This window comes from Paraburkholderia sp. EG287B, from assembly GCF_040965595.1.
Lineage (GTDB): Bacteria > Pseudomonadota > Gammaproteobacteria > Burkholderiales > Burkholderiaceae > Paraburkholderia.
On the sequence record NZ_JBFRCG010000022.1, the window covers coordinates 1 to 115,343 of the forward strand.

At 59.6% G+C, this 115,343-nt stretch carries 97 protein-coding genes and 2 pseudogenes (1 of these 99 running past the window's edge); 69 read left to right on the plus strand and 30 right to left on the minus strand.

Features of this window, described 5'->3' with window-relative positions; genetic code table 11:
- Positions 1-799: 799 nt before the first annotated feature.
- Both AB4Y40_RS33550 and AB4Y40_RS33555 read right to left on the minus strand, forming a co-directional pair.
- Positions 800-2,176 (minus strand): hypothetical protein, encoded by a 1,377-nt coding sequence (locus tag AB4Y40_RS33550; protein ID WP_368691502.1) that lies wholly within the window; start codon positions 2,174-2,176, stop codon positions 800-802.
- A 7-nt stretch (positions 2,177-2,183) separates the two neighbouring features.
- Positions 2,184-2,534 carry a hypothetical protein gene (locus AB4Y40_RS33555; RefSeq protein ID WP_368691503.1) on the minus strand — a complete coding sequence of 117 codons (351 nt, stop codon included), beginning with the start codon at positions 2,532-2,534 and terminating at the stop codon, positions 2,184-2,186.
- Positions 2,535-3,042: 508 nt separating this feature from the next.
- On the opposite strand from AB4Y40_RS33555, the gene AB4Y40_RS33560 reads away from it, so the two are divergent.
- The gene (locus AB4Y40_RS33560; RefSeq protein ID WP_368691504.1) at positions 3,043-3,630 is read left to right on the plus strand and encodes a hypothetical protein; all 588 of its coding nucleotides are present in this window, start codon (positions 3,043-3,045) and stop codon (positions 3,628-3,630) included.
- A 102-nt stretch (positions 3,631-3,732) separates the two neighbouring features.
- Here AB4Y40_RS33560 and AB4Y40_RS33565 read toward each other — a convergent pair whose 3' ends face one another.
- The gene (locus AB4Y40_RS33565; protein WP_368691505.1) at positions 3,733-5,772 is read right to left on the minus strand and encodes a ParB/RepB/Spo0J family partition protein; all 2,040 of its coding nucleotides are present in this window, start codon (positions 5,770-5,772) and stop codon (positions 3,733-3,735) included.
- A gap of 218 nt (positions 5,773-5,990) precedes the next feature.
- Here AB4Y40_RS33565 and AB4Y40_RS33570 point away from each other — a divergent pair, with 218 nt between their 5' ends.
- Together AB4Y40_RS33570 and AB4Y40_RS33575 are read left to right on the plus strand one after the other, a co-directional pair.
- Positions 5,991-6,407 carry an antirestriction protein gene (locus tag AB4Y40_RS33570; RefSeq protein WP_133189267.1) on the plus strand — a complete coding sequence of 139 codons (417 nt, stop codon included), beginning with the start codon at positions 5,991-5,993 and terminating at the stop codon, positions 6,405-6,407.
- 51 nt (positions 6,408-6,458) lie between these two features.
- Positions 6,459-6,728: pseudogene (locus tag AB4Y40_RS33575) on the plus strand (DUF932 domain-containing protein); the annotation flags it as partial.
- A gap of 117 nt (positions 6,729-6,845) precedes the next feature.
- Here the strand turns inward: AB4Y40_RS33575 and AB4Y40_RS33580 are convergent.
- Genes AB4Y40_RS33580 through AB4Y40_RS33590 form a run of 3 tightly spaced genes read right to left on the minus strand, consistent with a single transcriptional unit; the run spans position 6,846 to position 10,335 of the window.
- The gene (locus AB4Y40_RS33580; RefSeq protein WP_368691506.1) at positions 6,846-7,847 is read right to left on the minus strand and encodes a tyrosine-type recombinase/integrase; all 1,002 of its coding nucleotides are present in this window, start codon (positions 7,845-7,847) and stop codon (positions 6,846-6,848) included.
- Positions 7,844-9,193: a tyrosine-type recombinase/integrase gene (locus AB4Y40_RS33585; RefSeq protein ID WP_368691507.1), complete on the minus strand. Its 1,350-nt coding sequence runs from the start codon at positions 9,191-9,193 to the stop codon at positions 7,844-7,846. The genes AB4Y40_RS33580 and AB4Y40_RS33585 overlap by 4 nt, the downstream gene beginning before the upstream one ends.
- A complete protein-coding gene (locus tag AB4Y40_RS33590; RefSeq protein ID WP_368691508.1) occupies positions 9,190-10,335 on the minus strand; it encodes a site-specific integrase in 1,146 nt (381 codons plus the stop codon). Before AB4Y40_RS33590 ends, AB4Y40_RS33585 begins: the two co-directional genes overlap by 4 nt.
- 195 nt (positions 10,336-10,530) lie before the next feature.
- On the opposite strand from AB4Y40_RS33590, the gene AB4Y40_RS33595 reads away from it, so the two are divergent.
- The 4 genes from AB4Y40_RS33595 (at position 10,531) to AB4Y40_RS33610 (ending at position 12,981) form a co-directional block, all read left to right on the plus strand.
- Positions 10,531-11,127 carry a DUF932 domain-containing protein gene (locus AB4Y40_RS33595; protein WP_368691596.1) on the plus strand — a complete coding sequence of 199 codons (597 nt, stop codon included), beginning with the start codon at positions 10,531-10,533 and terminating at the stop codon, positions 11,125-11,127.
- Positions 11,128-11,177: 50 nt separating this feature from the next.
- A complete protein-coding gene (locus tag AB4Y40_RS33600) occupies positions 11,178-11,486 on the plus strand; it encodes a hypothetical protein (RefSeq protein WP_368691509.1) in 309 nt (102 codons plus the stop codon).
- 63 nt (positions 11,487-11,549) lie between these two features.
- Positions 11,550-11,780: a DUF3717 domain-containing protein gene (locus tag AB4Y40_RS33605; RefSeq protein ID WP_368691510.1), complete on the plus strand. Its 231-nt coding sequence runs from the start codon at positions 11,550-11,552 to the stop codon at positions 11,778-11,780.
- 910 nt (positions 11,781-12,690) lie between these two features.
- Positions 12,691-12,981 carry an XRE family transcriptional regulator gene (locus AB4Y40_RS33610; protein ID WP_133189253.1) on the plus strand — a complete coding sequence of 97 codons (291 nt, stop codon included), beginning with the start codon at positions 12,691-12,693 and terminating at the stop codon, positions 12,979-12,981.
- A 718-nt stretch (positions 12,982-13,699) separates the two neighbouring features.
- On the opposite strand, the gene AB4Y40_RS33615 is transcribed toward AB4Y40_RS33610, so the two are convergent.
- Entirely contained in the window at positions 13,700-15,094 is a 1,395-nt protein-coding gene (locus AB4Y40_RS33615) for a replication initiation protein (RefSeq protein WP_368691511.1), read from the minus strand.
- Positions 15,095-16,201: 1,107 nt separating this feature from the next.
- Between AB4Y40_RS33615 and AB4Y40_RS33620 the strand changes: the two genes are divergently transcribed.
- Positions 16,202-17,407, plus strand: coding sequence for a ParA family protein (locus AB4Y40_RS33620; RefSeq protein ID WP_133189279.1), 1,206 nt, complete (start codon positions 16,202-16,204; stop codon positions 17,405-17,407).
- Positions 17,404-18,393 carry a ParB/RepB/Spo0J family partition protein gene (locus tag AB4Y40_RS33625; protein WP_133189249.1) on the plus strand — a complete coding sequence of 330 codons (990 nt, stop codon included), beginning with the start codon at positions 17,404-17,406 and terminating at the stop codon, positions 18,391-18,393. Before AB4Y40_RS33620 ends, AB4Y40_RS33625 begins: the two co-directional genes overlap by 4 nt.
- Positions 18,394-19,607: 1,214 nt before the next feature.
- Here AB4Y40_RS33625 and AB4Y40_RS33630 read toward each other — a convergent pair.
- On the minus strand, positions 19,608-19,730 hold the full coding sequence (locus tag AB4Y40_RS33630) for a hypothetical protein (RefSeq protein ID WP_281282816.1): 123 nt from the start codon (positions 19,728-19,730) through the stop codon (positions 19,608-19,610).
- 130 nt (positions 19,731-19,860) lie between these two features.
- Positions 19,861-20,256, minus strand: a complete 396-nt coding sequence (locus AB4Y40_RS33635; protein WP_368691512.1) for a hypothetical protein — start codon at positions 20,254-20,256, stop codon at positions 19,861-19,863.
- 730 nt (positions 20,257-20,986) lie between these two features.
- Between AB4Y40_RS33635 and AB4Y40_RS33640 the strand changes: the two genes are divergently transcribed.
- The 4 genes from AB4Y40_RS33640 to pxpA all read left to right on the plus strand — a co-directional run bounded on the left by AB4Y40_RS33640 (position 20,987) and on the right by pxpA (position 26,398).
- Complete coding sequence (locus tag AB4Y40_RS33640; RefSeq protein WP_368691513.1) at positions 20,987-23,251, plus strand: EAL domain-containing protein; 2,265 nt, start codon at positions 20,987-20,989, stop codon at positions 23,249-23,251.
- Complete coding sequence (locus tag AB4Y40_RS33645; protein WP_133189245.1) at positions 23,251-24,291, plus strand: autoinducer binding domain-containing protein; 1,041 nt, start codon at positions 23,251-23,253, stop codon at positions 24,289-24,291. The genes AB4Y40_RS33640 and AB4Y40_RS33645 overlap by 1 nt, the downstream gene beginning before the upstream one ends.
- A 223-nt stretch (positions 24,292-24,514) precedes the next feature.
- Positions 24,515-25,492, plus strand: a complete 978-nt coding sequence (gene dctP, locus AB4Y40_RS33650) for a TRAP transporter substrate-binding protein DctP (RefSeq protein WP_165979536.1) — start codon at positions 24,515-24,517, stop codon at positions 25,490-25,492.
- 129 nt (positions 25,493-25,621) lie between these two features.
- Complete coding sequence (gene pxpA, locus AB4Y40_RS33655) at positions 25,622-26,398, plus strand: 5-oxoprolinase subunit PxpA (protein WP_133189241.1); 777 nt, start codon at positions 25,622-25,624, stop codon at positions 26,396-26,398.
- Between the two features lie 13 nt (positions 26,399-26,411).
- Here the strand turns inward: pxpA and AB4Y40_RS33660 are convergent, their stop codons facing one another.
- Positions 26,412-26,804, minus strand: coding sequence for a helix-turn-helix domain-containing protein (locus AB4Y40_RS33660; protein ID WP_368691514.1), 393 nt, complete (start codon positions 26,802-26,804; stop codon positions 26,412-26,414).
- A 700-nt stretch (positions 26,805-27,504) separates the two neighbouring features.
- Between AB4Y40_RS33660 and AB4Y40_RS33665 the strand changes: the two genes are divergently transcribed.
- The 23 genes from AB4Y40_RS33665 to AB4Y40_RS33775 all read left to right on the plus strand — a co-directional run bounded on the left by AB4Y40_RS33665 (position 27,505) and on the right by AB4Y40_RS33775 (position 50,170).
- Positions 27,505-27,717 (plus strand): hypothetical protein, encoded by a 213-nt coding sequence (locus AB4Y40_RS33665; protein WP_368691515.1) that lies wholly within the window; start codon positions 27,505-27,507, stop codon positions 27,715-27,717.
- Positions 27,718-27,720: 3 nt separating this feature from the next.
- Positions 27,721-27,939 carry a hypothetical protein gene (locus AB4Y40_RS33670; RefSeq protein WP_368691516.1) on the plus strand — a complete coding sequence of 73 codons (219 nt, stop codon included), beginning with the start codon at positions 27,721-27,723 and terminating at the stop codon, positions 27,937-27,939.
- A 40-nt stretch (positions 27,940-27,979) separates the two neighbouring features.
- Positions 27,980-28,648, plus strand: a complete 669-nt coding sequence (locus tag AB4Y40_RS33675; RefSeq protein WP_368691517.1) for a lytic transglycosylase domain-containing protein — start codon at positions 27,980-27,982, stop codon at positions 28,646-28,648.
- 12 nt (positions 28,649-28,660) lie between these two features.
- Positions 28,661-29,005: a hypothetical protein gene (locus AB4Y40_RS33680; RefSeq protein ID WP_133189231.1), complete on the plus strand. Its 345-nt coding sequence runs from the start codon at positions 28,661-28,663 to the stop codon at positions 29,003-29,005.
- A gap of 6 nt (positions 29,006-29,011) precedes the next feature.
- Positions 29,012-29,440 carry a VirB3 family type IV secretion system protein gene (locus tag AB4Y40_RS33685; protein ID WP_368691518.1) on the plus strand — a complete coding sequence of 143 codons (429 nt, stop codon included), beginning with the start codon at positions 29,012-29,014 and terminating at the stop codon, positions 29,438-29,440.
- On the plus strand, positions 29,433-29,630 hold the full coding sequence (locus AB4Y40_RS33690) for a hypothetical protein (protein WP_368691519.1): 198 nt from the start codon (positions 29,433-29,435) through the stop codon (positions 29,628-29,630). The genes AB4Y40_RS33685 and AB4Y40_RS33690 overlap by 8 nt, the downstream gene beginning before the upstream one ends.
- The gene (locus AB4Y40_RS33695) at positions 29,621-32,020 is read left to right on the plus strand and encodes a transporter (protein ID WP_368691520.1); all 2,400 of its coding nucleotides are present in this window, start codon (positions 29,621-29,623) and stop codon (positions 32,018-32,020) included. The genes AB4Y40_RS33690 and AB4Y40_RS33695 overlap by 10 nt, the downstream gene beginning before the upstream one ends.
- Positions 32,021-32,506: 486 nt before the next feature.
- A complete protein-coding gene (locus AB4Y40_RS33700; protein WP_133189225.1) occupies positions 32,507-33,157 on the plus strand; it encodes a type IV secretion system protein in 651 nt (216 codons plus the stop codon).
- 14 nt (positions 33,158-33,171) lie between these two features.
- Positions 33,172-34,104 carry a type IV secretion system protein gene (locus AB4Y40_RS33705; RefSeq protein WP_133189223.1) on the plus strand — a complete coding sequence of 311 codons (933 nt, stop codon included), beginning with the start codon at positions 33,172-33,174 and terminating at the stop codon, positions 34,102-34,104.
- Complete coding sequence (locus AB4Y40_RS33710) at positions 34,097-34,486, plus strand: hypothetical protein (RefSeq protein WP_246089383.1); 390 nt, start codon at positions 34,097-34,099, stop codon at positions 34,484-34,486. Before AB4Y40_RS33705 ends, AB4Y40_RS33710 begins: the two co-directional genes overlap by 8 nt.
- A 185-nt stretch (positions 34,487-34,671) precedes the next feature.
- Entirely contained in the window at positions 34,672-35,574 is a 903-nt protein-coding gene (locus tag AB4Y40_RS33715; RefSeq protein ID WP_368691521.1) for a virB8 family protein, read from the plus strand.
- The gene (locus AB4Y40_RS33720) at positions 35,571-36,407 is read left to right on the plus strand and encodes a TrbG/VirB9 family P-type conjugative transfer protein (RefSeq protein ID WP_368605626.1); all 837 of its coding nucleotides are present in this window, start codon (positions 35,571-35,573) and stop codon (positions 36,405-36,407) included. Before AB4Y40_RS33715 ends, AB4Y40_RS33720 begins: the two co-directional genes overlap by 4 nt.
- Complete coding sequence (virB10, locus tag AB4Y40_RS33725; protein WP_368691522.1) at positions 36,400-37,608, plus strand: type IV secretion system protein VirB10; 1,209 nt, start codon at positions 36,400-36,402, stop codon at positions 37,606-37,608. Before AB4Y40_RS33720 ends, virB10 begins: the two co-directional genes overlap by 8 nt.
- A gap of 21 nt (positions 37,609-37,629) precedes the next feature.
- Positions 37,630-38,781, plus strand: a complete 1,152-nt coding sequence (locus tag AB4Y40_RS33730; RefSeq protein ID WP_368691523.1) for an ATPase, T2SS/T4P/T4SS family — start codon at positions 37,630-37,632, stop codon at positions 38,779-38,781.
- Between the two features lie 97 nt (positions 38,782-38,878).
- Entirely contained in the window at positions 38,879-41,200 is a 2,322-nt protein-coding gene (locus AB4Y40_RS33735) for a type IV secretory system conjugative DNA transfer family protein (RefSeq protein WP_368691524.1), read from the plus strand.
- Entirely contained in the window at positions 41,193-43,793 is a 2,601-nt protein-coding gene (locus AB4Y40_RS33740; RefSeq protein ID WP_368691525.1) for a DUF5710 domain-containing protein, read from the plus strand. Before AB4Y40_RS33735 ends, AB4Y40_RS33740 begins: the two co-directional genes overlap by 8 nt.
- A 41-nt stretch (positions 43,794-43,834) precedes the next feature.
- Positions 43,835-44,563, plus strand: coding sequence for a StbB family protein (stbB, locus tag AB4Y40_RS33745; RefSeq protein WP_368691526.1), 729 nt, complete (start codon positions 43,835-43,837; stop codon positions 44,561-44,563).
- On the plus strand, positions 44,560-45,051 hold the full coding sequence (locus tag AB4Y40_RS33750; protein WP_368691527.1) for a hypothetical protein: 492 nt from the start codon (positions 44,560-44,562) through the stop codon (positions 45,049-45,051). Before stbB ends, AB4Y40_RS33750 begins: the two co-directional genes overlap by 4 nt.
- Positions 45,052-45,090: 39 nt before the next feature.
- Positions 45,091-45,426: a killer protein gene (locus AB4Y40_RS33755; protein ID WP_368691528.1), complete on the plus strand. Its 336-nt coding sequence runs from the start codon at positions 45,091-45,093 to the stop codon at positions 45,424-45,426.
- Positions 45,427-45,488: 62 nt separating this feature from the next.
- On the plus strand, positions 45,489-45,890 hold the full coding sequence (mobC, locus tag AB4Y40_RS33760) for a plasmid mobilization relaxosome protein MobC (protein ID WP_133189207.1): 402 nt from the start codon (positions 45,489-45,491) through the stop codon (positions 45,888-45,890).
- Between the two features lie 22 nt (positions 45,891-45,912).
- Positions 45,913-48,909, plus strand: a complete 2,997-nt coding sequence (locus AB4Y40_RS33765; protein WP_368691529.1) for an LPD7 domain-containing protein — start codon at positions 45,913-45,915, stop codon at positions 48,907-48,909.
- Positions 48,910-49,247: 338 nt separating this feature from the next.
- Positions 49,248-49,703: an antitoxin Xre/MbcA/ParS toxin-binding domain-containing protein gene (locus AB4Y40_RS33770; RefSeq protein WP_368619003.1), complete on the plus strand. Its 456-nt coding sequence runs from the start codon at positions 49,248-49,250 to the stop codon at positions 49,701-49,703.
- Entirely contained in the window at positions 49,700-50,170 is a 471-nt protein-coding gene (locus tag AB4Y40_RS33775; RefSeq protein WP_368691597.1) for an RES family NAD+ phosphorylase, read from the plus strand. The genes AB4Y40_RS33770 and AB4Y40_RS33775 overlap by 4 nt, the downstream gene beginning before the upstream one ends.
- 66 nt (positions 50,171-50,236) lie before the next feature.
- Here AB4Y40_RS33775 and AB4Y40_RS33780 read toward each other — a convergent pair whose 3' ends face one another.
- Both AB4Y40_RS33780 and AB4Y40_RS33785 read right to left on the minus strand, forming a co-directional pair.
- Entirely contained in the window at positions 50,237-50,638 is a 402-nt protein-coding gene (locus tag AB4Y40_RS33780; RefSeq protein WP_368691530.1) for a DUF6283 family protein, read from the minus strand.
- 197 nt (positions 50,639-50,835) lie between these two features.
- Positions 50,836-51,264 (minus strand): H-NS family nucleoid-associated regulatory protein, encoded by a 429-nt coding sequence (locus AB4Y40_RS33785; protein ID WP_368691598.1) that lies wholly within the window; start codon positions 51,262-51,264, stop codon positions 50,836-50,838.
- A gap of 508 nt (positions 51,265-51,772) precedes the next feature.
- Here AB4Y40_RS33785 and AB4Y40_RS33790 point away from each other — a divergent pair.
- Positions 51,773-52,387: an H-NS histone family protein gene (locus AB4Y40_RS33790; protein WP_368691531.1), complete on the plus strand. Its 615-nt coding sequence runs from the start codon at positions 51,773-51,775 to the stop codon at positions 52,385-52,387.
- A 578-nt stretch (positions 52,388-52,965) separates the two neighbouring features.
- On the opposite strand, the gene AB4Y40_RS33795 is transcribed toward AB4Y40_RS33790, so the two are convergent.
- The 3 genes from AB4Y40_RS33795 to AB4Y40_RS33805 form a co-directional block, all read right to left on the minus strand.
- Positions 52,966-53,157 (minus strand): hypothetical protein, encoded by a 192-nt coding sequence (locus AB4Y40_RS33795; protein ID WP_368605613.1) that lies wholly within the window; start codon positions 53,155-53,157, stop codon positions 52,966-52,968.
- 377 nt (positions 53,158-53,534) lie between these two features.
- Positions 53,535-54,050, minus strand: a complete 516-nt coding sequence (locus AB4Y40_RS33800; protein WP_368691532.1) for a hypothetical protein — start codon at positions 54,048-54,050, stop codon at positions 53,535-53,537.
- A 376-nt stretch (positions 54,051-54,426) separates the two neighbouring features.
- Complete coding sequence (locus AB4Y40_RS33805; protein ID WP_368691533.1) at positions 54,427-54,900, minus strand: hypothetical protein; 474 nt, start codon at positions 54,898-54,900, stop codon at positions 54,427-54,429.
- Between the two features lie 789 nt (positions 54,901-55,689).
- Between AB4Y40_RS33805 and AB4Y40_RS33810 the strand changes: the two genes are divergently transcribed.
- The 3 genes from AB4Y40_RS33810 to AB4Y40_RS33820 all read left to right on the plus strand — a co-directional run bounded on the left by AB4Y40_RS33810 (position 55,690) and on the right by AB4Y40_RS33820 (position 57,211).
- On the plus strand, positions 55,690-55,950 hold the full coding sequence (locus AB4Y40_RS33810; RefSeq protein ID WP_368691534.1) for a hypothetical protein: 261 nt from the start codon (positions 55,690-55,692) through the stop codon (positions 55,948-55,950).
- A 183-nt stretch (positions 55,951-56,133) separates the two neighbouring features.
- Entirely contained in the window at positions 56,134-56,658 is a 525-nt protein-coding gene (locus AB4Y40_RS33815) for a hypothetical protein (protein WP_368691535.1), read from the plus strand.
- Positions 56,659-56,914: 256 nt separating this feature from the next.
- Entirely contained in the window at positions 56,915-57,211 is a 297-nt protein-coding gene (locus tag AB4Y40_RS33820) for an H-NS histone family protein (protein ID WP_368691536.1), read from the plus strand.
- A gap of 61 nt (positions 57,212-57,272) precedes the next feature.
- Here AB4Y40_RS33820 and AB4Y40_RS33825 read toward each other — a convergent pair whose 3' ends face one another.
- Together AB4Y40_RS33825 and AB4Y40_RS33830 are read right to left on the minus strand one after the other, a co-directional pair.
- On the minus strand, positions 57,273-59,732 hold the full coding sequence (locus AB4Y40_RS33825; protein WP_368691537.1) for a hypothetical protein: 2,460 nt from the start codon (positions 59,730-59,732) through the stop codon (positions 57,273-57,275).
- 67 nt (positions 59,733-59,799) lie between these two features.
- Positions 59,800-61,371 carry a DASS family sodium-coupled anion symporter gene (locus AB4Y40_RS33830; protein WP_368691538.1) on the minus strand — a complete coding sequence of 524 codons (1,572 nt, stop codon included), beginning with the start codon at positions 61,369-61,371 and terminating at the stop codon, positions 59,800-59,802.
- Positions 61,372-61,529: 158 nt separating this feature from the next.
- Between AB4Y40_RS33830 and AB4Y40_RS33835 the strand changes: the two genes are divergently transcribed.
- Together AB4Y40_RS33835 and AB4Y40_RS33840 are read left to right on the plus strand one after the other, a co-directional pair.
- Positions 61,530-62,264 (plus strand): GntR family transcriptional regulator, encoded by a 735-nt coding sequence (locus tag AB4Y40_RS33835; RefSeq protein WP_368691539.1) that lies wholly within the window; start codon positions 61,530-61,532, stop codon positions 62,262-62,264.
- Between the two features lie 3,395 nt (positions 62,265-65,659).
- The gene (locus tag AB4Y40_RS33840; RefSeq protein ID WP_368691540.1) at positions 65,660-66,250 is read left to right on the plus strand and encodes a hypothetical protein; all 591 of its coding nucleotides are present in this window, start codon (positions 65,660-65,662) and stop codon (positions 66,248-66,250) included.
- A 484-nt stretch (positions 66,251-66,734) separates the two neighbouring features.
- Here AB4Y40_RS33840 and AB4Y40_RS33845 read toward each other — a convergent pair whose 3' ends face one another.
- Complete coding sequence (locus AB4Y40_RS33845; RefSeq protein WP_368691541.1) at positions 66,735-67,082, minus strand: winged helix-turn-helix domain-containing protein; 348 nt, start codon at positions 67,080-67,082, stop codon at positions 66,735-66,737.
- Positions 67,083-67,156: 74 nt separating this feature from the next.
- Between AB4Y40_RS33845 and AB4Y40_RS33850 the strand changes: the two genes are divergently transcribed.
- Positions 67,157-67,795, plus strand: a complete 639-nt coding sequence (locus AB4Y40_RS33850) for a hypothetical protein (RefSeq protein WP_368691542.1) — start codon at positions 67,157-67,159, stop codon at positions 67,793-67,795.
- Between the two features lie 251 nt (positions 67,796-68,046).
- On the opposite strand, the gene AB4Y40_RS33855 is transcribed toward AB4Y40_RS33850, so the two are convergent.
- Positions 68,047-68,667, minus strand: a complete 621-nt coding sequence (locus AB4Y40_RS33855) for a hypothetical protein (protein ID WP_368691543.1) — start codon at positions 68,665-68,667, stop codon at positions 68,047-68,049.
- A 362-nt stretch (positions 68,668-69,029) separates the two neighbouring features.
- Here AB4Y40_RS33855 and AB4Y40_RS33860 point away from each other — a divergent pair, with 362 nt between their 5' ends.
- Complete coding sequence (locus AB4Y40_RS33860) at positions 69,030-69,323, plus strand: hypothetical protein (protein ID WP_368691544.1); 294 nt, start codon at positions 69,030-69,032, stop codon at positions 69,321-69,323.
- Between the two features lie 256 nt (positions 69,324-69,579).
- Here AB4Y40_RS33860 and AB4Y40_RS33865 read toward each other — a convergent pair whose 3' ends face one another.
- Positions 69,580-70,581 (minus strand): helix-turn-helix domain-containing protein, encoded by a 1,002-nt coding sequence (locus AB4Y40_RS33865; protein WP_368691545.1) that lies wholly within the window; start codon positions 70,579-70,581, stop codon positions 69,580-69,582.
- Between the two features lie 352 nt (positions 70,582-70,933).
- Between AB4Y40_RS33865 and AB4Y40_RS33870 the strand changes: the two genes are divergently transcribed.
- On the plus strand, positions 70,934-71,482 hold the full coding sequence (locus AB4Y40_RS33870; protein ID WP_368691546.1) for a dTDP-4-dehydrorhamnose 3,5-epimerase family protein: 549 nt from the start codon (positions 70,934-70,936) through the stop codon (positions 71,480-71,482).
- 133 nt (positions 71,483-71,615) lie between these two features.
- Positions 71,616-71,957 (plus strand): hypothetical protein, encoded by a 342-nt coding sequence (locus AB4Y40_RS33875; RefSeq protein WP_368691547.1) that lies wholly within the window; start codon positions 71,616-71,618, stop codon positions 71,955-71,957.
- A 1,353-nt stretch (positions 71,958-73,310) separates the two neighbouring features.
- Here AB4Y40_RS33875 and AB4Y40_RS33880 read toward each other — a convergent pair.
- On the minus strand, positions 73,311-74,189 hold the full coding sequence (locus AB4Y40_RS33880) for a helix-turn-helix domain-containing protein (RefSeq protein WP_368691548.1): 879 nt from the start codon (positions 74,187-74,189) through the stop codon (positions 73,311-73,313).
- A gap of 665 nt (positions 74,190-74,854) precedes the next feature.
- Between AB4Y40_RS33880 and AB4Y40_RS33885 the strand changes: the two are divergent.
- A pseudogene (locus AB4Y40_RS33885) lies at positions 74,855-75,135 on the plus strand (transposase); the annotation flags it as partial.
- 633 nt (positions 75,136-75,768) lie between these two features.
- Here the strand turns inward: AB4Y40_RS33885 and AB4Y40_RS33890 are convergent.
- The gene (locus AB4Y40_RS33890; protein WP_368691549.1) at positions 75,769-76,167 is read right to left on the minus strand and encodes a hypothetical protein; all 399 of its coding nucleotides are present in this window, start codon (positions 76,165-76,167) and stop codon (positions 75,769-75,771) included.
- A gap of 1,822 nt (positions 76,168-77,989) precedes the next feature.
- On the opposite strand from AB4Y40_RS33890, the gene AB4Y40_RS33895 reads away from it, so the two are divergent.
- Entirely contained in the window at positions 77,990-78,739 is a 750-nt protein-coding gene (locus AB4Y40_RS33895; RefSeq protein ID WP_368691550.1) for a helix-turn-helix domain-containing protein, read from the plus strand.
- 153 nt (positions 78,740-78,892) lie between these two features.
- Here AB4Y40_RS33895 and AB4Y40_RS33900 read toward each other — a convergent pair whose 3' ends face one another.
- Complete coding sequence (locus AB4Y40_RS33900) at positions 78,893-79,897, minus strand: GlxA family transcriptional regulator (protein ID WP_368691551.1); 1,005 nt, start codon at positions 79,895-79,897, stop codon at positions 78,893-78,895.
- Between the two features lie 471 nt (positions 79,898-80,368).
- On the opposite strand from AB4Y40_RS33900, the gene AB4Y40_RS33905 reads away from it, so the two are divergent.
- From AB4Y40_RS33905 to AB4Y40_RS33985, 17 genes are all read left to right on the plus strand, one after another.
- A complete protein-coding gene (locus tag AB4Y40_RS33905) occupies positions 80,369-81,535 on the plus strand; it encodes a porin (protein WP_368691552.1) in 1,167 nt (388 codons plus the stop codon).
- Positions 81,536-81,811: 276 nt separating this feature from the next.
- Positions 81,812-82,075: a hypothetical protein gene (locus AB4Y40_RS33910; protein ID WP_368691553.1), complete on the plus strand. Its 264-nt coding sequence runs from the start codon at positions 81,812-81,814 to the stop codon at positions 82,073-82,075.
- Between the two features lie 128 nt (positions 82,076-82,203).
- Positions 82,204-82,680: a helix-turn-helix domain-containing protein gene (locus tag AB4Y40_RS33915; RefSeq protein WP_368691599.1), complete on the plus strand. Its 477-nt coding sequence runs from the start codon at positions 82,204-82,206 to the stop codon at positions 82,678-82,680.
- 125 nt (positions 82,681-82,805) lie between these two features.
- On the plus strand, positions 82,806-83,873 hold the full coding sequence (locus tag AB4Y40_RS33920; RefSeq protein WP_368691554.1) for a sugar transferase: 1,068 nt from the start codon (positions 82,806-82,808) through the stop codon (positions 83,871-83,873).
- Between the two features lie 300 nt (positions 83,874-84,173).
- Positions 84,174-85,286: a polysaccharide biosynthesis/export family protein gene (locus tag AB4Y40_RS33925; RefSeq protein WP_368691555.1), complete on the plus strand. Its 1,113-nt coding sequence runs from the start codon at positions 84,174-84,176 to the stop codon at positions 85,284-85,286.
- Positions 85,283-85,717, plus strand: a complete 435-nt coding sequence (locus AB4Y40_RS33930) for a low molecular weight protein-tyrosine-phosphatase (protein ID WP_368691600.1) — start codon at positions 85,283-85,285, stop codon at positions 85,715-85,717. Before AB4Y40_RS33925 ends, AB4Y40_RS33930 begins: the two co-directional genes overlap by 4 nt.
- A gap of 43 nt (positions 85,718-85,760) precedes the next feature.
- Positions 85,761-87,995 (plus strand): polysaccharide biosynthesis tyrosine autokinase, encoded by a 2,235-nt coding sequence (locus tag AB4Y40_RS33935; RefSeq protein WP_368691556.1) that lies wholly within the window; start codon positions 85,761-85,763, stop codon positions 87,993-87,995.
- 76 nt (positions 87,996-88,071) lie between these two features.
- A complete protein-coding gene (locus tag AB4Y40_RS33940; protein ID WP_368691557.1) occupies positions 88,072-89,304 on the plus strand; it encodes an oligosaccharide flippase family protein in 1,233 nt (410 codons plus the stop codon).
- Between the two features lie 27 nt (positions 89,305-89,331).
- Complete coding sequence (locus tag AB4Y40_RS33945) at positions 89,332-90,531, plus strand: capsular biosynthesis protein (RefSeq protein ID WP_368691558.1); 1,200 nt, start codon at positions 89,332-89,334, stop codon at positions 90,529-90,531.
- A 1-nt stretch (position 90,532) separates the two neighbouring features.
- Positions 90,533-91,063 carry a serine acetyltransferase gene (locus AB4Y40_RS33950; protein ID WP_368691559.1) on the plus strand — a complete coding sequence of 177 codons (531 nt, stop codon included), beginning with the start codon at positions 90,533-90,535 and terminating at the stop codon, positions 91,061-91,063.
- Positions 91,060-92,046: a glycosyltransferase gene (locus AB4Y40_RS33955; protein ID WP_368691560.1), complete on the plus strand. Its 987-nt coding sequence runs from the start codon at positions 91,060-91,062 to the stop codon at positions 92,044-92,046. Before AB4Y40_RS33950 ends, AB4Y40_RS33955 begins: the two co-directional genes overlap by 4 nt.
- Positions 92,043-93,179, plus strand: coding sequence for a glycosyltransferase (locus AB4Y40_RS33960; protein WP_368691561.1), 1,137 nt, complete (start codon positions 92,043-92,045; stop codon positions 93,177-93,179). Before AB4Y40_RS33955 ends, AB4Y40_RS33960 begins: the two co-directional genes overlap by 4 nt.
- Positions 93,180-93,198: 19 nt before the next feature.
- A complete protein-coding gene (gene kdsA, locus AB4Y40_RS33965; protein WP_368691562.1) occupies positions 93,199-94,044 on the plus strand; it encodes a 3-deoxy-8-phosphooctulonate synthase in 846 nt (281 codons plus the stop codon).
- Entirely contained in the window at positions 94,041-94,592 is a 552-nt protein-coding gene (locus AB4Y40_RS33970; protein WP_368691563.1) for a KdsC family phosphatase, read from the plus strand. Before kdsA ends, AB4Y40_RS33970 begins: the two co-directional genes overlap by 4 nt.
- Positions 94,576-95,370 (plus strand): 3-deoxy-manno-octulosonate cytidylyltransferase, encoded by a 795-nt coding sequence (gene kdsB / locus AB4Y40_RS33975; RefSeq protein ID WP_368691564.1) that lies wholly within the window; start codon positions 94,576-94,578, stop codon positions 95,368-95,370. Before AB4Y40_RS33970 ends, kdsB begins: the two co-directional genes overlap by 17 nt.
- Positions 95,348-96,283 (plus strand): SIS domain-containing protein, encoded by a 936-nt coding sequence (locus AB4Y40_RS33980; RefSeq protein ID WP_368691565.1) that lies wholly within the window; start codon positions 95,348-95,350, stop codon positions 96,281-96,283. The genes kdsB and AB4Y40_RS33980 overlap by 23 nt, the downstream gene beginning before the upstream one ends.
- Before the next feature lie 79 nt (positions 96,284-96,362).
- Positions 96,363-97,499, plus strand: a complete 1,137-nt coding sequence (locus tag AB4Y40_RS33985; RefSeq protein WP_368691566.1) for an acyltransferase family protein — start codon at positions 96,363-96,365, stop codon at positions 97,497-97,499.
- 856 nt (positions 97,500-98,355) lie between these two features.
- On the opposite strand, the gene AB4Y40_RS33990 is transcribed toward AB4Y40_RS33985, so the two are convergent.
- The 3 genes from AB4Y40_RS33990 to AB4Y40_RS34000 all read right to left on the minus strand — a co-directional run bounded on the left by AB4Y40_RS33990 (position 98,356) and on the right by AB4Y40_RS34000 (position 101,740).
- Positions 98,356-99,486: a sialidase family protein gene (locus AB4Y40_RS33990; RefSeq protein ID WP_368691567.1), complete on the minus strand. Its 1,131-nt coding sequence runs from the start codon at positions 99,484-99,486 to the stop codon at positions 98,356-98,358.
- A gap of 116 nt (positions 99,487-99,602) precedes the next feature.
- Complete coding sequence (locus tag AB4Y40_RS33995; protein WP_368691568.1) at positions 99,603-100,802, minus strand: hypothetical protein; 1,200 nt, start codon at positions 100,800-100,802, stop codon at positions 99,603-99,605.
- Between the two features lie 359 nt (positions 100,803-101,161).
- Entirely contained in the window at positions 101,162-101,740 is a 579-nt protein-coding gene (locus AB4Y40_RS34000) for a phosphatase PAP2 family protein (protein WP_368691569.1), read from the minus strand.
- A gap of 420 nt (positions 101,741-102,160) precedes the next feature.
- On the opposite strand from AB4Y40_RS34000, the gene galU reads away from it, so the two are divergent.
- The 3 genes from galU to AB4Y40_RS34015 all read left to right on the plus strand — a co-directional run bounded on the left by galU (position 102,161) and on the right by AB4Y40_RS34015 (position 103,949).
- Positions 102,161-103,087 (plus strand): UTP--glucose-1-phosphate uridylyltransferase GalU, encoded by a 927-nt coding sequence (gene galU, locus AB4Y40_RS34005; RefSeq protein WP_368691570.1) that lies wholly within the window; start codon positions 102,161-102,163, stop codon positions 103,085-103,087.
- A gap of 157 nt (positions 103,088-103,244) precedes the next feature.
- Positions 103,245-103,532, plus strand: a complete 288-nt coding sequence (locus tag AB4Y40_RS34010) for an H-NS family nucleoid-associated regulatory protein (protein WP_368691571.1) — start codon at positions 103,245-103,247, stop codon at positions 103,530-103,532.
- 201 nt (positions 103,533-103,733) lie between these two features.
- The gene (locus AB4Y40_RS34015) at positions 103,734-103,949 is read left to right on the plus strand and encodes an H-NS family nucleoid-associated regulatory protein (RefSeq protein ID WP_368691601.1); all 216 of its coding nucleotides are present in this window, start codon (positions 103,734-103,736) and stop codon (positions 103,947-103,949) included.
- A gap of 166 nt (positions 103,950-104,115) precedes the next feature.
- Here the strand turns inward: AB4Y40_RS34015 and AB4Y40_RS34020 are convergent, their stop codons facing one another.
- Both AB4Y40_RS34020 and galE read right to left on the minus strand, forming a co-directional pair.
- Complete coding sequence (locus tag AB4Y40_RS34020) at positions 104,116-104,871, minus strand: hypothetical protein (protein WP_368691572.1); 756 nt, start codon at positions 104,869-104,871, stop codon at positions 104,116-104,118.
- 235 nt (positions 104,872-105,106) lie between these two features.
- Positions 105,107-106,156, minus strand: coding sequence for a UDP-glucose 4-epimerase GalE (gene galE, locus AB4Y40_RS34025; RefSeq protein ID WP_368691573.1), 1,050 nt, complete (start codon positions 106,154-106,156; stop codon positions 105,107-105,109).
- A gap of 1,638 nt (positions 106,157-107,794) precedes the next feature.
- Between galE and AB4Y40_RS34030 the strand changes: the two genes are divergently transcribed.
- The gene (locus tag AB4Y40_RS34030) at positions 107,795-108,472 is read left to right on the plus strand and encodes a hypothetical protein (RefSeq protein ID WP_368691574.1); all 678 of its coding nucleotides are present in this window, start codon (positions 107,795-107,797) and stop codon (positions 108,470-108,472) included.
- A gap of 130 nt (positions 108,473-108,602) precedes the next feature.
- On the opposite strand, the gene AB4Y40_RS34035 is transcribed toward AB4Y40_RS34030, so the two are convergent.
- Together AB4Y40_RS34035 and AB4Y40_RS34040 are read right to left on the minus strand one after the other, a co-directional pair.
- Positions 108,603-109,859 carry a multidrug effflux MFS transporter gene (locus AB4Y40_RS34035; protein WP_368691575.1) on the minus strand — a complete coding sequence of 419 codons (1,257 nt, stop codon included), beginning with the start codon at positions 109,857-109,859 and terminating at the stop codon, positions 108,603-108,605.
- 47 nt (positions 109,860-109,906) lie between these two features.
- Positions 109,907-115,343: the 3' portion of an amino acid adenylation domain-containing protein gene (locus AB4Y40_RS34040; RefSeq protein ID WP_368691576.1), read on the minus strand. Its footprint extends 1,661 nt past the window's final position; 5,437 of the gene's 7,098 nt are visible here — the last part of the coding sequence; the start codon falls outside the window, past its right edge; its stop codon occupies positions 109,907-109,909.

A 115,343-nucleotide genomic window follows, 5' to 3' on the forward strand; every position in this document is an offset into this window, starting at 1 on the left:
GCGTCAACGATCACCGGTACCCACAGGCCCAGTGCGGCAGAGTAGACGTTCGCGACCAGCGGTCGCGAAGGCGACCTCGCGATCGTCAACGCTTGAGGGTTGATGTCGAACGACCGTTCGTGGCCGTCAAGCGTCTTTGGCTCCAATTGGCGTCAGTCATCTGTCGGCGCCGTCTCCACGGACAGCGGGAAAAAGGTGGACAGCCTGATCGGTACTGCCATCCTGTCTGGCGGGCCACACGTATATGTATCGAAAAAATGCGGCCGATCCCACGGCAGAATTATTTTGCAGTACGAGATATATGCTCCTTCGTGATTACCCTCCACTGGATCGGAGACACTGGCGACGTGGGTCAGCGGCCCGGTTCATCCCCGCTGCGCGCAATCAAGACGTCGCAGCCAGAGGACTTCGGCGGCGACAGCAGTGCGCCATCGGCGCGGCTACCCATCTGCCTGAAGACCGGGTTTGGCGCGGTCGACCTGTGTGGCGGGCGAAATGGCGCAAGACCGTTAGTCGCGTTTTCCTGACGGATGGACTCAGCAGGTGGCAGCGAATGGCGATTTGACAGTTGGCCAGGTAATGTCGAAAAAATGCGCCCGGTGATCGGCGCCCCGCAGTCGGCAACCGTTACGCACGCCCGCCGCGAAATTCACAACGGTCGGCAAGCTGTGACGCCCCCCAGCATGGCCGCTACCCAGACGTCGTGGTCGGCGTCGCGCTGGTGATGGCGCGTGAGTCGCCTGCAGGAAGCGGAGCATCCATCAGGAAGATGGGCGGGTGTCGGGGAACCGTGAATCGTTCAGACTGGCCTGGTCGGCGAAACACCGGCGAGATGCAGGATCTTTGCTGCGACCCTGCGAAAAAACGCGTCGTCCCGTTCCTTCTGGGCAGCATCATCAGCGACGCGATGCTCGATCAGAATGCCACGGCGCTTCATGATTTCCTGAGTACGCAACTTGCGCTCGAGGTAGTCAGGATCGTCGGCGCCCATCGTCTCGATGACGATACGGTGCAGCCGTGCCGCAACGCCAACGGCTGCCACCGACCGGAACGTCAGTTCAAAGTCGGGGCGGCACCACTGGCTCGGCGCGTCGGTCCGCCTCACCTCCCGGTCAAAGAGCGGTTTCCAGAGCGTCACGTCAACGCCGTGCTTTTTTACCCACGCCATGACGTCGAACAGCAATTTCAGCGTGACTCGCTCATACCGGCTGTCCAGAGGTACGGGGCGCGCAAACGAATACGCACACTGCGCGAACGCTTCCCGGACGCGCGCGTTGCCGTCGCGATCGCGGTCAATAACGCTGAGCACCCAGTAGGGCGGCTGCGTCAGTCGCTGATCGCGGCCACCGGCGCGGATACCCTTTTCAGGGCGCACCACACACTCGCCCATGCTTGTTTTCTTGATCGCAACGCCCGCACGAATCTCGTCGGCGACGAACAGCAGGAGCGCGCTGCGCGCCTTCCTTTCCGGCCATACCAGGGCGTCGATCTCCGTCATCTTCCTGTTCAGAGGAGTCCATGGCTTGAAGTAGAGTATCTGCGAGAGTGATAGCTGCGGGCTCAGCGCCTGACCGGCTGCATATGCCTCGAGCCGCTCCCACGATCTGAACTTTTCGTTCAGCGCTTCGACGTGCAGCCGTGCAAAGTCGGCGTCCTCAAGAAGCGTATGCAGGATGCGTCCGAGGCGCGGCAGGCGACGGCCCCGCTCGCCCACGCCGCCCTCTGATCCAGTCGAGCCACCCGGCCGTGCCGCGCCTTCGTTCAGATTATCCAGGTAGTCAAGCGCGTCGCCCACTGGTCTGAGCGGATTGTGCTGGCCAGGGCGCGCGCGATCATCGCCCGGCTCAACGTCTTCCGGCTCCGGCATCTGCCGGAACGACGCCAGGGCGCAGTGGTGCTCGCCGTATTGATGCATGCGCACGAAATGACGCGGACCGTCTTCACGCATCCGGGCAGTCAACCGCGGCCGGCCACCGGGTGCTCTGACGCAGTCGCACTCGAGCCACAAACGCACATGTCGTCCGTCGTGCATCTCTTCGAGCACCGCTTCCACGAGTCTGACGTCCTCAGGCCGCACTTGCTGTCCGTCGCCACAGAACCGCCGCACAGCTGCGGCTTCTTCAGCACCCAGATGTCGCCTCACCGTCCCGGGGTGATCCCGCTCGACAAGTTCCATGCTGCGCTCAGCGTGAAGGTCGGACGGGCATCGCGAAGCTGTGCACGCCCAGGAGCGACGCCTCGCAGTTCCGCGACCAGCCATGCATCTGGCGGGCGAACGGTGGGGTGGATACAGGTGCCCGTGTAGCCGTGTCTGATACAAGCGGTGTCGGTGGCAGAGGCGCGAACGACAGCCGTTCAAGGCGGACGATGCGTGATGAATGACTGCTCATGCGCACAAGACCTTCTTCGGCAAGAGTGCAAAGCATGTCGTTGATCTGCGCCATCGACGTATCGAATCGCCTGGCCAGCTCGCCCGCCAGGTACTCGCGGCTCGACTCCATGATCTCAAGCATTCTTGCAGAATTGAGTTTCATCGGACTCCCCAGGAACAATGCTGAGAATATACTGCCGTCGCAAGGGTCCCGTCGCCGCCTGCGCATGAAAAGCTCGAAGTGCACAGCTGGGAGCACGCCAATTTCGTGCTCACGGACATCGCGCAGGCCGACGCCTTTGCGAAGATGCGCATGCAATTCCTTCGGTGAAAAACACCTGGCGCGCCCGGACGCACGTGCCACCGGTCTGTCTGCAAAGCAGCGCCGAGCGCGCTCGTTGGCGGCGGCTGCCGGGTTCTCCAAGGGGTATCCCCTTGGAGCACGGTATATGTAGACGGAAATGCGTTAGCATTTCCGTCTACATATACGTCGTGCCTCGACCTGCAATCCAGCGCCGTTTGATAGATCACCCATGGATCACGATGAATCAACGCTCAATCATTTCTGGATAGCCTGCGGATCATGAAAGATCGCATACCTAACAGATAGGATGCAGCCTTCGATCATTCGCGCCATACTGTGCCCGTTCCCCCTGACGTGAGCGCTCAAAATGGACGCCCTGATTGCCGTACAACGCGCACAACGCCTTGATGCCCTCGCGGCTGCATCGGATGGCCGGTCCAAGACCGCCCAGCTTCGCGACGTGTTCGAGAGCGTCGAACGTGCCATTCGCTCGGGCGTCCGGTACGCCGCAATCATCCAGGAACTCGCCGCAACCGGACTCGTCTTCACCTATCAGACCTTCGCTCTGACACTCAAAAGAATCCGGCGCGAACGGGGCATCGTGTCCCGCCTCGCGCGCGCGTCACAGGCGGAAACTGGCCCGGCAGTCAGCCGTGCTCCCGCAGATGTGCCAGGGCAGGCGGCCAACCCGGTAGCAGCCGAACGCGGTGTGCCCGACAGTGAAACCGGCGCGGCCCCGGCTGAGGCAGCCGCGCGCCCCGCCGTGCGTGAGCGTCGCCCGATTGCGCCTGTCGGTGAAAGGTTGCCCGACGACTGGCTCACCGCAGAACTGACGCGCGAACAAAAACGCCTGTTGACGCACGAACAGCGCATAGCGCGCGCAGAGGCCACCGTTAAAAGCCTGTGGCCCAACCCGTTCGACCCGGTGCCCCCCGAAAACGACAAACCGGCATGAGCGCCGGTAACTTGGCCCTGCAATCGCGCGTGCAATGAAAAGCCGCCCGGACATGCATCCGGACGGCCTCGTGTGGACTACTCGAATACGCGCGACGCGCGCTCAGTACGGCTCGCCTGCCTCCTCGCCAGGCGAGGCCTGCGCTTCGGACACTCCGTCCGCTTCGGCGGCGGCGTCGCCGTTTTCGTCATCTTCCCCCTCGTCGTCCTCGTGGTAGCCGTACGTGACGCGCTCCGGAACCTCCCGGTTACGCAGCACTTCCGGCAGCCAGCCCGAGTCAGTCATGCGAAGCTCTGCCGCCTCCGCTGCGGCGTCTTTCTTCATGCCGCGCACTTCGCTTGCCGCCTGGGGCGATACGCTTTCGCCCACAACGGTAGCAATCCGGTCTTTCGCCACGTGTTCGAAATACCCGGAGCGCGTCGGCTTCCAGTAGCGCGAAAGATCCACCGCAAGCGTGTTCGAGATCTCGTTCACCGCGTGCGGGCGGTCTGCGCTGCTAATACCGTCCACCGTCGCCGCCACGCAGAACGCGAAGAGATTCGACAGCACGTCCTCGCCCTGTTCCAGCAGCCAGGGCAGCAGGTCTGCCGCGCGCCTGGGCAGCATGCGCGACCACTTTTCACGCTCGCCTTCCAGTGCCTTCCAGGCCACGCTCCCGGCCATGTCGTCGGCATTCGATACCAGCGCCTCGCGCGTCGAGCGCACGTCGATCCTGATCGCGTAGTCGAAATGCGCGCGCCCGTACACGTCATCGAAAACGACCGGAATCATGCGCTGCATCAGCACAGCAAGGGCTACGGTCGGTTGCTGCGCAAGCTCGATCTGGACGGCGGCGGTACGGTGCGCGGTCAATCGTTTGCACAGCTTCTCTCCGTGCAACGGACGCTCCTTCGGTGCGCTCGCCGCACCTGCGCTCACGGCGTGCGTTGCGCCTGCCTGCGCGGTCGCTGCCGCCTCGCGTCGCACCAGCCCGCGCTCAATGCAGACCCGCCCATCGTCATCGAGATAGACATACGCGCCTGCCTGTTTTATCTCTTCCGGGTCGAACGCCTCGAAGCGCTCCGCGTACTGGTCCACCGCAAACGTCGCCGCTGTGGCCTGAGCCTCCAGACGCTCGCCCCGTTCCTCGTCCGGCTCGCCGTCCTCGTCGTAGTACGCATTTAGCGCGGCCTGGGCGGCGTCGTTCGTTGCGGTGAGCGCGGCCAGTTCGGCTTTCTCGGCCTTCGTAGGCTTGCGCGTGGTCGAGCCAATGCGGCCACAACGCAGGATTTCCATTGCCGGATACTGCGTCCGCGCCTCGGTCCAATGCCAGCCTTCGTTTCCGACCGCCTGGGTAAGCTCGATCAGCCGTTCCGTTGCGAGCCGGTGCAACAGTTCGGCATCTTCCAGGTATCCGGCGTTTGCGTCGTCGCTGAACAGGTCGCGCCTCACACGTCCGCCTGCCGCCTCGTAAGCGTCCAGGCCAACAAACCGCGCGAGGGCGCTTTCGCGTGCATCGACTTCCGCGCGCGTGATGGCCTTACGCAACTCGTCCGGTCGACGCTGCCAGTTATTGACGGCTTCGCCCCATACGCGCTCCTGCGTCGCGTGGTCATCAGCCAGGGCCAGCACCTTCGCCTGTTCGTAGTCGAGCCTGTCATCGCGCAACAGGTCGAGCAGTGACGGCGAAAGGTTGGCGATTTTTAGTGCGCGGCGTACCGCAACATCCGGCACCGCGAACAGGGCCGCGATATGCGCCACGCTCCTGCCTTCCTCCGTCAGCAGCCGGAACGCCACGCACTCATCCGCCAGACTCATCGCCTCGCGTTCGCGGTTTTCGATCAGCGACGCGGCCACCGCCTCGCCTTCGCTGACGATCAGCACCGGCACCTGGTAGTCCTTCGTAATTCGCCCCTGCTCAACCAGAAGGTCGAGAGCAGCCAGGCGACGCTGGCCAGCACAGACGCCAAGCTTCGGCGGCTTCGCGCTGCCCTTGATTTCATGCACAACGAGATTCTGAATCAAGCCCTTTTCGGCGATGGTCGCCGACAGGGCGTCGATGCCGGTCGGCGCTTTCTTGCGCACGTTCAGGAATGACAGACAAAGGCGGTTGTATGGAACGTACTGAATTCCACCGGCCGTGTTCGAGGTGGGTTCGGTCATCAGATTTCTCCGGTTCGGCCATCGCTTCATTGCGCGGCACAAGTAAATCATAGAGGTCTTTTAGACCTAATAACGACGATTGAAAAATCTAATTGATTCCCGTTTTCAGTATACATATCCAATTTAAAATCCGGACTCCTTCATTGATATATAGGTCTTTTAGTCCTAAACTAAATATGTGCCTCGCAATGAAGCGATGGCCGAACCGGAGAAATCCGATGACCACTGAAGTTCAAAACCGCGTTACTTCTTCTGTCGTCCCCGACGAGTTGCGCCTGAACGTGCTACCGCGCTACCTCGGTCGTCACTACCTCACCGGCGAATCCATGGTGTATGACTGGGCCGCGCGTCTGTGCAGCAGATACGAGGGAGGTTTCTGGCATTTCTTCTCCCTCTCCAATGACGGCTTTTACATGGCTCCGGCCGATATGGGCCGCGTGCATGTGCGCTGGCATATGAACGGCTACAGCGACATGATGGGCGCGGATGCCTTCGGCATTACCGTCACCCTTTTCGCTCTTTGCCACCTCGCGGAAAAGACGCTTGATGACACGATCATCGAGCGTTACCACCAGCTACGTGAGTTCGCTACGCAGCACGTGGAAGCGGCCAACATCCTGCGCGCCATCGACTAACTGACCGGCCCCGGCCCACGGGCCGGGTTGGCTCCTTCATTGGGGAATCAAATGAACAAGCTTGCAACCCGTTTTAGCGGGAATGCCGTCGCACTGCGTTCGCAGCATCCTTTGACAAATGACCAGATTGCAGAAGTCGCGCCTTCCATTCTTGCCCACACCGCGCACGAAAGCCGCTCGGCGCGCTACAGCTACATTCCGACGGTCGATGTACTCGACGCCCTGCGCAAGGAAGGGTTTCAGCCTTTCATGGTCTGCCAGACCCGTGTGCGCAATGAGGACATGCGCGATTTCACCAAGCACATGATCCGCCTGAGGCATTAACCGCAAGCTTGCGGTTAATGGCGTAATAAAAAGGAGGCCGTAATGCAGAGGAAACGGCCCGCTAGTGCGCTGATTGGCATATCGGATATTTTCCTGCTTCGCATTACGAGACGGCTAAAGGGAATCGAGCCAATCGAGGAGATTCGGGTTACGTCGCCAACGCGGCGGACTGCGAGGCCGGGTTGCCTGATCCATTTGTTCAAGAGCGCGCCGCTTGGTCTCGATGTTCGCGCGCGCGTAGCGATTTGTCGTGTTGAGACTCACATGTCCGAACCAGCTTCTGATCACGGTGATGTCAACTCCGGCGGAGACGAGTTCGACCCCGACCGTGTGGCGAAACGTGTGCGGGTGCACGCGTTTCCGCCGTAAAGACGGTAGCTCGTTCGTCGCCGTCCGCAAGTACTGCGCGAGCTTGTACCGCACTCCGGCGGCACTGATTGGGAAACCGTAACGATTTACGAACAACGGTTCGTTCTCCGGTCTTGGGTTTCGTTCGAGCAACGCAGCCAGCAAGGCCGCCGTTTCCGGCCAGATCGGACAGATGCGCTCCTTGTTGCCCTTACCACTTAGCTTCACCTGTTCCGGCGCCGTCAGACGGATATTGCATGGACGCAGACTCAATGCTTCCTGGATGCGCGCGCCAGTGTTATACAGGAAGGCAAGAAGCGTGTAGTCGCGTTGTCCCTCTGGTGTCGAGCAGTCAGGCTGGCGCAGGATCGCCTCGACCTCCTCGATGTCGAGGTACGCGGGTTCAGCAATCGGCCCTCTCTTGGCAGGGATGCGCAATACGGCAGCGCATTGCATGGCCGCCAACGGTTCCCGGTCTGCGATGAACCGGTAAAAGGAATGGAGTGCTGCCAACCGGCAGTTTCGCGTGCCTATCGAAGTATGTCGCTCTGATTCGATGTACTTAAGGAACGCGAGCACTTCATCAGCGGTCAATTCGCTAAGATTGATTGAGCTTACCGGGCAGTGCCGTCGTGCAGCGACGAACCGCAAGTAAAGTCGCCAGGTATCGCGATAGGACAGAATCGTGTGTCGCGAACAGTTGCGTTGCTCAGCGAGCCACTCGTGGAAGAACGCATGGAGCCAGTACGCGAGAGGTGCCATTTTCATGATGATTCTCCCGGCGAACGCAGCATGCTCGCATTGTGACGCCGATAGCGCTCACTTGCCTGTCGGAGCAGTTCTGGAGAGATATTCAGGTATGCGAGTGTCGAGCGGATATCCTTGTGACCCAGATAGGCTGCCAGATGCGGTAAGCGATCTTGAGGATTGATGCCAGCTCGATACCATTGCATCATCCGATGCCCAACAAATGTGTGCCTAATATCATGAACCCGTGGCCCTCGATGACCATGCGCGGGTTTAAGCCCTGCCCGACGGATTACCTCGGTCAACATCCATTCAATTAGCCTTTTGCAATATCCCGAGCGACGCAGCGGCGACCACCACAAGGGGGCTCCCGGGGTGATCGGTGCACCGAACGCCGCGCGTGCTTCCACATAGGCGCGTAGGACGTCGAGCGCGCTTGGCGACAGGGCCAAGCGGCGCGACTTAAAAAACTTCGTCTCGCGGACCACGAGCAGCCCACGGGCGAGATCCAGATCGCCGACGGTTAACGATGCGATTTCGCCGAGCCGCAAACCAGCACAGTATGCCAACGTCATCATTGCGTGCAGCGCGACTGGCCGTAGAGGTGCCTTCGGTGAAGGGAATGTGCGAGCCGCATCGAGCAGCATACGAATCTCAGCTTCGGTAAAGAGATATGGGCGCCGCTCCTGCTGGGTCAGTCGGCCATACAATCCTGGCTCTATGAGCAGAGTCGGAACCTCAGGGGCCTTTCGGCGTAACGCCTTTGACAGCGCGACTCCACATTGCTGAACCAGGTACTGATGCCGCAAGCCGGGGCTTTCGTTACGCCAGGCATCGAGTTGCTGCCGAAGCGGGACAGTTGCCAATGCCGGATGTTGCTGCAGGAAGCGGTCGAAGCGCTGCAGATCACTCGCGCGCGTGTCGTACCGGTAACCCAGTGACTTCATCCGTCCAACGTGCTCCTGCATCGCAGGGCCAAGTACGCTGCCCCAAACGGGCAATGGAATCAGCCGTCGCAGAGCGCTTCCGTTGTCGTCTTCGAGCAAGGCCCGAACAACCGGGCCGATCGATCGTCCGTAATGCGCGTACAGTTCCAGCACGGGATGCGAACCACCTCCTGCGTTCGTGCGCCATTCTAGGTAGCGGACGACTACGCGCGCCCGGTTTTCCACGCCACTCAATGGCGATTTTTGGATTTCCTGTCGCATCCAAGTTCGCAGGACTTCAATCGCGCTTTCCTCGTCCGGAAGCGTTTTGTCGGACATGAAGCTCTCAAACTTCCGCAAGGCACGAGCGTAATCGCTACGCGTCTCAGGTCCTATCGACAGCGTGTCGAGGAACCTGCAGATAAGGTCTTTGCTAATCATGTCGCCACCTCTTGCGGGAGATCAAGTGCGACTGACCGTAAATCGTCAGTTGCCAGCTTGAGATACATTGCTGTACCTCGCACACTGTAATGTCCCAGGATATCTCCGATCACCTTGATCGATACGCCACTATCCAGCAAAGACTCTGCCCGGCTATGCCTCAAGACATGAACCCCGCGTTTTCCTGTCAGCGATACTCCTGCGGCCTCAGTGGCGTGGTTCACCACACGATGAAGACCGGCATGCAGTGGCCCATAAGGCGCGACCGCCTGCACAAATACTTCTCGCGTTGACGTCGGGGGACGACCGCACTTGAGATAGTCGAATAGCGCATCGGCGGGACCACGTAACAGTGGCAACTCCGAGCACGCACCTGTCTTTGTATGTCTGATGTGAATCCGTTCATGCCGCCAGTCGATGTCCGACAGGCGCAATCCACGGATCTCTCCGCAGCGAAGGCCATAGGTCGACAGAAGCATCAGAATCGCATAGTTACGGATACCTAATGGTGAGCGATCACATCGGGAAACTACCAGCACCCGATCGAGGTCACTTCGAGGGATTGTCGTCGGAATAGCCTCGTGCTCGTAGATGATAGGCCCATCAATGGCGTCTGCCAGATCCGTTGCGATTTGATTGCTGTCGAACAGGTAGCGCAGTACACCACGTAACGCGCTTATTACATTTGCCTTTGACCGCCGCTTCATCACGACGAGCCGCGATGCAATATAGGCATCGAGGTCCGGAAGATGTAACGTTTCGAGGCTTGTTCCATGAACTTGCAGCCACCTCAGAAGAGAAACCATTTCGAAGCGGTTATTTCTGCGCGTGTTAGGAGATAGCCCGCGCATCTCCGCCATCCATGTATCGTAGCTACGCACCAAATCGAACACGACGATATCGTGGTCAGTTGTCGGCACCACCTCTGGTGGCCACTTGTCGTTGTGGACCAGTCGCAACAGCATCTTGATAGCGGCGCAATCTTTCCTTCTGCTGCCGACGGGTCGCGGATGTTGGTCACGTAGCCGCTTCAGGTTTGCGAGATACATGTCGACGTCCGACAGAGATACAGACTCGATAACTTTCCCTCGACGCTCCAGATCGAGAAGGAAGCATCGCGCAGCAAAGTCGTATTGCTTCACGACCCTGTGACAGTAGCCTCCCTCCTGGAGACGATGCCTCAACAGATCAAGCCACGGACTTGAACAAGGTACCGATCGATACATGATGACCTCCTTTCCTGGCGGAAGCGCGAGCGTCAGAATTTTCGGTTCAGGAGGCTGTCAAATAATGCCGAGTTGAACAGTCAAAACCTACGCTCAGCACCGAGGTACACGATACTCCTTCGCATTACGGCTTCCTTTTTATTACGCCACGCCGACCAGATCGGCGGCCGCGAAGCCAACGAGGTTATCCTGGTCAACTCGCACAATGGCGCATCGAGCTACCAGATGATCGCCGGAATGATTCGCTGGGCCTGCCAGAACGGCATCGTATGCGGCAACGTGACGAACGATATCCGCATCCCGCACAAGGGTGATGTGATTGGCGAGGTCATCGAAGGCGCATTCAAGGTGGTGAAAAGCTTTGATGAGACGGCAGAGCAACGCGAAGGGATGGCGGCAACGGTGCTCGATGAGGGCGAACAGGTCGCCTTCGCCCGCGCAGCGCTCGCGTTGCGCTACGACGAGGGCGCGCCTGTGCCAGTGACGGAACGGCAGATTCTCGCGCCGCGTCGTGTCGAGGATCAGGGCTCCGATATCTGGACCACCTTCAACCGTGTGCAGGAAAACATGATTCGCGGTGGGCTGCATGGTCGGAACGCGAAGGGCAAGGCGACCACGACCCGAGCGGTCGCGGGCATCGATCAAAACATCCGTCTGAATCGTGCCTTGTGGGTGCTGGCTGACGAACTGCGCCGCCTGCGCGGCTAACCGGACCGCCCCGGCCTCCCGGTCCGGGCGCACCCATAAGGGGAATTCACATGGATCCGCTCAACACCCGTCCTACGTGGCTGTCCGCCCTGCTGCCGCTCCTGGCTGTCTGGCAGTACGGAGACCGTGGCATCGTTCGCGGCGAACTGTACCGCATGGCCCTGTCGGCTGACGCGGCGGCACAATCCGCCGATGCGCTCCGGCGCATTGCCAGCATGCTCGATCACAACGGCAATCCGGCAGAGATGCGTCGCGAGGAGTTGCGCGCCATCGCCCGCGTGGCCCTGGCTGGTTTCGAGCGCGTGCCGCCCTGCGCACCTGTTGCCATGCTCATGGAGCACGACGGGGATCTGCATTAAACTTTGGTATCCTTAGTAATACTCAACGCCCGCGTAGAAATCGCGCGGGCCTGTGAGGCAACCATGACTGCCGTCTTAACCATTGCTGAAATCGAACAGGCAATCAACTACTGGTGCGCACAGGAATCGCGTGGCCAGGGCGGCGCTCTGTGTGCGAAGGCGCGCCCCCTGGCTGACGTGTACGGCCTGATGATCTACGAGCGCGCCACGTCTGTAGCGGTGTCGCGGCTCACGCCTAAACAGGTCGACGCCGTCCGCACGGCGCTTGGAAACCAGCAACCGCCACCGCGTTAGCCTCGCGATCTGTCGCGACGCTAACCGGACTGCCGCGCGCTGGCGCCGCTCCCCCTGCAGGCCAGGAGGTTGGATAATCGCGGGAGCATCGCGCGCGCCGCGCGCCCGGATCGAGGCGCACGGGGTCCCCCATGGCCGCATCGTCGGACATGGGGAGAGCGCCGGCGCGCCGCGTCAGCGGCGGGACGATCCGGGTCAGCCCGGGCTGACCACCAACCGGGTCGTCAAGCGCCCACAGGGCGCGTGTATCCCCCGCGGCGTAAGCCGTGGGGGCTGGATAATTGCGGGAGTGTCGCGCGCGCCGCGCGCCCGGATCGAGGCGCACGGGATCCCCCATGGCCGCATCGTCGGACATGGGGAGAGCGCCGGCGCGCCGCGTCAGCGGCGGGACGATCCGGCATAGCCCAGGCTGACCACCAGCCGGGTCGTCAAGCGCCCACAGGGCGCGTGTATCCCCCACGGCGTGAGCCGTGGGGGCTGGATGATCACGGCAGTGTCGCGCGCGCCGCGCGCCCGGATCGAGGCGCACGGGGCCCCCCATGGCCGCGTCGTCGGACATGGGGAGAGCGCCGGCGCGCCGCGTGAGCGGCGGGACGATCCGGTATAGCCCAAGCTGACCACCAGCCGGGTCGTCAAGCGCCCACAGGGCGCGTGTATCCCCGCGGCGTGAGCCGTGGGGGCTGGATAATCACGGCAGTGTCGCGCGCGCCGCGCGCCCGGATCGAGGCGCACGGGTCCCCATAGTCGCATTGTCGAAAATGGGAAGAGCACCGGAGCGCCGCGTAAGCGGCGGGACGATGCGGTATAGCCCAGGGCGGCCACCAGCCGGGCGCGTGTATCCCCCGCGGTGTAAGCCGTCGGGACTTAATCGTCACGAAGTACGTGGAAAAATAAGCGGTTCGAGGGAAGGATGAGCTATCAAATTGAAATCCGGGCCGCCTGCCTGCGATCGGCGGAGGACGGCTGGGAACAGCCGAACGGAGCCGAAATTCAGGAGGTTATCCGTCGCACCGGCTTGCCGGGACGCGCGGTTGCTCGTTATCTCGGCTTGTCGGATAACGGCGGTCGGCAGGTGCGCCGCTGGATCAGCGAAGACGCCGCAATCCCTTACTCGGCTTGGGCCTTGTTATGCGACCGGGCCGGGCTCGGGTGTATCTGGCGCCCGGCAGCAGACCGCGCCGGGCCGGATCCACTCCCATGACCGTGCACCTTTCGCCCGAACCGACTCGAGGGGATGCTTTATAGATGCAGTTGGCAATCGGGAAGCGAGAACGGGAAAGCGGGTGGGTGACGCACGATCTCATCGACACCCGCCGCGCGTCGGCGGATTGCGAGGCGGAAGTCACTCACCCGCTGGTGACGACCCCTGAGATTTGCGGCATGTGATCCATCGCGCTTGAAACAAGCAGGTCGGCGCCATTCTCGCCTGCCTGGGCGCGTCTTGCCTCCTGCTTCACGACGCGCGGGTTCCGTAACGCATAGCGGCGATCGCAATGCGGCGCGTTCTAACAGCTATCGAATCGATCCCTGGTGATGCCGACTATACTGATGCGGAATTTCGCGTGCACGCGATGCGAAATCTCAGCCAGGAAAAATCGGCATTCTATTTTCAATGCCAATCGATCAGGTCTCTCACGCACCCGACCTATAACTCGGCAATACGAACGAATTGTTGTGAAAGGTGAATACCCGTCATGAAGCGAGATCGAATGGCAGATCGATGTGCTCGCTATCAATCAGCTAGTCGTCTCCAATCGAAAGGCAAAGCGCGGAGGTGCATCCGCGACGCGGCACCTTCAGCGGCCGCACGAGAAGCATGGTGGTGAAACGGCCTCGGTTAACGCAACGACCGCGAATGCGAGCTAGAGGGAAATGCTTGAGCAGGTCTACAAGGTGTGAAGCCGAGAGCTCGCGTACCGTTAAGCCTTGGAGACGGCCTTCGCTTTGGTGCGCAGAAACACGAACGAGTAGAGCGCAAAGGATAGATCCTTATGTGCCAGCACTTCCGACTCATGAATCGTCGCCGGGTTGAGCTTCACCCGCTTGATGGCCAGTTTACCGGCCGCGGAGGCGATAAAGGCGCGCATGAAGTCCTTTTGCGCCTTACCGTCTGCCTTGTGATACGCCTCACGACCGAGGTCAGCATTCTCGACGGTCTGTGTTTTGCTGCGCTCCTCTGCCGCCTCGGTGCTTGCGGCGACGGCCGCGGTCGCCAGTTGCTTCGCGCTGGATTCCGACCTCTCCTGCTCCCGCTGCTGTTGCTGTACCGTTAGCATTTTGCGGTCAGCATCCGATAGCTTGTAGCCATCAGTGATAGCTTTTAGCAGGTATGCGCCCGGACTCTTCTTGACTTGGCCGGAGTCGACCTTGGCGCGGGTGTACTCGATTGCCTGGAGAATGCGCTCATCCGACCACACGGCTCGGTTTTGCGAGATGGTGTTGAACTGCTTTTCTGTGAAGCCGAATTCGTTCTTCAGCGTCGTGTATATCTCTTGTGCGCCAAGCAGGCTCGCTCGAATGGCTCCAGCGGTTTCCTTTCGCGTCAGCCTGAAACGAATCCGGTCAATCTTTTTCGACTTCGGGCTCACGGTGCGAGTCTCGTAGCTCAGATCGATGTCCGAGACTGCGTTTATCTGCTTAACCGCCTTGTCGAGGTTGTCGCGTTTGAAATACTTGAATTCGGTTGCAGTCGACGCAGCCCTCCCTGGCCAACCACGTACCACATCGACTTCGATCCACTCGGTTATGCCTTCTGCCACGTAACCGATGACGTGGTCGTAAATGGCTCGAGCATAGGTGAGCGTGAAGGCAGAGGTGATTCTCAGGCTCAACCAGTGCGACTTGACCGGGTCCTTGATGTGCGGAATGAGCGGCTCAGGAACCGCAAAAGTGATGCGCCCTTTGTCGATACCGACGATACCGATGAGCTGTACGGACACCCACTTCTCGTCCTCCGCGGACGTACTGCCAGGGGGCGAGGCCGAAACCTGAATTAAGGCCTTTTGAGCCTCGGACACCACTGTTCGCAGGTGCTTGTAGTTGTAGCTGTCATAACGCATGAGCCATCGGAAGTAGCTCAGCTCGACATCATAGACCTTTGGGGTGGTCGGCTCCTGCGCCACGATGAAGTGCGCTGCATCCAGGAGTCGCCTGGCTGTAATGCCCACATCGGTAATGTCGATAAAAACGTTATTACGCTGATAGCCAATCTCCTTCGTTGATTCATTGATTGGCGTATCGGTGCCGAGCATCTCCTCGAACAGCTCTAACGACAGCTGGCGCGAGGTTGCGCGCGTCATGATGTTGTTTGCCATCGAGGTCCCTGTCCCTAGTTGCCAGTCGCGCAGACTGTAGCACGCGTAGGTGAGATGTCAAAACAAAAAGACTCACCATGACGTGGATCGTTTCAACAATTTTGATCACCATCCTCTAGGCACATGCCCGTTCAACAAATTTGCTCACCTTTCTGGTTTCGAGAGGCTGAGGGTCCCGGGCGACGGTTGTATGTTTTTCAAAGTCTTTTAAAAAGCAAAACCAACGAACAAACAACAGGGAAAAGCAAAGATTCGTAAAAACAATGGGTTAGACACGTGTAGGTGAGCGATTTTGTGCTTGAGGTGAGGACTTTTGTTGGCCGAAAGTGAGGGGAAATCCATTGCGAGCGTGAGAAGTTTACCAGCGCCAGGTGAGTGATTCTGTGGCTGAAGATTGACGGTGAGCATTTTTGTTGAATGTTGCACCCGATTGCGTAAAGCCTTACCTGGCGGGGTCTTCGGCCGAAAACCGCTCGAAATGGGTGAGTCGTTTTGTTGAAGCATGGTGAGTGCTTTTGTGGCGCGGCAGCCGCAGGGCTGCTCGGTTTACCGGCATGAACCGTAACAAGGTTCGCCGCGCGGCAGGTTGCGGTCAGGGCACTGTGGATAAGTCGATAGCCGGTGGACGATGGTGAGCACTTTTGTAGGCGAGTTGCCGTCGACCCTGCGTTCAACGCCGCTGCAACGCTTAGGTTATGGGCTGCCGGGAGACTTACGACCACGCTGCGGAGGAAGCTTCTGGGGCAAAGGTGCCTCGCGTTGTGTGCCAAGGCGATATGCCTGGCATTGGATGGTGAGAGAAATTGTTGAAAATGCGCGGCAAGGCGAATCAATTGGCAGACTTCAACAATTCTTCTCACCCACCTTCACCCCCTCCTCCACCGACTCCTTCAACGCATTTCAACAATTTCTCTCACCATGAAACGTCGGAATGCTTGCGCACGAACCGGCAATTCTTGCCCTTCCGTTCTTTCGTTCAATCTTTTTGTGTTGTTTTCCAAGGGGTTAGGTGGAAAATTTAAGAAACTCGCTTATCTGGAAGCGATTTTTCTAAAGTTTTCGAGTATTCTACGCTTCGTCCCGATTTCAGGTGAAAGTGTAAAAACCATGTCTAAAGCCGAATTTCCTGCTATCACACGCAAGGTTCCCCTCGCGAAGATCGCCAAATTTGCGAAAAAACTGGACGGGCTGACGGCGGAGCTGCGCGAGCAAATTCTCACGCCGAGGCCGCGAAAGGCGCCGCCAAACTTTACGACTGCCGAAGTGGCAGACCTGTGCGGCTTGGACCGAACCAAGCTCCACTACCAAGCGACGCGGGAAGGAAGTGCGTTGCCGCCGGGCGTTGCGCACGGCACGGGCCGTAGCCGCCTGTTCACTTTGGCCGAGGCGCGTACCTACGTACAACAGTTGTCGGAAATCTATCAGTCGCCGCTCGTGACTGGTCGCGACGCCGACGGCAAGATTCTTCTGGTTGCCAACTTCAAGGGTGGGTCGACGAAGACCACGACGACGATGTGCATCTCGCAAGGGTTGTCGTTGCGCGGACGGAAGGTGCTCGTGGTTGACTTGGACCCGCAGGCCTCTCTGTCTGAACTCTGTGGACTCTATGCCGAGAACGAGGTCGACGAGGATTCGACCGTTCTGCCTTTTATCTATAACGAGGAGATGGAAGGCGGTCTGGAATCTGCAATCAAGGAAACTTATTGGGACGGCTTGGATGTAATTCCCGCGCATCCATCGCTGTTCAGTGCTGAGTTCTTCATCCCCTCGATGCTTAAGACTCGCCCGAGCTATCAGTTTTGGGCAATCCTGCGGAAAGGCCTGGAGCCGCTGCGCAAGAAGTACGACTACATCATTCTGGACACAGCTCCCTCCCTCTCGTACCTCACATTGAACGCATTGATGGCGGCAGATTCGATGGTGATGCCCTTGGTGCCGGAGAGTCTAGACTTCATCAGCTCGGTATCGTTCTGGGGGCTGTTCTCGGATATTGCCGCGAACTTCATGGAGAAGGAGTCAGACAAGGTCTACGATTTCATCTCCGTCATTCTGTCGAAGGTGGATACAAGCCCGACGTCGTCAGCACCCATCGTTCGCTCGTGGACGCAACGCGCCTACGAAGACTGGCTGACCACGACTGAGATTCCGGCGAGTTCGGTGATGAGCAACGGCGCGCTCGCTCTCTCGACAGTGTTTGACCTCAGCAAATCCGACGGGGTCTCAAAGACGGTGCAGCGTGTACGCCAACCGTTGGTTGAATACTGCAGGTGGATTGACAACACGTACGTCGACGAATGGAGTCTCGCACAATGAGCAGTATTCGTGACCGGATGGCTCTCCAAACCGCCAACCTCCGGAAGACGTCCTCAATCTCTGACGATGAGATGGACGCGGCTAAGCCTGTGGTTGAGAAGCCGAAGACAGGGCCTGGGATGGCAGGAGCCTTGGCAGCTGCACAACTCAAAATTCAAGAGTTGGAAGCGAGCGGTGGCCAGGCAACGATTCCCGTTGCGGAGGTTGTGCCGAATCCATGGCAACCGCGGCGGATTTTTGTCGAGGCTGAGCTTTCGGATCTTGCCGAGTCTATTCGCGAAAAGGGGTTGGTTCAGCCGGTGGCAGTTCGGCGCGTTGACTCCGGCTATCAGCTGGTTGCTGGTGAGCGGCGATTGCGTGCGCACAAAATCTTGGGCATGGAGCAAATCAAGGCCGTCATAGTCGAGTGCTCCGATGAGGATATGGTTGTTCTCGCGTTGGTCGAGAACATCGGGCGATCCAACCTAGCCGACTATGAAATTGCGATATCGCTGCGTCGTGCGGAAGCAGAGTTTCCGAATCGAAAGCGGCTCGCTGAGTCCCTCGGTATGTCTCGCACCGGACTGTATCAGTTCTTGGCGTTCGACAAGCTGCCTGATTTCATTAAGGATCAATTGGACTTGCAGCCCGCGCTGCTTGGGTGCAATGCTGCAGAAGAAATTGTGTCGGCTATCAAAAAGCATGGCGCTGCCGGTTTGGCTGCGGCAAAGGACTTGTGGTCAGACGTTGTCAAAGGAGAAATTCTTCAGGGACGATATGCTGCCGCGATCGTAGCGCAAGCCACCCGTCAGGGTTCGAGAGCGGCGGCCCGCGAGCGGAGCATCGCGAAGTTCTTTTCGGGAAAGGAACAGGCCGGGAGCATTACGAAGGACGTGAACTCGTTCACCGTCAAAATCAAGACCGGGTCGCTTAGCGAAGTTCAAGAGACTCGAATCCGGCAACTTATCAGCGAGCTTTACAGGGAAGAACCAAGCGCGCAGCAGTAATCGAACTTATTGGACAGAAGCCCGCAACTTTGCGGGTTTTTTTTCGTCCCCAAAGCGATACGCCCGTAACACTAGAGTGTCGGCAATAAGGGAAGTTACAGGGAGCGCTCGGAGAGCGCGTGCCCGCGAGGTTTCGACGCGCTGAACCCCAGATGGCGCCACGACTCGGGCGACGTCGTGCGGTGTCAGTAGTACCGGCACTTCGGTCTTTCGTTGCGGCCTGACCCGCGCTGCACGTTGTACCTCGAGCGGATGTCGAGGTGTCAGTATTACTGACGCGCTGAACCTCCGGATAGCGCCATGGCTCGGGCGACGTCGTGCGGTGTCAGTAGTACCGACACTTCGGTCTTTCGTTGCGGCCTGACCCGCGCTGCACGTTGTACCTCGAGCGGATGTCGAGGTGTCAGTATTACTGACGCGCTGAACCTCCGGATAGCGCCATGGCTCGGGCGACGTCGTGCGGTGTCAGTAGTACCGACACTTCGGTCTTTCGTTGCGGCCTGACCCGCGCTGCACGTTGTACCTCAAGCGGATGTCCAGGTGTCAGTATTACTGACACGCTGAACCTCCGGATAGCGCCATGGCTCAGGCAACGTCGTGATGTGTCAGTAGTACCGACACTTTGGCGACCTGTGCTTACGTCGACTGCAGGTTAGGTGTTGCCTGAATGAGAACAGGCTTGAACGAGGCCTGACTGTCTGGAAGACATTCCGTCGAATAGACCATGTGACGGAAGAACACGCCAAGCAACTCGAACGCCAGTATCCATGGCCTCCAGTGTTCCCGTCATCCTGACTTGAGGTCGGTCGCTAGGCGCGCCCAGCTAGTGCATCGCCGTCCGCCAAATGCTAATTCAAAGCGCCGCCGCCGGCCCTTCGCCGGCACGGTGTCGGCGAAGCCACGCGGGCCCGTGGAGCTTCTGGCTTGGCATATCAGAGACCCGCCGGTTCAGCGCGCCGGCAACTTTGCATGATGTCGTTGAAACTGACCGGAGAAGGAGGTGCCGGCATTTACCGTGAGCCGTGCGAGGCGAGCTGCAAGTCGTTAGCAGCCTGTTTTGCGCGGGGATGGTCGCGCGCAGCCGGCGGTCGGGGCGGCCGAGATGCCGCGGTTCAGTCTTGCCTGCGGTGTGCGGGTGCGAATCGTGGTGTTGGCCCGGAAGTGATCGTTTGGCATGAGCAGGAAATATCATTCATCAAGCCTCCACGCCAGCATCAACTAATAACTTCGAGGTGGCGCGCACCGTCCGGCACCGCATCGACCACCAGCCGGCGGTCGAAGGTGGCCAAGGCGCCCTCATGCAGGCGCGCGAGCGCGAGCAGGTACGTGTCGGTCACCTGGTCGGTCGCGAGGATGCGGCTCGCGGCGACGTGCTCCCGATCGAGCAGGCTCAGGCCGTTAGACCAAAAGATGTGGCTAGGAGGCGCGCGCAGCTTTGCGACGAGTGGCGCGACTGCGGCCGGCTTCTCAATTGCTTTCGGGTAGCGCGATGATGCGCACGCCGTTTTCGATCAACGGGCAGGTTGCCCACGCCGGGTGGTTGACCCGACCGAACCATTCGTGTGCAGCTTCGTGCTGTACGTGCCCGGCGTCGAGTAGCGCAATCAGTACGTTGATGTCAAGCAGATACGCCATCAGGGTGCCTCGTCGCGCATCTGGTTGACGGGTTCGGGCGTGACGGAGCCGGCGGTGTGAGCATGGCAATACCGGCAGGCCGTCGCGCGTGGTGGCTGCGACTGAAGGGCGCTGCAGCGCCGTGCGGGCGAGCTGCGAGATGACGCGGCCGATCGACACGTGCTCGCGGTCGGCGCGCGCGCGGGCGAGGGCGAGCACCTCGTCATCTATATCGAGGGTGGTTCGCATACAGGGGCCTCCGCAGATACCCGGTTGTTTCACACCCGTCAGGATCGTCGGGTTCGCATCAAGCATCAAACATCATTCAGGACTCCTTCTGACTTGGGCTGCGTTCTCCGGTAATCTGCGATGAACGACAAAAACCGGTTGTTGAGATCCGCTCTAGGCGGCACTTTGCGAAACCCGATCGCGATGAGGGCCTAAGAAAGCTAGGGAACCTTCAGGCGATAATAGGGCCAATCTGTCGTCCCCGTGAAACATTCCAGGGCGCATGCCGTGTCGGCGAAAATCGTTGTCTGGCAAGGCTCCCACAGTGATCGCCGAGGAATGTTTCACGAAAAACAGGGTGCCGGCGTGTGGCCCGATCGCCATTCCGCCCTTGACCGATGAGCGACAGTGCTTTTGTCCCCATTCGCCTGCACGTTGTAGCAAAAAGAACGTAATTTGTAGCATTCCCGCGCGCCCACGTGTGGTGCATGATCGCTGGCTGCCGGTCTCCGGAAACTGCCGGCGGGACGGGCGAACTTGCCGCGGCCGTCAGATGACCCATTCCGGCAGCGGAACATTGGCCGGCGCGCGCCGTCGTCAACGGTACTAGCCGCCTTGCCGGCGGCGTGAAAGACCGCGGGAGCAGCAGATATCCATTTCACATAATGAGAAACAGTTTGTAACCGTTCCACGATTTGAACAGGTTCTTCCTCAGACTATTCGTGTCGTTGAAGTCTCGGGAGAACCAGCGATGGCCTTGTCGAAATCGCGGAGAACTGCCTTGGCTCCTGGTCGTCTGGCCGAAGTATTGAGCGCCTACGCGGATCGCACTTTCACGTTCCCGCTTGTCGCGCTGGTGTTAATTGCGACGATCTGGGCAGTTACGGTTCAACGTATTCAAGACGAAGGTGAGCAGGCCCGTACTGCCGCAGCTGTCACGAGCTCACAGCTGGCCAGCGCCTTCGCGGCGCACATCGCCAAAACTGTGCACGACGCCGATGTAGTCGTGCAGTGGGTCAAGTATGAGTACGAGCGCTCGCCGGCGACATTTTCGCTCTCCGACTACAAGCAGCGAGGGCTTGTCTCGGCCGATACGGCGTTACAGGTAACGATCGTCGACGCGGCCGGACAGGTTGTGCAAACAACGACGCCGGACGCACGCGCCGTGAACCTATCAGATCGGCTGCACTTCCGGGTTCATGAGAAAGGGAACATCGGGCTCTATATCAGCCAGCCAGTGCTCGGACGCGTTTCGTCACACTGGACCCTTCAGTTCACCCGCCGACTCAGTCATCTTGACGGTTCATTCGCAGGGGTGGTCGTTGTCTCAGAAGATCCAAATTCTCTAACTGACGGGTTCTACAACCTTGATGGCCTTGGCCTCCACGGGATGCTGGCTGTGCTGTCCGACAATGGCTATTTGCTATCGCGACTGGCCGGTGGGGAGCCTGCGTCGCCCAATGGGCCACCCGCCTCGGCCTATTCGGCAATGACCGGAGCGAAGGGAAAGGTCGTTAAGGACCCCGTGGATGGTGTTCAGCGTGTAGTTTCATATCGCCATCTGTCTGCGTATCCCGTCTCAGTAGTCGCGGGCGTTTCGGCCGAAGACGCACTGACTCCGTATCGCCGAGCCAAGGTACTCTACTGTGTGATCGCCTCCTTTTTGAGCCTGTCGCTTTTGGCTGCTGCTGCTTGGCAGGTGGTAGTGACCCGTCGATTTCGGAAACTGGCCGAGACGGACTCACTAACTGGGCTGCCGAATCGGCACCTCATGCTGCAAACGGCGCGCCGATGGATGCGCAATGAAGAACCAGGCATGGTCGGGCTCCTCTACGTCGACCTGGATAACTTCAAGGCCATCAACGATACGTTGGGACATAAGGTTGGGGACGATCTGTTGCGTAACGTTGCCTTTCGTCTTCAAGAGTGTGCGGCTTCAGAAGATTTGCTGGCGCGGATAGGCGGCGACGAGTTCGCGTACGTCCTGCGTGGCGAGCACGCACTCGCGCACGCGGAACGGATAGCTGTCGATATCATTCAGGCGTTCAAACGTGTATTCGTCATGCGTGGGCACGACTACACAGTCAACGTCAGCATCGGTATTGCCTTGCATAGCGATCCGGATGACAGCGAGTTTGGACTACTGTCGAAAGCAGACTTGGCGATGTATGCGGCCAAAGAACGTGGTCGCCAGGGCGGGGAAAGTCGGTTTCATATCTATACCCGTGACCTTTCTGATCGCGCGCTATCGCTGATCGAGCGACAGCAGGCGTTGCAATACGCAATCACCAATCGTGAATTTTTCGTGCTCTATCAACCGATTGTTAGCGTCGAAGGTACGCTACGCGGCGTAGAGGCGCTTGTCCGATGGAGGCATCCGCAGAAGGGCGTATTGAAACCCGACCAGTTCATCCCCCTCGCTGAATCCTCCAGTCTGATAGTGCAGCTTGGTGAGTACGTCTTGCGGCAGGCGTGCCGCGAGTTCCAGGCCTGGCAGGAAGCGAGTGACAACCGGCTCTTTCTGTCGGTCAATGTGTCGCCGGTTCAACTCGCCCGGGGAGGGTTGGCGCACACCATCAAGGAATGCCTTAACGACAATCTGATGGATCCCGATGTACTCCAGCTCGAGATAACTGAAACGGCGGTGCTTTCCGGAAGCCGCGAACTGCGATCACGGCTTCAGGATATTCGCCGACTGGGCGTCAGGGTTGTGCTGGATGATTTTGGCACCGGTCAATCGTCGCTATCGCATCTGACCTCGCAGACCGTAGACGGTATCAAGGTCGACCGGCAATTCACCGAAGCAGCGCCGGGCCAGAAGATGGCAGCGGCCCTGGTTGAAAATCTTGTTCGGCTTGCGCGGGACGTCGGGCTATCGTTGGTGGTTGAAGGTGTCGAGACCCGGGAGCAGGCAGCATGGTTATCGCGTTTCAAGGACGTGTCACTTCAAGGATACCTTTATGGTCGTCCGGCACCGATCACTGAACTAACGGCAATGCTCAAGGTAGGTCAGTAATGTTCGGCTCGGTGGTCGAAAAGTTACCAAATGCTCGCGCGAACGTCGTGTATCAACGACGTGAGAGGGGCGGGTCGGATAGCGTCATTTTGCGCCTGCGGGATTATGGCGAGGGACGCTTGATCCTCGAGCGGGTGATCTCCCGTCCGGATGATGTGAGTCTTACGCTCCTTTTACCGCTGCGGGGCGAGCGGGCGCTGCAGGAATTTTCGGGCGCTGATCCGTGGGGCGACATTCTCGCGCCGGCCTACGATGCGATCAAGAGTGCGTGCCTACAGACGTTCAATGGGAGGAAGCGCTCGCCACGGCGCATTCGATCCGTGAGCGTCGACGATGTGCTGGCAAGCATGCCTGCCTGCACCAACGAATACGATCTCGCAGCGCTGTTGGATGACCTTTCCAGTTCGCTTGGTGCCGAACAATACTGCATCACCTGGATCGATTTCGATAGTCGTGGCGACAGGGCGGAGCATCGGTATCTCGTCGGATGCGATCCTGCCTGGATGCAGAAGTACGTCTATCGATCGGGCTACATGAATGACCCATTGCTCGAATATGCGAAGCGAAACGCATCTCCGGTAACGACATCTGATCTTCAAAACGGAGCGACAGAACACTGGTTACTTCAGGAAGCGCAGGGCCATGGTTTGTACAGCATGCTCACGTGTCCAGTGCACGAGCCCGCGAGATCGACATTAACAATTCTGCAGGCAGCTGTCGGGGCGAACTGCGCGGATGGCGATGGGATCCTTTCGCGCAATCAGAACAGGTGGCGTAGCGCCGCTGGCGCCCTGTCGGACTGGCGGCTGAATCAGCTGCGCGAGTTTGCAGGACAGTTTCAGCTCGTTGGTGAGGAGTTGACCGTGTTGCGTGCCCTATTGCATTGGAAGGACAGCTCTGCAGAGACGATCGCTACCGCACTGGATATGCGTGCGCGCCACGTCAGACAGGTCGTATACCCAAGAATTACTCGAAAAATGGGTGTCTCTCACATCAAGGAAGCGGTAGCACTTGCTTTTAAATGCGGATTGATTAACTAAACAATTGGTCGCGCATATAGGCTTATCACATTTTTCAGATGTTGGGAATAGAAAATAGAAAGTGGAATTTACGCAGGCTTGTCGGCTAAATTGACTCCAAGTTTGCGAGCAGGTTCTTCTATTCCTGACGATGAAAACTACGATTCTCGCTCGATCCGTTTGCTTCACGGTAGCGTGCCTGCTGGTCGCTGGTGAGTCACGCGCAGCTCTCGGAGATAAGCACGTGTACTGGTCGATGGTCACGTCATACCCTGAGGACACCGTATCAGGCCACGGTCTTCGCTCGTTCGCCGAACACGTCGCAACGGAAACGCAAGGTTACATAGCGCCGCACATCCAGTATCGGACGAGCAGGCGCGCGGCACAGCTGGTCGACGACGTACGAGCGGGCGGTGTCGACGCAGCAGACATCTTCGGTGGCAATCTGGCCGCGCTCGATCCGCTGTTCGAACTGTCAACGTTGCCATTTCTGGCGCGTAGCGAAGCGGACGCGAAAGCATTGGCGTGCATTGCGGAGCCAGCCTATCGTCGCGCGCTTGCGAAAGCCGGTTTGCATCTGCTGGTGGTGTCGCCCTGGCCGCCCACGGGGCTCTGGTCGCTCACGCCTCTCAAGAGCGCGAGCGATATCACGCATCTGAAAGTTCGGACCTATGACGAAACGTCGGCGACCGTGCTGGGCAACGTGGGTGCACAGGCGGCCAGTTTGCCTATGGAGCAGGTCAAGTCGTTAGTTGGCGAGGGTGGTATCAATGCAGTGCTGTCTTCCGGGGACGGATCGGTCGGTAACACCCTCGCCGGCATACTTCCGAATTTCGCTGCAGTTCGATACGCCTTCCCGGTTTCGTTTCTTGTGATGAGCGAGAGCCGCTTCAAAGCGCAGTCGGCCCAGCGGCAGCGGCAAATCACAGCTGCTGCTCGTGATGTGCAGAGTGCGGAATGGCAAGCACTTCCTGAACGGATGGCGATCAACTATGTGCACATGAGGAATAACGGCGTGGTCATCGAGGATCCGATTTCGCCAGAGCTGCGCGCGACACTGCAGAACGAAGGCCGGGCTAGGGCGCGGGAGTGGCTGGGTAGGGTGGGGCCAGCTGGTCAGGCCATTCTTGATGCCTACATTAATCGTCAGACTGCTCCGGCCGGCACTGGCTGCCGATCGGGAGTGGTGGAAACCCTCGACGCGGCGGCCTGGGATGATTAAACGAGCCAGGATTGCTTTCGTTGTCGCGGCAGCGAGGTGTGCAACTCGAGGAATGAGGTGGTTGGTGATGGTGCGATATCAGTTGATACGCACTGCGAGAATACTGTAAGGCTTGATGTGAGGGAAGAAATGAATGCAAAGTCAATCGATCTGAACGTCGATCTCGGCGAAGGGTTTGAGCATGACTTCGAGCTGATCAAGCTCGCGAGTTCGGTCAACATCGCCTGCGGCTGGCATGCTGGCGACCCGTTGACGATGCGACGAGTCACGACCGAGGCGATTCGACAAGGCGTCGCAATCGGAGCGCACCCGAGTTTTCCTGATCGCGAGAACTTCGGCCGCGCGCCGATGTACCTACCGGCTGACGAAGTTTATGCCGGCGTGCAGTATCAAGTGGGTGCCTTGGCGGCTGTCGTGGCGGGCCTCAACGGCCGCTTGGTGCATGTGAAGCCCCATGGGGCACTGTACAACATGGCAGAGGCGAATGACGAGCTCGCCTTCGCCATCGTGCGGGCGATAAAAGACTACGACCCGGGGCTGCTTATCTACGGACTCGCTGGTGGTCTGCTCGTCCGCCTGGCCCGTGAAGCGGGATTGCTTGCAGTTGATGAAGGCTTTGCTGATCGCGCATACACGCCGGAAGGCAAGCTCGTACCGCGATCGCAGGCGAACGCCGTGTTGGAAAGCGATGTAGCGGCGTGTCAGCAGGCGCTGGGCATGGTGCGTGATGGCCGGATCAAGGCAATTGATGGCCGCTGCATCAACATTCAGCCGGGGACACTGTGTCTTCACGGCGACGGTGCCCATGCTGTGGCGTTTGCGAACCAGATCGGCGATGCCTTACGCGACGCCGGCATTGCTGTCAGGGCGCCGGACACTGCGCGGCACGTTCCGGAGCACGCTTGAAAAGCGGGGCCGCCTAAAAGGCGAGATCGATTGCTTTCTTGACGAGCAAAAGATCGACCTGACCGGAGTCGGCCGCACTTTGGTAAATGAGGGCGACCAGTTTGGATTTCTTCTCTGCGTTGATGGGACGCTTTTCAAGAGCGGTATCGACCGAGACGAGGACGCGGCACAGCATATGTTCATCGACAGCACCGTGGCGCATCACGCGGGTCCCCGTCACCAGGTACAGGATGTCGAAGCCGCGCTGAGCGAGAGCCGCCAGATACCCGACATCGGGCAGACGCACGCCCTGTTCGTAGTTGAATTGCGCACGACGACTGGCACCGGAAATTGCATGCATCTCGCCTTGGGAGAGTCCGAGCCGTTCGCGTTCCGCAATAAGTCGCGAGCCAAAGGTTTCTGGCATAAATGTTCTTAAAGTTGACAAGTGGCACAAACGTGCCTATATTCTGCAAATGTGATCAAACATGCTGAGTATAGAGGCGCTTGAATGGCACTCAAAACCCTAGACGAGGCTCGGGATGAATTCGATCGATGCGGCGTCCCGGTATCAAGCTGAGGGAGTCATCGCAGATGCAGCCCAATCTATCGTAAGCGGAGTGTTGCAGGAAAGCTCAAAGGCAAGTGAGGACATGCTCATTGAGCGGCAGCCCGTATCCGACGCAGTACCACCCGAAAGGGAGGTAGGCGACGGTGAGCGACTAAAGCGGCGACTTCAAGCGGGCTTCGTTGCTGAAGCTGACGGCACGCGCTACGGTCCGCGCATCGTGGCAAACGCGCACGGCCTTAGTTGTCGCCATTGAGTGATATCTATCGAAGGAGCGTGCAGTGCGAGTCTTCAGTCGCTTTATATATAAAGTATTCCTAATTTTATGATATGGACACCTGAATGAGGTCGGTGCGCCAATCGAAATGAATTGCGCAGCCCATCCGTATGCGTATCACACGTCGAAATCGCAACTCGCCGCTTCTTCGACGAGCAGATGCACGAGTTGGCCTGTCGCGGCTTCGTTCGTGCGTGTGACGCTGGGCAGGAGAGATAGCAGGGAGGGCTCCCCGGGCCGATAGCGTGCCAGTGGGAGCTGACCACATCGGAGGGCACGGAAATGGGCACAGTTCTTGGGTTGATTCAAAAGGGCGTGTGCGCACTGCTGCTGTTCGTGACGGCGACGTCGTTCCTTGGCTTCGCGTACTGGTTGGTTGAGCGGCGTTCATCGCCCCGTGAGCTGATTGCTGTGGCGATCGTGGGTTTGGGTTGGGCCGCGATCGGCTGCGTGGCCTACAGGCGCGGTTGGCCGCGCGAGAAGCGGAGGGCGTGAGCCATGCAAAACCTCTTTGGATTTCGTCTTGCAAAGCGGGCCGCAATTGGCCTGTTGCAGCTGGGCGTGCTCGCCGATTGGGGTTGCGGCGGTCTGGGCTGGCTTCTCGAACACTACGTACCTTGGGTCGAACAGCGCGTGACGCCCCAGTTGCCTGCGGTCGCGGTTTCCGTCGCCGAAGGCCTCGCACATCGGCTCAGGCGCGACCGAGACGCCACATGAAGACCCGTCTCGCGTTTGGGCCCGCAACGGAGCGGTCGTGATGCCAGTCGACTTCGCAATGCTCGCGCAGCAATGCGCCCCGGCCGTCTATCCGACCACCCTGCAGGCGCTCGTCAAGGTGGAATCCGGCTTCAATCCCTTCGCCATCGGCGTGGTCGGCGGCCATCTGGTGCGCCAACCGCGCAACCGCGACGAGGCGGTGGCGACCGTGCGCGCGCTTGAGGCGGCTGGCTGGAACTACAGCATGGGCCTGGCCCAGGTCAATCGCGCGAACCTGCGGGTCTATGGCCTTACCCCTGAAACCGCGTTCGATCCGTGCGCGAACCTCCGCGCGGGCGGCGTCATCCTCGCCGATTGCTACACCCGCGCGGCCGCCGGCGGACGCGTGCCGCAGGATGCCGTGCGTGCGGCGCTTAGCTGCTACTACAGCGGCAATTTCACGCGCGGCTTCAAACCGGATGTGGGTGGTACGAGTTATGTCCAGCGCGTGGCTGCGAACGTGCCCGATAGCGAAGCCAGCGCTGCTGTCGTGCCGCCGATCGTCGTCGTACCGGTGGGCAACGCACCCGTTGTGCACACAGCATCGCGCGCAGCAGTGCACCCGGCCCGTGTGCGGCGGGCCGATGACGCAGTGAGCACCGACACCGGGGCCGACCACGCCCAACCGGTCAATCACCATCCAGCCTGGGACGCCCTGGGCGATTTTTGACGGAGCAGGCAGATGAAGAAGATTCTTCTCGAACCCTTGACCGGCCGTGCCGCGGCTTTGGTGCGTTTGCGTGGCAGGAATGCGAGGCGCATCGGCGCAGTGGCCATGTCGATGGCCGCCCGCGGAGCCTGGGCGGGCGGTGGTCTGGCAGCGGGCACGTCGGCGGCCAACACCTTCACGCTATGGTTTTACGGATTCTGTGGCGTGATGGCCGGTTCGTATCTCCTGTGGGTTGGGGTTCAGTGCTGGTCCAACAAGGCCGACTGGATTCATGACTTTGGTGGCGGCATCGCGAAGGTGGCCGGCGTGGGTTCGGCACTCGTGCTCGCAGGTTGGGCTTTCGGACTCTTCGCCTGAATCACCATGGACGACGAACGCACGCTTTACCCCTCCTACGCGGGTCTGAACCGTACCGCGATGATCGGCGGCGTCCCGATGTTCCCGGCGCTGATCATTGGCTGCACATCGCTGATCACCAGTATGGTCGTTGGCTTCGTGCTCGGTCCCGGCGGTCTGTTGATCGGCTCGGCTGGCGTGCCCGTGTTCCTGTTTTTCCGGCATGTCTGCGAGACAGATGACCAGGCACTGCGCCTGACGTGGCTGGAATTTCGCTGCTGGCTGGACCGCCGTCGTGTGTCGGTATTCGGCAGAACATACACGCTCGCACCGATGCGGTATGGCCGCGACCTGAACGTGTACACCCGCTCGTTTTCGCGCGGCCGGGACCTTGAGCGCTTCGAGGCGCTGCGTCAGCGTCTGCTTGCGCAAGCAGAGGACGACGAAGATGAATGACCATAATCCTGCGCCGTCGTCAGATGGCGCTGCCAGTGCGTGCCCGTCCATTGTGGGCCACACCATGACGGTTGGTGCTCAGGGTTCGGGCAAGACGATGTATGACGTGTTTCGCCGGCCCGCGGAGGAGCGCCGTCGCATTCGCGGCGCGGACGACATGCCGTACGCGGGAGACGAAGCATGCGCGTGAGCAACGAATTGAACCGGCTCGTTGCGTCCGCGGAGGACAAGCTGCCGCGCATCGGCCGTCCGGTGTCGGAAACGGCGACGAGCATCGACAACGGCGGCGCTTTCCTCGTGATGCGCGTGAACGGCGTCCCATTCGAATCGGTGAGCCGTGGCGAGATCGAAGCGCGCTACGACAGCTGGAACCGTCAGCTGGCAGCGATGACGCTGGAGAAAGGCAATCGCCTGTCGCTGTGGACCACGTTTCGCCGCCGTCGCATCTCGTTCGGCGACGAGTACCGTTTCTGCAATCCGTTCATCCAGCAGGCCGTCGACAAATACCTGCGGCGTTTCCGCAGGCACGATCACTTCGAGAACAGTTTCTACATCACCGCGATCCTGCAGGGCGACGACCTGGACGAGACGGTGCGCGAGCTCGAGGAGCTGGGCGAGGGGCTGATGAAGGCTCTCGTTGCCTACGATCCTCAACTGCTCGAAGCATACGGGCACAACGGCATCCTGTTCTCGGAGGCGTATCAGTTCATTGGCGAGCTCGTGAATGGCGTCGACGAGCGCGTGCCGGTCACGCAGGCAACCGGACGCGACCTGATCCCGACGTCGCACCTGCACTTCCACTACGACACGGTTGAGATCCGCACCGATCGCTCAACCCGGTTCGCGGTCTGCTACGACCTGAAGGATTTTCCGAAGGCCGGCTGGGGGCAGACGAATCCGCTGCTGTCGCTGCCCGTCGAATTCACCTTCACACAGAGCCTGGGCTGTCTGAGCACTGCCGAAGCGATGAAGGCGATCGAAGACCAGATCAATCAGCTGAGGTCGGTCGAAGACAAGGCGAAGCACCAGATCAAGGAACTGGAGGATGCGGTGGCGCTGATCGCCGGTCGCGATCTCGCATTCGGCGACTATCACGGTGCACTCGTCGTGTACGGCGACACGCCGGAGAAGGCAATCAGTAACGGCGCATACGTAACAAGTCGGGCGCTGAACGATTGCGGCTTCAAGTTCGTGAAGGCGACGGCATCGGCGCCATTCACGTACATGAGCCAGGTGCCGGGATTCAGGACGAAGCCGCGGCCGATGCCGAAATCGACCCGCAGTCTCGCGTCGTCGTTTTCGATGCATACCTATTCGGCCGGCAAGGCACGCGGCAATCCGCTCGGCGACGGTTCGGCCCTCATGCCGGTGCAGACCGTTGCGAAAAGCCTGTTCAGCCTGAACTGTCACGCTTCGCGCCTGGATGAGGACAGCGTGGGCGAGAAGGTTGCCGGCCATACGCTGATTCTCGGCTCGACCGGCACGGGCAAGACCACCCTCGAGACGATGCTGCTCGCCTTCCTCGAGCGGTTCGACCCGAAGATCTTCGCGCTCGATCTCGATCAGGGTCTGCGGATCTTCCTCGAGGAGATGGGCGCTGTCTACTACACGCTGCGCGAAGGCGAGCCGACCGGTCTTGCGCCGTTTGGCTTGCCCGAGACGAAGCGCAACCTCGCGCACCTTTACGACCTGGTGGGTGCGTGCTGCCGCGACGAGAGCGGCAAACTCAGTGCTGACGACCAGCGGCAGATCAAGCACGCGGTCGACACCGTCATGAAGCTGGAGAACATCGAGCACAGGACTTTCAGCCGCCTGCTGGAGTCGATTCCGGATACGGGCGACGAGAGCGGTCTATGGGTCCGTCTGAGCCAGTGGTGTGGAGCAACTAACGGTCGATTCGCATGGGCGCTGGACAACGTACCCGATGCGCTGACGAACATTACCGACGTGCGCCGGATCGGCTTCGACGTCACTGACTTCCTGAAGAAAGACTATGCCGCCACGGAGCCGGTGCTTGCACACCTGCTGTACCTCAAGGACCAGATGCAGAAGAGGGGCGGCCTGCTCGCGACGGTGATTGCCGAATTCTGGCTGCCGGCCAGCTACCCCACCACGCAGGAGCTGATCCGCAAGTCGCTCAAGACGGGCCGCAAGGCAGACGAATTCCTGATCCTGGATTCGCAGTCGCCGGAGGACGCAATCCAGTGTCCGGTGTTCGCTGAGATCCGCGACCTGACGGCGACAAAGATCTATCTGCCGAATCCGGACGCGACGCGCGACGGTTACAAGCTCCTGAACCTGACCGACCGCGAATTCGACACGCTCAAGAGGCTGTCGAAGGAGTCTCGCACGTTCCTGATCAAGCAGAGCAACCAGTCGGCGTTTGCGACACTGGACCTGGGCGGCATGAACGACGAGATCGCGGTGCTTTCCAGCAGTCTGGACAACGTTGCGATCTGGGAAGAATGCACGCGCGACGCACATGGCGACACGGATCTGAGAATGCAGCTGTTCCAGGCTCGCCGCAAGGGCAAACGCGATCGCAGGCACGAGGCCGAGGTTGTGGAGGAAACCGAATGACGACGACACACGCTCTTCACCTTTCGTCGGCGATCGAGCCAGCGACGCGCGAACACCTCAAGGAGCGGGCGGACGAGCACGACTGGCGCTGGCGCTGGAGAGTGGGCGCCGCGCGCGTTTCGCTTGTGGCTTGCGCGACTGGCTGCGCGGGACTGGCCGCCGCCACACTGTATTTCGGCCTTCCCGGTCTGGGTATGTGGGAAGGCAGTACGGCCAGCACGCGTGGTCGGGCGCGCGGGACACTGGTCGCGGAGACCTGCCTGCTCGTCATCCTTGGGTTGTGGTGCGTCTACGTCCATCGGCTTGACCGTTTTCTGGTCAAGCCATATAGGCCGATCGACATTTCACTCGCGGATCTGCGCGGCACGCGTGGAGCGTGCGTATGTCAATGTCAGTCACCATCAGGCACCGGCCGATTGTGCCGCACGACCTCGACGTGCTGGCTATGGTTTGCCGACAGCAGCAGTCCAGCTTGGGAGCATGGCGATGAAAATCATCTGCAATTTGACGGGCGCCGCATTGATCGTGGCCACGTTCTCGATGCAGGCAGCGCACGCGCAGGGTGTCCCGGTGATCGACCTGCAGGCGATCGCGCAGGCGATCTCGACTGTCAAGCAGCTGGAGCAGCAATACAGCCTGCTCTCGGAGCAGTACCAGTCGACGATCGGCAATCGCGGCCTCGGAAACATCTTCAATGACCCGTCGCTGCGCAACTATCTGCCGGATCAGTGGCAGTCGGTCTACGACGAAGTGAAGAGCGGGCAGTTGAACGGCATCAGCGGCCTCGCCAGCAGTATCGAGAGCCAGGAGGGGATGACCGCGTACACGCCCGGGCAGCAACGTCTGAACGATACTCTGGCCGCCAACAAGGCAATGGCGATGCGCTCGTATCAGGCATCGATCGACCGGCTGACGAACATCCAGCAGCTGATGCAGCAGTCTAATCTCACGCAGGATCCGGCGGCGAAGGCCGATTTGCAAAACCGGTGGGCGGCAGAGAACTCGTCGATCAACGCGGAAAAGATGCGCCTCGATCTCGCGGCGCGACTTCAGGATGCGGAGAAGGATTTCGCGCAACAGGCTGCCCATAACGACATGCAGCAACGGCTGAACGGCGACGACAACGCCGATCAATAACGCGGAGTGCGATCATGGAACTGCAGATCTTTACCGAAATGTTCAACTCGTTCGATCAGAACGTGCTGAACACGATCAATACCGGCTCGGCCCGGATGATCTCACTGATCAGCCCACTGGTCGCTGCCTGCTTTAGTCTCTATGTCCTGCTCGTACTCGTGTCGTACTGGCGTGGCCACAACGACAGCCCGATATCCGACTTCCTCCTGAAGATGGCAGGGTGGGCGGCTGTGCTCACGCTCGGGATGAATATCAGCTACTACAGCGAGTATGTGGTGCCATTCTTCAATGGCCTCGGGGACGATCTAAGTAGTGCCTTGATGGGGGGCAACAGCCTGAGTAGTGGGCTCGATACGCTGTTGAATCTCTATATATCCGCTATCAAGAGCATGTACAACGGATTAGGCGTTACTGACGTTGGGCTATACGTCGAGGTCTCAGTGCTCGCACTCTGCATCCTCCTAGTCGGCGTGCCATTTCTTGCTATTGCTGCGGCCTACATCATCCTTGCGAAGTTCGCACTTGGATTGCTGCTTGCGCTCGGGCCCGCGTTCATCGTCGCGGCGCTCTTTCCCCCGACACGGCAATTTTTCCAAAACTGGGTTGGGCAATGCCTGAACTATGGTCTGCTCGTTGCGCTGTTCGGTGCAGTGGGTGCAATCGAGGTGAGCTTTATGACCTCGGTGCTGCCGAAGAGCTTCAGTGTCAGCGATGTCATGCTGACCTACGCCATTGAAGGAAAGATTATCGCTGCAGGGCTGGTGTTCATCGTGGTGTCGCTGAGCATGCCGTCACTTGCATCGCAATTGGCAGGTGGCGTAGGCATCTCATCGATGGTCGGTAAGATCGGCAACGCGGCCAGTGGAGCCATGAGGGCGATGATGCTGATGGGTGGTTCCAGAGGTGACGCATCGTCAGCGTCCACTAACTCGATCGGCCGTGCTTGATCTTGACTACTACCTGGAGGAATCGATGAGGGCCATCCGGTTTATGACCGCGGCAGTTGTGGTCATTGTGTCATTGACACAATTCGGTTGCGGTAAGCATGACGGCAACGAATTTGTGGGCACATGGAAACGCGTCAGCCAGAACGGCTGGTTCGAAGTGAACATTGCACGGAATGGTGATGGAGACGACTTCTACGTTTCACACAAGGTTCCCAATCTCGGTGCCGACGGCGAAGCGGATAAATGGAAAATCGTGCGAGAACCAGCAGTAGCGCAGGACGGAAAGATGGTTGTAAGTGGTGGGGTTCCGTACGTCATCACGATCGACAAGGCAACTGGACATCTTGTTGTTCCCGGTGCTGAGTTTGAACGCTCGAAGTAAATGATGGGCTGTCCGTCGGAGCAGCCAGTGACGGCGGACGGTACACCCCAACCGGAGACTGACGTGAAATTAATCGTCGTGCTTTGCTGCGCCGCGCTCCTTGCTGCGTGCTCGTCGGCGCCAAAGCCAACGCAACCGGAGGGGCCGTGGATGCCCGTCAACCATACGACACAGGGGAGTGCGCCATGAAATGGATGTCGTGGAAGCCGGCGCGGGCGCAGGCTGAGCCAGTCGTGGCTGCCGTCGACGGCAATTGCGCGACCGCGCTGCAGCACATTGCGGCGAAACTCGCCGACGCCGATCCACGCGAGATGGCGCGGATGTATTTCAGGGAAGCGCTCTCGTTCGAGAAGTCCCGGCAGCAGCTGCAGGAAAACATGACCAAGATTGCATGGCGTGTTGCGGGCGGGGCCATGTTCGTCGCATTGATTTCTATTCTTGGCTCGTCAGCCTTAGTAGAACTAAAGAGACCGTCACCACCGGTGATTATCAAGGACAATACTGCGACCGGCGACGTGCAGGTGATTGATGTCGCGCACAGCGGATCCGTGACGTTCGGTGAACTCGAGGTGCGGGCAGCACTGCGCACGTATGTCAAGCTGCGTGAGAAGTACGACTGGTACACGATCCAGGATGCGTACGACACCGTGACGCTGATGAACTCGCCACGCGAGCAGGCGTTGTACGCGGCGCTCTACAACCGCAAGAACTCGCCGCAAAACGTGCTCACCGACAAATATCGCGTGATCGTGCGCCCAGGTGCAATTACGTTCGTTGGATCAACAGCACAGGTGTTCTTCTCGAAGACGATGATTTCTTTGTCGTCGCAGGGTGGCTCGACGCCAGCACCACCTAAAACCGAATACTGGGTCGCGACGATCACCTACGAGATAGGCGACCTGCCGACCCGCAGCGACGAACAGGAGCTCAATCCAACGGGCTTTCGTGTCACCAGCTACTCGGTCGACCGCGACTGGACGCGCAGCACCTCAGACGGCGCGACACCGATGCCGTCGGCGGCCACATCGTCCCAGTCGGCACCGTCGAGTATGTCGTTGAGCGCACCGGCCGGAGGGGCCAACCCATGACCATCCGGTTCCCGAAAGCGCTTGCTGCAGCGTCGATCGCTGCCGCGCTATTCGGTATGTCGCTACCGGCTGTCGCCGAAGTCGTGCCCGGTGCGTGCGGCAGTGACCGGCACATTGCGTGCGCCGTGTATGACCCGAATGAGACGTACCGGATCGCCTATCGCCCGGGCGAGGCGACTGTCCTCGTCTTCGAGAAAGGCGAAAAAATTGACGGCGGCGGCATGGGCGACGGTAAGGCATGGACGGCTGGCCCAGCCGGCAACGGCTTCTTCTTCAAGCCGAAGGCACCGCAGGCGGCCACCAACCTGATTCTGCTCACGAACAGACGTCGCTATGTGCTCAAGCTGGTCCCGGTCAGGAGGCACGAGGAGGCAGTCTGGTCGCTGACCTTCGATTATCCGGACACGCGTGCAAAGGCGTCGGCGGCCGCCGCGGTGCGCTCGGCCGAAGCGCGGGCATTGCTCGCACAGACCGTCAGCGCGTCTGGCGTGGGCAACTTCAATTACGACATGCATGGGGACACGACACTCGCACCCACGGCGCTGTGGGATGACGGCCGCTTTACCTACTTCGAGTTCAGAACGAGCCGTGATCTGCCGCAGATCTATCGGGTGTACGGGGACGGCAAGGAAGCGCTCGTCAATCCTGACGACATGCGCGGCCCCGTGCTCGTCGTGCACGACACGGCGGAGCGTTTCAACCTGCGCGTGGGGGACGCCGTGCTCGGCATCCGCAACAACGCTTACCGGCCAGACGGCCAGCTGAACCCGACAGGCACGACGATTCCGGGCACAGTGCGGCTCGTGAAGCAAAAGGAGGCGGGCGGTGAGTGACGATATCAATCTGAACGGTCCAAACCTGGCGAACCCGACACCGGTCGAGCCCGCCGGCATAGGCGAGCGCGGGGTGCCGGGTGTTGGCCGCACGAAGCGCAGGAGCCCGTTCCGGATGCTTCCGATCGTCATTGGGATGGTGCTGATCCTGCTGTTCGGCGCGATCGCAGTGGGAGTCGCGATCAAACGGTGGTCGGCGCAGCATCACGCCGAGTCCGAGGCGGCAAGGGCGGAAGCGGCAAAGGACAAGCCGTCAGATGACCGGCACGACTTTGCGCGCGACAAGGCAAAGATCGAAAAGCAGCGGGCAGAGGAAGCGGCGATGGCGTCGGAAGCGGCTGCAGCTAGCGCGGCGCTTGCTACACCTGCGCATGCGAACGCAGCCAGTGCAGTGAATGGAAACGGCGCCGCTGCAGCGACGGCGGCCAGCGCGGTGGAGACGCCGGCGCAACGCAAGCTCGATGGCGACGTGCTGCTCACCTCAAAGGATGAGAGGACGCCCGACGCGCCAGCCCCTGGTGGCACGCCCGGGTTGACCGGTTCGCATACCGGATTCGCGAAGGATGGACTGGACAGCAAGCTGCAGCCATCGAAGCTGGAAACGGTGAAGGCGGAACTGATGCCGTCGCGTGACTACCTGCTGATCGCGGGCACCACGATCCCGTGCGTGCAGGGTGCGGAGATCGTGACCGACTACCCGGGCATGACCACCTGCCATGTGGCGAAAGACGTGTACTCGGCGAACGGCAAGGTGTTGCTGGTCGAGCGTGGCTCCGAGGTCGTGGGCGAGCAGCGGCAGGCGCTGATGCAGGGTCAGGCGCGGATCTTCGTGATCTGGACGCGGCTGACGACGCCTGACGGCGTAAAGGTGCAACTCGATTCGCCGGCGGCCGATGCGCTCGGCGGCAGTGGTCTGCCGGCCTACGTCGACAACCACTTCTGGACGCGGTTTGGCGGCGCCATGATGGTCAGCCTGATCAGCGATGCCGGTCAGGCGCTGTCGACACTGGCCGCGAACTCAGGCAGTAGCGGCATCCAGTTTAACAACACCACGAATGCCGGTGGTGAGGTAGCGGCCGAAGCGCTGCGCAACACCATCAACGTGCCGCCGACCGCGTACTCGCAGTACGGGTCGATGACGACGATCTTCGTTGCGCGCGATGTGGACTTCTCCGACGTGTACGAACTGGCGACGCCTTGATTCATTAAATTCGGGGTGCTTATGAGTATGCAATACGACGACAGTCTTACGGTACGCAGTCACCTCAAGACACTCGGCATCGCCGCAATGCTTGCGATGCCGGGCGTCACCGAGTTTGCGATTAACCGTCCTTATGAAGGCTGGACCGAAACGCGCGACGGCTGGCAGCGCCATGATCTTCCGAATGCGTCGCTGGAAATGCTGAACCAGTTCGCACCGGCGCTGGCCATCTACAACAAGGCGAAGCCGCCGCTTTCGGCGGCCGAGCCGGAAAAGCCGGTGCGCCTGCCCGACGGCGAGCGTGGCCAGATCGTGATTCCACCGGCGTGCGAGCCGGGTACGGTGTCGCTGACGATCCGCGTGCCGAATTCAACGCGCCTTTCGGTACAGCAGTGGTCGGACGCCGGGCGGTTCGCCAGGTTCCGTGATGTGGTCCGGGGCGCACCCGGCGGTAGTGGCGCAATGACGAAGGGCGAGATCGATGCCGCAGCGGCACGGGCGGGCTCAGAGGGTATGGACGTCAGTCGTGCCACTGCGGTGTTCAATCCGTCCCGGGCGCTGGGCGCCTATGGCCTGGCGCGCTTCCAGCATGAGATGCTCGACGCGCTCGCGCAGCGCGATGTCGTGCGGTTTCTGAAGCTGGCCATCCTGAACCGGCTGAACATCGTGCTCGTGGGCGGCACGGGCTCGGGCAAGACCACGCTGATGAAGGCGCTGGCCGACCTGATCCCGATCATTCCGCGCGAGGCGCGTCTGGCGACGATCGAGGATACCCACGAGCTGCCGTTGCCACTGCATCGAAATCACGTTCACCTCTTCTACAGCGAGGCGATTCCGGCGCGACGCCTGGTGAAGGCGACGTTGCGCATGAAGTTCGATCGCGTGTTGCTTGCGGAGTTGCGCGGCGACGAAACCTGGGACTACCTGACGCTGCTCAACACCGGGCACCAGGGTGGGTTGACGACGGTGCACGCGAACGACTCGATCGCGACGCTCACGCGCATCGCCACGCTGGTCAAGCAAAGCCCGGTCGGCCAGACGCTCCCGTTCGATTACCTGATGCGCGAGATCCGCACGACGGTCGACGTGGTGCTGTTCATGGAGAACCGCGATCTGACGGAAATCTGGTTTGATCCGGCGACAAAAAACAGGTTTCTGCGAGGTGATGCATGAGAGCGCGACCGAACGACTCCGGCATTGGTGACAGTGGCGGGCATACCGGCCGGGAACCCCTGGAGCGGCAGACGCACGCGGCAGTGGGAGCGTCAGCATGAAAGCCCGTCTCCTTGTTGGCGGCCTGCTTGCCATTGTGTCCGGCGCAGTCGTGTTCGCCGCCGGCCGTCTGCTTCATCTCGATGCGATCAGCGATCCAGTCGAAATGGGCGCCGTGATTGCTCTCGTCGTCGTGACGTGCGCGTTGTGGGGCGTGTGTGCGAGCGCCGTGCTGCTAAAAACCGCGACGCTTGCCGACCGGATCATCGCGGGCGGTCTGCTTGCACTGGTGGTTCTGATCGGTCTCGCTGCCGCCGGCCAGTACGTCGGCGCGATGCTGTTTGCGAAGCTGGAAAAGCTGCCGGACTCCGCAATCGGCCTGTGGACGCTGCACGACTACTGGCGCGACTTTGGCGACGTGAAGGCGGTGAAACGCTCGCTGCAGATGGCGACAGCGGCATCGGTCATCGTGCCGTTTGTACCGGTAGCGGCGATCGTCGCGGCGCTGGTCATGAAGCCGAAGCGCGAACTGCATGGCGATGCCCGCTTTGCCTACAGCTACGAGGTCCAGCGGTATGGCCTGCTCGATGAGGCCAACGGGCGCGGGCGAAACAGGGGCGGCCGCAAGGGCGATCACCGCGACCCGTCGATCATCGTCGGGCGGTTCAAGGGCAAGTACCTGACGTTCCGCGGAACGGAGTTCGTGATGGTTGCTGCGCGAACGCGTTCACGCAAAGGTGCGGCCATTGTGATCCCGAATCTGCTCACCTTTCCGGATTCGGTGGTCGTACTCGATGTGAAGGGAGAGAACTACGACCTGACGTCGCGTTACCGGCAGGCCTGCGGCCAGCAGGTGTTTCGCTGGGCGCCATTTGATCAGACTGGCTACACGCACCGCTGGAATCCGCTTTTCAGGATTGCGAAGAGTGCACCCTTCGTGCGGGTCGGTCGCCTGCAGGCGATCGCAGCGCGCCTGTATCACACGACCGACGGGCGCAACAAGTTCTTCTATGAGCAGGCGAGTGACCTGTTCATGGGCCTTGCACTCTACCTGATGGAGATGACGGGTGACTGCACGTTCGGACAGGTGTTGCGGCTCGCGAGCACGCCCGACAAGAAAGTGCGTGAGCACCTGTCGGATCTGATGCAGCACGAGCCGCAGAAGGGGGTGCCACTGTCGGGCGACTGCCTGGGCGCGCTTTCGCGCGTGCTGGCCTCGCCCGACGAGACGATGCTGAACATTGTTGCGACGTTTAACGCCGGTCTGCGCCTGTTCAGCAACCCGATCGTCGACCAGGCGACGAGCGCATGCGACTTCGAGCTCGACCGCGTGCGGCGCGAGCTGATGTCGATCTACGTTGTGCTGCCGGTGCGTGAGCTTGCCGTCGCGAGCCTGCTCGGCAACCTGTTCTACACGCAGTGGATCGAGGACAACCTCGACGTGCTGCCGGGCGACGATCCGGCCATCAAATATCAGTGTCTTGGCGTGGGGGACGAATTTACTGCGCTCGGTCGTATCGAGGTACTCGACAAGGGCAACGCGTTCATCGCGGGGTACTGGATTCGCCTGCTCACGATCCTGCAGTCGAAGGCGCAGCTGGAGCCGAACGATCTGTACGGGCCGGCCGGGGCGCGCACGCTGATTACCAACCACGCAGTGCTGGTGGCGTATGCGCCTGGCAACCAGCAGGATGCAAAGGAACTGTCCGAGACCCTCGGCACGTTCACCGAGAAGGCAACCTCGAAAAGCCGTAATCACGGCCGCAACACGTCGACCGGCACGAACACGTCAGATCAGGGCCGCGCGTTGATGCTCGATCAGGAACTGAAGCGCATGGAGCAGGACCAGGAAATCGTGCTTGGTTTCCAGCGTTCGATCCTGTGCGAGAAGGCGACCTATTACGAGGATGACCTGTTCATCGACCGCATGCGCTCGGTCAGTCCGATGCTCGCTGCAATCAACAAGCGCCTGCCCACCGAAGACGAAATCAAGGCGGCCTGGCGTGCCGGTGAGCTGCGCGCGAACGGTATCCCGACGCACAGCCCCGAGACGTATCACGCGGCGCTGTCGGCGAGGGCCGCTGGCGAGATCCGTCTTGCACGTCAGGCCGGTGCGAAGCCGTTGACCGCGGCCGAGCTTCTCGCGCTCGACCATCGCACACCCGGGCCACTCGCGACCGGCATGGCGCTCGCAGGCTTCGAGGCTGACCTGGCCGAGCTCGGCGTCGTGATGCGCGCGGACGTGCGCGAAATGCTCGGGGGTATCCGCATCGATTTCAACGTGGCAGGCGGGGATGACGCTGTCCAGGACGGGATTGAACCGGCGCTCGCGTCTGTCGCGCCGGCGGACAACGAGGCAAAGGAGGTATTAAATGGCTGACCCGAAAAGGCCGAAAGGCAAACGGACGTATCTGGACGTCCCGTTCAGGGAGAAGGACGCGGCGCACGATCTGGGCGCCAGGTTCGACCGGCGATCGAAAAAATGGTACGTGCCGGGTGGCACTGACGTTGGGCCGTTTGCGCGGTGGATTCCAGCGCATGAGCCGCAGACAGCGCAGGACGGCCGGCCGGCACGTCAACCAGTACGCGGGCAGCAGCAGACGCTGTTCGGCAGTGAAGCCGACATCGAGCGGGAAGCCGTACGGCTGAGCGAGCTAATGGGTCAACCGCTCGATGAGTCCCACGCCTTCGTGCGGGACTCCCTTCAGGCCGCCGCGGAAAAGGCAGGGCTGGAGGCACGGGACCGCTTGCGCGCGCAGGGTGCCTCCGCGTTCGAGATGATTGACGGAGTGCGGGACGCCAGTGTCCAGGCGCGGCACCAGTATTTCGCCGACCGGCAACATCTGTATGTGCAGGGCGCGCGCGTTGGCCGGCACGCTGCTCAGCCGAAGCTGGACGACGCGGCGCTCGGCCGGCGCTTTCGTGAAATGATCCAGTCGATTACGACGGCGATCACGCTGCGAGGCAACGAGGTCAACCATACGCTCGCGCTTGAGCAGCGGCTGGAGTCGATCCATCGTGAAGCGTGGCGCATGTCCGGCAACGCTGTCGATGGCGAGCGCGCGATTGGCGAGCAGATCCGCAACCGCACTGGCTTTGCGGCCGGGACCCTGCCGCCACGGGCAGCCGCAGCGCTGGCCAAACTTCGCGATGAAGCGGGCTTGAGTCCGATGGAAATCGACGAGCGCACGCCTGCGCGCGACGTGACGGATTCCGACCCGGTGGACGACGCGTCTCCGGTTGACGGGGCAAGCGTCGCGCCGCAACACCGGCATCGCCATCGCGAGCCAGACCGCAACGACGGCATTGCCACCTTCGCTGACATCGCCGAAGCGCTCGAACCTGTGGCCACGATGCCTGCGACCGGCCGTGAGCACGAGGATAGAACTGACTGGTCGATGGTGGCGAAAGACCTGGCCGACTTTCGCGAGCTGACAGGGCGCATCAGCGAGGCGTTCGGGAAAGGCAAGAGCGCGCCCGAAGTTGTCGCCGCGCTCGATCATGAGCTTGCGTTTCTGTCGCCCGCCGCCCGCGAGCCGTTCGTGACCCACGTGCGTGAAGCACTCGACAGGCAGGATGCATCACCGGCGCAATCTCCAGCCTCGCAGGCGCAGCCGGACGTCAAGACGGATGGCGATGCGGTGACCTTTGCCGACGTCGGCGATGCAGCGGCAATCGACGACGCAATGCGGCTGCGTGGCATCACGGGAAACGCCGTGCCCGGCAACGAGGACGTCGCTCGCCCGACTGTCAACGCGGCGGCGGCTAACGAACCTGTCGTTCAGCCCGGCCGCGCTGCGAACGATACGTCGATGGACGCACCGGCGGTGTCGGGCATGATCGACACGCAGATCCAGCGCACGCAGACGTCCGCACAGAATGAAACGGACGCAAAAAATCCGGCGAACGAACCCGAGCGTCCGGTGTTCGATTCCGTGTCGACGCAGGATCTGGAGCGCGTGCGAACGGTGCGCGACGGCGAGCGGGCGGCCGCCGAGCGGTTGCTGCGCGAACAGGGCAAGCCGATGCCAGGGCAGCACGCGGGCGACGCCGGTGCAGCGGCAGACGCGCACGAGGCTGGCGTTGCCGGTGTCGCCGACAGCAGCGACAACCAGATCGGCGTCGATCCTGCCTCACGCAAGCCGGTCGTGACGAAAGACGGCTACGACGTGCCCGCTCACGTCGCCTCGCGCTACCTGGTGAAGGATGGGCGGTTCTGGAAGCTCGAAGGCATGGAAGATAAGCCGGGCGCGCAGCGGGCTCCAGGAGCGACCACTCAGCCGCACTTCGAGGACGTGGGGACACGCCTGAACTCCCGGCAGAACGATCGCGCAACGATTGCCGACATGGTGGCGGTGGCGAAGGCCAAGAACTGGGATTCAATCGTCGTGCGCGGCAGCGAAACGTTCTGCCGCAACGCGTGGATCGAAGCGTCCCTCGCGGATGTGGACGTAAAGGGCTTCAAGCCGGCCGAAAGCGACGAGGCATTGCTTGAGGCCGCGAAGCGTGAACGTGCGGCACTAACGATCAAGGCCGGAACGTCACCCTCGCCGGATGTCGCGCAGAAGGCGAACCCGGCGACGGAGAATCCAGCGGCCGCGCCGTCGAAGGCACTGCGCGCTGCGCGTTTCTCGCCTGCAGCGGACATGGCGGCACCCCCCACGCCTGAAGCACCCAAAACCGTCGCGCAGTTGCGCGAAGTCCTTGAAAAGTCACTTGAGCGGGCACCCGCGCGCATGCGTGCCGAGGTGATTCGCCGGTTCGACGCTCGCATGCAGGCGGGCACGGAGATCGAGGCCCGGATTGCACGCGGCGAACTGGGTCGTGACGCCGGCCCGGCCGAGGTCGACAGGCGCGCGGCCGAGCTGCATGCGGCGTGGACGGCGCCGAAGGCCGCGCCTGCATCGGGCCCGTCGAACAGCCGGCTGCCCGCGCAAGCGCAGACAGGCGGCCTGGCGCCGAAGGTGATGTAAGTGGCGAAACTCCCAATATTGATGAGGATTTCGAAATGAGTATGGCTATCGTGAACTGCTCAGGCAACGTCGGCAAGACTACCGTGACCCGCGAACTGCTCGCTCCAAGGCTGCCGTCCATGTCGGTACGCCAGATTGAGTCAATCAATACGGATGACTCGGCCGGCCCGAAGGTCGAGGTGATGATTGCCGCGCGCTTTGATGAACTGCATGACGACCTGATGCGCGGCCGTGATCTGCTGGTCGATATCGGTGCATCGAACGTCGAGGAGTATCTCAAGCGCCTCGATGGTGCCGAAGGGGCACAGGAGGATTACGCGTGCTTCATTGTGCCGGTCGAACCGGAGAGCAAGCAGATGAAGGACACCATCAAGACGATCGACATGCTCGCGGATCTCGGTGTCGAGCCTGGGCGCATCCGTGTGCTGCTGAACAAGGTCGATCTGGTCAGGAGCGAGGAACGCGAGCTGACGCTGCGCCGGCACTTCGGGCAACTGTTCGAACTGCATGAGCGTAAGCGGACTTTCGAACTGAATCAGGATGCGCTGATCCCAAGGAACGACGTGTTTACGCTTGCGGCGGCCGCCGGTCGCACGATCCACGATATCGCGACCGACGGGATGGACTACAAGGCGCAGCTGGTCGACGCTGCCAGCGCCCCGGAGAAGGACCGTCTCGTGAGGCTGGTTGGCTTCAAACGCAAGGCGCTGTCGATCCAGCCGTTGCTGGATCAGGCATTTAACGCGCTGATGGCAGGGGTCCATGCATGAACGAGCCGACGCCGCAGCTGGATCACGCCGGGCGAGCGTCTGAGCGCCTTGGCCAGGTGATCGCCACGATGCCGGCGTCGAACGAGCTGGCCGTGCTCGCGGAGATCCTGATCGAGCAGATGAAGGTCGTGGATGCACAACACCATGTTGTCGCGCTGATGGAGTCCACCGACCAGAAGCTGACCGCGACGGTGCAGGCGCTGCGCGAGGAGAACACGCAACTGACGAAGCTGCTCACGCAATCGCGCCAGGCGTTCATCGGCGAGGTGGCCGCGAAGGCGGCTGACCAGGCAAGACGTGCGGCAACAGCGGATGTCGTGGACGAACTGGCGCGGCTGCGGGCTGCCGTTGAATCGCGTGGTCGCATCCTACCCACGAATCCGGCAGTTGCAGCAACCGGTTCGCTCGTCGCCTTCATGGGCATTGCGTTTTGCGCGGGCGCCGCGCTCATCTGGGTCGTCGCCCGTCTGGCACACACGCTCACCTAGCCGAAAACCACCGCATCGCCTCGAGAGGAACGTTAGATCATGAACGCAATGAAACGACGGTCGATTGCGCCCGCGCTGTGCAGTGCGGCACTGGCCTGTGCGCTCGGCACGCCGCGGGCGCACGCCGATGATAACCAGGACGCGTGTGGCGCGGTGCTCTGTCTTGCCGGTTTGATCATGGGTGGCAATGGCGGCAAGACGTGCGCCGAATACGAGACGGGCTACTTTTCCATCGTCCGTTTTCATCACGGTCACTTCGATGAGGGCGGCACGGCCAACGCGCGAGGCGATTTCCTGAACCAGTGCCAGTCAGCCGGGAGTGACGTGAAGGGGCCAGTCAATTCGCAATACGGGCGAACCCAGTACGGCCCCTGACTGTTGCACGCCGGTGGCGGCAGTTCGCTGCCCGATGTCTCTCTGGTAACGGAAAACATGCGATGAGCGCAGACGATCTCAATGTTGTGGCGCAAGCCAGGCGCCGTGGTCGCAAAAAAGCGCAAAAGGCGCTCGGCAGGCCGGTCAGCACGCGGCTCACCGAAGAACAGTGGCAGGTCTTCAATGAAAAGGTCGAACGCTCCGGCATGAGTCCGTCTGTTTTTTTGCGCGAATGCATCCTGACGAACCGCACGCAGATCGTCGCGCGCCCACCCGCGACCATTGAGCGGCAACGAATCATGTACGTGATCAACAAGACTGGCAACAACCTCAACCAGCTTGTGCACGTGGCGAACACGGCGCGCGTGGCTGGTCGGCTATCCGAATCCACGTTTGTCGCCCTGGTCGACGAGCTGGAATTGATCACGCAACTGCTGAAGGCCCATCTCCATCGTGTTGATTAGAGTGGACGGCCGTCACGACGGCGTGAAGCAGTACCTCGAGGAAGGCCGCAAGGTTGGCCGCGACCTGGATCGCGACGACCTTGATGAACGTGTGGTACTCGCCGGTGATCTCGACCTGACCGACGCAGTGATCCAGTCGATCAATGCCGCACCCGGTGTCGAACGTTACCTGTCCATCACGCTCTCCTTCAAGGAGGATCACGTCGCCCGGGAAACGATGTTTCAGATCGTGCGGGAGTTCGAGGCGTTCGCGCTGCACGCCTACCGCCCGGACGAATACAGCTTCTATGCCGAGGCACACCTGCCCCGGATCAAGAGCTATGTGGACCAGCGCACTGGCGAACTGGTTGAGCGCAAGCCGCACATCCATATCGTCATTCCGCGCTGGAACCTGCTGGCTGAAAGGCACCTGGAACCGCTCGGCTACGTGCGCTCCAACCTGAGCTTCATCGACGCGTTCCAGGAGCATGTCAACGGGCAGTATGGCCTTGCGAGTCCGAAAGACAACCGGCGCACGCTGCTGACCGACGCATCGGAAATGATCAGCCGCTACCGTGGCGACCTGTTCCGTGCCAACAGTCGCGAGCTGAAGGAACAGATTCTTGACGCGGTGCTGGATCGCCAGATAGAGACCCATGCGGATTTCATGGCGCTGCTGCACGAGTACGGTGCCGTGCGCATGCGCAACACCGGTCTCGACAGCGCCTACCTGAATGTGAAGCCGGCTGGCGCCGACAAGGGCGTGAACCTCAAGGAATACGTATTCACGCCTGAATTCATCGCACTGCCGACCGCTGAGAAGCTGCAGGCGCTGTCGGCAGATGCGGCCGACCGTTATGAGGCTGGCGTTGCGCCCAGACGCACACCAGCGCACATAGCGGCCGTGCTGGATGAGTGGTACACCACCCGCGCGCGCGAAGTGAAGTATCTCAACAGCGGTAGCCGTCAGTACCAGCGTTACCAGGAATCCTCGCCTCACGACCGCGAACTGATGCTTGCGGATCTCGAACGCGGCTTTTACGCACAACATCTGAAGGCACATCATGAACGAGCAGACGACTCCCTACCCGGCTTCGCAGGACACCTTCAACGAAGCGGACGCGCATTTGAATTCGGCGCCCAGCCGCCCGACGTCGTCGACGGGCCAGGCGCGCGCGAATCAGAACTCGACACGTCCGAACCCTTCGATGATGGATACGGCGGGCTCGATGCCGAGTTTGACCTTATCCCAGGTGGGGCGTACCCGGCGCCCGAACCCTTCAACGCTGTGCGAAACGTGCCCGGCCGCCCTGTGGACGGCATCGGACATCGATCTGCAGTGCTATTGCCGCATCATGCGTTTCACCAGCTGGAGCCAGACGGCGCCGTATCCGCGCACGGCCTGCGACGGGCTACAGATCGCGATGGAGAGCCTGCAGCGCAACGAGTAGGGCACGCAGCTCCCCCAGTCGGGCTGGACGCGTACCACCGTGCGCTTGAGAGGCACTATGCGTTCGGCGATCCGTTCGACACCCTGCCATTGATGCGGAAGCATCCGGCATGGACACCATCCGGCATGTCGCCGCCAGGCTGGTTTTCGGGCGACCGGCGAGACGCGTTTCCAGACCGGTTCGACTCGATCGACGCGTCGTTCGAGTTCGAGGCAGGCCGGCCAATCCTGCGGACGCCGCACGCATTGGCGGTTGATGCTCCACCGTACCGGTCGCGCCGCTCTCACACCGACGACGCCACGTATGCCACACCGCGACACACGGGGCGCGTCTCGGACAGCGTGGTCTCGCAACTCGCGCGCGAGCTGCGGCAGCGTGATGAGTCAGGTAGTCGGCACACTGAGTTTCGTGAGATTCGCCAGGGTCTCGATGCCAGTCGCCTGCTTGCCGAACTGTCGCACACCCACGGCGTGCGGCCCGCGAAATATGCGGTCATGACGGGCCGCGACGGCACCGATCGCATCCGCGCGGGCTCGCGCAACCTCAACGTGTCGGACTTCCTGACTAAAGAACTGAATCTGTCGTGGCGTGAAGCCGCTCCATTGCTACGCGCAGTGTATGAGCGACAGCAGGCCGGTGAGCCGGTTCCGGCTCCGCGCGAGCTGCCACGCGCGGCACTCTGGCGCGAATACTCGGTCGCGCGCGAAGCGCATGTCGTGGCCCGTACCGACGCGTGGCTCACACAGCGCGCAAATGAACAGTGGCGCCGCGCTGAGATCCGCGCAGCGTTCGACACGAGGCGCGCGGAAATCCGGCAGGATGTGCGGCTCACACCGGCTGGTCGACGCGCGGCGACGTCGCTCGCACGCGCCGGGCAGCTGGGCCGCGACGACGCGCTGCGGGAGTCGATCGCACGCGAGCGGGCGGCACTCAAGGATAAATTCGGAGCCGCAGGCGGCCCGAGCTTTTCCGGCTGGCTGCGCACGCGGGCGGAAGAGGGCGATGAGCGCGCGCTCGAGGAGTTGCGACGCACTGCGGGCCCGGAGCGTGTATCGGGCGCGGTCAAGGTCGATGCCGGGATCGGCGGCGAGGCGTTCAACGTGATCCGGCCGAACACGCCACGGCAGCACGCGCAGGACGAATACAATGCGATCATTTTCCGCTCGCCGGGCCTATCCTGGTCGGTCAACGAACGTGGCGACGTTACCTACCGGCATGACGGCCGCGACATTGTTCGTGATCGTGGCACAAGCGTTCAGGTGCTGCAGGCGGAGCGGTCCGCCATCGAAACCGGGCTGCGGCTCGCGCAGGGCAAGTTCGGCCGCACGCTCGAACTGACTGGCGACGACGCGCACCAGATGGCGGCCGCGAGGGTGGCCGTGGACGCCGGGCTGCGCGTGCAGTTCAGCGACGAGCGACTGAACCGGGCGATGGATCAGTATCGCCACGCTCGCGTCGACCAGCAGGTGCTGGACGCGCTCGGCACGTCTGGTGCCTGTCCGCCCGCCGATCCACTGCCGCAGGCGCACTCCGATCGACCGGCACAGGATTGGCCGAAGCCCTCCGAGGACGGTAAGCCGACCCTCTGATGCTCGATCGGCCCGGCAACTCCGCGTCGAGCGCCTCGTGTCCGCTCGTCACCGTGCGGCCGTGCGCCGAAGCCAGTTGCGAGGCTCGCCACAGATCGGGATGGATTGCCTCGACGTCCAGTAGTGGCTACGGCATGCTGCCCCATAAAATACTGTATCGAAGCCGCTCTATTCTGGAAAGTCACGCCGGAGGCGCCGGTCGGCTGTGCGGGGCCGCGGGGACTGGACTTGCTGCAAGTGGCGGTCGCGCGCAGTCGGCGCAGCGCAGACAGCACAACAGGCAAGCGCAATCTGTGGCAAAATGCCCGTATTGATTGGGCATTCTGCTTGGAGGGTCCATGGCTACCGTTGAATATCGTCCCACTGGACGGGGCAACCCGCGGCATACCGAGTTTTCGCTGCTGGGAAACCTGCTCCAGGCGCACATCCGGTCCGGGAATGACCTTGCTGCGCTCGCGACCGAGCGCGTCGGCGTAGAGGTGCTCGACCGCCTGGGCGAGCACGGCCTCAAGGCTGAAGAGCTGCTCTTCATCATTCCGCGTCGAACGCTCTCACATCGTCGGCAGAATGGTGAGCGGCTCTCGACTGACGAGTCGGACAAGGCCATCCGCCTTGCAAGGATCGTTGCACAGGCGGAGACGGTCTTTGGAAACCCGGAAAAAGCCATGAACTGGCTTCGCGGCAGCAAGGAGCGATTTGCCGGGAAAACGCCGCTCGAGATGGCCGCAACTGAACACGGTGCACGGCTTGTCGAGGATGCACTGGTTCAGATCGACGAGGGATACTTCGCCTGATGGAATTCTGGAGGATCAGTAATTACGCGGACCTTCGCGGCATCGGCGGGTTGAGGGCGTCCGGCCGGTGGCATTACCGGGGGCAACCCGTCGTCTATCTGGCGGAAAATCCCGCGCTTGCGCTGCTTGAGACCATGGTGCACCACGAATTCGGGTCCCCGCAGGCGTTGCCTGATAACTATCAACTGCTTCGCGTGGAAATTGCGGAGGGCGCCGCGATCGCGGAACTCACGGCGAACGTTATCCCGGATGACTGGCGTCAGAACGCGGACTGGACGCAGGCCGCCGGTAGCGAATGGCTGGCAGCCGGGCAGGAACTGCTCCTCAAGGTGCCTAGTGCCATCCTGCCTCATTCGTACAACTATCTGTTCAATCCTGCCCATCCCGGAGCTGGCTCGGCGATTGTCGCGGAAGTACTGAAAGTGCCATACGATCCGAGAATTCGGGCTATCCTGGGTGATACGTAAGCGTGGCCGACTTACTGGAGCCCATTCGCACAGTGGGCTCGATGATGTCCGGGGCAGGCCGCTGGATCACCCGATTTTGACTGCAGACCCATCTTCTTTGGCCTCGTCTCCAGAATTCGACGTTGCACGCAGCTTGTCCAGCACTTCCCGATAGCTGTCATGCAGTTCCGGCCAGTCTACGCCAGGCTCCAGTGCCGCCGAATCAAGTCGACCAGAGACCACTGCCAGGCGCACTGCGGGATGGTGGTGTCCGACTTTCGCCAGCCATCCCGCGCACGCGAATTCCTCTCCTTCCCTGGATTGATGGCACGCAAACATGCTGGCTCCAAAGTCGGGCCCCATGCCGCGGTCATCAGGGCACGTATCGGCCAGCTTCTCTGCCAGAGCGAGATCGAAGTTTGGAATATCTTCTGCACCCGCAGTGTGACGCCAGGGACACGATGCGCAAGGTTTTCCTGATGTTTTCATGATTCAATCGTTGCCCTTAACTTGGACGGACTCCGGAATTCCAACTTCTTGCGTCCAGAAATGGGGCGCAGCCTTTCACCCTGTAACAGTATTTGCGTCCCTCATCTGCCAGGAATGAAATCGCGTAAACGTCCGAACCGATGGGGCAACGAGGGTGATTCCTGACGCTGGATTTTAGCTGGTTCCGGTTCAGCTCTTCAGGCGCCAACGCCCTCTGTTTTGATTTTCGCCAGTCTGGTGCCGGCAAACGGGTCGTTGCGCCAGTCGGCACCGGCGCGTTTGCCTGCTTCCTGGTTCGATGCCGAAACAATTGCAAAATGCTCAAGAGACTGTCCGGCGCTGATCGCCTGAACCACCCATTGTGGCGGGGTGCCTTTGCCGTCCCATGAGTTGCCGGAAGCGTCCCGGAAACGCACTGCCCGCAACCGCTCCTGATCTGCCGCAATTGACGTGGCGATGTCTTCCGGTTTGATTCCAAATTCAGCCATCCGCCGCCGTAGATAGGCAACGATGCTTTCGCGCTTTCTTTCATCCATTCGGTGTATTCTCCGCGCAACAATCTGTTGTTGAGCAGGTAATTGCAAATCGCGTGCCGCCAGGATACCACGCGACCCAACGCTGCCCATGCTGCGGGTGCGAAGAGGGTGGAGCACTTTTAATCGTTTTGCTGGGAACGGCACACGGCAGGTGTCGCGACTGGCGACCGGTGTGAATCCAGTATAAATCAATCCGCAAGCGACGCCAGGTTTGCTTGCGCACCTTACGTCACCTTTTGCAGCGTGAACGATTCATCCTGTGGAACGAAGAGGAGCTTCGTTCAGGATCGACGATGCGTGGGTACATGTCTGCACAGTTGAGAATTGAGTGTTTGCTGCAAGGTAGCATTCGAACGGAAAAGGAGCGTTGTAGTACCCGCAGGCAACACCGGACGCAGCTCAGTTTTAATCTCCAGTGACAATTTAGATCGCTGCGCACCGTGCAATCAATTTGCACGAGCGTACTGATGAAGTCATAATCACGACCGCGACGATGGCGTCAATTCTGACGGGCAGACCGAACTTCGAAGTGCCTGGGAAATAAGCCAGGGAAGTTCCAGGATCGCATGGACGGTAAACCCCACAGGGAGGAATAGACATGGTTACCTTGGACGCAATCAACTCGAAAATTGCAAAACTCCAGAAGCAGGCAGTAGCGATTGCCGAAAAGCAGTCGTCGGTGGGCCTGACCAAAATCCGTGAGCTGATGCAAAAGCACGGACTGACTGTTGCTGATATTGAAGGCTTCGTCGCTAAACGACGCGGTCGCAAGCCGGCTACGGGTGCGAAGGCAGCAAAAGCTCCGCGCGCGGCAGTACATCACGTTGCGCCGAAATACGCGGATCCAAAAACGGGCGCGACCTGGTCGGGCCGTGGCTTGGCACCGCTCTGGATTCGCGACGTCAAGGATCGTTCGAAATTCCTGATCGAAGCCGGTGCAACGGCAAAGGTCGCCGGCGCCAAGGCGGCTCCGGCGAAGAAGGCTGCTCCTGCGAAGAAGGTTGCGGCGAAACGTGTCGTGGCTAAAAAGGCAGCGAAGACGGCGGTCGCGACGAAAAAGGCCGGCCGGGCAGCGGCTGTTCCGGCAAAGGGTGTTCGTGGTCGCAAGGCTGCAGCACCCGCGAAAAAGGCATCGGCACCGCGCAAGGTTGCAGCCAAAAAGGCGCCGGCCGCAGTTGAGACTGCCGCGACGCCTGAAGTCGCAGCGGCGTAACGGGTAACGGGCGATCCAGTCGTAGCTGGCGGAGCAAGATGCCGAACGCAGTGCTTTGGCGTCCCGCTACGACTGATCACTCAGGACCCCTTGTGCATCGCCTTCGTCTGGGCGATGCCACGTATGTTCATGAGGAAGCGCGGACTCTGATCCGCGCGCCTTGAACCCCATGCCACATCGTTTCGAGCTTGTTTCTCTGGCGTTGCCGGCTGATTGTCCGCCGGAGGCGGTTCCTTCGGTGGTCAGTCGGCTGGTCTCGCTCGCGTGGCCGGGTATGAGCCGTGCACAGCTCGTGGACCGTGCCCGTCGGCTCGGCATGCGTGCTTCGCTGCGGGTGCAGCCCGGCATTGGACCGGATGGGCTGACTCAGTTCAGGCTCACGCTCAGCTTTGCGGATGAGCAGTTCGTTCTGGTTGCCCATGTACGTCGTCTTGCTCGCCGACGCACGGGCGCACGACGCCAGAAACCGTCTCTGCCCCCAGCGCGCGACATCAGGCAACAAAGCCTTTTCTGAGTTTTTTCAAAGCCGCGCAACAACGCCGTTCGTCAGGCAGGTGTCACCGCGGGATCACCATCTGCTAGAGAATCCTGAGATTGCGAATCTTTCCGATTGTCGGGGAGCGTTCGACGATCAGGCCGGTGATGAACTCCGGCAACAGCGCGCGCGGCACGTTCGCGGGAATATCGGTCACGAGCTGCGAGGGCACCTGAACGATGTATTCTTCCGGCGCGGACGCCAGGCTATGTTCGTAAGCGACGCGAATTTCCATGTGGTTTTTTCGTTCGGGGACGTGGTTGCCAGCCGCACATCTATCGCGCGCAGGCCTATGCGGGGTTGTGGACGCAGTGTAGCGCGGGATACACGCGTCTTCGTTTGCGTTGAGCGTTACTGAATTGTCTTTTGTGAGCGCTTGCGCGCTTTCGCAGGTAATTGCAGGGTGTGCTGCTCGCGATCCACAAACCTTCGCGACACACGCGCTGGGGTTTGGTCTCCATCTATGGTGGCTGGTTACCATCGGGCTGGCGGGAGCCAACCGTATGACGTTTGCGCGTGACCTTCTCACGCACATACGTATCGTTCTCCGGCGAGCTTCAACGCACGTTGCGCTAACGGATCCGTGATTCCGGCACGCGATCCGATGTGAAGTTACCGTGCAACCTGGAGTTGACTGTCGTTGGTGCGCGTGTCGCGCGCGGCCAGATCAACAAGTTTCCCAAGATGATCGCTCGCCCGGACAACGATCTCCATCCGGGTCGCGCAAAGCTGGCGGTCGTACTCGTTAATCACGGTGGTGAGTCCCGCGATCAACGATTCGGGCACCTGCCACTCTCCGGTGTGATCGGCCTCGCTGAGTAACTCTCCGAGGTCACGCTCAACGTGTTCGATCTCCGCGATATCGAGCTGCCCATGTCCCGCCCGGGTAATGAAGCTCGTGATGATAGCCACCTGTGAGACGAGATTGATGAGGGAGCGGTCTGCCTCACCATTGCGCAGACGCTCAAGTGCGATCCGTGCACGCAGCGCGAGATCCGAGGCTTCGTGGCGGGGCATGGGGAGAAAGAGCGACTTTGCGTGCGTACCGGCAACTGGCCGACGCGTGGATCGAGAGTTCTTCTTGTTGGGCATGTCCGACAGGCGGTTGATCTGGATTTGACACGTCATATTGAGATCTTCACCCCGGGATCAAGAGCGACCCCCCGATTTAATTTGCATGATCGGGTTAGCGAGTTCGGTGGCGGGTCCAGATGAAAGCGGCCGCCCAGTGTGATGGTTCCGGCGGTCCTCCATCACTCCGGTGAGTTCGCCCGACGCTGCGCAGCGGACGAACTCATCGGAACGGCGCGTCCGCGCAAGACTGTGTGCCGCGCGGCGAAGCTTCCTGCTCGGCTAGGACTCCGGGCAAACAGCACCGGGAATCAAGAGTGCCCGATGCAACTAACCGTCAATCGCCGCTACGATCCACGAACGCCTGTCGGCGGCAAAAATCGACGTGCAGCAGGGACTGACCTACCAGAGCGTACGACGCGGCCAGGTAACGTCACGGAGCAAGTAAAAAAGCACTCAACTCGGAAGTACGGGTCAGCAGCGCCCGGTGATCGAGATACAGCATGTAATCCGACTTGATGACCTTTTTAACGCTTGGCGCATACCAGCAGGTTTCGGTCAACGGCGCATCGTACATGCGATCAAGCTGCCTGGCGTTCACCCCATGGCTGACTATCTTGTAGGCGTCAAATGAACCAGCGGGTACCTGTACCCGCTCGAATGCAACGATCTCGTCGTTGCCGCTGACATCAATGGTTCCGAACGTGAAACGCCGGACATGATGAAAGTGCCAGCGCTTTCCCACAGTCATTGGGAAACTCAGGGTTCCACTGCTTGGCTCATACGTTGTGCCGTTGCCATCCCGCGTCAGGTTGCCCTGACTGTCGTAGTGGTTTTGCTTTTGGGGACCGCCGTTCCACGAGGACGACATCGTCGTCTGCGTCTCTGTTACCGCGACTACCGTCATGACAAGAGGAGTCCCTGGCCTGGAGTCGGTTCGCCCCCATATGAAGGTCCACGTATCACCGACCTTGTAGCTCGGCGCGTCAGCCGTGGGTGTGCCGGGCGGACTTGCTGGCGCCTGCGCTGTGCAGGGATTTGTCAGGCAGCCGAGCAACACTGCGGCATGGCAAGAATGCCTCGTGAGCAATGAGAGGTAGGGCGTCGAGCCGTGGACTTTCATGAGCAAGCTCCCGAGCGCGATGACACACGAAGACCTGGCGTCGTGAGCTGGAGATTCTTTTCATTATTGTTCTTGGCTGCTTGTGCGGACGAAGTGTTGCGCGCGGCCAGCCACGTCTGCTGCGGGCCACCTGGCAATCGCCCGAAATGTGCGCGCGGCGTAACCGCGCTCTCCTGGCTGCCTGGCCGCGGTAAAATCGGTCGCTCGGAAGGCGCACCGTTCGAAAGCATGTCATGTCGGACGCGATGTTGCGCACGAGCCATTGGAGTGGGAAAACAACGACAGCAGCGCAGCGCGCGCATGTTGCGAAGGTGTACCCGCAATGCAGGGACAACATGGCACATTACTCTGGTCCAGCGCGGATGTTGTGAGCTAACGCGAGAACGAGTGTGGCGATGACGGTCCTCCACACGCGATCGCGGTGGGGGGAACTGACTTCCGGGTCGACTGTTGTGACGCACCGACGAAGCCGTGCGTGTGGCCAGTCGCTGGGACTGACGATACCGCACATGGCGGCAGCAAGAACAAGGTGAACCTGTGCATGTCTGCCACCGGAGAAACAGGAAAAAAGGCGTGATTCAACCTTACTGCATTGACGTGTCCTCGCTGGGCGATACCGTGTGGGTGACGGCGCATGACGGCACGTGTGTGGGGCGATTCAGCAAGCGCTTCGGGATCGACGTGCATCGAACGGTGACCGAACAGCTGGCCGGTGCGGATCAATGTCTGCACTGCACGCATGAGCGGGCCGGAGAAAGCGAATGGCAGGTATTTCGCGAAGCCGTGCTTGAACACCACGGGATCGATCTCCCGTTCGACACCATCCGGTTCTAGAAAGTAAAACTGGACGACTACCTTACTGGCGTGTTCGTGGTCGATGTGAGGTGATCCGTTGCGCGATCTTGCGGCCGGGTGATCAGGATGCTGCCAGGCGTGCCGCCCCCGCCTGAAATGCAAAAACGATTGAACAAGCGATGCCGCACAGGCGCGGCATGAAGCATCGCAGGAGCAGAGGCAATGGATGATGAACTGAAGGCAAGGATTGGCGTTATCGCGGGCAAGCTTGTTCAGGAAGTGATGGCCAGCGGGTTGACGTGGGATGAGGCGGCCGCTGCATTGGGTCTGGCCGCGAAAGCCGTCGCGCAGGCCGCAGCGGGCGCGGGTCAAGGGCCAGCGTCTGAATGCGTTGCACTTGCTTCGACGACGCATTCGCGCAGGATGTCCGAGTCATCGTTGCGGATGGCAAGGCGCCAACGCGCGACGCAGGGGTCGACGAGAATCCGCTCCTTGCGACTGCCCGCCGTCGCCAGGCGTTCAAACTCCATTGACCCAAAAGCCGTTCTCTACCAGACCGGCGCTGCAGACCGAACTGCCGGGATTCGCGCGGAATTCAGACGGGGCCTGTATCGGTTCACAGGGTCTGCCACTAACCGTCCGATGCGAGGAGACCTTCTACCCCGGACTTCCTTTCCTGGCCGCCGCGGTGCGATGAATACCGGCTTGTTGCGCGATCATCCATGGCGTTTCACCACGCTTGCCTGAGGCTGCGCGTGAAGCATCCGGGTTTCCATGAATCTGCATACAGCGGTAGCCGGCAACGGCTTTGTTCCTCTCCATCGTGATTCACAATGCACGAGCGTTTGCCATTGTCGATGTGGTCGCGAGGCACCGCTATCTACCGGAAAATCCACCGACACCAGCCTGACGCAATGCCCGGCGACCATCGTCCCGGTTCGGATCAGCGACATACGAAAGTCACTATCATGACCCAGTGATTTCCATATGCGGGAGACGCTTCGTGGCAACGTACAGGGAACTGAAAGCGCAGATCGCCGAGCTGGAGAATCAGGCAGCAGCAGTCCGTCAGCAGGAATTCGATGCCGTCCTTGCCGATATCCGTACAAAGGTGGCCTATTTCGGATATACACCTCAGGACATCTTTGGGCGTCGCCGCGGCAGGCCGAGAGGTTCAGGCGGCGCGCTGCCTGCGAAATACCGTGATCCGGCAAGCGGCGCCACCTGGTCCGGCAGAGGGCGGCCGCCGAACTGGATCAAGGACGTCAGGAACCGCGACCGGTTCCTGATTCGTGACTAGATGACGGATTCAAACCGGAGCCTGTCGCTGCGGGCGCTGTTCACCTGCGCCTGCGGCGAACCTATTCAAAAGTAATGAACTGCGCCGACGACCACACCTTGCTGTCGTCACGCTGCCGCCCGAAGAAGTACACCGGACGAAAACCAAATGACGCATTCTGCGCGTCGATCTCGACACAGCCCGCGAGATCGACCGGCAGCGGCCTGTCGGTCAGACGCTCGACCGCGACGAACAGTTCCGTGCCGCCGAGCGCATGCGTTGCGCTGCCCCGCGCAAGCAGTTCCGCGCCGCTGACCTCGAAGCGAAACGCCGGCGCATGCGCGAACGGATTGCCCGCGATCGGATCGCCGACCTTCACGAAGCCGTCGATGGTGCCTTCGATCACGATGGTCGCCGCGGCCAGATTGCTCACGTCGATCTCGATGCTGTCCGCGTCGCCGTACGTGTCGCTACTGAATTCGATGTCCGTTGCGCCTGTGCGCCACGCGGATTCCTCGACGTGTTCGAAGCCGTGAGAACCGAAGTTGTGAATCGTGCCGTTGAGAATGCAGATGCGGCCACGCCACGCCGCCCAGCGATACCGGTCCCGAATGCGCGCACCACCCCAGCGCACGCGGATCAGACGCTCAGCATAGCCGAGTTCCTCATGCAGGTTCCGCTCCCATATCAGGCCATTGTGGTCATAGGCGGCGACGTATTCCCAGCCGGCGCGTCCGAGCAGGCGGTAATCGAGCGTGGCCGGGCCGCGCTGCCTGAACGCGTCGCCTTGCCAGTGATCGCCACTGCGCACGAGCAGCGCGCTATGCTCGCCTGTTGTCGCCCACGTGCGGCGTGCGCGTAAGGCCTGGCCGACCGTGCGCCGGTCGAGCGTATTGGCGAGCACGCCCGTGAGTCCGCCATGTACGCCGAAGACCTGCACGCCCGGCGCGCCGCCGCCGGGACGTCCGCGGTGTTCGTCGCCGCTCGCAGCGACGCCGAGCTGGTAGCCCCGCGCGATGACGTCCTGGTAGAGCCAGCCGAAGTGGCCCCACGTCGAAGCGATCTCGACGAGCCGCTCAAGCTTCGGATGGTGCCAGTCCGGAATGTAGCGCCGACCGCCGACGTGCGGCATGACGAGATGATGTTCCGCGTCGTCGGCGTAGGCATCCCACAGTTCCTCGACGGGCCATCGACCGAGTTCGACCGCGTTGCCCTTCATGTCCTCGTTCCACACGAGTGTGCGGTTGTGCTCGCCGCGCGCGTTGTACGGAAAACCGGGACGTTCGTCGCCAAGAAATACGACGTTGTGGTCACCACCCGCCGTCGAACTGCCACACCACTCCTGCACGGGATAGACGACGAAGCGGCCGGGTTCGTTAAACTGATCGACGGCCTCGACGCCCAGTTGCCAGTTCGCGTCCGTGATCTGGAAGTCGTTGGCCGTATAGCCGAGGATATCGATCCCACCAATATCGCGCGCGTACTGCGCGTTGTATGCGGGACTGTTGGTGCCGACCGTGTCGTGCGCATGGACGTGAAGATCGGCATAGAGTGCGCGCGGGGAGGGCAGTGTGGCGTCGACCGTGAGCCAGGCAACGGCTGCGCGGATCTCCGGCCGTGCGGGCACAGCTGCGACGATGTGCAGCGTGCCCCGGTCCGTTGGCAGGTCGTCGAGCGCGAGCGTCGCGAATCCCTGCGCCGGGAATGCATGCTCCCGCTGATAGACCGTTGTGCCTTCTGCGTCGCGGGCGATCACGTTGGCGATGACGTTGGCGGTCAAACTGGCGATCGAATTGGCGACTACCGGCCGTGCATTCGCGTTCGCGCCCAGCTCGCGGCATGCGTTGCCCCAACGATCCTGCAACGCAAGGCGAAACGGCGCAGCCTCGCCAGGACGCACGAAGCGCGGCCCGTTGAGCAGCACGTCCGTTGGATCGCCCGGATGGATGTCGATGGCGATGTCGCCAGGCACTGCAACGAAGCGCGACGTGCCCAGCGGATCGACGTAGAGCCGGAAGCGGAAATCGTCTTCGGAAAACGTCTGGATGCGCGTGCCGGGCCCCCGTCGGCGATCACCAAGACGGATCACGATGCGGTCGCCTGCGTTCAGATACCCGTCGACGACATCGACGATCACGGCTTTCTGGTACGGCCGCTCGTGGCCTTTCTGGTCGAAGCGCACATTGAGCGCCTGCACCGTGGCGGGACTCTGGCCCGGCACGAGCGGCGCCGCATGATACTCGGCGCTGATGTAGTTCGCCGCGGTGGGGTCGCTTGTCTGGAAGAGCGCCCAGTCCGAGTAAAACTTGAACGTGGCCTTCAGCCACCCGCCATCGGCAATGCCTGACGAGCCGACTTCGTAGTCGAGCACGACTTCGGCCCAGCTGCCCGCTTCGAGTCGCGAAACGCTGCAACGCACGCTGCCGGCGAAGGGGCGCTGTTTCAGTTGCTCATAGAGGCCGGCCGGGGCGACATGCTCGCCAAGGCGCTCGCGCAGGGCACGCGCGCGGGCGTGCAGACCGGTTTCGTTCGATTCGCTCATCTGGGGTGGGTGTCGACAAGACGGGTAAGGGATCGCGCGCACGTGACCATGCGAGTGCGCGCAAGTATCAATGCGCAAACGGCCATGCCGCGGACGCGTCCCAGACGGGCACGCCCATGAACGCATACCACGGTGCGATCACGCACAGCCCGTACAGGATCGCGATCAGCACCGAGACCACGCCGACGCGGGCGTAATCGGCGGTGGTGAACACGCCGCTGCTGTAGGCAATGACGCCCGCCGTGATCTGCGTGGGCAGCAGGTAGGCGAAGCTGTCGGTGTCGCTGACCAGCATCGTGAACGCGACCGGATGCAGACCAAGGCGCGGAGCGAGCGCAAGCGCGATCGGCGCGATCATGGTGACAGCAGCGACGTTGGACAGCATGCCGATACGGATGATGTGCGTACCGGCCATGACGATGCCAATGGCGAGCCACCAGCCATGCCCGTGCGCGACGAGATAGATGTGATCGGCGGCCCATTGCGCAAGCCCCGACGAACTGATCGCAGAGGACAGCGAGAGCGCGCCGGCGAGCAGGAACAGCGTGCCCCAGATCGTGCGCTGCTCGACTTCGGCCCAGCCGAAGCGCAGCACGCCTGGCGCGAACAGGATGGCAAGCGCGATCAGCGCGACGATTTCCGACGACAGGTGATGCAGCGGCTCGGTCGCCCACAGGACCGCCACGCCCGCGAACAGGACCAGCACCAGCCAGTCATTGCGCGAGGCAGGCGGGAGCGCGCGACGCATTGTCGCGATGGCGGCGCGTCCGCCAGGAATCTGCACGGCGCGCGAGCGGAAATAGTACTGGACCCAGCACTGCGTGATCGCGAACATGCCCAGATACGGCCACTGAAGCTTGAACCACGTGAAGTATGAAATGTGGATGCCGAGCTGCTTTTCGAGCAGGCCTGACACGACCATGTTCGGCAGATGCGCCGTGAGAATGCACATGCCGCTGATCATCGCCCCGTAGACAAGCGACTGGATCACGATGGCCTTTTTCGCTGCACGCTCGCGCGGCGAATCGCCGAACAGCTGGACGATGCCGTTGGTGACGGGCAGCAGCGCGGCCGAGCGCGCATTCGCGGCCGGCACGACCATCGACATCACGAAGTTGACGGCAAACATTGCCCAGATCACGCCGTTGGCGGTGCGCACCTTCAGGCGCTCGAGCAGCGCCAGCGCAATGCGGCGGTCGAGGCCGCTTGCCTGCATGATCGCCGAAAGGAGGAATGCCGCGAGGCAGAGGAACACGACGGGCGCCGCAAAACCGCTTGCGGCCTTCGGAAAACCCGGGCTCGCGTGTGAAAGCACAAGCAGCATCGGTATCAGTATGCCGCTCACGCCGACGGGAATGGCCTCGGTCACCCAGACGATCGCGACCCACGCGACCACGGCGAGGGTTGCCTGGCCGTTCGCGTCGAGTCCGGCGGGTGTCGGCATGAGCCACGCGAGCGCGATGAAGGCGAACCATGCGGCCACGAAGCCGAGGCGGGCGCGAAGGAGCGCGGAGCCGCTGCGAAGGCCGGCATGGCCGGGGGCAGTTGCCGGTGCGGCTTCGTTCGTATGGCGGACTTCTCCGGCATGTGGTGGGCGATCGAGCAGCGGCGCGTCGAGGATCTTGTCTGTCACTGTCATGCCTTCCAGCGTTCGTTATTCGAGCCGATGCTACTATCGTCGGCGGGTCAGGATGGCATAATACGTATTAATACAAGTGCGGCCATCGAATTGCTTTTCATATCGATATCGCGAATCGTGTACAAGGCGTGACGCGAGTGCAGCGAGGGACTTGAATCATGTTGGTGCGGGAAGATGTGACGTCGCTCTATGAGCAGATCGCGACGACGCTTGAGCAGGAAATCGGGCAGGGCATCTATGAGCCGTCGGGCAAGCTTCCGTCGGAAGCCGAACTGGGCGAGCGCTTTGGCGTGAGTCGGGTGACGGTCCGGCTGGCGCTCGGCCGTCTGGTGGAGACGCACGTCGTTGAGCGCAAGCAGGGCAAGGGCACGTTCGTGAAGCCCCGGCGTCTGCAGCACCGGCTCGACGTGTTGCGCGGCTTTTACGACTCGCTGGCGGCGCAGGGCGCGCGGGCGAGCATGGAACTGCTGCGCATGCAAGCGTGTGCGGTACCGCCCGGCCTGCGCCAGACCTTCGCCGCTGATGTCACAGATTGTGTGTATCTTGAACGCCTGCACCGCGTCGATGGCGCGCCTGTCGCGCTCGCGCAGACCTGCCTGCTGCCCGAGGCAAGTGTCATTTCACGCGAGGAGGCGCAAGCTCTCCCGTCGTACGAGATGCTCGAACGGCTGCCGGGCTGGCATATCGTCGATGCCGACATGACCATCACGGCGGTTGCCGCGGCGAGCGATATCGCCGCGTATCTGGAAGTGTCCCCGCGTGCGCCGCTGCTCGTGCTGCGCCGGACCTCGCGACTTGCTGACGGGCGCGCGTGCGAGGCGACGGTGTTCCATATTCGCCCTGAGCGTTTCGATCTGGTGGTACGCAGCGGGCTTGAGGCGCGGGTGGTCTGATAACGACGCCAGGCGCGGGTCACCCTGCGGGGGACCTTCGTGCCTGGATCTTTGCCGATGTTATGGATTCCAAGAGATTCCGGAAACTGGCGTTGTGCGAACGCTCGCTACCAGGGAGGCGACGAGACTGGCGCAGTCGCGAACGCGCGGAATCTGGCCTGCGGCGTAAGCGTCGTTGCCGTCGATCAGGGTAGCCGTGTAATTTCCCGCGCACCATGACTGTGCGCGGCTGAATCGGACAATGCTGACTGCTCCAGAGACCTTACGTCGTTGTAAAAAAATCTCGCGGTAAAACGCATAATTTGTGTGAAGGAATAAATGATGCCGCCGATAACCGAGTCGGGTACTGCGCTGTTCGCGTGCCCGGGCGTCAGGGCCAGACATCCATCGCACCACGAAACCTGACTTGCACGTGTTCGTTTAATCGATACAGGGTTGCCGGACTTTTCGGGATTGGTACTGCGTCGAACTGGGCACGAACCCGTTTGTCCGTCTCGGTATCGGCATCTGGATGATGCGTAGCGTCACCCGGCAACTGGGTACCGAGCCTGCGACCGCCGCCGCCGTAGCCAGAAGCGTGTCCACACCCTGCCTGAACGCCAACTGGTTGCCCTGGAGACACTTGAGGGGACCATACGGCCTCGCGTTACGCGGGACGGCGATTCGCTCCTTCGTACCCTCGCCCGGCTGCACTGAAACGTTGATACCGTGGCGCGTGACTGGGCGGTGTGATGCCTGAGCCGTCGCGATCAGCTCCGGCCTGCATCTGCCCGAAGCTGCCTGCGGGCACTGAATGCATTCGACGTGTGAGGCGCGTGCGCTGTCACAACAGCTGCGTCGCCAGACTGACCGACTGCCAAAGAACATTTCTGCGCCGCGGGGATTTCGAAGTCCAGAGTCACACTGCGTCCTGGGATCCGGCATTTCAACAGTTTCGCGTCGGCGAGCGGGCGAATGACTCGTCGCTAACCTACGCGGACGTTTCGACGGGCGCGCGAGGCCAAAGCCCGGCACGTGCGCGTGCGTTTAGCGGAACAGGGAAGAAGAACTCACTGCATGTTGTGAAACCGGTGTGGACCGACCATACTTCCCTGTAGCGGAATGCTGGAGTCGCATATTTTAAGGCCTGTCCCGTAGGCCAGGACTCCCAAAGTCGACACTGTTATCCGACGCGCCGTTGCGCGACTTCCGCTGCCCGTCGTGTCCTGCTCCGCAGGCGGAACTGCGGTCGCAGGCGGGCAGGCTGGCGCGCTTCGCTCTAGTGGGAACACGCGGTTGAGCCGGCCCGAACCGCAATGCTGATCCAGTATTGGATGATTATCTCCAGCATCGTTGCGCGACGCACCATGGCATCTACACTGCGCCGGGCATCTTCGCGCTTTGGAGGGATGCATCCCTCCGTTCCGGACCGTGGACGCGCCGACCACGTTGGCGTGCCGCTTTGTCACCCAGGCTGCGGCGCCGCGCTGCGTGTGCCGTTCCTTGACGGAGACGGTCATGCAAGGGCCATCGAATAGCTGGCGCCGGGCAATGCAGCGCGTCACTTGCGCGGCGTCTTTTTTCCGCAGGCCCCGATCGTCAGGGCATTGAAAATTGTCAAACAATTGACGGGATTCCAGCCTGGCCATCTCGTGGACGGCGATTCGCTAGCGCTCACGTCAGTCGCGGGATGAATGGACAGCGCAATACGGAGCGGATGGTGCAGGACACGACTCTTCAGGAACGCCAACCTGCACGAATGGGCCTGTACGGCCAGCTCGCGCGGCTGGAGCGCCGCTTCGCAGTAACCGTAAGCCGCAGGAGGGCAGCGATGACGACGTTGATACGTAGATACTTCGTGTGCGTCAACGGACACGACGGCGAAGAGGTGGCGTGCGATGACGATGAACCGTACTCTTCTCAGTGGGACTCGATTCGCACGACCGGACTGGTGAACAACGGCAGGGACTCGCACGGATACGCCTCTTATACATGCAAGACGTGCGGCGAGTTCATGTCGGAAACCGGGAAAAGGTGATTGATAGAAAGCCAGAATCGTGGCTCGACGTTCTGCATGGACGTGCGTGATCGACTGCCGCAACGGGAATTTGAAAAACGTAAGTTTGCGTCATTCTCTTCATCAATCGGCTAACAGGCTTCGAAGTCCTGCATCTGGTGAGACCCGATGCCCGCGCGCAGGCATTGGGTGGCCCTCGGCGCGCTAAAGCACGCGGACGGGGCCACAGACGTTGGCCCAGCGATGCGCCGGAACATGAATTCGAGACGTCGGTGATTCGTCTGCCGGTGCGTGGTGAGAAGTCCGACAATGAGGTCGCGGACCGGGCATGGCCCGAACAGATCTAACCGATGCGCCCGGTACCGCCTGGTAACCTTGTACCGTTCGCCTGGGGTATCGGACAGGCGAGGGGGTGGTGGCCTGAGGGGTTCTAAGTTGATTGCAGTAATTCTTATAAAATTACTGCAATCACGAACTTGCCTTTTGCAGTAAGTCGAGCAGGCGGCCGCCAGCCAGGGGCGGGTTCTCGTGGGTGCGCCGGGCACGATCACCGAGCCATATCAATTCGTATATCGAATTAATTGTGCGACAGCGAGCGAGGAATGCCAGATAGTCCAATCATTCGCTGGATGGCTGACACACGATTTGCGTGCTGCCCGGCTCAAGGATGTGAATACGGATTCTGAAGCGGTGACGGGTGGATTGAATGGTGCCGATGGTGCTGCCGGTGCTTCGACTTCGATTTCGCCTTTGGTTGGGACTCTAACGTCGGCTTCGTGTGCGGATGCGGCTCACCCTGGGGCAGCGGCTCTGTAGTCTGGGCTGCGGGCAGTGGCGGAGGAGAAGTGGTACGTCCGCGTTGCGGCGAGTCCTGGCCTTCGCCGAAGTGAAACGTCTGCGAGGCTTGCGCGTAAGCGGTGGTGGACAGCGACAGTGCCATCAGTAACAGGAATTTTGAAAGCTTCATGCGTGTTCCCTATGGGCGGACGCTTCAGGATAACGCAATGCGCCGCTTGCGCCGCCTTGTCCTGTACATTGCTCGCGTGGTCGATCAGGTGTGCGCGGTGTTCAAAACTGCATAATGCGCCGCTTCAAGGGTCCGTCGTGTCCGCCGACCCTCGTAAAAAGCGCTAGACCGAACTGGCCAGGCGTCAGCCCATCCTTGCAAAAGAGTATGAACGTTCGTCGTGAAATGGCCGCCGAATATTGCTCGTGATTTGCGAATTCGCGGACACTGTCGGTGAGAGCAAAGCGCTGTGGCATGTCCGTATGGCGTTTCCCCGCGTCTCGTGCGCCTGATCAAGTGTGACGGACAGGGCCCCGTCGCTTCATCCCCACGGCCGCTTCTTGCGCACAGCGCAGCCATTCGTTATTATTTTTATAACGAATGGAGAACAGCATGCCTACGCTGCACCCGGGCCTTCCGGAATTGAATCTGCCTTCGCGTCAGGGTGGCAGTCCGTCAGTCAGTTCATGGCTGCTGTCCTATCCGATGTTTCGCGACGCTCTGCAACGAGAGGAAACGGATTTTGTCGCACTGCCGTCGTACGTCAGGCTTCCCGTTCTGAGAAGGATGACGGAGCCGACGGATGCGTCGTCTGCCCGGTGGGCAGATCTGGGTGGGGTGCGCGCCTCCTATATCGAGCTCTGTACATCCTGTGTTGCGGACGTCGTGCGGGATCACCTGTCGGCCGGTGCAAACAAACCGGAGACTGCCGGTGAAGCCGCGGACGAACTTGAAACGCTCTGTTCGATATTTCCCGCGGCCCGGGTGCCTCTTGTGGCGAGACCTCCGTGCCTGCTCAGTCCAGGCGTGGGCTTTTTCCTCGAGGGTTGGCCACGCTTTCTCGCATACTGGTCCCGCAATGACAGGACGATCCCGTTGCTTGCCGTCGACTGGCAGGCCCTGTATGGGCGCCTGACTGACGATCCGCCCAACGGCGCCAAAGCCGCGGCGAAAATCCGGCCATCGCTTTTCTGCATCGCGTGACGCAACGTAACTGCGTCTGGTCCGCGGCGGTGGGCGCTCCTGCAGGCGTTACATCGGGTCTGGATGTTCTGGAACCTGCTTTTGTCGAAACCAGATGCACTTGTTGGCGGCTCACCGCAGCCTCGAGACGGTAGCGGGGCCCTATTTGTGACAGGCGCAAAAATACCGAACTGAGCTTCCCCTGGGTGTTGTTTTAAGCCACTGCCAAGTTGCCTTGGCCTCGCAAACCCGGTATGTTTACTGTTCCAAAAGTTATGACGGTTTGTGAAAACCCGAGCTTTTGGCGTGTGTTTGCGAACCCACTGCCCGATATGGTCCGTGGGTTCTTTTTTGGTTACTTCGGATCGCGAACGATTTCTGTGCGATTGGGAAAGGCCGCTCGCAATCACGCAGCACGGCTGAACGGGGACAACTGCCTTGATTGGCCGATCCGGGCAGAACGCCCTCGATTGGCGGGCTCCGGATTGCGGGGTATGCTGCCGGGTCAGGTGCCCTTCGCTGCCTTCGAGAGCGCTTCGGCGAGCTTGTCGAAGTGGCGCAGCGCGGCAGGCGTGAGTTCGATCTGCTTGCGCCGGGTGTCCTCGGTGTCGGAGAGGGTGAGCCATCCTTTCTCGCGCATGGACGCGATGCGACCGTGAAGTGTCGCAGGAGAGCCCAGTTCACTGTGTCCAATCATGTCCCGGACCGACAACCGGTCCTTGTTCTGTGACGCGCGAGCCACGAACTCGAGAATCTTCTCTTCAAGCGGATCAAGCGCTGGCAGCGTGGGCAAGCCACGAATGGCTTCGGTCAGTTGCAGGAAACGAAGATAGATGTCTGCAGGTCGTTTCATTGCTTTCGCCCATACGCGATGGGTGCGCACGCCGCGAAGGCGCGGGTCAGCTATGATTGGGGAAGGAAAAGCGAATGGAACAATTATACCGTCACGGGAGCTTGCGCTTACATTTCTGGTCCATAGCTGGCACTGTGTTTGTCTATGCGCTGACGCTCTGGGTCGATGAACTGATCTTCCTGCATGCCGCGTTTCCGCGTTGGGTGGAGTGGATCTATCTTCCGACTGGCATCCGGCTTTTGAGTACGCTGTTGCTGGGCGCGGACGGTGCGATCGGGCTGCTGGTCTCCGCCTTGCTGGTCGATTTCTTTCATTACTTCCCGAACGACCCCGTGCGGGCAATCGCGGGCGCGATCTTCAGTTCGGCCGGCCCGTACGAGGTCTATCGCCTCGCCCTGGAACGCTATGGCCTGAAGGCGTCGCTGACGAATCTCACGCCAAGGCGCCTTATAGTGCTCGCGTTTGCTGTCGCACTCACGAACTCGACGCTGCATCATCTCTGGTTCGCAATGGCGGGCAGTACGCAGGACATCCTGCAGAGTTTCTTCACGATGTTTGTGGGCGATCTGCTGGGCGCGCTGATTCTCATCTATATCGTGAAGGGCACGCTTACCCTGCTGCCCAGACATCCCAGCCAGTCCTCACGCATGACCGACGGCATGTTCAGGATCCGGCTGACCCTCGATCTCGCCTACAACAACCGCCTGGCTTGACGGCAGATATGGGGCGCACGGCCCATCCGGGCTCGAACAGGGCCGTTGAAGGCTCTCACCCTTGCGGGATCGAGGGCGTGAGTCGGGGCAGGCCGCCCAGCATTGGGTGCGCCTGGCGGTCGTCGCGAATCGCGACACTGCAGCCTGGGTGCAACTGGTGCAACACCACGTCGAGACGCACGATGGCGACAATCGTACATAGCGCCACGAGACGGGCTGCGATTGCGCCTCATCGCAACCCCTTCGTCACGCTAGCGTGGAGCCTGATTGTTATATGCATTCGTTAGTGCAACGTGAATGCTGAACATCCCGTTCGTGAGGCGGGAATCGCCTGGCCGTTTCGGGAGCAAAGCCAGCAATCCCTTTATCGCATACAGCATGATTAGCGTTCCGGTGAGGTCGCCCACAAACATGCTGAACAGGCTTTCGAAGAAATGCTCGGTCGCACCGGTCAACGCAAACCAGAGGTGATGTAACAGCGGATTCGCGACCGAATACGCGACGGCGAGCACAAGAAGCCGGGTCGGCGTGAGATTCGTCAACGATGCGCGCAAGCCGTAATACTCTCTCGCGAACCTGTAGACCAGATACGGAGCCGCTGACCCAAGTATCGCGCCAGCGATCGCTCTCACAGGGTCATGCGGGAACCAGTAAAGAAAATCCGTTAACAGACCAGCAAGCAGCAAGCCAAGGAAACCGTCGACACCAACCAGTAGCGTGCTCAAAAGCCGTATGCCGGAAGGAAGGAATATCCAGTTGATGCCCCGTACAAACGAGGTATGCGCAAACACCTCCTGATTGATCCAGAGTGACGCCACAAACGCTATCAGGGTGGCCGCGATCGACCAGAAATGTATACGTAAGCTCAACATTACGATGAACTCCCTTTCCCTTCGGACTATGACTGGCCAATCATAGCGCCCGCGTGTGATTCTGCGAAATGCATCTTCAACAGCCTATGCGCAAGCTGAAGGTTAGTGCCCGGGTCGCAATGCTGACCGCTGCGAATCTCGCGATGCGTGAAGTCAACGCAACCAGAGACAACATCAGGAGAGTTGCGCGAGAGGAGGGGCATCATCGCGGATGGCATGGTTATCATCATGCCGGTGATTACGCATTCCGCGGGGTTCTATCATGATGGTATTCGCGGACACAGCATGCTGCGTGTCGTTGGAGGAAACAGGTACGCCGCGTGCTGTCATGCATGTGTAATGGCTTCGAATCTGGGGCACAAATGGAAATCGACACCACAGGATGGTTCCCGTCGGACGACTATGCGCCGGCCCGGGAGGGCTGGTACGAAGTCAGGCTCACGACCGGAGATACGGCATTCTCCCGGTTTATCGACGGACATTGGACGGAGCAACCCGTGCTTCTGTTCACTCACTGGCGTGGTCTGAGTGGGGATCCGGGGGACTCGGCCGACAGCGAGCACATGGACGCGCAGGCTGCCGCCGCACAGGGCGTACGAGCGGTGTGGAACGCGTTTTTCCCGGCAGTGGGGGATACGCATCCACTCAAGAAATAGCTGCTGTCACTTGCCCATGCAGCAGAGCCGTCATTTGGGCGAAATCGATGCATGTCGCACGAACAGCCTGAATTTCCAGAGAGTGATCCGATCTGGGCAGAAGCAGGGTGCTCGAAGCAAGCATCCGCGCGAGGAGACGCGCGCAGGGAAGAAGAATCCTCAAGAACTTCCTCTATGGTGCGACGAACTGATCTTACCCCCGCGGGTGACGGGGTACCTTGAGCGCCATTCGTTGTAGACGCACCTTCTACTCGCATTACGAATTGCGTCGTTCACGTTGCCGAAACTCAGAAGGTGTCAGGGAGAATCGCCGCCGGAAGATCTTTGCGAGACGATCCCCGTTTGTCCAGCCGCAACTTTTCGCGATTCTGTCGATTGAGAAATCGGTCTCTGCCAGCATGCGCGAGGTCAGATCAAGTCGTGCCTGCAGCAGGTACTCGGAAGGCGTGACGCCTATTTCCTGCTTGAAGCATCGAAGGAAATTGCGCTCGCTCATAGCCGAGATGTTGACCGCGTCGCTCACAGATATCGGCCGATTGCAGTTCTCCTTAAGCCAGCGCGCGGATGCACGGACCTTCTCAATTGCAGTGTCAGCTCGCGCGTCAGCTATTAGAGGGGTAAGCGTTGCAAAACCATTTGCAGAGAGCTTGCGTGAGATGTCTCTCACTGCTTCCGGACCGAGATCCCATCCGACAAGCGCAAGAGCCGTCCTGGTCGGTTCATAGCGATTTCCCCGGCTGGTGGGAATTTTTGTGAGAGACGCATCAGAATCGAGTTGAACCAGACTGCTGTGGTACGAGTCGGAACGGAGCTGCATCATGTCGATCAGATCCGCGGCCTTTCCAATTCCGGAAACGATTTTCGTTGCCGGAATGGTGACCCGAAGCCATTGTCGAACACGCTCGTCGCGCGTCACTTCGGTCAAGTCGCTGCCGTCCGCGATAAACAGTGCATCAAAGCCCACACTTTTCGTCGTGTCGCATTCCTGTGTCCACACGTTGACAGAGGACGAGCACTCAACATCGCCACCCTGTGCGGAATATAGCTTGACGTCATAGAATAATCCGCCATTGCATTGTTGCTCCGCGATTTCATTGGCTAGCTGAAAGATCTCAGGAACGACTCCGATCGAGAGTAGGGAAAAGCCTCTGTAGAGCAGCACGCCGATGCTTCTCGTGGCTCCGGATTTCGGCCCTCTCGCGCCAGAAACGACATTTCCCCTCTCAGCCCCCCCGGCACCGATGTCGCCCATCTTCATCCCTCTACTGTTATCAGGTGCTTGAAATTGATATAACCTGTGACGACGACTTAATTTTCATCGCGAGGCATCATACATGGGCTATTAAATTCGTCGGATGCTTGGCCGATCAGACCAATATATTGGCGGTTTAAAACACATGCATTGCAACGGGTTCTGTCTCGCTGGAACATCTACTGCCTGCACAACAGTGTGCCATGCGATGTGCACGACGCAATTGCATAGTTTTGGCGGAAACGGATAACGTATTGTCTGGTATGAATCATGTCCATCGGTGAAGTTCATGGCATAGTCAGAGAAGAATCGGGAAAGTTAGAATCGTAGAAAAGTATCAGGAACACAGAGAAAAAGAATGTCCTTTCGCCTCGGCAATACTGGCCTTCGTGACGTTAAAGTATTCGAGCCGCAGATCGAAGCCCGATCGACAGGCGCGTTCTTTAGAAGCTTTGATCAAGACTGGTTCAATGCGAACGTCTCCTACGGGTATCTTTTCACTCATGATGAGCAGGCCGTTTGCCCGCATAATGCGTTGATCGGACTGACCTACCAGGTTCAAAGTCCGCGCGGCGTTGTATTGAGAGTGCTGTCCGGCGAAATATACGCTGTGGCTCTCGATCTGCGTCGTACGTCAGTTGCTTTTGGGCGATGGACGGGCGAGTCCCTGTCAGCATCAAACTGTCGCCAGCTCTGGATACCGCCAGGATTCGCGCATGGGTACATCGTTCGATCAGACGTCGCGGAGGTGCTTTCAAAGGCATCCTCGGCGCGTCTGGCTGATTCGGAGCGCACGATTTGCTGGGATGACGCAGATCTCAACATCGATTGGGGTATTGCGGGATTGCCTGTCACAGACAGGAGGCAGCGCAATTGTGTTGACTTTAATGTTGCGGAGTACTTTTAGGACAACGAGTTCGCATCGCGTGACGACCGATCGGTAAAGAGGCCGCGTTTAAGATGCCAACTCCTGGACGGTGCGTTTCCGTTGGCAAGCGATCGTTAGCCGATCACTCATCCATGACTACAAGCTCTACGGTATGAGCCATTCAATCGATCTCACGAAAACAGCCGACCATGACTGGCGGTCGGATGCAGGCGCGTGTCCTGAAGTCGCAGGCGACGCGCAGTTCTATAAATTCAGCGCTGTAGAGGTCTCTTGCGCGGCACTCTTTGAGCGTTGGTGTGCGGAGCGTAGTGTGATTCCACTTGCGTATCTGATGCATGTATGGCCGATCGCTAGACCAACAGATCTGGAGATTCGACAGGTCGGCGACTCGATGGCGGAACTCTTGCGCGGACACGCAAACGTTCTCGACATCGAGGACAAGATGCTAATCAATAGGACACTGTTGTCGGTTCAAGCTGTGCTAGACATTTAACGTCGTCTGGTATTAGCGGCACGCGGGATGGACAATATGGGGGGAGGCTTTGACGGGGCGCTATCACGCGTCTCTGGGCGGCATACCATACCAAATCTCGGATCCGATTGGTGCGTGTACGTAAGAAATGATGTTTGACCAACCCCTTTCCCCGAAAGTTGCTCGATACCGGGAAGACCGAAAGCAATGGAAATTTCAGGAAAAAACTCTTCCTTCTGCTTCCGTATTCCCGAAAATGAATTCGACGATTCAGTTTATATGGCTCACTATTCGAGAGATCTCTATGTCTTGCTATCTCGCATGGACTCGGAAGCGATGGTAGTCGCCTTCGAGATACCGAGAGTCAAACTGGCGAGGAGTCGCCGGTTGTCAAGTGAAGCACTTGTGAGAACCGCGATCGGACAGGGAATAAGGGATGGGGTGTTTGAGTCGGTCGGCAACTCGTGGCGGGAGTTCGACCTGGACTCGCCAACATGGACTGGTGATCTCCTGGCAAGCGACCTTCCATAGCCGTCACGGCACTTCTAGGCGAACGCGCCGTGCTGCACGGAATCACATCATTTGACTGCTCGAAGCGCGCATCGCGTAGTACGGACCGCTGCTCAGCGCATGCAAGGGAGCAAGAGACTCTCCTTCGGAGAGCGGCTTGTTCATGTGGACGTCCGCTCCGCATTCCAGACCTGAGTTAATTACACCGCATGCGGTCTGAGCCGAAGTGAGCAAGACGATTGGCCCGACGAATTCGCGTCGGGCGAGATATCGCAGTGTCTCATATCGTTGGCGGTCCGGTTCACTCCAATCAATCAGGAAGAGGTCAATTGACACGTCTTCAAGCAAGCGTCGTAGCCCTTCATCACTCCTGGTCCCGAAACATAAGTGCCCCACGGAAGAAAGTATTTGAAGGGTATGGTCAAGTTCGCCAATGTCTGGCTCGAGGATTGCAATTGTCATGGTAGACGTTGATAGCCGGTGCGACTTGTGGATTGTCGAAAGGGGCATCTGGATGCGGTCCGCTGTACCGGCATAGTGCAGGATTGATCAGTCGCACCGGACCCATGGCGCCCACGCAGCTTTCACCCGTAATCACGCGGAAACGTTCCGTTAGGCGGCCCCATGGGACCCACAAAACGGGGTCCCGATTCCAACCACAATGCATAAGATAGGCGAAATCCCTCGAAGCCGGTACGTCAATCTCTACCTGATTTCCGCCACTCTCCTGGCATTCGCGAGTGTCTTCATTTCCGCAAACGACGCGGGAATCTCCCGTTTCGCGTTGCACGGCACAGACCGCCGCCGAACCGGCATTTATGCTGGCGGGCCCCATCTGCCGCAGGATTCCGGCAAAAAGGGATGCTACCCAACCGTATGACCGCGCCTGGTCCTATACTCCGTCGGTGTCGTGGAGAGATGTTTGCGGAACAGTTTCGCGAGCCGTCCGCCAGTGCCAAGCCCGCATCGTCGCGCAATCTTGTCGACGGGTAGGTCGGTTTCGACCAGCAAGCGACAACTCATATTGATCCGCATATGGAGCAGGTAGTCCGAGGGAGTGATGCCCATCTCGATCTTGAAGCGACGCAAAAAATTGCGCTCGCTCATTGCGGCGACCTGTGCCGCGTCTTCTATCGTCACCTGGCGATCACCATTGGCTTCCAACCAATGTACGGATGCCTGGATGCGTAGGCTCACCCGGCCTGAGACATTCGTGCGGATCGCCGCGGTAGGACCGGTCCGCGGGTGACGCGGCATGACCTGGCTTGCCACCTCGCGTGCAAGATCGCTTCCGAGATCCAGTTCGATCAGCAAGAGTGCCTCTCGCAGGGGGGCAGTGTTCGTGTCCGCGAACTCGTTTTCGATAAGGCAGTCCCGAGCGTTTGTTCGCATCGCGCAATCTAACGCGCTGCCCGCCCACTCGATTCCTGCCGCTTCTAGCAGCGCTCTGCCTTCCCCGATCGGAACGACAGCCTCGCAGCGCGAGCATTCAAGGCGCAGCCAACGTAACACGCGCTCATCGCGCAGCACGTGTCGCAGCGCAACTCCGCCCGCAATGAACAGCGTGTGAAATTTTCCGGCATGATGCCGATCCTCAACCCTGTCCGTCCAGACAGACACGGAGGATGAACTTTCGACTCGCCCGCCGGTAATGGATAGCAGGGAAACATCGTATTCGGCATGTCCATTGCCGGCATAGTTCGCTTGTGCCAGCGCATTGGCTGACTGAAACAACTCAAGCACGGACGCCAGTCCGGAAAGCGAAAAGCCGCTACAGAGGAATGCTCCAATCTTCCTGACTGTGCCCGGTTCGGGCGAGGCACAAAACTCCACGACGCGACTTCGTTGACCGCCACCTCCGCACTCCATCAGTACCCCGCTTTTCAATGGTCGTATTGGCTTACGTTGAGTCGAATACCCAAGCCAATGGAAAAAGAAGAATCACCACACGTTCGTGAAGTGTCTGGCGGCATTCGCCGCAAGTTGAACGCACTGCGCAGATTCAGAAAATATTTATGTATCTATTTTGAACTGAGATCGGATCATAAGCAATAAATATGCTATTCGCCACTATTGCTCGATAACTTTCGGGAAATGTGGCCCACCCAACAGTCAATGTGTTGAAATGCCTTATTGTGAGTGGAGATCAGGACACGCAAACGTTTGGGGGAAGGTCATTGAACATGTAAAACAACTATCAATAGAATAGACAACGTCAATTTGCTTGTACGCACACATTGACGGCAGTCGCCACGCTGAAGCGCTTCTTCATCCGCATGCCATCGCTGCTTTTCAATGGAGTAATGCGTATCAGAAAGTCGTAAGTGGAAATATGCATTTTGGGTATGCCAATCGGCGCGAAAAGTATCCAGAAAATATCGCGGCAATTTATTCCAGCCGCATGCTCGCAGCCCTACGACAGTGGCGAGAGCCAGGTTGACCAGGGAATCAGCAAGCAAGGCAACCGGAGAGTGCGCGCGTTACTCATCGAGATGGCGTGGTGCTGGCTTCGCTTCCAGCCCGACAGCGCGCTCACTCGTTGGTTCAACGAGCGCACTCAGGGGACCGGACCAAACCGCCGCGCACGGCGCCTCGCCATAGCGCTATCGCGCGGCGCCTCGCGATAGCGCTATGGCGATATCTGAAAGACGGCGTTATTCCCGAAGGCGCAGAGCTGAAGTCGACGTAATCCCTTCAGGTTTAGTCGGCAAGAGGTTAATTTGCGTCAGTCGCGCGTAGAAGAAACAGTCTGAATTGGACATGCCCGAACCATTGCCAGGTTGCTGATACAACCGATGCCTGAGATGGGGCATGTTCCCGGTAAGCGATTCCGGCGTAACGCGCATGCAGGATGAGGCCGGTCACCGCACCGGCGGATAGAAGGCGGTGGGACACTGGGTCTCACGAGCGCAACGATTCGGGCTTCGAACGAAAAAATTCCTCTGGCAACACGGGTATCACCTTCCTGGCAAAGACGCCTGGAGGAACATGGCGGAAATTCCCAATCCAGTCAAAAATGACCTTGACAGAGTGCGCTTCTGCGGTCATCTGTTACCGGCACGACCACTTACACTTGCCGATGCGGTGGCAAGGCAGTTCAGGCTTTCTGGCATAGCGCTGAAAGCCATCTGTATGAGGTCATCAAGGGAAGTGTTCACCCCGGGGGCGAAGCCACGCACACGCTCGGCACGTCCGTGAGCGCATGACGGGCTTCGGGCAAACTACGGAAGATCAGCAACGCTGGCAGGGAAAAAGGGAGCGGCCTTACATCATCGTGGGAGGGGCGGGTGTCTCTGCGGGAGCGCGTTCCTACCATCGGCGCTCACATGACGTGAGTGGCTGCGGCGAAAACCGACGGGAAGCTGTCGTTGCTCAAGGTGTGCAGGCACGTGAGTGAGTCCACGCCGCGTACCGGTTTTTCGAGCACCAGGCTTGCACCACACTGCATGCCGGAGTTGATCACGGAATCAGGAGTATGCGGTGCAACGCACAACACGACGGGTACACCGGGCGCGCACTGCGAGAGGTGGGTAAGCGTCTCGTAGCGCACACCGTCGGGATCCGTCCAGTCGATAAGAAACAGATCGACCGACACGTCGTCAAGCACCCGCCGCACGCCGTCATCGCTCCTCACTCCGAAACACAAATGCCCGGAGGCAGAAAGCATTTCGAGGGTTCTGTCTAACTTTTCGGCATCGGATTCAAGGATTGCGATTTTCATAGGTCATTGGCACCCACAGGTGAAACGTAAGGCGGTGTTTCATCAACCGCCACACGGACCCGCTTGATAATGCCCTTCCGGAAGGACCGTGCGCAATTGAATACCAGGGAGTCTACGCGATCTCGACCGTAAAAAGTGTCAGAATTAACAATTCCTGGGAATTCTCCTGGGGCACTGCCGAAAACCCTAAATTTTTATCTCCGGATGCCGATAGCACACCGATGCCACACATTTGTCGTAACAAGCAGGATTCGCTATTTCTCATAATCTGGGAATGTCCGGCACCGAGCATCGCGGACAATCGAGCACGCGGTTTGCCCCTGCACCGATATTCCATGGGGCGCTCCTCTCCGTATTGAAGAAGACTCATCTCAGGTTTGCCGCGTTGTTGGAGAGGGGCGGTTTATCTGATGTCGCATCGGCATCCTTACGAATGTGGGTTGCCGGCTGCTGCTTCGCCGATTGTTCAATCTCGCGCGGCGTCAGCCGCTCGCCTTGAGTTGGGCGCGTTGACAGAGGCCGTCATTCGGTGGCATTGCAAGGCAAAGTGCGGCCGGATTGGATCGGGTAGCACAGAAAGGACCGCATGCGCTGCGGCTTGCCCCGCAACTGCCGTTCGCGCCCGCGCATGGGTTGTTGACTGATTTCGTTCCGATTACACGCGCTCGAAGCATTAACGAGCACTTGCTCCACGCCGGAACACTTCATACTTTTCGCCTTCGCCGCCCGGATGACTGCGACAACCTTCCGTGGCGCTCCTACGCAGCGTTGGATTCGAATGCTGGCGTCCGCTGCAGGAAGCTTTGACACAGCCTTCTCGCGGCGCTCTTGCCGCAGCATCTCCAGCCTCACTGCCATTTCGTCCGCGGCGCCACCACACGCGCTGCTCGCCGTGCAGCGCCACGAACGCCTCGTCCAGGCGCTGCATGCATCCTTGGCTCGCGCCGGGCAACCCTGGCGCACTGCGCGATGCCGGCACCGAGCTTCGTGCGCCAGCGGCGGGCCTTGTCGCAGGCCTATGGCTACCTCCCGCTCAAGCCGCAGTTGCTTGACGTCGCGCAAACCGACTTGAGCCAACGCTACAGGCGCACCGCGTAGTCGATGATTCAGCTCTGGGGACACGTGGCCGTGATAGCGCGGCCTGTCTTTCTTATTCCCGCCAGCCCCGGGCAATGTGATAAAGCTACGATCGCTGGCCGCACGTTATTTTGGAAATATGCGAATAGCATACCGCGGATTGCCCGCCTTCAAGGGATAACAGGATTGCATAAAATGCAGAAAGCATGTGTGTGACGATCGAAATTAAATGGAAGGGCGTCAGTTAGCATTCGGCAGGTAAAAAATACAGGAAATCTCTTCAGGGTCTATGCGTAGTAATCGCTAACGCACTGTATTTAAATGCTTTTACTTGATATCGAAAATTTGTGCTTTCCTGCTGATTAGTTCCAGTCCGACAAGACGTGTAACTATTTCGCCATCGATGGCGGGAAATGACTGTAAGTTAGGTACGATAGTGCCTTCTAGGAATTCGGCTCAACGAAAGCCGAAAATAGGTCTAATATCGGGGTATGCGATGGGGAATTTCGTTAGTCACAGTATTGCTCGCGGTGGCCGCTCAGGCGAAGTTCCAGTTCCGAGGTTGAGAAAGAGGATAATTTTTCTTCTCTTCTCAGGATTTCGCCTCCCCGAGGTTGCGACGGTCCTTGAGGTATTCCATGCAGCCAATCGCAACTCCTTACCCCATGATGCGAGGAGCGTCCAACCGCTCTACGACGTTCAGCTAACGTCCCTCCAGGGCGGCCGACTCGAGAGTTCATCGTCGGTGTCTGTCTGGACCGAACCTCTCGAACAGACGGATGAGAGTGGGCCAATCGATGCCCTGTTCATCGCCGGACCCGGAAACAGTGCGCTGTCTGGCAACGAGACGACGTTGGAGCGCATCCGGATTGTCAGCAGCCAGGCCGCCAACCTGATCCCCATGTCAGACTCGAAGGCGCTGCTGACAATCGCCGGGGTTTCAGATCAGTCGGGCCAGTGGCCCGCCGGCAGAAACGCCGACGACGGTATCGCGCGCAGGGCCGCTCACGCCTATATCGAACCATTCAACGGGCCAGTCCAGCGTGCGCTACAACTCATCAGGCAAGACCTTGGCGCGACTATTCCGAGGGCGATTACCGATATCACGGTGCCCGGTCGTCAAGAGATCGGATTGATGTCAGCAGCGCGTGAGCGCGCGTCAAGCAGTGCGAGCGAACGCATACTCGAGTCTGCCCGATGGATCGAAGAAAACGGCGAAAGATCAGTCTCGATTGCAGAGGTCGCGCAAATTGCAGCGATGAGCGAGCGCAACTTTCTGCGCCGGTTCAAGATCGAGATCGGCATAACTCCTTCCGAGTACCTCATGTACTCCAGACTGGAGCTCTGCTGCCAGCTGCTGGTCGAAACCGACTTGCCGGTTGAAAAGATTGCCCGCCGCTGCGGACTGAGTGGTGGTGGCTCTCTTTCAAAGCTTTTCCGAAAGCACTTTTCACTGACGCCAACTGAATACCGAGAGAAAAAGAAACTAGCGTGACGCAGCGACTCGCTTTGCGGGCGGTGTTGGTATGCGTCGCTTTTTTTGACGGTTCGCTGCAGCTTGTTAAATTTCCGGCTCGTCTCCGAGACCGATGCGCGCCCGGAGTCCGGTGAGGGTTTCCGCACAGGAAAAGGTGCGGTCGATCGTCGTTCAACCTCCTGATCGCTTCCGGTCACGCTCCATATCGGAATGCTCCACACGGTACTCGGTTGGCGTGAGTTGAAGATGTTCGCGAAAGAGTTTCGATAGTCTGCCCCCGCCGTTTATCCCACTGCGTCGCGCAATCTTTTCGACCGGAAGACGGGTTTGCGCAAGAAGCCGACATGCCATGTCGAGGCGAACTTTCAGTAGATACTCCGAAGGCTTCATTCCCACCTCCTGCTTAAACCTGCGCAGAAAATTACGACTGCTCATAGCGGCGACTCGCGCTACCTCGTCCAGCGAGATATCCCGATTGCCATTCGCACAGATCCAATGTGCTGCATCCTGAATCGGTTGGCTGAGTGTCGCTGCGATGCCGCGTCGGATGTCATCCGTCAAACCCGGGCTGAACTGCGGATCTATGGACTTCGCAATTTGCGTCGCGATAACATCGCCGTGTTCGCCTTTGATGACCGCGACCGCAGCCGAAATCGCACCGTCGGCGGAGATCACCTGAGTCTGGCGATTCTTGCAGGGATGACTGTTCAGGCTCGCAAGTGCGATATCGTGTGTCAATCTTCCCAGCTGTGCGAGGGCAACGCTGCTCTCGCCAATCGCGACGAGCAGATCGCAGTTCTCCTGCACGCGATGCAACCACCTCGAAAATTGATTGTTTCGCAGTAAGTCGCGGATTCCACTACCACCGGAAAGGATAATCGCGCGGAACGAGTCCGCGGCAACGAGGCTCTCAACGCTATCCGTCCAGACACTTACCGAAGACGAACTGGTTATCCTGCCGCCCGCCGAAGAGAGGAGTCGTACGTCGTACCGGACGGCGTGTGTCTCATGCCTCGTCATGGCCGCGTTCAAGGCACGGAAAGCTTCGACAATGATAGCCATATCGGCCAGTGCAAATCGATCACATAAGAAAAGACCGATTTGCCTTTGCTCGCCACCTTGGTATTGGCCCGGCTGCAACGTCCCGGAATTCCCGATCAAAGGCCCCATCTTCATCCCATTTTATTGAAAATTCTTATGACCAACCCGACCTTCGGCCTCACGACCTGATCATCCTACGTAGCGAAAATTGTCGAAATGCGACTGTGGCGAGATCAGTCGCAGTTTTGTCTGTTTTCGACAATTCAATCGCCATCGTCCCGTGGTCTAACATACCGACCGGTAGCTTCGACTATAACTGCGCGAGTCGAACGTGCAAGTGGATGGAGCGATGCGGTCGTTGAGCGATATCCGACGTTTCAATCAGGAAAATGGCGGAATTGAAGAACGTTTTGGCGATGTGGGAGAAGTATTGCCGATGATATAGTCGCCCAGCATACAGAGACCATAAACTGGCCGGCTGTCCGACCTTTTCCTCTTCATAGACTGGATCGAGCCGAGAACGTATCGGAAGAGCCCTTCTGCCAAACCCAGAGTCATTCCAGGTGGCCTGATTTCTATAGAGTCGTACATTCATAGGGTTGCAAGATGAAATACAAGATCGCTGCCGCAGCAGTTCTATCTGCTAATTTGACGACGGCAGCCCAGGCGCAAAGCAGCGTCACCCTGTATGGCCTGATCGACGCCGGCTTCACATATGTACGGGGCGGCGCCAATACGTGGCAGGTGAAGAGTGGAACGGTCAATGGCAGTCGCTGGGGGTTGCGCGGTTCGGAGGATCTTGGCGGTGGCCTGAAGGCAATCTTCACTCTGGAGAACGGCTTTAGTATCGCGAATGGTACTGCCGGGCAATCCGGGCGCATGTTCGGAAGACAAGCGTTTGTCGGTCTCGCGAGTGATCAGTATGGGGCAGTGACGGTTGGCCGGCAGTACGATAGCGTGGTTGACTACCTCGCGCCTCTCTCAATCACAGGTAGCCAATACGGTGGCACGATCGCCGCGCATCCATTCGATAACGACAATCTGAACAACTCAGTCAGATTCAATAATACGGTCAAATACACCAGCCTCAACTACGCAGGCTTCAAATTTGGCGCTACCTATTCATTCTCGAACAGCACGCAGTTCGCGAACAATCGGGCCTATAGCTTTGGCGCGTCCTACGCGTGGAGTGGCCTTACCGTAGCCGCCGGCTACCTCCAGTTGAACAACGACATTACCTCGACCGTGTTCGGGAATAGCGGACCGGGTTCCAGCGCAAGCGGCGCACAGACCGGTGAGTGGACCTTCCTTGCTGGTCGGCAACGTACCTTCGGTGGTGGGTTGAGCTACGCATTTGGTCCAGTTGTCGCCGGCGTGGTCTATACGCAAACCAACCTGTCAGATGCGCTCGGCGGCGTAATCTCCTCGGGCCAATCCGGTGCGTCCGGCGGCATAGCCTTCCGGGCTAACAGTGCGCGCTTCCAGAATTTTGAAGGTAACGTGCGTTACGCGTTGTCGCCCGCTATTAGCTTCGCCGGGGCGTACACCTATACGCGTACTGACCTCGGCGGTGGCGTGAATCCGATCTACAACACCGTATCGGCACAGGCAGACTATGCGCTGTCCAAACGCACCGATGTTTATCTGCAAGGAAACCTCCAGCACGTCAGCCGGAATTCCGGCCACGTGTCGGCTTATCTGAACGGGCTGAGCGCGGACTCGAACACACAGAAGCAAGGCGCGGTCACGATCGGCATGCGTCATCGGTTCTAGACCTCGCAGTTTCTTCGAAAGATCAAGGCGCCTCCTGGCGCCTTTTTTATGTCACTCTGCTTCTCACGGTCCGTCCTCTTTTGTTTGTCTTTAGTGATTTGCTACTGGAGATGGGAAATCGCGTCTTTTGATGAAAAGATAACGTAGTATCGCGAACCAAATTTAGGTGAATGGAATATATGCTGATATCGCAGATAAAGATTTACAGATGCGCATCAGACGGCCAATTCATTGGCGGGTTCAGACAGGGTTATTGCGCTATTCGAGAAAGAAGTTATGATGCGACGCAACGACGATGATTCACCTAGAGATATTTTTGATCCGAAAGATGAACTGTCGGATCGATCAAGATTGACGATCGCGAAGTGCGAACTTGCCGGTCTTAGTGATCAAGGAATTTCTCACCTCGTCTCGAAGGTGTGCGGATTTATTCTGATCGGACCAGCACTGTCGTTCCGTGTGGCGGCGCGTGTTGTCGATAGTCCGCTTCAAATTGAATTTGGTGATGCGAAGAGGTGCAAGGCACCCAGGAAAGGCTGAACCGGTCTGGGAAGCGCTCCGATGTGTCAGTGATCGGCAGGGGGCAAATGAGTACGGGGGTGAGCAGCGTGGCGGCTATCAAAGACTCCGCACTGATGTCTGCATCAGGCGGCGATGGAAGCAATGCAATGCAAGCGACCACAACTGACATCGTTTTGAATTATCGAAATCGTCCAGCGAGAAAGGTACAGCGGGACGCACGATTTGAAGGAGTGGTGCGGGTATCCGCGAGAAATCTCCAATTGGCCTGTGGAAATCGAGTGTCAACAGCGGAAGCGGCACAGCGCGCGGCCATGAGTGAGCGGACCTTCCTGAGGCGTTTCAAGCAGACGTTAGGGGTGTCTCCACGGGAATTCTTGCGACGTGCTCGTCTTGAGAGGGCGTGCTCGCTGCTCGCACAAACGGACCTGTCAATAGAGAAAATTGCGCGTCAGGCGGGATTTGTTGGGCGAAATTGCATGGCGAACCTGTTTCGCCGTCACCTTGAGACCACTCCGACTGAATATCGCGCTGGGGTGCGCAGCAGAACAGGCGGCTTGTTCAACTGCCCAACGCAAGCATGTGCGGTAGAAACGACCCACGTTCAACTGAAGTCTGAAGTGTGACCAGGCGGGGTGTCACACCTGACGCAGCAATCATGTGATGTACCTCCTTCCATGTCGTGTATGAATTGACCTGGTGATCTACGGATCGCTAGCGCTCGCTTGCGTTCGATTAGGATACCGAAATTATGAACTCGATATTCAGAAGAGCCGTAGATGTCGGATTGATCGTTTTCGGATCAGTTGTCCCGTTTTTCAGCGGTACGCTGGAAGGACCTGAACACCACGTATTTGATGGCTCGCTTGTTGCGTTCGCCGCGGCGCTGGCGCTATCCGTATTTCCAGCTTGCGGCATCTACGACTCTGGCTCGAGATATTCGCCGCTCAACCTGTTCAGCCGAACGGTTCTCGCGTGGATCGTTGTTCAGGGAGCGACAACGTTGTTGCTGTATGTCTTGCACAAGGCGCAAATCCTGTCGAGCCTGTGGTTTGCATACTGGACGGTTACGAGCGGCATCGGGCTTCTCATTTTCCGCGCGCTTACGCTCGCGATCTATGGAAAGATCGAGCGCGTCGCACGCCGCCGGCCCGCTGTGGCAGATGGTAGGGATCCTGCTCATAAGAGACAGGACACGGTTGGGGCGGTAGTAAACCGGATGATAAAGCGTGGTGTGGACATCCTTGGTGCCGCGGCACTGCTGATTCTGCTTTCCCCCGCGTTGCTCGGACTCGCATGGTTGGTCAGGCGTGACGGGGGAAGTGCGATATTCGGTCATGTGCGGGTTGGCAGAAACGGTCGACGCTTTAAGTGCCTGAAGTTCCGCTCGATGATTCCGAACGCGGATGTGGTCCTTAAAGAACTTCTCGCGCGGGACGCCGATGCCCGCGCCGAATGGGACAGAGAATTCAAGCTGAAAAATGACATTCGAATTACGTCAATCGGCCACTTTCTTCGCAAAACCAGTCTCGACGAGTTGCCACAGCTGGTGAATGTCCTGAAGGGCGAAATGAGCCTGGTGGGTCCGCGACCAATCGTCGAAGCCGAACTCACCCGCTATGGGGCCGATGTTGGCTACTACCTGATGTCCAGCCCCGGAATGACCGGACTTTGGCAGGTCAGCGGGCGCAATGACACCGATTATGCGACACGCGTGGCGCTGGACGTTGCCTACGTCAAGAACTGGTCGATATGGCGCGACGTGTCGATTCTGGCCAGAACATTCAGCGTCGTACTGCGTGGTTCGGGCGCGTACTGATGTCAACAGCTGACCGCCGTTGGTCCAGTCCTGGTTCCGTGCCAAACGGCGGAAGCTAGCGGGAGTGGTGCGTTTCTTCGCTCAGAGGCGTCGCGCTTTCGTCGGGGGGGCGGGCAGGTGCATTGCAAGTCTGATCTCTGGTCCGCTCGCCGTATTCGCACTATCGGATCGCGAGCATGCCAGAACTTCAACACAACAGATACGAGTGGACGAGTGTACGAAAGACGAATGCGAAGTGTGTCGCAAGGGGCGTGCTATTCCCTTGATAAGTTCCGCCGGGGGCGGAGCGGTTTGACACTAATGGTTTTGTCGGTGGCAGCCGCGTTGTCCGCGTGCTCACTTTCGCCGGGTATGCGCATGGAGCAGCCGGCGACGCTTGCAGCTGCCAGTCAGATCGGACCTGACGGAAAGAATGAGCAGACGGCGGCCCTGGGTGTACCCGTTACGAATATCGACATTGCGTTGATCCAGAAGTTGAGGGACGCGCAGGCGACTTCCCCGGACGGCACCTCGGCCATCTCGGTGGTCCCGCGCCCGTACACAATCGGTCGAGGCGATGTACTACAGATAACGGTTTGGGATCACCCCGAACTCGCGGTGGCGGCCGGCGCACAACCGCAGGCGACAACGCGCGCGGCCGACGCGCCGCCGGGCTTCGTCGTTGACCAGGACGGGACGTTGCAGTTCCCTTATGCGGGCAGAGTACGCGTTGCCGGTTTGCAGCCGGAGCAGATACAGGTGCTGTTGACGCAGCGGCTCAGCAAGAGCTTCCAGGACCCACAGGTCAGTGTGCGGGTCGCGTCCTACCGTGCGAAGCAAATCTACATCGAAGGCGAAGTACATGCGCCCGGCTCACAGCCGCTGAACGATATTCCCATGACGTTCTACGACGCTGTCAGCCGTGCAGGCGGGTTCGAGTCAACCGCTGATCAGAGTCGCGTCGTCCTGGTGCGCAACGGCGTATCAGAGCGCATAAACCTGACGGAAATGGCGGTTCGGGGGCAGAACCCCTCGCGCATCCTTCTTCAGGATGGGGATCTGCTCCGTGTGCTACCTCGCGAAGACAGCGGGGTATATGTCATGGGGGAGGTGAACAAGCCCGTTACGGCTTTGCCTATGCGCGACGGGCGGTTGACGCTCAGCGAGGCAATCCTTCAGGCCGGCAGTATCAATTCAAACACTGCGGATGCGGCACAGGTTTATGTGATTCGTGGTGGAGTAAAAAAGCAGCCGGAAATTTTCCATCTGGACGCCGCGTCTCCGGTCGCCATGATTCTTGCAAACCAGTTTGAGCTGCATCCGAAGGACGTTGTGTATGTCGATGGTAATGGCCTGGTGCGCTTTAGCCGCGTGTTGAGCCTCCTGTTACCAGCCATCAACGCTGGTCTGACCGCCGCGATCGTCACGAAATAATGAACTCAATCCTGGTTGTTTGTGAAGGGAATCTCTGTCGTAGCCCGATGGCTGCCGCAATGCTTGGTTCGCTTCTCAAGGGGCAACAGGTAGCCTCAGCAGGGCTGAACGCACTCGTCGGGATGCCCGCTGCGCAATACGCGTGTGATGTGATGCGCGAACGTGGCCACGATATCACCGGTCATCGTGCGACGCAGATTGCGCGCTCCCTGTGTTCCTCGGCCGACGTAATTCTTGCAATGGATGGAGCGCAAAAACGTCAGATCGAAAGCCAGTTCTCCTTTACACGGGGCAGGGTGTTTCGCCTCGGTGAGTTTTTGGACATTGATGTCGAAGATCCATACCGCCGACCGAAATCGGAGTTCGAGCGTTGCGCCGAACTGATTTCAGTCTGCCTGACTGAGTGGACGACTCGCTTTAGTGCGCTGTGATCCGAGATATCCGGCGGGCAACCCCGTCGTACGTTAAAAAGACATGACTAATACTCCTGTGCCAACGCCGCAGACTGCAGACGATGGTGATCGAGACCTCTTTGTGGTGCTCGATACCCTGCTTGAGAACCGATGGCTCATCGCGACAATAACCGCGTGCTTCCTGGTGGCCGGTGTCGCGTATGCGCTTCTCGCAAAGCCAGTGTTTGAAGCAAGCATCATGGTCCAGGTCGAGGACAGTCCGGATACTTCTGCGGCGAAGAGTTTGCTGGGTGACATCTCATCGCTCTTTGACGTGAAATCGTCGGCTGCGGCAGAAACCCAGATCGTCGCTTCGCGCCTCGTAGTTTCGCGAACGGTCGATGCCTTGAAGCTCTATATCGATGCCCAACCGAAGCGCTTCCCTGTGATCGGAAGCTTTATCTCACGGCACTATGACGGTCTTTCGCAGCCGCGCATCGCTGGCATTGGAGGCTTTGCCTGGGGACGAGAAAGTATCGCAGTATCGCAGTTCGACGTCCCCCGGAAATACGAGCAGGACAGGTTCAAGTTGACCGTCCTCGACGCAAACCGGTACTCCCTGAGCGGAAGTGACCTCGACCAGGACTTCATCGGCCAGATCGGTCGCAAGGAAGTCATCACGACGCCGCGCGGCCCCATCGTGCTTCACGTCAATTCCATTGACGCGAATGCCGGCGCGGTATTCGTGCTGGTCCGAAATTCGAGGGAACGGACCATTGACGATATCCAGGACCGACTGGATGTGCAGGAGAAGGTCAAGCAGTCGGATGTCGTCGTCGCGACGATCCAGGATACCGATCCGTTGTGGGTGAGCTCCACGATGAACGAGATCGGCCACCAGTACATCCGCCAGAATATCGAGCGGAAGTCAGCCGAGGCAGCTCAGTCACTTGACTTCCTGACGGGTCAACTTCCTGCCTTGAAGCAGCAGCTTGCTGATTCTGAGGCGAGGCTGACCAAATTCCGGAATGAGCGCGGTACGGTTGACCTCACCGAGGAAGCCAAAGTCGCGCTCGCGCAGTCTTCGGATGCGAAGACTCGTTTGCTGGAGCTCGAGCAAAAGCGCGCTGAACTTTTGACGCACTATACCGCGACCCATCCGAGCGTGATTGCCATCAACAGGGAGATCGCAGCCCTCGACGGATATGCGAGCTCGACTGAGCAGGAGATGCGTCAACTTCCCGATCTTCAGCAGGATTTTGTCCGGCTCATGCTCGACGTAAAGGTCAATACGGACCTGTACACGGCATTGCTGAACAATGTCCAGCAACTGCAACTCGTGCAGGCAGGCAAGGTCGGCAATGTCCGCCTCGTTGACGTCGCTGCGATTCCGGAGCTCCCTGTCAAGCCGAAAAAGCCCCTCGTCGTAATCGCATCGCTCCTATTCGGACTACTCGTGGGGTGCGGAACGGCGATCGCACGTTCGATGTTGTTTCACGGAATCACCGACCATAACGAGATAGAGCGCCGTCTCGGCCTCAGCGTCTACGCGACGTTGCCGTATAGCGAGCATCAGAACGATCCTGGCGACGGAAAGAAAATGCAGAGGCGGGGCAAGGCAACACTGCTGTCAGTTGATTTTCCTGGTGAACCCGCTGTCGAGTGCGTGCGCAGCCTGAGAACCGCAGTGCAGTTTGCAATGCTCGAGGCGAAGAACAATATCGTGCTGATTGCAGGTCCAACGCCAGGTGTGGGGAAGACCTTTATTTCGACAAATCTCGCGGCGGTCATTGCGAGCGGTGGCAAGCGCGTCCTGCTTATTGACGGCGACATTCGACGCGGTCGCGTGCACGATTACTTCGGCGTAGTGCGTGCCGGTGGGTTGACCGATCTGATTGCCGGTCAAGCGGGGCTCGAGGATGTTGTCCACCGGAATGTTGTAGACGGACTTGATTTCATTACAACCGGGACGATTCCGAAGAACCCGGCGGAACTGCTACTTAAGCGCCGACTGTCGACTGTGCTCGACGATCTGTCGAGGCAGTATGACATCGTGATCATGGATACTGCACCGATTCTGGCGGCGCCTGAAGCGGGTATTCTCGGGGGCTTCGCTGGTATCACCTTTGTTGTGGCACGCGCGGGGCTGACGCGTCTCGGCGAGATCGCGGAGTCGACCAAGCGCTTCTCGCAGAACGGCGTCAAGGTCAGCGGTGTGATATTCAACGGCGTCAACCCCCGTCTCGGCCAGTATGGCTACAAGTATGGCGGCTATCGTTATGTCGCGTACCAGTACGGTACGGCTGCAGAAGAGTGACGCGTGCACGCCTCAACGCGCATCGAGCCCGAGCTGTCGGGTCGACTTTGCCGGATCTCACCCCGGAGGTAATTTAATGGTCAACCCGCGGGACTCGCTCATATCGCTCCTGGGTGTCGTGTCAGGGCAAGCGGCATTGTTCGCGTGCATCTTCCTGATTGGCCGCTGGGACGGTCCTGGCGCTCTGGGGGAGTTCAACTATCAGCTTGCACTTGCGACGTTCGGCGGGACGCTGCTAGCGCTGAGGTACGAGCTCGCGTGCGTCAGCGACAGTCCGCGCGAGTCCTTTGGCGCACTTGTCAACGTAATGGGTCTTGCGCTGGCATCGGCAACGCTGCTCGCAGGGGTCGTCGCCGTCGCTGGGCGCGCAGAATACTATGCGCTCGTGGGCTATGCATTCGCCGCGTTCACGCAGATCGCCGCTGGCGCATTCCTGAACAGCATGCGGTGGTACGGCTGGATCACAGTGTCGAGGGTGGTCACAAATTGCGGCTTTCTCGCGTACCTGCTACTGGGTCAAGTCTGTACGGCTTGTGCGAAGGTTGGCCTCTTTGACGCGTACATGGTTTCGACGGCCAGCGTCGCGATTGTGATGGCAGCGGTGATCGCAGTGATCGGCAGCAGAAGTGGATACGCTTTCAAGCTGTCGCCCAGATTCTTTGCGGACAACAGGCGATTTGCTGCGTACATCCTGCCGTCGACGATCTGCGCGTCCGTGTTGACTTATGCGTTGGCAATTGTGATACCGCATTGGTATGGCGCGCACGTTGCTGGGTATTTCGCCCTCGCGTACCGGCTGGGCTTCTTCCCCGTCTCGCTGGTTGGCCAGAGTATCGGAGGGGTCTTTAGGCGTGATGCTATCGGTGCGATCGCTCGCGAAGATGCACGAAGTGCGTTGCCTAACGTCTACCGCATCTACGCGCGCTCGCTGGTTGGAATAGCAGCTCTCTACGCAATTGGCGGCCTTGTGCTATTTGACCCGGTGGTGACGTGGCTCTTTGGATCGAAGTGGTACGGTGCCGTTCGATTTTTCAATAGCCTCGTACCGCTATTCGCGCTGCAACTCATCTACGTCCCGCTTTCCCAGATCTTCCTCGCGACGCGTGCGCAGCGGACCGACTTCATGTTTCAGCTCCTGTCTGGAATCTCCCTGTTGACTGCTCTATGTATTGCGAGATGGTTCGACCTGTCAGCAGAAGAAAGCGTATTCACATTTTCGCTTGCAGGTGCGGCACTAATGGCAGGCGGAATAGGAATTACGTATCGCGTGCTCAACGCGAATCTGGTTCGGTTGAGCCCAGCTGTCTAATCGAGAAAGGGAAACGGAGATCTACCGATGATTCTGATAGTCGTTGACTCTCTCGAGAGATACTACTTCGCCGCGAGGCTCGTGCATGCCGTTCGAGGCGAGTATGACTTCCTGTTTCTGACGAGTGAGCCAGTTGCCCATCTTCGCCTGAAGTGTGCGGGGTACCGTTCATACTACCTACGCAAGGTCAGAAACCGATCAATGGAAGTCGACGAATCCAGCACAGAATATCCTTACGATCGCTCGATTGAGGTGCTAAACGGGCAGGTGAGTCGGGAACGCGCGCGCGTAGAATCCGGCGCGGTGGTGCGTCGTGTGTCGTCGCTCCTGACACGGTTTAGCGTGACCCAGTGTTTTATGTGGAACGGTCAGCAACTGGTCTGCCGGGCTGCTTCTCACGCGTGCCTGATACATGGGGTTCCGCGGAGGTTCCTTGAGATATCCAATCTCCCCGGCAAGCTCTTCGTGGATTCGTCGGGTGTCAATGCACTTTCCAGCATCTGTCGGGATCCTGCTGTGATTGATCGGCTTCCGTTGCCAGACGAGGAGACGCACCGGCGTTGGCTGATGAATTACGAAAGCGCCAAGTCCGGACCGTTGCCTCAGGCTCGAACTTCGCTGAAGCGAAAGCTCGTCTCGGGAGTGAATTACGTTCTGAAGTTCGCGAGTTCGGGTGTTGGGCGTAAGCGTCTTGCAAGCATTCGTGCACGAAATGGCGGCCGGACACCAGGTGACATCAAGAACTACGTCGCCTCCGATCTGTCGACGCGGCGCTACGTGTTTCTGCCTCTTCAGGTCTCGGGCGATACACAGATCAAGCTGCACTCAGAGATCGATAACCTGGGTGCGATCCGGCATGCGTTGGAGTTCGCAGCTACGCAGGATGCTGCGTTGCTGGTAAAACTTCATCCGGCGGAAAATGACGAGTCTGCGATCAGTGCAATAGAGGCTATGCGGGATAGGTGTCAGTTTACTCTGGTGTCATCGCCGACGACCGATCTTATCAAGCATGCACAGGCAGTCGTGACGATCAACTCGACAGTAGGACTCGAGGGATTGCTTTACGGAAAGCGTGTGATTTCGCTGGGGCGCTGCTTCTACAAGAACTTCGACCGGACGCGGCTGCTGAAATACATACATTCATTCCTGATCGACGGAGTTGATTATTTCTCTTCGGACGGGATTGCTCCGGCGGCCGCCCGCAAGGTATTTTCTATCGAGCATTGAAATGACAGTTACGCTCAGAAAAACACTTGATGCAGTCGTTTTGGACTTCGTAAGGAATCCATATTTCAAGACGAGATTTGTGATGATCTTCTTCCGAATTGTCAATTATCTCGCCTGTAGAAGCGCCGTGACGCTCATATGCGGGGCACCTCTCATCATCCTGTACATCTTCGTCTGCGATTGGCTAATGGGAATCGAGATACCAGTTAAAACGAGGATTGGAAAGGGACTCGCCTTGTTTCACGGAACTGGAATGGTGATCAACGGATACGTCGTCATCGGCGAATACTGCACGCTGCGCCACGGCGTCACACTCGGAAACACTATCCAGCGCGATGGCTCGATCAGCGGCGTGCCGAAGATTGGTGACCACGTGGAGTTCGGCGCCCACTGTGTCGTGGTTGGAGATGTGCTGGTTGGGGATCATGCGCGCATAGGTGCAGGGGCAGTGGTGCTCACTGACGTCCCGGCGCGCGCTGTCGCCGTTGGCGTGCCGGCGCGGATACTCAATACGGGGGATTGCGTCCAGTGAGCGTATTTATCCTTCATCCAGGTAAAGCGAACTATCCCGAGATCGCGGCATATAGCGATTGCCTGACGCAACGAGGCGTCCCAGTCGAGCACGGAGATCTGGGCACGCTCAATCGCGTAGCGGAGAATCGTCGAGCAGTCCTTTGGTGCATCATGGGTCTCTATCGTGCGCTGCCGCCCGCAAGATTTGTGGTTCACGACTACCGGTCTCTTTCCGTCGGCCGGATGGCGTTCGTCAAAGACTGGATCAAACGCGCGCTGAACCTCAGGCCGAATCTGCGCATTTTTCAGAACGAGCGGATGCGGGACGCGATGGCCTTCAACGACGGTGTTCCATCCCTGCTGCTCCCGATGGGCGTTCCGGACTGGATCTTTGACGTCACCGACGACGGTGCGAGATCAATACCGGCTGGGAAGTTTTGCTACATAGGCGAAATGAGCCGCGAGCGCGGATTTCACAAGGTGTTGGGGGCATTCCGCAACGCTCATCGCGATCCATCAGAAGCTTTGGTTCTTGTCGGGCGACCGGAGCAATCGATTTTTGATGAGTTCCGGGATGTGCCGGGGATCGTGTTCACGGGTCGCGTTCCACAGCAGGATGCACTGCGTATCGTCCGTCGTTCCGACCACGCGATCTGCTATTTCCCCTATCACCGACCGCATTGTTTCCAGACGCCGACGAAGCTTCTGGAGTACGCCGCGCTCGGAAAATCAATCATCTGCAACGACGCTCCGTCGAATGTGCTCGCTGCGCGTGAACTCGACATTCGGTGCCATGTAACCGGACCGCGGATATTCGATGAACTGTTTTCAGGCGCTCCGATAGCGCTGCAGCGGAACGACCCGAGAAAAATCGTGCCGCTCGAATGGAGCCGGGTTATTGAGCGCTCTGGGGTGCTTGAACGCATCGGCGCGGCTACGGGACAGGCGCCCCTGATGACGCATCAACGGGAGAGAGTCAACGAGGGAGGGCAAACGCGATGAGGATCGTACATATTCTGGAGTCGACTGCAACCGGCACATTGTCGATGGTTTGTTTGATCGCGAACGGGCTTGCGCGCGAGGGCCACAAGGTCGATGTGATTTATTCAATCCGTCCCGATACGCCCGCAGCGTTACCTGGCTTGTTCGCCAGGAATGTCAGATTGCACCATGTGCAGATGAAAGATGTCTCGCTTATGCGCGCTGTCCCGGCGCTGCGCTCGAAGTTGATCGGCCTGAATCCGGACATCGTGCATCTGCATTCGTCCTTTGCCGGATTTCTTGGGCGTATCTCCACACTTCTCGCATTGCGTCGGACAGCATTCTTCTATAGTCCTCACTGCATCTCGTTCATGCGGCGCGACATCTCAACTCCGAAGCGGTTGCTATTTGTCGGTCTCGAGCGCGTCGCCGCATTGCGACGTTGCGTATACGTCGCTTGTTCGGAGAGCGAGCAGCAAGTTGTGCGTCGATGGTTGCGGCAGCCCGTGAGGCTTGTCGAGAATGCGGTAAAGGCGCATGCGGCGAAACCAGGTGAGAACGAAGAGCAGAAAGCGAGCGATGATTTTTGTGTCGTGACGGTCGGTGGCGTGCGGCCCCAGAAGAATCCGGGCCTGTTCGCGGAGATTGCCCGGCGGCTTGACCGTCCTCAGGCCCGCTTCGTGTGGATTGGGGACGGGGACGACGCCCTGAAGCAGGAGCTACGTGCTGCCGGGGTGATCATAACGGGATGGCTCTCCCGCCGTGACGTACGGTCGTGGCTTGAACGTGCCGATGCGTATCTGTCGACCTCGTCATGGGAAGGTATGCCGGTTTCAGTCGTCGAGGCAATGATGGCGGGAAGCGCCGCGATTGTGTCTGATTGCGCAGGGAATGTCGATGTCGTTAGGCATCTCGAAACGGGCGCCATTTTCTCGAGCGCCGCTGAAGGGGCGGAATTGCTTGGACGGGTTATTGATGATCCGGAGTTCCGTGCAGGCCTCGCGTCGCGCGCGCGCATCGAGGCAAAAGACCGGTTCACTGAGAAGCGATTCTTTCAACAGCTCGCGCCCGTATATGAGGACGAGTTGAACCGCCGGCAGCGATCAAGGCACCACAACGTCGACCGCACAATTTTGCGGCAGCACACATCGTAATTCCTCGGGGGAAATGTAAATGAGCGTATCGATCAGCGCCAACGTTGAAGTCGGAAATCAGTTGCCGTTTGTGTTATTTGGCGGCCTGAATGTTCTTGAGAGTCTTGAGTTCACACTTGAAGCTTGCGAAGTTTTCGTCGATGTCACCAGGAAGCTTGGAGTTCCCCTCGTCTTCAAGGCTTCTTTCGACAAGGCAAACCGTTCGTCGATCCACTCATACCGCGGCGTCGGAATGGAAGAAGGACTTTCCATTCTGGCGATCGTCAAAGACCGCTTCGGGGTGCCCGTCATAACCGACGTACACGAAGTGGCGCAGGCTGAAGCGGTTGCTGACGTCGTTGATGTGCTTCAGGTACCGGCGTTTCTCGCTCGTCAGACCGATCTCGTGGTCTCGATCGCAAAAACTGGGCGCGTCATCAACGTCAAGAAGCCGCAGTTCATGAGCCCCGCTCAGGTCAAGCACGTGGTGGCGAAGTGCCGCGAGGCTGGTAACAACAAAGTCATCCTGTGTGAACGTGGCGTGGCGTTTGGCTACGACAATCTGGTCGTGGACATGCTGGGCTTTCGCCAGATGCGGGAGGCGTCGGGAGACTGCCCGGTGATATTCGACGTTACCCATAGCCTCCAATGCCGCGATCCGCACGGCGAGGCGTCTGGCGGGCGGCGCAGCCAGGTGCTCGACCTGGCGCGCGCCGGCATCGCACTTGGCATTGCCGGCCTGTTCCTCGAAGCCCATCCTGATCCCGATCGTGCGCGCTGTGACGGGCCGAGCGCGTTGCCGTTGAACCTGCTCGAGCCGTTTCTTGCACAGGTGAAGGCCATCGATGAGCTTGTAAAGCGGTTTGAGCCGCTCGCCATCCGATGAGCGCCGTCGTCTACTCGGGTCAAATATCAGTCGTCGTGTTCGACGTCGATGGTGTCCTGACTGACGGTCGTCTCCATGTAAGCGCTGACGGCGAACGCGTAAAGAGCTTTCACGCACACGACGGGGTCGCGATCGCGTTGTTGCGTGCGCATGGGATCCGTTCCGCGATCCTGTCTGGGAAGCACAGCGAGGCGCTCACCTGGCGCGTGACGCAACTGCGTGTGGACGCTGTGGTCACCGGGTGTCACGACAAGCGTACAGGATTCGAATCGATCAAGCAGCAACTCCGCGTCGACGACATGCAGACTGCGTATGTCGGAGACGATGTGAATGATCTCTGCGTGATCGAGCGCGTGGGTGTGTCGTATGCGCCTGCAGACGCGCATGCGCTGGTTCGCTCGTGTGTCAGCCACGTGACGTCACGTGCGGGCGGTGAAGGAGTCGCTCGCGAGGTGGCCGATCATATTCTTACGTGTGGAGGGCTGTCGCTGGAGGACGCGTATCGACCGCTCTTTCAACTCTGGAGTCGTCATGATGTCACCCAGTGAACGCCGAGCCCTGCGAATCGTGATCCCCTCGCGCTTTGGGTCTACGCGTTTGCCGGGAAAACCTCTCATCGATCTGGCCGGTGAGCCGATGATCGTGCGTGTGTACTCGCGGGTTCGCCGTGCTCTTCCGGAAACGGAGGTTGTGGTAGCGATCGATGATGAGCGTATCGCTGACGTGTTGAGGAGACGACAGATAGCGTTTGCGATGACTGACTCCGGACATCAGTCTGGTACCGACCGCGTAGCGGAAGTCGCCAGGGCCTCCGGATGGCGACCGGACGACATCGTCATCAATGTGCAGGGTGATGAGCCGCTGGTGCCAGTCGCTCTGCTGCAGGAGTTTGCTGTGTTCTGTGAAAGCGTTCCCCGCCTTGAGATGGCGACGGTCGCTTGCCCTGTCAAGGACGCTATCCAGATTGATGACCCAAATATCGTGAAGCTGGTCGTCGACAGGGAAGGGCGCGCTCTGTACTTTTCCCGGGCACCGATTCCGCTTTGCCGGGACGGTCGGCCCGCAGCGGTGGAGGGCGTCTTCCGCCGTCACGTCGGAATATACGGATATCAGAACGCTGCGCTGCAACGGCTGGCGACTAGTGAGCCGTGTGAACTCGAATCGCTCGAAAGGCTGGAGCAGCTACGTGCATTGTGGCTGGGACTGCAGATTCACGTCATGCATTGGCCTGAGTCGCCACCTCACGGCGTAGATACGCCCGAAGACGTTGAGCGCATTCTTACTATGTTGAAACGGCAAGGTCATGAATCAATTGAACTATATTGAGTCCGCCCGTGAAGTGCTCGACATCGAGGCGCGTGCGCTTTCAGCACTGGCAGGTCGACTTGACGAAGGCTTCTCGGTCGCGGTCGAGACCATCCTGGCATCCAGCGGGCGCGTGGTGGTTTGTGGGATGGGCAAATCGGGGATCATCGGTCGGAAGATAGCGGCGACATTCGCCAGCACCGGCACGCCAAGCTTCTACATGCACCCCGGAGAGGCCTATCACGGCGATCTGGGAATGGTCGTGCCGGCAGATACGTTCTTTGCGATCTCGAACTCGGGCGAAACTGACGAGGTGATCAAGCTGATTCCATTCTTGCGAAACAATGGAAACCGGCTGATTGCACTGACCGGTAATCGAGCGTCGACGCTTGCGAGCGCGGCACACATTCACCTTGACATCGGTGTAGATGCAGAGGCCTGCCCTTTCCAGCTCGCTCCCACGGCATCGACAACTGCAACGCTCGCCATGGGCGACGCGTTGGCGATCACACTGATGAGAGTCCGGGGGTTTCAACCGGAAAACTTTGCGCGTTTTCATCCGGGTGGATCGCTCGGTCGGCGGTTGCTCCGCACAGTAAGTGACGAGATGGCCCATAGGGATCTGCCTTTCGTCAGCCACGGCACACCGGCGATCGACGTACTGCAAGCTATGACACGTGGACGTCTTGGGCTCGCGATTGTGCGGCTCGATACCGGCTGGGGCGTCGTGACCGACGGAGACGTGCGTCGTGCCATCGAGCGGCACGGCAACGAGGTTTTACGAACCACTGCGGCGAACATGATGTCTGTTGAGCCAGCAATGGTCTCTCCAGAGACACGGGTTGAGGATGCGCTGCTGGTGATGGAGCAGAAGAAGATCAACGCGCTGCTTGTGTTCGATGGAGCCGACGTCGTCGGGGTGTTCAAGAAGTGAGAGAGCGGAGCGAGCGCGTGGCGTTCCCCTTTTCAGACGGGAATGCCACGCGAGACATGATTCGTTTGTCGGAGGATGTATGAGCGGTTTGTCATTGAGTGGCTTCTCCCGGCTATCGGACGAGAATTCCGGATTTATCCACACGTGCCGTGGTCTGGCAGCACTCATGGTGGTGGCAACGCATATCGAGCAGGTGTTTGTCGCACCGTACTGGTCCGGTATTCACGCGTATTCGCTCATCCTCGGCCAGGCCTCTGTCATGTTGTTCTTTGTATTGAGCGGATTCCTGATCTGCAAGTCAATAACATCCAGGATATCCGAGGGCGATTATCGCGTTCTCGACTATGCCGCTGCCCGTGCCTGGCGTATCGTTCCGCCTCTGGTGCTTTCGCTCCTCCTGATACTGGCCCTAAGCCTTCTGAGTCCGGCGGTATTCAGTTCCGGGTCAAGCCATTTCTCGCCGGAAAGATACCTCGTTGCCGATGGCTTTCAGATCGTCCCGGAAGAACTATTGGGAGCAGCCTTGTTTCTGAACGGTTTTGTCACCCATACGCCACGTGTGAACGGACCGCTATGGAGCTTGTCGTTTGAGGTGTGGCTGTATGCGATCGCAGGTGCAGCGGTGGCCTTCAGACAGGCGCCCAGATATTGGCCGGTAGTTCTTGCGTTCATTGCCCTGCTTGGCTTTCGGGACATGAAGTTCGTTGCGTATGGTGCAGTTTGGGCTGCCGGATTCCTGCTTTGCGTGCACCACAATTCCGGCGCCAGATCGCGAAAACTACGCTGGTTTTTTTGTGGTGGCGTAGTCCTTTTCGGTGGGGCATCGATCGGGTTCGCAGGCTGCTTTGTTCAGAGCTTTAACGCCGCCGGAGGGCAGGCTGGAGCAAACTGGCACTACATCGTAGCTTTCAATCTCTTCATAGGTTTACTATTTTCTTGCGTGATAGCGTTGGTGCTGGATCGGCGATCGCCATCGGACGAGCTCCTTTCGAAGAGCGCAGAGTATTCTTACACGCTTTATATCATTCATTTTCCAATCCTGCTGTTTGTGTTTGGCGTGACCCAGGCGGTGCTTAGAGTGTCACCGACAAGCAGGATTCTGATCGGGATCGGGACGTTCGCGTTGGTGGTCTGCATCGCACGCGTTACGTCGACTCTGGTTGAGAACAAGGCGAGATTGAAGCAACTTCTGTCGCGTGGGTTCGCGCTGAGGTGAAGGCTGCAGGGCGGCAGCCGGTTTGCACTGCACTGGATGAAAGAGCTGACGAGGCAATCCGCGACCAGGCAAATCGGTCGGATCATCAGCGGGGAAGTTAGCAAACCGATTGTCAGGAGCTGATTGAGGTGGGCGCGAACCTCAGCCCCCTGTCCCGTAGCGGTTTCCGAAGTTCGGGTCATCGTTTTCGACGGTCAGCGAGCTCGATGCGGATCCGGCGAGTGGCAGCGAACCACTAAGAGTGCCTCAGCAACCGACTGGCGGTTTTCCGTTCCGATGGGGCGGGTACGGTGCGTCATTTCGACGATGTTCCAGACAGGCAGCAGTTCGCGTTCATCGTAAGTGAGACACGTAGTGGTAGTCCCTAAGTAGATGAGGGAGGCGATCAGGCTTGAGGGAAGGCGTTCTGTGATGTGAATTCCGGAGCGCCCTTCGGGAGGAATACCGTACAGGTTTGATGGCATGCGCTGCAGCGGCGGTACGGCGTTATCCAGGCGTGCGCCGAAATGGGAGTTCGGCACGCACGAGGTCAATGTGGTTCATATCGCACATGCCTCCGCGACGCAGACAGTGGTATCACCTGCTGAAGATTGGCGCCTTCCCCCCCCGCATGGCAGAATGCGGTGCGCCTTGACATCGCCGGCAGGACGTCCGCAGCAGGCCGCCTTCTGTGAGACTCCGGTGCGAACTACAGCGGAAGACCATCTGATATCAAGGCGTGGTCCAGTCAGCGACGACCGGAAGCGCCGGCCGTGGGCTTCAAGATCATAGGGATAGCGTTGATCTGGGGCGGCAAGGCGCGGCGTTAAGTGCGACAACTGGCGTCATCCGCGTTTATAGCGACAAAGAATTGCCGTTAATGCGCGTCACGGCGAAAATCGGGGAACCTCGCAAACGTGATGTAGTTGGAATTATGTTGACTTTGCGCACCGCCTTCGGGATCGTCGAAGGACGTGCGTATCACCGCAATGATATCGTCACCGCTAAATTCCCAGTCCACGTATTGAAAGCCGTGTCGCTTCACGTCAGGATGCCGCATGACGACAGAGGAAACAGACCAGTTGTGCAGGTCGGGGGACGAAATCAATGCAAGGGTATTGCGAACGCGTTCGAGGCTTTCATGTCCGTCGTTCGCAGGTATAGCGTTTGTCAAGGACCAGTACCGTTGTGAGGTTGGGTCAAACCGGACGGTGAATTTTTTGCCTCCGCCAGGCATGTCGACGAAGTCGCGCGTTGGGTCGAAACTCAGCGTCGTTTCATCGGACCCGACGTGGACGATTGCTGCTTTCTCAACCCCGTTCCGGGTATTGACGCGAAGCAGGATTTCTGGCGGTCCGTTCTTGAGAAGAACTACGCTGCCTTCCTCCCACGAAATGAACTTTCCGCGCAGCCACGCAGGGTTAGAGGCTTGATGTTTTGATACGGTCCAGTTCTGCGTATCCAGGAGGTTCGAGTGTTGCGGGGCGGACATGACGAGTGAGCGCAAATCTCCGCCTTCGACCACGTCATAGGCGCGCCAGACGCGACCCTGGCTCACCACGACAGGAACTGCACCCGTGATGTAACGCCCCGGCAGATTGAATCGTCCAGTAGACGCGTCGGTTGCGTCAGTCCATGTAGAGCCGCGGTCCACGGATTTGCGAATGGTGGGCGTGCCCATTGCCCGATCAGTTCCCATCAAATATAACGCGTTGTCAAGGACGAACAGCGATGACCAGTACTGGCCGGTGACCGTGCTCTCTTTAGTCCAGTTCTGACCTTTGTCACGCGACGCCATGACGGTCACGTAATCTTCCGTCGAACCCGGCCCAAACGTGTCGTAGGAAGCGATATAGGTACCATCGGGTAGCACCGCCAACGCCGGGGATCCAAGGAATACGCGTGTGGATGCAGCACTATGGGCGATTACGCGACCTGGGGGAGCGATATTCGTTGGCCCTTTTGCGGAGGCGGCCACCCCGCAGGCGCAAAGGACACTGACGAGCATGAGCGAAAGCCTGCAACTGAGGCGGGCAAGGTGCCTGCCTGCCTGGCGACTCCAATCTGGCAGGCTCGATTTACGCGTGCTTGTGGCTCGAGTGTGTGTCACTGGCATGATTGACATTAGATACGGGAATTAGCCGCAATGGCACGAGTGGCAGGGCGCTGGGTCGAGAGGCGGCGCTTGGGCGGCGAAGGTGCAGTGTTTTGCTCGGCGAGGACGACGAAGAGCAGCAGCGTCATCCAAAGCATCCCATAGAGCACGTGATACTTGAAGAGCATGATTGGCATCAGGTAAGCGAGATATCGCCACTTGTTGCGATTGCGGAACATCACCCCAATCGTACCAAAGAACATCGACGATCCGACAACGCCTACGCTGAACAGGACGTAGACGTAGAAGGAACTGTCTCGTGCCTGATATCCACGCATGTGTGTTTTGCCGACGTTATTCCGGTCGTCCCAGAATAGACCGCTTCCGAAGGCACCCGCAGTGAGATCACGATCCTGGAGTTCGGTCAGAATTAGCGTCCGGCTGCCCACGGCGTCATAGTCGACCGACTGGTTAACACGTTGGTCGTAGACGTTGTACATGGCGGGCGCGCACAGTAACGCGGCCAAAATGACGAACAGCTTGAGACGCAGGTTCCCGCGTTCGAACATCACATGAACGAATCCAAGCACTGCACAGACCACCATCGACGCTACCGAGAAACTGATCAGCGCGGTGCCGAATGCAATGACCGAGGCGAACGTAATCCGACGTTTCACCAGAAGTAAAAGAACGCCACACGGAATCACCGTCATTGCGTAGAAGGACGGTTCTGAGTAGAGGCCAAGCGCGCGGATGGAGATCAGACTGTCACTCAGTGCTTTCGTTGCATAGAGGGCGTCGGCGTCGGACTCGCGAATAAAGCTATCAAAGTCCACGAACACACCGGTGGCCAGATAGTACACGAGCTGGAAAAGGAAAAATGCACCATGAATATAGATCAGCGCCGTGCATGCTGACTCGATCGACTTGAGCGAAAGGACGCCGCTACTGAACATCCAGTAAAGCAGCACAATGTAAGTCTGAATCAGTACAAATTTGATGAAAAAGTTGAGATAAAAATCGCCAAATGCAGAAAAAATAAACGAGATGGTGATACACCCAAGCCAGTATGTCAGCATCCCGCGGGCATTGGCTCCTTTCTCAAGAAGGGTGGGGGTCCGTAGGAATAACAGGGCGCACGCGAAGAAATACGCTGCAAAGGTTGCACGGACGCTGAATGCGTTCAGGGAGAAAAAGAATACACTTGCGGTGAACAGAAAGGTCGACATAAGGGCATTTCGGATCGGAAGCTGTACCTTGCATAGCAATTGACGTTCAGACGCGCCACGCAGGTCGCCAATCCGTCTGGCGCCGACGTTTTAATCGCAGCCCATGAATCAATCTTCTGGTGGCTTCAAGAGACTTGTTCCGTGGGCGCCCGCAGAGGATAAATGGACGCCGGCGCGTCGCGCTGCCCTCGTCCGATCCAGTCAAGCTTATGTCGGCTAACGACTGGCAGTTGGCAAGCTGGCGAGGGGATTTTGTAGCTTTTTTTGACGTGACAGGAGACGCCACGCATCCGGTCCAGTTTTCACCCTCCTCCATCGAGGGAAGGTTCATCGCGCGAGTACAAGTTACACTCGACCGACTAGGCCCAGTGTTCGCAAAGCCACGGTGAATACATGTCGATCGCCCCCTGGATTGGTGCGTGATGTCCGTACGCGACTGCCGAGACGGCAAACAGCGAGGCAGCAGCAATCGGACGCAGGCGTGGCGGAACGATAGGAGCGCCACTCCATCGAATCAGAAGTATCGTCACGAGCATGCCAAGAGTCCATCCGGAGACCACTTCAGAAACTGTATGAGCCTCGTCGAAAACGCGCGAGATACCGATAGCCGTCGCGAACACGATGCCTGGCCAGATGGCGGCGCCAGGTTTGATGCGCGAGCCGTCGTTCAGGACGATCAGCCATGACATCGGCCAAATTGCAGAAGCGAGCATTGTGTGTCCGCTGATCATGCGAAAATCCAGCGAGCGAATCTGTATTCCGCATCCTGCGTACAAGATCTTTGTCACGCCAACGAGCAACATTGCTGCCGAAAGAAGCGCGGCCCATGATATGGCAACGCGCGCGCCGGTCGGCGAACGCGTTAGCCACACGAAGCAGACAATGGCAAGCGGGATCGTCAACGCTGCGTCGCCCAGATTACTGATCGCGGACCACATACTGTATTCCGAAAGAAGAAAGGCACCCACTATATCAGGCGATGTTGGCTTGCTCCCAGTTCGCAACATATCGAGCCATTGAATCGATGGGAGAGGCGATTCGCCGTCGACCCCCACATAAACGAGTTCGGAAGCCGGGTCGGTCGGAGTTGAGGTGGAACGTGTGATCCCTTTAGCTGTCGCACGGCGTTCGGGTGTTTACGAAAGAGAGCCGAAGGTGTTGGAAGCGCACGGCATTCCCACCTATGTTGTTTGTCCGACGTTCGCTTTGAGCGAATTGTGGTGACTCAAAAAATCAGGCCTACAGATTAGGTCATCCCTATCCGTCAAAATCGGAACGTATTCGGCCACTTGTACCACCTGGCTGAAGGACGACGTTATGCTTTCACCCGATATCAGCGCATTCATCATGGAGTTCGTATGCTTAAGGTCACGAAGGCCGTCTTTCCGGTAGCTGGTCTCGGTACACGCTTCCTCCCCGCCACGAAGGCAAGTCCGAAGGAAATGCTGCCTGTTGTGGACAAGCCGTTGATCCAGTACGCAGTGGAAGAAGCTATTGCAGCAGGCATCACTGAAATGATTTTCGTGACCGGGCGTAGCAAACGGGCGATTGAAGACCATTTCGACAAGTCGTACGAGATTGAGGCGGAACTGGAAGCGCGTGGAAAGAAGCAACTGCTGGAACTGGTCCGTGGTATCAAGCCCAGCCATGTCGATTGCTTTTACGTTCGCCAACCGGAAGCGCTCGGGCTCGGCCATGCTGTATTGTGCGCTGAGAAACTCGTGGGCGATAACCCGTTCGCGGTTATTCTCGCAGATGACCTGCTTCATGGTGAGCCGCCCGTGACATCGCAGATGGTGGATCTGTTCAACCACTACCACAGTTCAGTACTCGGAGTGGAGGAGATCCCGCGAGCAGACGCGCGCTCATACGGAGTTGTCGACGGAAAGGCTTGGGAGGAGAACATCGTCAAGCTCTCAGCGATTGTCGAAAAACCCGCTCCCGACGCTGCGCCATCGAACCTCGGTGTTGTCGGTCGCTACATACTGAAGCCCCGGATCTTCAAGCATTTGCGCGCACTGAAGCCAGGTGCGGGCGGCGAACTGCAACTCACAGATGCAATTGAGTCCTTGCTCAGCGACGAACAGGTCCTCGCCTACAAGTACCGAGGGAAGCGGTACGATTGTGGTAGCAAGCTCGGCTATCTGAAGGCCACAGTTGAGTTCGCGCTCCAGCACAGCGAGGTAGGCTCCGAGTTTGCTGAGTACCTGAACCTGCAGTTGCGAAACGTTGACCAGCGCGAAAATGAAACGTTGGATGCGCGCGAGAGTGTGGACGCTGTCTGAGGGCTGCAGCGGCCGATGCTATCGGTTTGTTTGTTGTTCGAGTGCATTCAGCTTTGCGTCAATCGGTACCCTGGGATAGTCCCCCGCTGTCCTGGTTTCGCCTGCCATGTTCTGGACATGGCAGGCTTTTTTCCCATCCTGAATCAGTCTTCGATAAATGTCCAGCTATAAAGAATTGCGTGAACAGCTCGCAATGCTTGATCTCAAGATCGCCGAGGTATTCAAGCATGAGCGAGAGATTGTGATTCAGGAAATTCGGAGAAAGTTGGAGCTACATCAGCTTACAGCCGATGATGTCCGAGGTAGATCCCGCCAGTCGACTGCGAAAATTCGTGACCCAAAGACGGGTCGCGTGTGGTCTGGACGCGGTAGAAAGCCTTCATGGGTTGACGCTGCGCGCAGTGAGGAAAACTTACCCCCTACGCGGCAAGCGTCCACGTTCTGACGTTCGAGCCGCTCCTGGGCAGACAGAACTGTCGTGAGACAACGTGAGTAGGGGGCTCACATCGGGCGCGGATACGCGAGAGGTCCTTGTGGCAACGGGCGGGGTGGCAACTTTCGACTGCTCGAAGGCTCGTTTGGCTGTGCTTGAAGCGAGCAGCCAGCGGAAGCGTGGCGCGCTAAATCTCAAGTCGTTCTCACGGACATCGGCGCGAAGGTCAATGAATGTGGGAATTCCCGGCGTGACATCTTTGGATCTCATAGTGTGTCCACGAGCAGGATGTCGAAAGGTAAGCCACCAGCGAAGTCCCTTGATCCAAGGACAGGAGCGACATGGTCGGGGAGAGACGGGGATCCGGCCTGGATCACGGAGGCGAAGAATCGCGCGCGCTTCCTGACAAAGCGATGGTATTCACGATAGCTCGGGATGCGGTGAGCGCTCCGACTGGACTTGATCGTTAACGCAATTCATGGAGGTCAATATCCGGAGACGCCAATTTGGCGATCCGAACCGGTAGCATTGACGGGATTGCTCTGCAATTGAGGGGCGTCTCGATCATGCTATCAGTATCGAGCGGTAGAAATAGTCAGTGTAGCAGCGTCGGTTTTTCGATGACGGCGTGTTCGTTCAGGAGGCTTTTCGCCCATTTGATCGAAGATGCAGACAGATTGGGTGCGTGTCTAACAACCGTTTCCAGTGCAGCAATATGCGCGCTCCAGAAGTCGTTTAGCTCTTCAGGATCTGGATGTTGCGCGAAGAGGCATTTGACGGCCGCCATTGTTGTACACAGCAGAATTCCACGGGATTCTTCGTCGATCGAGTGTGTGCCTTGCTTTGAAGATAGATGTTCACCTTCGTCAAGTGCCTTTGTGCAGTTGAGCTGATCGAATTCTGACGTAAGTGTGTCCAGCTCGGACTGGGCGGCACTCCAGTACGCCTCGGACGAATCGCTACCCTTGGAGGACGCGAATATCGCCTCCGCGGAGCGCCGAAACGTTTTGGCAGAGGCGCTCCGATTTGTGCGGTTGGTAACTATCTGCACGATCTCGGAAAGTGCGAGTATGTGCATGCGGAGTCTAATCTCAAGCGCCGCATTCTGAGCTAACAGTTGATGGACTTCTTTCTCCAGATTGCGGTTCGAAGGAGATCGCGAGTATTTATTGAACGTCCGGATGACAGAATAGGACGCTGACTGAGCAAGCGGGAGGATTTTGACGTGCACCCATTTCTGGCCAGTTTGGTTGCTGGCACGTTTGTGCTGGTCATCGCCACATTCAGGGTTGCAGCCCGTCGGCGCCGCCAACGGCGACGCGACGAACTGATGCGCAACCTTGATCATCACGAGTGGTACCACGGTTCGCGACCACGGCGCCGGGGCGGGGCAACGCGCTAGCGCTGAGTCGTTCATGTGGGGCGAGTTTCCCAATCAGTTTCGCGTACCTGGCATCGGAGGCTGACGCGAAGGCGAGAGAGGGCGGCGCACTGAGCACACATGCAACTCCCGCCGGCATTGACTTTCGCAAGCCGATTGATTCGTATGGTGCCAGTGACGCAAGTGTGAACGCATGCATTGAATGTTATGCATACCCATACGGATTTTTTTCTTGCCAGCGCCAGTGATCGATGCACATGCGCTCGATGCCGTATTCTGCCTTCCAACCGATGAGTGATTGTGCCCTCGCGGGATTGGCATAACACTCGGCGATGTCGCCGGGACGGCGGTCGACGATCTCATACGGCACAGACCGTTCGCACGCCTGCTCGAAGGCCTTCACGACTTCGAGGACTGTGTAGCCGCGTCCGGTGCCCAGGTTCACGATGAAACCCGGGTCACGCGCAGCCAGCGCATCGAGCGCTTTTAGGTGTCCGTTTGCCAGATCCACAACGTGGATGTAGTCCCGCACGCCAGTACCGTCTGGCGTCGGGTAGTCGCCGCCGAACACGCGCAGTTTTGGCAGCTTGCCGACAGCCACCTGCGCGACAAACGGCATAAGGTTGTTCGGGATACCGGCGGGGTCTTCGCCAATCAGGCCGCTCTCGTGCGCGCCCACCGGATTGAAATAGCGCAACACCGCGATACGCCACGACGGATCTGAGATCGCGACGTCACGCAGGATCTGCTCGGCGATGAGCTTTGATTGTCCGTATGGGTTGGTTGCGGTGAGCAGGCAGGTTTCGTCGATGGGCGAGCGCTCCGGCGCGCCATACACCGTCGCCGAAGAACTGAACACAAACTGCTTGCAGCCGTATCTGCGCATCACGTCCAGGACCGTGAGCAGACATTCCAGGTTGTTGCGATAGTACTCGATCGGTTTGGCCACAGATTCGCCAACGGCTTTGAGTGCGGCAAAGTGGATCACGCCGGTGATTTTATGTGTCTCGAAGATGCGCGTAAGCGCCCGTGCGTCGCGCACATCTTCTTCGTAGAAGGTGAGTTGTTTTCCTGTGATCTTCTGGACGCGCGCGAGCGATGCCCGGTGGCTATTGACGAGATTATCTACGACGACGACGTCGATGCCTGCCTCCAGAAGCGCCACGCAGGTGTGTGAGCCGATGTAACCGGCGCCGCCAGTGATGAGGATTGTGCTTTTGGAGTTCGTCGCCGAGAAGGAGTTTGGTGGAGTCATCAGATATTTTCAGAGCTTCATACCGGGGGATCGCGGATCTGTTCTGGCAGATTCACGGATCTGCGTCGCAGCGCCTGTACGGTGGCAAGGAGCCGCTGAAAAGCAACCAACTGGCCGCTCACTTGCAGATTGACAGGCTTCTAACCTACCACGTGCTGCAAGGTAAGTCGGGGTGATTGCCGCAAAGTGGAATGTTTTGGCGAGTTTGGTCTACGTGACCATATTGGAAGAGGTTTGTTCGGTTAAGCGTGAAAGTAAGCCGCCGGATTGGCGTTTTCGTCGGCCTGAGAAGCGGGGGCACGAGTGAGTTCTCAAATACACGATAAACGGCAAGAGATTCCCTCTGCTACGGATGTACAAACGTCGATCTTCCATTGGTCTCGGCTAGCTGGTTACCGTCCATCGAACGTCTAAGCGGAAAGTTCTTCGGACCGAGCACGCGGTGTCGAGTTTCGGCGCAAAGAGAGCTACATCTCGGCATTGAAGCAACGCCGTCAGAACGATTGGTGAGCGAAAAAAACCGCCAGGCATTGCCAGCCTGGCGGTGCGAATCCGGGTTCGATCTAGTTCGGGGGGAACCGGACCCGGTGGACCACATTAGGCTCTGGGCAGCACGAGCCAAACGTGACGGCAATTTAACAGACAGGTTTGTCGTTTCGATTTCAATGGCGTTCACATACCAGATTTTGGCCGACTGGTCCGGATCCTGAGAATTTGACGGCATCTTTACTTTGCGATCGATGAATATCCGTGATCTGTGAATGGCTGGAGAATCGTGTTTTTTTGGTGTCCTTCGTCGGAAGATTTGTAGGTGAGGCTAATGAGCCGGAAAACGGAAGATATCCAGCTCTGCACGATGAGCCCGCGGTCAGTTGTGTCGCACGAGACTGCAAACTTCGCTCCATTGATTATGTCTCGCCGAGCAAGTCGCCTTCACGCTGATCGTTGTTCCGAGGGCGTGTGACACTGAAGTGTGTTCGCAGTGCCAATCCCGCCCCCCCGAAACCGCCGGCGAAATAGGAACAATAGTTAGCGAATATCACGCACAGGTAGCATCGCAGCAAGCGGGTTTCGACTCGCTCACGAAGTGGTTTCGGCAACAACCGGTGACGCGCTTCTACTAGTACTGATCGGACAATACCGTCGACCTTTTCGCAAGAGATCGAATAGCGCGAGATGGCGTGGTAGTTTGAGAGCTCTCTCGCTGACGGGTATCGGCAACCGGTCACCACCCGTCAGCTCCCTTGCCGCACCGTCGTTGGTGACGGTGCGGCTTTTTTTGACTGAGCATAGTCTTCCGCTGTCCCGACAACTAATAGCAGAACGGTGTCCTTGATGTTCTTCACTGGATCCGGAAGCCGCCCAGTTCTGCATGGAAGCCTGCCTCGTTAACCACTCAGAATCAGCAATATCCGCGTCACGCTCGCCCAAGGCAAATCTATGTTGATCGCTATGGCGAGTCGGGATTTGTAGTCCCGGTAGTGTCAAAAAGTAGTGAGGCTATTGCGCCGATCTGTCAAGATTGGCGGCGCACGATCGGAGCGCTTGTGGCGAAAATGCACAGCACAATTTCTCTCCTGAATACGCTGGCTTGCGATTGCTTATACTCTGTGCACCTCTTTTTCCGAGGCGCTTCGTATGCTGCAGGAATGGCTTTTTTTCCCGCGACTTGGCTGGAATACTCCTATTACTTTGGCGCTAACGTCGGCGACGGTCGGCAGTGTCGTAACGCTAGTTTGGATCGCGGCGCGAGATGGCCGAGAACGCAGGCGCCACCGACGTGACACTTCTTTGGAGCTGGCATTAGCGCTGGAAAGCTACGCTCGGACCTGTCGTACGATGATGCATAAGGCAGCCTGGGCGGCGTCGGAGCCAGTCGGTCCCGCGATCCGTGAGGCCAGCAAGGGCGTGTCCGTTCCCGCCTTTGCCTATCCGGACAAGTTGCGATGGGACGTTCTGAGCCGTGGACTCGTCTCGGAGTTGCGCGAGTACCCGGCAACGGCGCACGCCGCTCGGGAGTATGTCGAGGCATTCCGCGAATTCGGTGAGCCGATCGACTTTTGCGGTCAGGTTGAAATCGAATGTGCAAAAGCTGCGAGAGGAGCGTTAGCGTTGGCTCGTACCACGCGCCGGCGGCACGGAGCCGCGACGTGGAAGCCGGGCGCCAGAGATTCGGCCATGGAGCGTGAACTGTCCGACTTCATCGCAATCGCCGAAGAAAAGCGCAAGCAATTGCTCGAATGTCGGACGGGGCCAACAGTCGGAGTTGGCTGGGAAGCTGACGTACAACCACTCAAACGCCAGTTAAGCGTGTGAGGGCTCGACGAGGCAAAGCGGCATCAGTCCGCGAGCCGCTTTGCGCCCTGACTGGCTATTCAGCGTAAAACAGTCGTTCGGCACTGTAGCCTACGTAAAGCTGAGAGCTTGTAAGGTGGCGTGTTCCCTCCTATTCTGTAGCAGGAGCGCCCGGTTGCCGGTCGTCGTAACCTGCGCGCTTTTCCTGGTAGCCTATGGCTGCTGATTGCCTGGCGCAAAGCAGCAGAGCCAACACGGGAAGCGCGATATAACTCGCGCCCAGCAGCGTAATCACGTCGCTCGACACGGACGACACGAGGCTATTCACACCAAACGCCAGGCCCATCTGCGAGCAGCAATAAATGGCGCCTGCGGCGCCGCGATGGGCCGTAAAGCGGCTCATGCAAATGGCCGACGCGCAAAGCACGATAAACGAGTAGCTGAACGACACGCCTGCGACGCTCAGCAGAAAGCCGCGCGCGGACAAGCCACCCAGCGTCGAAAGCGTCAGCAACGCAACGCCGCAGAAGATGGCGATGAAAAGCCCGGCGATCATTGTCGAGAGCATGCCGAATCTGCCGATCCACCGGGGCAATAGCAGACGGCTGACGACCAGGCCGCTGCCGACCAGCGCGCTCACCCAACCGTAATGCGTGGCGGAATAGCCGAACTGCTGCTGCAGCACGAATGGGCTCGAGCTCGTGTACATGACAAAGCAGGTCATGCCGACACCGGCCACAATGGTCGACGAAACGAACGTCGCATCCGACAACACTACGCGGTAGGCCGCGAAGACATCGCGTGCCGTGATCGAGCGATTCTTGTGCGCGTTCGTTTCACGGCAGCGCAGATAAACCGCGAACATCGCGCAGAGCAGCAACGCCATGACGACAAAGTTGGCGCGCCACCCGAACCACGTTTGCACGAAGCTGCCCACCAGCGGGCCGAGCACGAACGAAAGACCCGTGAACAAGGTGATGTACGAGCTGGCAATCGCGTAACGATCGCCTTGCACGATATCGGCCAGCACGATGCGCGACAGGGCGAGGCACACGCCGCTGCCCAGCCCCTGAACGAAGCGCGCGAGCAAAAAGCCCGTGATCTTCGCGGCGAACACGGCCCAGAGATTACCCATGATCGCCACCGCCAGGCCGATCAGAATGACGGGCTTGCGGCCATGTTTGTCGCTCATCGGTCCGTACATAAGCGCTCCCACGCCCGTCCCGAAGAGAAAGACGGAGATCGACGCCTGCACATATTGCTGCGAGGCGTGCATGACGTTCATGATTTCCGGCAGCGACGAAAGATGAATGTCCGTGCCGAGCAGACCAATGAGCAGCAACGCCGTGACCACCACGACGACCTTCATTTCATCGCGGCTAAAGCGCACTTTTTTCGATGGGGACACAGACCGTCCTTGCAATGTTTCGGGCTCGAGCGAGGTGGGCTGGGGCATCAGACGAGGCACGCCTGCTCGTGCCTTTGCAGATGACGCGCGATGATCTGCGCGCTTTCGCGGCTCATGATGCTGTGGTGATCGCCGGGCACGTGCACGACGTCCAGCGCTTCAGCGAGCGCGCCCCAGCCGAGATCGGGTTCGCCGAACTGCCGCGCGAAACCTTCCTCGCCACAGCACAGCAGCACGCGTCCGCTATAGGGCGCCGGACGATACGTGCGAAGCGCTTCGTCATTCGCGTCGATCACCGAAAGCACCTGCCTGATCTGCCGCTCGCCTGTGCCGGCCGGCAGCAAGCCTTGTTGCGTTGCCGCTTCGAGCACATGACGCCAGTGCACGTCAACGGGGACATCGCGCAAGCTTTCCCAATCGAATGACAGCTTCGGCATGAGAATGCCGAGCATCACAGCGTCGTCGCTGAGCCATTGCCGGGCCGCCATCTTGCCGTAGGTGCCGTTGCGGTACAGCGGCTGCACGCTGGTGTTTTGCGCGCGCGAGTCCAGCAGGGCCAGCAGCGCCACGCTTTCGCCGCGTCGCTCAAGCTGCTGCGCCATCTCGTACGCAATGCATCCGCCCATCGAATGCCCGACCAGCCGGTATGGGCCCTCGGGCTGCACCGATTTCATCAGGTCGATGTAATCCGAAGCCATCGCTTCGATGCTGCGCAGCGGGGTCGATTCGCCTTGCAGGCCACCCGCCTGGATGCCGTACACGGGCTGGTCGCCGCCCAGGCTGCGCGTGAGTTCGACGTAGTTGGTCGTGTGCCCGCCGTACGGGTGAATGCAGATGAGCGGCGGCAACGCGCCCGTGGTGCGCATGCCCACCATTTGCTGGCTGCGCGGGTCGCGCATCGTTTGCAACGAGGCGGCGAGCGCTTGCACCGTGGGGCTTTCGAGCAACGCAGCCGCCGGCAGTTGATGGCCGATCAACTGCTCAACCTGCAAAATGACGCTCAGCGCGGAGAGCGACGTGCCGCCGAGTTCGAAGAAGTTGTCGGTCGCGGCAACCGACGGCATGCCCAGCACCTCCGCGAAGATGCGGGTCAGCTGCGACTCCACGGTGTCGTGCGAAGAAGCCACCGTCGACGCATCGTGCGATGCGGCTGCGTCCGGTTCGAGCGCGGATTGGCGAGGCTGCAAAGCCACAGCGCGTGCCGGGCTCGTGTTTCGTGCCTGCGGCCAGAAACGTTGACGCTCGAACGGATAGCCCGGCAACGCGGCACGCCGCCGCTTGGCGCCTTCCTGCAGCTTATCCCAGCACGGCGCGACGCCAGCCACCCACAAGCGCCCGATGCTCAGCGCCAGCGCGCCGCAATCGGACCATCCCGGCGCGCCGGAGAGCGTGGCCGTTGCGACTCGCGCATTCGCACTGTCCGCATGCCGCCGGACGATCGACGTGAACGCGTGGCCCGGACCCACTTCGACGAAGAGTCCGTCCGGCGACTGAAGCAACGTGTCGAGGCCTTCGGCGAACCGCACCGTCTGGCGCATATGGCGCACCCAATGTGCCGGGTCGATCGCCTGCTCGTTGGTGACCCACGTTCCGGTCACGTTGGTGATGTACGGAATGTGCGGAGCACGCAACTCGACCTGTCTGACGAGCGCCATGAATGACTCGAGCGCCGGATCGAGCATCGCGGAATGAAACGCGTGCGACGTTGCCACGCGCTTGCAGCGCAAGCCGGCGTCGTCGAGGCGCACCTGCACGGCGTCGATCTGTTCGGCCGGACCCGCGAGCACGCAAGAGCGCGCCGCGTTGACCACGGCGAGATCCACGCCGTTCGCGACGTAGGGCGCCAGTTCCTGCGCCGACGCTTCGACTGCGAGCATCGAACCGGCGGGCAAGGCCTGGATTAGCTGGCCGCGCATGACGACGAGCTTCAGCGCATCGGGCAGCGACATGACGCCGGCCACGCACGCGGCCACGTATTCGCCGAGACTGTGCCCCATCATCGCGTTCGGGCGCACGCCCCAATGTTCCAGTTGCCGCACGAGCGCGTATTCGACCACGAAGAGCGCGGGTTGCGTGATGGACGTCTGCATGAGCCGCTCGCGCGCGGCATCGGTCGCGCCGGACACATCGGCTGGCGGATACAGGACCGTACGGATGTCGAGGTCCATGAGCGGCTGCAACAGCTGGGCACAGTGATCGACACAATCGCGGAACACGGCTTCGGACGCGTAGAGATCGCGGCCCATGTTGACCTGCTGCAGACCTTGTCCGGGGAACAGGTAGGTGACGCGCGCGGACGGCGCGGGCACGCCCGTGCCGCTGCGCGCGGCGGGCAGTGCAGTGAGCGCTTCGAGCGCGGCGGAGGCACTGTCGCACACGACGACGCGCCGGTGCGGGAAGTGCGTGCGGCCCAGTTGAAGCGTGTAGGCGATATCGCCCAGATCGGCGGCAGGATTGTCCCGCAGGTGGCTGGCCAGATTGTCCGTCATCGCCTGCAACGCACGCTCCGATTTCGCTGACAACGCCAGCACGTGAAACGCCGCGTCGCCTTTGCGCTCGCGCGCGGCCTGCGACGGCGCTTCCTGCAGAATCACGTGCGCATTCGTGCCGCCGATGCCGAACGAACTCACGGCGGCGCGCCGCGGCGTGGCGGTGCGCGGCCAGTCGGTCAGCGTGTCGTTCACCCAGAACGGGCTCTTTTCGAGTTCGAGCTTCGGATTGGCCGACTCGAAATGCAGCGTCGCCGGAATCTTGCCGTGATGCACGGATAGCGCGGCCTTGATGAGACCGGTGACGCCCGCCGCCGCGTCGAGGTGGCCGACATTCGACTTCAACGAACCGAGCGCGCAGAACTGCCGCGCGTCCGTATGGCGGCGCCATGCGCGCGTGAGCGCATGCACTTCGATCGGGTCGCCCAGCGGCGTCGCGGTGCCGTGCGCCTCGACGAAGCCGATGCTTGCCGGATCAACGCCCGCGCGCGCAAGCGCATGCTCGATGACGTCGGCCTGGCCGTCGGCAGCCGGGGCGGTAAAGCCCATCTTCGCGTTGCCGTCGTTGTTGATCGCGGAGCCCTTGATGACCGCCCACACATTGTCGCCGTCGGCGAGCGCGGCGGACAGGCGCTTGAGCACGACGATCGCGCCGCCGCTGCCCCGCACCGTGCCTTGCGCGCGGCTGTCGAACGGACGACAGCGGCCATCGGCAGAAAGAATGTGCCCTTCCTGATGCAGGTAACCGGTGCCGTGCGGCATTTCGAGCGACACGCCGCCTGCCAGCGCGATATCGCATTCGTCGAGCAGTAATTGCTGGCAGGCCACGTGAACGGCGACGAGCGAGGTCGAGCATGCCGTCTGCACGGTCAGCGCCGGGCCTCGCAGGTTGAGTTTGTACGCGAGCCGCGTGGAGAGAAAGTCCTTCTCGTTCAGGATGGTGGTCTGGAACAGTTCGGCAGCGCTCTCCGGACGCGCGTCGAGATATTGAAGCAGATACCCCGAGCGGCCCGTGCCGCCGACCACGCCGATCCTGCCGGTGTAGCCCACGTTCGCGTAGCCCGCGTGTTCCAGGGCCTGCCAGCCCGTTTCGAGGAAGAGGCGCTGCTGCGGATCCATCAGGAGCGCTTCGCGCGGCGGGTAGCCGAAAAACGCGGCGTCGAATCGGTCCACGTCGTCCAGCACGCCCTTGCGCTTCACGTAGCGCGGGTCGGCGAGCAGGGCGGGATCGACGCCGGCCGCGAGCAGTTCGCTATCGCCCAATGCCCTGACCGATTCGACACCGGCCACGAGATTGCGCCACAGCTCCGCAACGCTGCCAGCACCGGGGAAGCGGCCCGCCATGCCGATGATGGCGATGTCGATATCTGCATGATCGACGCCATGCGGCACGCGCTCCGCTTTTGGCGTGACGTCTTGCGCAGGGTTGGACGGCGCGGCAACGGCTGCCGGCATAGACGCGCCGCGCAGGTGATCTGCCAGCGACCGGATGTTCGGAAAGCGGAACAGGTCCATCGTCGGCACGTGTTGCCCCAGCGTCTGTTCGAGTTCGATCTCGACGCGAACGAGATCGAGCGAATGACCGCCCACTTCGAAGAAGTTGTCGTCGATCCCCACGGCGTCCAGCTTCAACACCGCTTTCCACACGTCGGCAATCTGCTGCTCGAGCGTGTCGCGCGGGGCGAGCACGCTTTGCGTGGTCACGCGCTCGGCGTCGGGCAATGCCGCGCGATCGATTTTGCCGTTCGGGGTAAGCGGCCATGCGTCGAGCAGCATGATTGCCGAAGGCAGCATGAAGTCGGGCAGCTTGCCTTGCGCATGGGCGCGAATGTCGGCAGCGGTGATGGCGCCCGCTTCGTGAGCAATGGCGTACGCGAGCAACGACGGCGCGCCGCCGTACGTCGCCCGCGCAATCACCAGTGCTTCGCGCACGCCGGCGCATCCGGCGATCACCGACTCCACTTCGCCCAGCTCGATGCGAAAGCCGCGAATCTTTACCTGATGGTCGAGGCGCCCGAGGTATTCGAGGCTCCCGTCGGGCAGAAAGCGGGCGAGGTCGCCCGTTTTATACATGCGCGCGTGCGGGCCTTCGAACGGATTGGCGATGAATCGCTCGGCGGTGAGATCGGGGCGGTTCAGGTAGCCGCGCGCAAGGCCGGACCCCGCAATATGGATTTCGCCCGCAATGCCAACCGGCACCTGCTGCAATTGGGCGTCGAGCACGTATACGCGCGTGTTCGCGATCGGCCGCCCGAGCGACACGCGTTCGGCGTCCGGCTGAAGGTGCGCAATGGTCGCGCACACCGTCGTTTCGGTCGGCCCGTACGCATTGAGAAAGCGCCGTCCAGGCGCCCAGCGCTGGACGATGTCGAGGCTGCATGCCTCGCCGGCCGCGGCAACGGTGCGCAGTGTCGGCACATCTTCGGGCTGCAGCAAGGCGAGCACGGAAGGCGGCAGCGTGATCACCGTCACGGCGTGGCGCGCGATGGTGTCGATCAGCGCCGAGCCCGGCATCATGTCCGCTTTCGACGCGAGGCACAGCGCGGCGCCGGCGCATAAGGTGCTGAAAATTTCCGCGACCGACGAGTCGAAACTCGCCGACGCGAACTGCAGGAGGCGGCTGTTCGGCCCGATTTCGAACAACGCGGCCATGGTATGGACCATGTTGGACAGGCCGTAGTGCTCCAGCATCACACCCTTCGGGCGTCCGGTGGAACCCGAGGTGTAGATGACGTACGCGAGATCGTTCGGCTTCGAGGCGAGCTCCAGGTTCTGCACGGACTCGCCTGCAATGGCTGTGGCTTCCGTATCGACGCACACGCGCCGTACCTTCGCGGACGACACCTCCGCGCCGGCGCCCTGGCCCGTGAGCAGCAAGCTCAGCTCCGAATCGTCCTGCATGTAGGCAAGACGCTCCTGCGGGTAGCTCGGGTCCAGCGGCAAATACGCGCCGCCTGCCTTCAGCACCGCGAGAATCGCGACCACCAGCGCGGGG

Bases quoted from the DNA above. Each gene is read 5' to 3' on its own strand.
- AB4Y40_RS33550 (WP_368691502.1), bottom strand. From the start codon at position 2,176: ATGGAACTTGTCGAGCGGGATCACCCCGGGACGGTGAGGCGACATCTG.
- AB4Y40_RS33555 (WP_368691503.1), bottom strand. From the start codon at position 2,534: ATGAAACTCAATTCTGCAAGAATGCTTGAGATCATGGAGTCGAGCCGC.
- AB4Y40_RS33560 (WP_368691504.1), top strand. From the start codon at position 3,043: ATGGACGCCCTGATTGCCGTACAACGCGCACAACGCCTTGATGCCCTC.
- AB4Y40_RS33565 (WP_368691505.1), bottom strand. From the start codon at position 5,772: ATGACCGAACCCACCTCGAACACGGCCGGTGGAATTCAGTACGTTCCA.
- AB4Y40_RS33570 (WP_133189267.1), top strand. From the start codon at position 5,991: ATGACCACTGAAGTTCAAAACCGCGTTACTTCTTCTGTCGTCCCCGAC.
- AB4Y40_RS33580 (WP_368691506.1), bottom strand. From the start codon at position 7,847: ATGAAAATGGCACCTCTCGCGTACTGGCTCCATGCGTTCTTCCACGAG.
- AB4Y40_RS33585 (WP_368691507.1), bottom strand. From the start codon at position 9,193: ATGATTAGCAAAGACCTTATCTGCAGGTTCCTCGACACGCTGTCGATA.
- AB4Y40_RS33600 (WP_368691509.1), top strand. From the start codon at position 11,178: ATGGATCCGCTCAACACCCGTCCTACGTGGCTGTCCGCCCTGCTGCCG.
- AB4Y40_RS33605 (WP_368691510.1), top strand. From the start codon at position 11,550: ATGACTGCCGTCTTAACCATTGCTGAAATCGAACAGGCAATCAACTAC.
- AB4Y40_RS33610 (WP_133189253.1), top strand. From the start codon at position 12,691: ATGAGCTATCAAATTGAAATCCGGGCCGCCTGCCTGCGATCGGCGGAG.
- AB4Y40_RS33615 (WP_368691511.1), bottom strand. From the start codon at position 15,094: ATGGCAAACAACATCATGACGCGCGCAACCTCGCGCCAGCTGTCGTTA.
- AB4Y40_RS33620 (WP_133189279.1), top strand. From the start codon at position 16,202: ATGTCTAAAGCCGAATTTCCTGCTATCACACGCAAGGTTCCCCTCGCG.
- AB4Y40_RS33625 (WP_133189249.1), top strand. From the start codon at position 17,404: ATGAGCAGTATTCGTGACCGGATGGCTCTCCAAACCGCCAACCTCCGG.
- AB4Y40_RS33635 (WP_368691512.1), bottom strand. From the start codon at position 20,256: ATGCGAACCACCCTCGATATAGATGACGAGGTGCTCGCCCTCGCCCGC.
- AB4Y40_RS33640 (WP_368691513.1), top strand. From the start codon at position 20,987: ATGGCCTTGTCGAAATCGCGGAGAACTGCCTTGGCTCCTGGTCGTCTG.
- AB4Y40_RS33645 (WP_133189245.1), top strand. From the start codon at position 23,251: ATGTTCGGCTCGGTGGTCGAAAAGTTACCAAATGCTCGCGCGAACGTC.
- pxpA (WP_133189241.1), top strand. From the start codon at position 25,622: ATGAATGCAAAGTCAATCGATCTGAACGTCGATCTCGGCGAAGGGTTT.
- AB4Y40_RS33660 (WP_368691514.1), bottom strand. From the start codon at position 26,804: ATGCCAGAAACCTTTGGCTCGCGACTTATTGCGGAACGCGAACGGCTC.
- AB4Y40_RS33665 (WP_368691515.1), top strand. From the start codon at position 27,505: ATGGGCACAGTTCTTGGGTTGATTCAAAAGGGCGTGTGCGCACTGCTG.
- AB4Y40_RS33670 (WP_368691516.1), top strand. From the start codon at position 27,721: ATGCAAAACCTCTTTGGATTTCGTCTTGCAAAGCGGGCCGCAATTGGC.
- AB4Y40_RS33675 (WP_368691517.1), top strand. From the start codon at position 27,980: ATGCCAGTCGACTTCGCAATGCTCGCGCAGCAATGCGCCCCGGCCGTC.
- AB4Y40_RS33680 (WP_133189231.1), top strand. From the start codon at position 28,661: ATGAAGAAGATTCTTCTCGAACCCTTGACCGGCCGTGCCGCGGCTTTG.
- AB4Y40_RS33685 (WP_368691518.1), top strand. From the start codon at position 29,012: ATGGACGACGAACGCACGCTTTACCCCTCCTACGCGGGTCTGAACCGT.
- AB4Y40_RS33690 (WP_368691519.1), top strand. From the start codon at position 29,433: ATGAATGACCATAATCCTGCGCCGTCGTCAGATGGCGCTGCCAGTGCG.
- AB4Y40_RS33695 (WP_368691520.1), top strand. From the start codon at position 29,621: ATGCGCGTGAGCAACGAATTGAACCGGCTCGTTGCGTCCGCGGAGGAC.
- AB4Y40_RS33700 (WP_133189225.1), top strand. From the start codon at position 32,507: ATGAAAATCATCTGCAATTTGACGGGCGCCGCATTGATCGTGGCCACG.
- AB4Y40_RS33705 (WP_133189223.1), top strand. From the start codon at position 33,172: ATGGAACTGCAGATCTTTACCGAAATGTTCAACTCGTTCGATCAGAAC.
- AB4Y40_RS33715 (WP_368691521.1), top strand. From the start codon at position 34,672: ATGAAATGGATGTCGTGGAAGCCGGCGCGGGCGCAGGCTGAGCCAGTC.
- AB4Y40_RS33720 (WP_368605626.1), top strand. From the start codon at position 35,571: ATGACCATCCGGTTCCCGAAAGCGCTTGCTGCAGCGTCGATCGCTGCC.
- AB4Y40_RS33730 (WP_368691523.1), top strand. From the start codon at position 37,630: ATGAGTATGCAATACGACGACAGTCTTACGGTACGCAGTCACCTCAAG.
- AB4Y40_RS33735 (WP_368691524.1), top strand. From the start codon at position 38,879: ATGAAAGCCCGTCTCCTTGTTGGCGGCCTGCTTGCCATTGTGTCCGGC.
- AB4Y40_RS33740 (WP_368691525.1), top strand. From the start codon at position 41,193: ATGGCTGACCCGAAAAGGCCGAAAGGCAAACGGACGTATCTGGACGTC.
- stbB (WP_368691526.1), top strand. From the start codon at position 43,835: ATGGCTATCGTGAACTGCTCAGGCAACGTCGGCAAGACTACCGTGACC.
- AB4Y40_RS33750 (WP_368691527.1), top strand. From the start codon at position 44,560: ATGAACGAGCCGACGCCGCAGCTGGATCACGCCGGGCGAGCGTCTGAG.
- AB4Y40_RS33755 (WP_368691528.1), top strand. From the start codon at position 45,091: ATGAACGCAATGAAACGACGGTCGATTGCGCCCGCGCTGTGCAGTGCG.
- mobC (WP_133189207.1), top strand. From the start codon at position 45,489: ATGAGCGCAGACGATCTCAATGTTGTGGCGCAAGCCAGGCGCCGTGGT.
- AB4Y40_RS33770 (WP_368619003.1), top strand. From the start codon at position 49,248: ATGGCTACCGTTGAATATCGTCCCACTGGACGGGGCAACCCGCGGCAT.
- AB4Y40_RS33780 (WP_368691530.1), bottom strand. From the start codon at position 50,638: ATGAAAACATCAGGAAAACCTTGCGCATCGTGTCCCTGGCGTCACACT.
- AB4Y40_RS33785 (WP_368691598.1), bottom strand. From the start codon at position 51,264: ATGGGCAGCGTTGGGTCGCGTGGTATCCTGGCGGCACGCGATTTGCAA.
- AB4Y40_RS33790 (WP_368691531.1), top strand. From the start codon at position 51,773: ATGGTTACCTTGGACGCAATCAACTCGAAAATTGCAAAACTCCAGAAG.
- AB4Y40_RS33795 (WP_368605613.1), bottom strand. From the start codon at position 53,157: ATGGAAATTCGCGTCGCTTACGAACATAGCCTGGCGTCCGCGCCGGAA.
- AB4Y40_RS33800 (WP_368691532.1), bottom strand. From the start codon at position 54,050: ATGACGTGTCAAATCCAGATCAACCGCCTGTCGGACATGCCCAACAAG.
- AB4Y40_RS33805 (WP_368691533.1), bottom strand. From the start codon at position 54,900: ATGACGGTAGTCGCGGTAACAGAGACGCAGACGACGATGTCGTCCTCG.
- AB4Y40_RS33815 (WP_368691535.1), top strand. From the start codon at position 56,134: ATGGATGATGAACTGAAGGCAAGGATTGGCGTTATCGCGGGCAAGCTT.
- AB4Y40_RS33825 (WP_368691537.1), bottom strand. From the start codon at position 59,732: ATGAGCGAATCGAACGAAACCGGTCTGCACGCCCGCGCGCGTGCCCTG.
- AB4Y40_RS33830 (WP_368691538.1), bottom strand. From the start codon at position 61,371: ATGACAGTGACAGACAAGATCCTCGACGCGCCGCTGCTCGATCGCCCA.
- AB4Y40_RS33835 (WP_368691539.1), top strand. From the start codon at position 61,530: ATGTTGGTGCGGGAAGATGTGACGTCGCTCTATGAGCAGATCGCGACG.
- AB4Y40_RS33840 (WP_368691540.1), top strand. From the start codon at position 65,660: ATGCCTACGCTGCACCCGGGCCTTCCGGAATTGAATCTGCCTTCGCGT.
- AB4Y40_RS33845 (WP_368691541.1), bottom strand. From the start codon at position 67,082: ATGAAACGACCTGCAGACATCTATCTTCGTTTCCTGCAACTGACCGAA.
- AB4Y40_RS33850 (WP_368691542.1), top strand. From the start codon at position 67,157: ATGGAACAATTATACCGTCACGGGAGCTTGCGCTTACATTTCTGGTCC.
- AB4Y40_RS33855 (WP_368691543.1), bottom strand. From the start codon at position 68,667: ATGTTGAGCTTACGTATACATTTCTGGTCGATCGCGGCCACCCTGATA.
- AB4Y40_RS33860 (WP_368691544.1), top strand. From the start codon at position 69,030: ATGGAAATCGACACCACAGGATGGTTCCCGTCGGACGACTATGCGCCG.
- AB4Y40_RS33865 (WP_368691545.1), bottom strand. From the start codon at position 70,581: ATGAAGATGGGCGACATCGGTGCCGGGGGGGCTGAGAGGGGAAATGTC.
- AB4Y40_RS33870 (WP_368691546.1), top strand. From the start codon at position 70,934: ATGTCCTTTCGCCTCGGCAATACTGGCCTTCGTGACGTTAAAGTATTC.
- AB4Y40_RS33875 (WP_368691547.1), top strand. From the start codon at position 71,616: ATGAGCCATTCAATCGATCTCACGAAAACAGCCGACCATGACTGGCGG.
- AB4Y40_RS33890 (WP_368691549.1), bottom strand. From the start codon at position 76,167: ATGAAAATCGCAATCCTTGAATCCGATGCCGAAAAGTTAGACAGAACC.
- AB4Y40_RS33900 (WP_368691551.1), bottom strand. From the start codon at position 79,897: ATGAAGATGGGGCCTTTGATCGGGAATTCCGGGACGTTGCAGCCGGGC.
- AB4Y40_RS33905 (WP_368691552.1), top strand. From the start codon at position 80,369: ATGAAATACAAGATCGCTGCCGCAGCAGTTCTATCTGCTAATTTGACG.
- AB4Y40_RS33910 (WP_368691553.1), top strand. From the start codon at position 81,812: ATGATGCGACGCAACGACGATGATTCACCTAGAGATATTTTTGATCCG.
- AB4Y40_RS33915 (WP_368691599.1), top strand. From the start codon at position 82,204: ATGCAAGCGACCACAACTGACATCGTTTTGAATTATCGAAATCGTCCA.
- AB4Y40_RS33920 (WP_368691554.1), top strand. From the start codon at position 82,806: ATGAACTCGATATTCAGAAGAGCCGTAGATGTCGGATTGATCGTTTTC.
- AB4Y40_RS33925 (WP_368691555.1), top strand. From the start codon at position 84,174: ATGGTTTTGTCGGTGGCAGCCGCGTTGTCCGCGTGCTCACTTTCGCCG.
- AB4Y40_RS33935 (WP_368691556.1), top strand. From the start codon at position 85,761: ATGACTAATACTCCTGTGCCAACGCCGCAGACTGCAGACGATGGTGAT.
- AB4Y40_RS33940 (WP_368691557.1), top strand. From the start codon at position 88,072: ATGGTCAACCCGCGGGACTCGCTCATATCGCTCCTGGGTGTCGTGTCA.
- AB4Y40_RS33945 (WP_368691558.1), top strand. From the start codon at position 89,332: ATGATTCTGATAGTCGTTGACTCTCTCGAGAGATACTACTTCGCCGCG.
- AB4Y40_RS33950 (WP_368691559.1), top strand. From the start codon at position 90,533: ATGACAGTTACGCTCAGAAAAACACTTGATGCAGTCGTTTTGGACTTC.
- AB4Y40_RS33960 (WP_368691561.1), top strand. From the start codon at position 92,043: ATGAGGATCGTACATATTCTGGAGTCGACTGCAACCGGCACATTGTCG.
- kdsA (WP_368691562.1), top strand. From the start codon at position 93,199: ATGAGCGTATCGATCAGCGCCAACGTTGAAGTCGGAAATCAGTTGCCG.
- AB4Y40_RS33970 (WP_368691563.1), top strand. From the start codon at position 94,041: ATGAGCGCCGTCGTCTACTCGGGTCAAATATCAGTCGTCGTGTTCGAC.
- kdsB (WP_368691564.1), top strand. From the start codon at position 94,576: ATGATGTCACCCAGTGAACGCCGAGCCCTGCGAATCGTGATCCCCTCG.
- AB4Y40_RS33980 (WP_368691565.1), top strand. From the start codon at position 95,348: ATGAATCAATTGAACTATATTGAGTCCGCCCGTGAAGTGCTCGACATC.
- AB4Y40_RS33985 (WP_368691566.1), top strand. From the start codon at position 96,363: ATGAGCGGTTTGTCATTGAGTGGCTTCTCCCGGCTATCGGACGAGAAT.
- AB4Y40_RS33990 (WP_368691567.1), bottom strand. From the start codon at position 99,486: ATGCTCGTCAGTGTCCTTTGCGCCTGCGGGGTGGCCGCCTCCGCAAAA.
- AB4Y40_RS33995 (WP_368691568.1), bottom strand. From the start codon at position 100,802: ATGTCGACCTTTCTGTTCACCGCAAGTGTATTCTTTTTCTCCCTGAAC.
- AB4Y40_RS34000 (WP_368691569.1), bottom strand. From the start codon at position 101,740: ATGTGGTCCGCGATCAGTAATCTGGGCGACGCAGCGTTGACGATCCCG.
- galU (WP_368691570.1), top strand. From the start codon at position 102,161: ATGCTTAAGGTCACGAAGGCCGTCTTTCCGGTAGCTGGTCTCGGTACA.
- AB4Y40_RS34010 (WP_368691571.1), top strand. From the start codon at position 103,245: ATGTCCAGCTATAAAGAATTGCGTGAACAGCTCGCAATGCTTGATCTC.
- galE (WP_368691573.1), bottom strand. From the start codon at position 106,156: ATGACTCCACCAAACTCCTTCTCGGCGACGAACTCCAAAAGCACAATC.
- AB4Y40_RS34030 (WP_368691574.1), top strand. From the start codon at position 107,795: ATGCTGCAGGAATGGCTTTTTTTCCCGCGACTTGGCTGGAATACTCCT.